Here is a 98,034-nt window from a genome sequence, read left to right as displayed (position 1 = left end):
GCATACATAAGTATGTGACTGAGCTTACGAGCGCAGGCAATCAGCACAGCAAAAAAGACACAGGACAGAGCACAAAGAATTTGCCTGGCGGCTTTAGCGCGGTGGTCCCACCTGACCCCATGCCGAACTCAGAAGTGAAACGCCGTAGCGCCGATGGTAGTGTGGGGTCTCCCCATGCGAGAGTAGGGAATGACAAGGCGGCCAGTGAAGTGAGGGAAGGAGCATACATAAGTATGTGACTGAGCTTACGAGCGCAGGCAACGCAGTCAGAGCACAAAAGACACAGGACAGAGCACAAAGAATTTGCCTGGCGGCTTTAGCGCGGTGGTCCCACCTGACCCCATGCCGAACTCAGAAGTGAAACGCCGTAGCGCCGATGGTAGTGTGGGGTCTCCCCATGCGAGAGTAGGGAACTGCCAGGCATCAAACAACAAAGGGCGACATACGTGTCGCCCTTTAAAATTAAGTGTGCTGATATGGCTCAGTTGGTAGAGCGCACCCTTGGTAAGGGTGAGGTCCCCAGTTCGACTCTGGGTATCAGCACCAGTAATAAAGCGTGAGTTCGGTAAATCAAGAATTTGCCTGGCGGCTTTAGCGCGGTGGTCCCACCTGACCCCATGCCGAACTCAGAAGTGAAACGCCGTAGCGCCGATGGTAGTGTGGGGTCTCCCCATGCGAGAGTAGGGAACTGCCAGGCATCAAACAAAGAAAGAACCCCGACCGAAAGGCCGGGGTTTTTTTTCGTCTGCTGTTTGTCGGTGAGCGACTCTTCACTGGATAAACCTTATGCTTTCGCATAGGGCTTTTGTTGGGGCATAAAAAAGCCCCACCGATAAGCTGGCAGGGCATGATGACATTATTTATACCTATAAATCAGTGTATTACCTGAGACAGGAAGGCTCGGGTACGTTCAGACTTAGGATTAGCGAAGAACTCTTGCGGAGGGGCTTCCTCCACTATCTCACCACGATCCATAAAGATCACCCGGTCTGCCACGGTACGGGCGAAGCCCATTTCGTGAGTCACACACAGCATTGTCATGCCGTCTTCTGCCAGGCCAATCATGGTATCCAGCACTTCCTTCACCATTTCCGGATCGAGCGCGGACGTGGGTTCATCGAACAGCATAATTTTCGGCTTCATACATAATGAACGTGCAATCGCAACGCGCTGCTGCTGACCACCGGAAAGCTGCCCCGGAAATTTATGCGCATGCTCGGCAATACGTACACGCTCAAGATAATGCATCGCCAGTTCTTCGGCCTCTTTCTTCGGGGTTTTACGAACCCAGATAGGCGCGAGAGTACAGTTTTGTAAAACACTCAGATGCGGGAACAGATTGAAATGTTGAAACACCATCCCGACTTCGGTACGGACACGTTCAATATTGCGAAGATCGTCGTTAAGTAACGTACCATCGACGACGATACGCCCCTTTTGATGCTCTTCCAGATGATTAATGCAGCGGATCGTTGTCGATTTCCCGGAGCCGGAAGGACCGCAAAGAACGATGCGTTCACGGGGTTTAACCTTCAGGTTAATGTCTTTCAGTACGTGAAACTGTCCGTACCATTTGTTCACATTTTCGAGCGTAATCATCATCGCGTCGTCAGATGGGGTAATAATTTGAGTCATTTTAAACCTCAGTGCGGTGTACGCCCGGTGTGGAAGCGCTTTTCCAGATACTGGCTATAGCGCGACATGCTGAAACAAAAAATCCAGTAGACCAAAGCAGCAAAGACATAACCCTCGGTGGACATCCCCAGCCAGGCTGGGTCGACGGTGGCCTGCTGCACGCTGCTGAAGAGATCAAACAGACCGATGATGATCACCAGGCTGGTATCTTTAAACAGAGCAATGATGGTGTTAACGAGTCCAGGAATAACCAGCTTTAATGCCTGAGGCAGAATCACCAGCCCCTGGGTTTTCCAATAGCCTAAAGCCAGTGATTCGGCAGCTTCATATTGCCCTTTAGGCAATGCCTGCAGGCCACCACGCACCACTTCTGCCACATAAGCCGACTGGAACAGAATCACCCCGACCAGCGCACGAATGAGCTTATCGATAGAGCTGCCCTCAGCCATAAACAGCGGCAACATCACCGAAGACATAAACAGCACGGTGATCAGCGGCACACCCCGCCAGAACTCAATGAAAAGGACGCATAGCGTGCGCACCACCGGCATCTGCGAACGGCGACCGAGTGCCAGCAGGATGCCTAAAGGTAAGGCGCCTGCGATCCCCACAGACGCAATAATCAGCGTCAGGGTCAGCCCGCCCCACTGACGGGTTTCGACACGTTCCAGCCCCAGATAGCCGCCATACAGCAAGAACCAGACAACAATGGGGTAAATGACAGCCCAGGCGGCGATATAAGTGCCCCGACGCGGCAGCCTTTTAAGGAACATCGGTACAATCGACAGCAGACCGATCACCAGCGCAAGGTTGATACGCCAGCGTAATTCGTGGGGATACAATCCATACATAAACTGGCCAAAACGCGCATGGATAAACACCCAACATGCACCTTCTTTAGTACAGTCAGCACGCGTTTCACCCATCCAGTTAGCCTGGAACACCAGCCAGTTCAGCGCTGGAGGGATAACGGCCCAGATGACCCAGAGGCAGAACAGCGTCAGCAGTGAGTTACCCAGGCTTGAGAACAGATTTCTTCGTGCCCACAACACGGCACGTGACAATGTGCTGGTTGGTACGGTGGGCGTGTCATGAGTGGTAACAGTGGTCATAATCCCGTTCTCTTAGCGCTCAATGAGGGCGATTTTGCGGTTGTAGATATTCATTAACAGCGAAATCGACAGGCTGATGATGAGATACACACCCATGGTGATAGCGATCGTCTCGATGGCTTGACCCGTCTGATTCAATACCGTACCGGCAAACAGCGACACCATATCGGGATAGCCAATCGCTGCTGCCAGCGAAGAGTTTTTCACAATATTGAGATACTGGCTGGTAAGCGGAGGAATAATCACGCGCATTGCCTGTGGGATAATGACCTGACGCAGTGTGACCGGATTGGGTAAGCCGAGAGAACGCGCAGCTTCATGCTGACCGTACGGAACAGATTGAATTCCTGAGCGGATGACTTCAGCAATAAACGAAGAGGTATAGATCGACAGAGCCAGCGTTAGCGCCGCCAGCTCAGGGATCAGAACGAAACCACCACGATAGTTGAAGCCACTAAGTTCCGGGATATCCCAGTGCATTGGGCGGCCTGCTAGCAGCGAGGTGAACAGTGGGAACATAATCAGCATCACGATAGCCGCAGGCCATGTACGGCGCAGTTGTCCTGTTTTCAACTGATGCTGTTTGTTATAACGAAACAGACCGAACGAGATGACCAGTGCCAGTAGCACTGCAATCAGGAAAGGGCCGGTTCCCGCTGCATATTCAGGCCACGGGATATACAACCCACGGTTGCTGACAAACGCGAGATCAAAGGCATTCAGTGCCTGACGAGGTCCTGGCAAATTGCGTAACACAGCAAAATACCAGAAGAATATCTGCAACAGCGGCGGGATATTACGGAACGTCTCAATATAAATATTAGATATTTTCCGCAGCAGCCAGTTGTCAGACAAACGGGCCAAACCAATAAAGAAGCCGAGGAAAGAAGCAAAGACGATACACAGCGCAGAAACCAGTAGGGTATTGGTGAGACCCACCAGGAACACGCGAGCGTAGGTATCCCCTTCAGTATAATCAATCAGATGCTGGACGATACCAAAGCCAGCGCTACGTTCAAGGAAACCAAAACCGGAAGTAATGCCACGGCTTGCCAGGTTAATGATGGTGTTATGAATCAGATAACCCGCAACGGCCAGAACCGCGACGATCGCAATGATCTGGTAAAGCCAGGCGCGCACCGCAGGATTGCTGAATGAAAAATCCCTTTTTACGGTTGGGCGTTGAGACATGTTGAGACCTCAGTGACGAACATTCTGGCGTGGGCACCAGTAAGCCTGGTGCCCTGTAATCGTGGGAATTAACGTACTGGTGGTGCGTACTGAATGCCGCCATTGTTCCACAGGGCATTCTGACCACGAGCAATTTTCAGCTGGCTATCTTTACCGACGTTACGGTCAAAGACTTCCTGATAGTTGCCCACTTGCTTGATGATGTTATAAGCCCATTTGTTATCGAGCTTCAGGTCTTTACCGAAGTCACCTTCCGCGCCCAGCAGGTGAGCCATATCTGGCGTCGATGGTTTCGCCGTCAACTGATCAACATTCTTAGAGGTAATTCCCATCTCTTCGGCATTCAGCATTGCGTACAGAGACCATTTAACGATGGTGTACCAATCGTCATCACCGCGGCGTACAACCGGACCCAGAGGCTCTTTGGAGATCACTTCAGGAAGAACGATGAATTCATTAGGTTTGCCCAACTTGATACGCAATGCGTAAAGCTGAGACTGGTCAGAGGCGAGCGTGTCGCAACGGCCGGTATCGAGAGCTTTAGCTGATTCATCAGAACGGTCAAAGGTCACCGGGGTGTACTGCATTTTGTTAGCTTTGAAGTAGTCGGCCACGTTCAGCTCGGTATCCGTACCTGCCTGGATACATACTGTGGCACCGTCCAGTTCTTTAGCGCTTTTCAGACCGGCTTTTTGATGGGTCAGGAAGCCGATACCGTCGTAATAGTTTACGCCTGCGAAGATGAAGCCCATACCGCCATCACGGGAGGAGGTCCAGGTGGTATTACGAGAAAGGATGTCGACTTCACCCGACTGCAACGCAGTGAAACGCTCTTTTGCAGTCAGCGGGGTATATTTTACTTTTCCAGCATCACCAAACACGGCTGCAGCGGCAGCACGGCAAACGTCCACATCAATACCCGTAAATTTACCGTTGGAATCCGCATAGGAGAAGCCTGGCAGGCCATCGCTGATACCACACTGTACAAAGCCTTTCTTCTTAATGGCATCCAGTGTCGTGCCAGCATGGGCCTGATTTGCAACCGCAAACAGCGTAGCTGCAGCAACCATCGTCGTGAGCATCATCTTTTTCATAAAGCATCCTGTGTGGCGAATTCGTTTTGTTATGTTTAGCGCACGCTTTGGTGCACTTTGCCTGTCTGTGGCCGAAGCCATTCACTGCTTTGCAAAGGTAATGCCAGATTTGCATAGCCCTGAATTTGTTGAAAAGCGTTGCTAATAAAGGGGAGTTTCTTACAAGTAGTATTAATATCGCGCACCAGGAAGGGGCAAAAATAGCCGTGATGGTCACAAATAGTGCAATTAGTTTCACTATATGGAAGCAGTGTGAGGGCGGCGTCAGTTTTTGTTACTTAAATGTAAATAGTCTTGCGCAAACCAGCGCCCTGAGGCGCTGGTGAGAGAGAAAGAGGATAAGGAGGATTAATAGAGAGAACTGGCACCGGCAGGACGGGTTTTAAAGCGGCGATGCAGCCACATATACTGATTCGGCGCACGCATAATCTCGCGTTCAATTACCCGGTTCATATACTCGGCTGCCAGCTGTTCATTCTCGATCGGGTAATCCTGGAGTTCAGGCTGGATGACCAGTTCATAGCCGCTGCCGTCTTCTTTGCGGATCAGTACCACCGTGATCAATGCAGGTTTCGCCATACGCGCCAGCATCCAGGTGCCACTGGTAGTCGCTGCCTCTGGCACGGCGAACAGCGGGGCAAACACGCTCCCCTTCGGACCGTAATCCTGGTCAGGGGCAAACCACACCGCTTCACCCTGTTTTAGCGCCTGTACCATGCCGCGCAGGTCACGGCGATTAATCATCGCCTTGTTAGAACGCATACGCCCTTTGGTCTGTATCCATTCCATCAGCTTGTTATTGTGCGGGCGATACATTGCCATCATTGGCTGACAGATACCCATCGCGCGTCCGCCCAGCTCCAGCGACATAAAGTGCACGCCAATAATCAGCGCCCCGCGCTTTTCACGCTGCGCAGCCTGAAGGTTTTCCAGGCCGGTAACGCTGAACCAACGTTTCACTCGACGATCGGACCAGAACCAGGCCATGCCGGTTTCCAGTAATCCCATTCCCAGAGATTCAAAATTTCCGACGATACGGCGTTCAAGCTGCTCAGGGTCGATATCCGGGAAACAGAGCTCCAGGTTACGGCGGGCAATCGAGACGCGGCGTTTCATAAAACGCATGGAGGTACGGCCCATCCAGAGGCCCAGTTTGTTCAATACAGGATAAGGGAGCTGTACCAGCAGGAATAATACACTGACACCAAACCAGGTCAGCCAATAGCGCGGGCGCAGAAAGCCCCTGTGGAATTTTTGTGACGGCTTCATATTTACTCATTTAAGCATTAAGGGCAGAGAACCTGTAACGCATAATGAAGGCAATCAGTAGCGGTACAATCATTCAGACACCCATTCAGTACGTAGGTTTAGCCACGGCTCATTTTTGGCAGTAATTTACATTCAGGAGATGTTGCATACTGCGTTCAGAAGGTGAGGGCGGCGGGCCTGCGAAGGAATTTCAAGTACACGTGAGTTTACACAGGTTATCCTGCATACAGGAAGAGGTGAGCGGGATTTTTCTTGTGCGAAAAGGCCTGTCAATCTTCACCCATTCTCCACATCACCTACATAGTATGCGTCAGGGATGATGCGACTATCAATAAAAAAGCGCTTAGCCCTAAAGAGGGATAAGCGCTTTCGAAACAACATGATAGCCAGGGCTATTAGTTCATGCCGTATTTTTTCAGTTTCTTACGTAGTGTACCGCGGTTGATGCCCATCATCAGGGCTGCACGGGTCTGGTTGCCACGGGTGTATTGCATCACCATGTCCAACAGAGGCTGTTCTACTTCAGCCAGTACCAGCTCATACAGATCATTTACATCCTGACCATTCAGTTGAGCAAAATAGTTCTTCAGTGCCTGTTTGACCGAATCACGAAGTGGCTTTTGGGTCACCTGATCCTGTGAATTCACGGTAGATACGGTCAGTACGTCAGAATTTACGCGTTGTTCGAACATAGTTCTGTCAGCTCTTTATTTCTAATTACGCAAGATTTTCGAAGTATGCCTCCAACGCCTCCAGCTGTTCGCTGGCATCCTCTATGGCGTTGAATGTGCGCCGAAACTGGTCGTTTGGGGCGTGCTCCTGCAGATACCAGGAGACGTGCTTCCGGGCAATACGGTATCCTTTGCGGTGACCATAAAAGTCGTGCAGTTCCCGTAAGTGCCCGATGAGCAAGCGCTTTACTTCAGCCAGTGGCATCGGTGCCAGCAGCTCCCCAGTGTCCAGATAGTGCTGGATTTCCCGGAAGATCCACGGTCTTCCCTGAGCCGCCCGTCCTATCATCAGGGCATCAGCCCCCGTATAGTCAAGTACGGCTCTGGCTTTATGCGGGTCAGTAATGTCTCCATTCGCGATAACCGGAATGGATACGTTCTGCTTAACTGTCCGAATGCTGTCGTACTCAGCTTCGCCGTTGAACAAACACGCGCGTGTGCGTCCGTGAATTGTCAGGGCCTGAATACCGCAGCGTTCAGCCAATTGGGCAATCTCTACACAGTTGCGGTTGTCGCTATCCCAGCCAGTGCGAATCTTTAAGGTAACTGGTACGTCAACTGCATTCACCACCGCTAAGAGGATAGACTTCACCAGCTCAGGGTGTTGCAGCAGCGCCGAACCTGCCATCTTGCGATTCACTTTTTTGGCCGGACAACCCATATTAATGTCGATCACCTGCGCACCTGACACTGCATTGATGCGCGCGGCTGCCGCCATTTCTTCCGGGTCACAACCGGCAATTTGCACGGTACGAATACCAGGTTCGTCACTGTGTACCATACGCAACCGCGACTTATCGCTACCCCAGACTTCAGGGTTTGACGACATCATCTCGGAGACGGTCATACCAGCGCCCATTGCATAGCAAAGGGTCCTGAATGGCCTGTCTGTTATCCCGGCCATCGGGGCTGCAATCAAACGATTACGAAGCTGGTGATTTCCTATGCGCATGAAAAAAAAGTGACCATAGTGTGTCCGCAAGGCGGCGTATATTACGCATTTTTTCAGGAAGATGAAAGGCCAAACTTTGAACAATCCGCTGTTGCGGATCAAGGAATCATCGTACCTGGCAGCGGAATTAATATTATAATTATATAAAACAATGAATTAAAAAAATACGACGAAATTGTGTACAAAGATTTTTCTTTTTTTGTGACCCGGATAACAACATAAATCACGCCAGTTGAGCCGTTATTCGAGACATATGACGTGATGAACGTGCTGACACAGCTTATCCGGGCTGCGCCAGCCGGTTATTTTATCGGCGAATACCCGTAATGCGACACCACTCTTCTTTCTCTGCCACGGGATCCAGCGTGAAGGTTTCCGCGTAAGCTTCACATACGCTGTCAGCCTGACTGGCCAGCACGCCTGAAAGGCCAAGATGACCGCCTGTTTTAGGCAGGACGCTAATCAGCGGTGCCAGCTCGCGCAGTGGGCCTGCCAGGATATTCGCCACCACCACATCAGCAATAAGGTTGTCTGGTTGCTGGTGTGGCAGATACAGCGAGAGACGCTCTGATACGCCGTTACGTTGTGCATTGTCACGGCTGGCCTGAATTGCCTGCGGATCGATGTCAATACCGATAGCGGCAGCAGCACCCAGCTTCAAAGCAGCAATCGCCAGAATGCCGGAACCACAGCCGAAATCGATCACGGTTTTACCTTCCAGGTCCAGACCATCCAGCCAGGCCAGACAAAGTGCGGTGGTCGGGTGGGTGCCGGTACCAAACGCCAGGCCCGGGTCGAGCATCACGTTTACCGCAGTAGGATCGGGCACATCGCGCCAGCTTGGGCAGATCCACAGGCGCTGTCCGAAGCGCATCGGGTGGAAGTTATCCATCCACTCACGTTCCCAGTCTTTGTCCTCGATCTGCTCAATCTTATGGTGAAAACCAGCGCCCAGCAGCGGATGCTGTTCCAGCCCGGCAATCACATCGGGCATCTCAGTTTCAGCATCGAACAGGCCAATCACATCGGTATCACCCCACAGACGCGTTTCGCCCGGTAAGGGTTCAAACACCGGATTGTCGTGGGTATCCTGGAAGGTCACCGACACGGCGCCATTTTCAATCAGTGCATCACCCAGCTCTTCAGCCTGAGCGCCGGTGGTATTAAGCTTCATTTGGATCCAAGGCATAATAATCTCTTCATTCAATCGGAGTGTGGGCAGTCGTCGCCAGGGTGTCAGAGTGACCAAAACGGTTGCCAATAATAAAGGCCAGCAAGCTGAGTAACAGTGCCGGAACAATCGGGTGGAACCCCCAGGGTTGCAGCGACAGGCTGGCCAGCAGGGTGTAACAGGCCGCACCCGATACCATACTGCTCAGTGCGCCAGCCGCGTTGGCTCTTTCCCAGTACAACCCCAGCACCAGCGGCCAGAGGAATACGGCTTCCAGCCCGCCAAAGGCCAGCAGATTCAGCCAGATAATCATATCGGGTGGATTCCAGGCCGCCACCAGCAACAGGAGCCCCAGTATCAGCGTCACCAGCGAGGATAAGCGCTTCAACAGCGGTTCATTATCCAGCTGATGCGGTCGCATCCGCAGATAGAGATCTTTGACGATCGTTGCCGACGATTGTAGCAGCTGTGCGTTAATGGTGGACATGATCGCCGCCATCGGCGCCGCAAGAAAGATCCCGGCAGCCAGTGGTGGCAGTACCTGGATCATTAACGTTGGGATCACCTGGTCCGGGATCTGTAAATCCGGGATCACCGCGCGTCCTAAAGCCCCTGCGAGATGCATACCAAACATCAGAACGGCAACGACCACGGTGCCAAGCAGGATCGCCAGATGTACGGCTTTACTGTCTTTATAGGAGATGCAACGTACCGCCGTGTGTGGCAGACCAATAACGCCAAAGCACACCAGCACAGAGAAAGAGGCAAGGAATGTCGGGGTCAGAATGTTATCAACACCTGTCGATGACACCAGTTTTGGATCAATATGCTGTAGGGTTTCTACGGCCTTATGCATCCCGCCAGCGGCATGGATCACGGCGAACAGCAGCAGGAAGGTGCCTGCCAGCATCACCAGGCCTTGCATAGCATCATTAAGGACGCTGGCACGGAAGCCACCAAACGCCGTATACAAAGCGATGGAGATGCCAAAAATCAGCAGTCCGGTATCGTAAGGGATCCCCGCAGCGGTTTCCAACAGACGTGCACCGCCGATGAACTGCACGGTCATGGCACCAATAAATGCGACCAGCAGGCTGATACTTGCCAGCCAGACCAGCATTGGGCTGCGGTAGCGTGCATACAGCATATCGTTAAGCGTCACGGCATTATAACGCCGCGCCAGAATGGCAAACTTCTTACCCAAAATCCCCAGTGACAGCCAGACGGCAGGCACCTGTACCATCGACAGTAGCACCCATCCTAGTCCGTATTTATAGGCGGCTCCTGGGCCACCAATAAACGAGCTGGCGCTGATATAAGTGGTGGTCAGTGTCATGGCCAGCACGAAGCCACCCATTGAACGGCTGCCGAGGAAGTATTCACTCAGGAAGCTGCCCTCACGGCGCTGACGCATGGCGTACACAGAGAGTCCGGCAACCAGTAACAGGTAGCCAATTAGAGGCAAAATAATGTCAAGCTTCACCGTCATCCTCCAGAGGAATATCGCGGAAGATGACGCGAACCATCAGCCAGCAGAGAAAAATGAACAAACCGGGCACCAGCAGGCAGGCGATTTCAAACCAGTGCGGCAGTCCGGTGACACCTTGCACATCGTCCGGTAGCCAGGCTGACAGCGCCCAACAGGCAAGATAAGCCACTGCCAGCCAGAATGACCAGCGCGCTTCACGGTGGGCCTGAATAAAACGTTTTTCCATGCGTTTCTTCCCCAAAATAAGAAGGGGCCGAATAATCGGCCCCTCTGCATACAGCGAACTCTGCTGGCGGGTGGGGGTGCCCCCCCCCTCGGGCATGCCCGCCCCCTACGATAGGGCGGGAATGCCCCCGTAGAGGTCAGACATGCCCGCCCCCCTACGCTATGGTGGGTATGCACCCTCCTGTAGAGGGCAGGCACGCCTGACCCGGGCCAATTATTTCTCTTGCAGGCCGAGTTTTTTCTCCAGATAGTGGATATTCGTTCCACCGTGCTGGAAGTTCTCGTCCGACATGATTTTCATCTGCAGTTCGATGTTGGTCTTAATTCCGTCGATGATCAGCTCCGCCAGCGCATTTTTCATGCGTGAAATAGCCACATCGCGGTTTTCACCGAAGGTAATCAGCTTACCAATCATTGAGTCATAGTACGGCGGCACGCTATAACCGGCGTAGATATGAGATTCCCAACGCACACCAAATCCACCTGGTGCATGGAAGCGGGTGATTTTGCCTGGGCTTGGCAGGAAGGTGTTGGCATCTTCAGCGTTAATACGGCATTCCACCGCATGACCGCGAATGATCACTTCTTCCTGTTTGATCGACAGCGGCTGACCGGCAGCAATACGCAGCTGCTCTTTAATCAGGTCAACGCCTGTGATCATCTCCGTCACCGGATGCTCTACCTGAATACGGGTGTTCATCTCAATGAAGTAGAACTCACCGTTTTCATACAGGAACTCGAAGGTGCCGGCGCCACGATAGCCAATATCAACACAGGCTTTCGAGCAGCGCTCGCCGATGTAACGGCGCATCTCTTCAGTGATACCTGGTGCTGGCGCTTCTTCCACGACTTTCTGGTGACGACGCTGCATTGAGCAGTCACGTTCAGCCAGATAGATAGCGTTGCCCTGACCGTCAGCCAAAATCTGAATTTCGATATGGCGTGGGTTTTCCAGGTATTTTTCCATGTAAACCATGTCGTTGTTGAAAGCCGCTTTGGCTTCCGCTTTCGTCATGTTGATGGATTGTTCCAGGTCTTTGTCGCCGCGCACAACGCGCATACCACGACCGCCGCCGCCGCCGGAGGCTTTAATAATGACCGGATAGCCGATGCGTTTTGCGAAGGCACGGTTTTTATCCATATCTTCGGTTAACGGGCCATCGGAGCCTGGCACCGTCGGAACACCTGCTTTCTTCATCGCGGTGATTGCCGACACTTTATCGCCCATCAGGCGGATAGTTTCTGCTTTCGGCCCGATAAAGATAAAGCCAGAGCGTTCAACCTGCTCGGCAAAGTCAGCATTCTCAGACAAGAAACCGTAGCCTGGGTGGATAGCAACAGACCCGGTGATCTCAGCGGCTGAAATCAGTGCCGGGATGTTCAGATAGCTTTTCACTGACGGTGGCGGGCCAATACAGACCGTTTCATCTGCCAGCAGTACGTGCTTCAGATCGCGGTCCGCAGTGGAGTGCACTGCCACAGTCTTGATGCCCAGTTCTTTACAGGCGCGGAGAATTCGCAGCGCGATTTCACCACGGTTAGCAATTACAATTTTATCCAGCATGGCTCGCCTCGTTATTCGATGACTACCAGCGGCTCGTCAAACTCAACAGGCTGACCGCTTTCGACCAGAATCGCTTTCACAATGCCGGATTTATCGGCTTCGATCTGGTTCATCATTTTCATCGCTTCAACGATGCACAGGGTGTCACCGGCGTTAACTTTCTGACCGATTTCCACAAAGGCTTTCGCATCCGGGCTTGGGGTACGATAGAAAGTACCGACCATAGGAGAACGCACGATATGGCCACTGATCTCAGCAGCTGCAGGCGCTTCCATTACCGGAGCGGTAGCCGGAGCGACAGCATTAGCCAGTGCAGGCTGCTGCATCATTGGTGCAGCATAGGCCTGCTGCATCATCGGGTAACCAACGTTAACTGGTGCACGGCTAATGCGAACAGACTCTTCGCCTTCAGAGATTTCCAGTTCAGCGATGCCTGATTCTTCAACCAGTTCGATCAGTTTTTTAATCTTACGAATATCCATGATGTGGTTCCGTACTCTGTTTAATGAGATGGTGACAGGCGTTTGACTGCCGTCTGTAAAGCCCAGGAATAACCGTCGACGCCAAGTCCACAGATCACGCCGGCAGAAATATCAGAAAGATACGAATGATGACGAAAGGGCTCACGGGCATGCACGTTTGACAGATGAACCTCGATAAACGGGATGCTGACTGCCAGCAGTGCGTCACGCAATGCCACGCTGGTGTGTGTGAATGCAGCCGGGTTTATGACGATATAATCGACATTGCCTTTCGCCTCATGTATGCGATCGATCAGCGCATATTCCGCATTAGACTGGAGATGACTCAGTGTGACGTTAAGCGCGTTAGCCTGCGAGGTCAGATCGCTGACAATCTCGGCCAGCGTGGTATGACCATACTTTTCAGGCTCACGGGTTCCCAACATATTCAGATTGGGGCCGTTCAAAAGCAGTACGTGCAACTTATCCGTCATCTTGCTGCTATCTCCTGCGATAATAATGGCATCGCACAAAATACATCGCCAAAGCCAGTTTGTCACCTTTTCAGATGAAATTTGGCAAAGGCCACGAATGAAGTCGGGCATTATAACGATATCAACGCAATTAGCAGCTAAATACTGGTCGTATCAGCGAAGATGATCAACCACACCCGGTTAAAAAGGCAGGGTTGATCGCTGAAGATGTGGGGTGGAACACAGTAATCAGGATTTACCTGGCAACCACTTACGTAGCTTTTTGTAACGCCATGCCAGCAAGATCGCGGCAATTAACGCATAAATCCACGGCTGAGGGGAAAGGATTTTTACCGACCACAGATAATGAACCGGTGCCAGGATAGCCACCAGATAGACGGCATTGTGCAGTGTTTGCCAGCGCTTACCCAATGTGCGCTGTGCCCGCTGGAACGATGTGACAGCCAGCAGTAGCAGCACGATCCAGCAAATAATACCGAGTGTCAGGTAAGGGCGTGAGATCAGCTCTGATCCCAGCAGACCGAGATTACTGATCCCCAGTTCGAGTAATGAGTAGCTCACCAGATGCAGCGTGGCCCAGGCAAAGCACCATAATCCCAGCAGGCGGCGTACACGAATCAGCAGCGGTTGCTTACCGTAGCGTGCCAGCGGCGTTACCGCGAGGGAGGCCAGCAAAAATTTTAATGCCATTCTGCCGGTAAAATGCTGGATATCTTTGGCCGGGTCGGCACTGAACCAGCCCTGATCAATCGAGAGCAGCAGCCACAATAGCGGCAAAAAGCCCGCCAGATGCAGCAACACCTTCAGGCCTGTAATCTGTTTTAACGACAGGCGCACCATTTAGAAATTCTCCCGCAGATCCAGCCCGCGGTAGAGGGAAGCAACCTGTTCAGCATAACCGTTAAACAGCAGCGTTGGCTGGCGTTTGACATCAAGAATACCGCCGGAGCCGATAAAACGTTCGGTTGCCTGTGACCAGCGTGGGTGATCGACGTGAGGATTCACATTGGCGAAGAAACCATATTCATTGCCTGCCAGCTGATTCCAGGTTGTTGGGGGCATATCTTTCACCAGGGTGATTTTTACTATCGACTTGATACCTTTAAAACCGTATTTCCACGGCACTGTCAGGCGAATGGGCGCACCGTTTTGTGGGGGCAGCGCTTTGCCATATACGCCGGTGGTTAACAGCGTGAGTGGGTGCATGGCTTCATCCAACCGCAGGCCTTCTACGTAAGGATAATCCAGCCCCCCGCCGATAAAGCGGTCCTGCTGGCCTGGCATCTGATCGGGCGCGTAGAGCGTCTGGAAAGCAACATAGCGCGCATTGCTGGTGGGTTCGGCAGCCTTCAGCAGTTTACCCAGCTCGAAACCTATCCACGGTACTACCATTGACCAGGCTTCGACACAGCGCATACGGTAAATGCGCTGCTCCAGTGGAAAGCGCTTAAAGATATCATCCATATCAAGCGTGAGCGGCTTGCCAACTTCACCGCCGATCTGGATCTTCCAGTCGGTGGTTTTTAATGTGCCGGCATTGGCGGCAGGATCCGCTTTATCCAACCCAAACTCGTAAAAGTTATTATAGCCAGTGACCTTATCTTCTGGCGTCAGCGCAAGGTCTGCCTGATAAAGTGCGGGTTTGCTAAATTGTAATGCTTTACCGGATGCCGCCTTCGGGCGGTCATTACCTTTAAACCATGACAGCACATCAGCGCGAGCGGCGGTGGGCAGGGAAAGTGCAGCCGCACTCAACCCGAGGGTTTTGAGCAGCGTACGACGGCGCGTATTAAAGACGCTCTCCGGCGTGACATCATTTTCAGTCAGTTTGTTGATGGTTTTCATCTGTGACCCTTGCTCAGGTATGGGTAATAAATTGAGCATGGCGCAGTGCCACGATTTAAGCGAATACTGGCGAAAAAATATGAAATTTCCTGGGAGAAAGGCATCCCTCGCCATCATAGCGAGGGACATAGCATTAGCGGATACGCACCAGGGTACGGCCAGTAATCTCGTTATTCAGCAGTTTTTCAGCGGCGCTGGCGGCTTCTGACAGGGGAACCTCAGTAGTGGCCTGTTGATAAAACGATGCTGGCAGCACTTTCAGCAGACGTTTCCAGGCTTCACGACGACGTGGTGCTGGCGTCATCACGGAATCCACCCCTTGCAGACGGACATTACGCAGGATAAACGGCATGACGCTGGTGGGCAGGGCAAAGCCACCTGCCAGGCCGCACGCAGCGACCACACCGTTGTAGTTCATCTGCGCCAGCACACTGGCCAGCACCTGATCGCCTGCGGTATCGACCGCCCCTGCCCAGCGTTGTTTCTCCAGCGGCCGCGCCACCGAACTGAATGCACTGCGCGGCAGCACCTCGCGTGCCCCCAACTGATGGAGGTAGTCATGCGTTGATTCGCGTCCGCTGACGGCCACAACGTGATAACCGAGTGCACTGAGCAGTGCGATTGCGGTGCTTCCCACGCCACCGCTGGCACCCGTGACCAATATTTCACCGCTTTCTGGCGTCACGCCGCCTTCTTCCAGCGCCATAACACACAGCATGGCGGTAAACCCGGCCGTACCAATGATCATCGCCTGGCGGCCATCCATGCCTTCTGGCATCGGGACCAGCCAGTCTGCTTTAACACGTGCCTGTTCGGCCAGGCCGCCCCAGTGGTTTTCACCTACGCCCCAGCCCGTTAGCAGCACCGGCTGACCGCTGTGGAAACGGGGATCGCTACTGGTATGCACTTTCCCGGCAAAATCGATACCGGGCACCATCGGAAACTGGCGGATAATCTTGCCCTTGCCGGTAATCGCCAGCGCATCTTTATAGTTAATACCCGACCAGTCCACATCGACCTTGACCTCGCCTTCCGGCAGGCTGTCAGCGCTAATGAACTTCACGGCAGCAACGGTTTTGCCTTCTGACTGTTCGAGAACCAGAGCCTGCATGAGAATCTCCTGAAAATAGTGGTTTCATTAATAAAAAACGCCCTGTCAGGACTATACTCCTGGAAATGGACAATTATCTGACCCCGGGCAAGCAATCGGTGTGTGTGGTGTGTTATTTTTCACCGCGTCAGCTGTCAGATATGCACATTTTCCTGGTCATTTACATTTTGGTTGCGGTTCAGTGTTAATGACGTCTTCTTCACCCGCAACACAAATGGGCACAAGGATGCGACTAACCACCAAACTTTCTGCGATTATCACCCTGCTTTGCTCACTGGCCATGTTACTGATGCTGGTGGGCTGCGTGCTGAGCTTCTTTTATCTTAGTAACCAGCGGGCAGAACATCGGATCCAGCGGATGGCGGACGATGTTGATAGCGCGTTATTCACACAATCACCCCAACAGATAGAAGTATGGCTACGTCAGGTCATGAATCCGTTACAAATCGAACGCGTTAAACTGAACAACGGTAATGCGCAACTGTTTCAGATCACCCTTCATCAGCCGTCCCTCCTGGAAGACGAACCTAATCGCTATCGCCAGATACAGCTTCCGCTGACGCAACATCCCGGCATGACACTGCATATTCAGTGGGTCGACTCCACCCGTACCTGGTTTGCTTCCTTAATGGGGGCTACCAGTTTGTCGCTAATTATCGGCGTGGTCGCGATCATGACTTTATTGCTATGGCAGGCCAGGCGCTGGCTCCAGCAGCAATTACAAGGAATGGAACGGCTGGAGGAGCGCGCTGAAGCCGTGATCAAAGGAGAACGCGCTACGGTCAAATCGGGTTCAGTACATGAGTGGCCGCCTAAAGCCAGCAGCGCAATTGACCTGTTGCTGGCCGATCTGAAAGAGGCAGGAGAGCAGCATAACCGCATTGATACGCTGATCCGCGCATTTGCGGCACAGGATGCCCGCACCGGCCTGAACAACCGCCTGTTCTTTGATAATCAGCTCACCACACTGTTGGAGGATCCGGAGTCCGTTGGAACGCATGGCATGGTGATGATGATCCGCTTGCCAGATTTCGACAGCCTGCGTGAGCGCTGGGGCCATGTGCAGGTGCAGGATTATCTGTTTGCGCTGGTCAATATGCTGTCGACTTTTGTGTTGCGCTATCCCGGTGCGCTGCTGGCTCGCTATTTTCGCAGTGACTTCGCCGTATTGCTCCCACATCGCAGCGTAAAGGATGCCGACGGTATTGCTTCTCAGTTGATTAAAGCAGTCGATACTCTGCCATCAACGCGAATGTTGGATCGTGATGACATGATTCATATTGGTATCAGCGGCTGGCACAGCGGGCAGAGCACTCTTCAGGTGATGGAGAATGCCGAGCGGGCGACGCGTAACGCCACACTACAGGGCGGGAATAACTGGTCGGTGGGCGAGGGGGCACAGCAGGATTTCGCGCGCGGAAGCGTGAAATGGCGCACATTGCTGGAAAACACACTGAATCGTGGTGGTCCACGGCTTTATCAAAAACCGGCCGTTAACGCGAAGGGTGAAGTGCATCATCGCGAAATGATGCCACGCATCTTTGACGGTGAAAAAGAGCTGTTATCCGCAGAGTATCTGCCTGTGATTCAGCAACTGGGTCTGGCAGAACGCTACGATCGACAGATGGTGAAACGTATTGTGACGTTGATCGAACTGTGGCCAGAAGAAACTCTTGCCATTCCGCTCACCCTCGACTCATTATTGCAGCGCTCATTCCTGAACTGGCTGCGTGATAACCTGCTGCAATGTACTAAATCGCAAAGAAAACGTATTTTATTTGAACTTGCAGAAGCAGATGTGTGTCAACACATCAGCCGTTTAACGCCAGTGTTCCGATTGCTCTACGGTTTTGGCTGTGGTGTGGCAGTGAATCAGGCCGGTTTAACGGTAGTGAGCACCGCGTATATCAAGCAGTTCCAGGTCAGGCTGATCAAGCTTCATCCCGGCCTGGTGCGCAATATTGATCGGCGTACTGAAAATCAGCTGTTTGTACAAAGCCTGCTGGAGAGTAGCAAGCAAACTTCCACTCAGGTTTTTGCTGCCGGGGTACGTTCCCGGGAAGAGTGGCAAACGCTGTTGGAGCTGGGAGTCACCGGTGGGCAGGGCGACTTTTTCGCTGCCTCAGAGCCGGTTAATAGTAGCGTGAAAAAATATTCGCAAAGATATCGAGTTTAGTCTCACGTCTGGCAGGTTTTCACGTAGAATACCTGGGAGATTGTGGTTCGACGCGGCTTTCTCGCAGGCCGAGGCGAAACTGAAACTGTTAATTTTTATGTATGTTATGTCCGCTGACGTGTCCAAAAACCACAGCGAAAGGCCGTTATATCGGCTTCCGTTACGCACGATGTCGTAAGGTTGTGACTTCAGCGAGAGATAGCATGATTTTTCACCGAAGCAGAACGTTTTTGCGCCTTGTCGCTGCTTCGTGTGGTTGGTAAAGTAAGCGGATTTTATTTTCCGCCCCCAGCTTGCAGGATTATCCTTTAGTATGTTTAAAAAATTCCGTGGCATGTTTTCCAACGACTTGTCCATCGACCTGGGTACAGCCAATACCCTGATTTACGTGAAAGGGCAGGGCATTGTTCTTAATGAGCCTTCCGTCGTTGCTATCCGTCAGGATCGTGCCGGTTCCCCAAAGAGCGTAGCGGCAGTCGGTCATGACGCAAAACAGATGCTGGGTCGTACACCCGGTAATATCGCAGCTATTCGCCCAATGAAAGATGGCGTTATCGCCGACTTCTTTGTGACCGAGAAAATGTTGCAGCACTTCATCAAACAGGTTCACAGCAACAGCTTTATGCGCCCAAGTCCGCGCGTGCTGGTCTGTGTGCCCGTTGGTGCAACCCAGGTTGAACGTCGTGCCATCCGTGAGTCTGCTCAGGGTGCTGGTGCGCGTGAAGTCTTCCTGATTGAAGAACCCATGGCTGCTGCTATCGGTGCAGGCCTGCCTGTTTCCGAAGCGACCGGTTCTATGGTGGTGGATATCGGTGGCGGTACAACAGAAGTTGCGGTGATCTCGCTGAATGGCGTGGTTTACTCTTCTTCTGTCCGCATCGGTGGCGACCGTTTCGATGAAGCCATCATTAATTATGTGCGCCGTAATTACGGCTCTCTGATTGGTGAAGCCACCGCAGAGCGTATTAAGCATGAGATCGGTTCAGCCTACCCGGGTGACGAAGTGCTCGAGATTGAAGTCCGCGGCCGTAACCTGGCTGAAGGGGTTCCGCGTGGTTTCACCCTGAACTCCAACGAGATCCTGGAAGCGCTGCAGGAGCCGTTAACTGGTATCGTTAGCGCGGTTATGGTTGCACTGGAACAGTGTCCGCCAGAACTGGCATCTGACATCTCCGAACGTGGCATGGTACTGACTGGCGGTGGTGCGCTGTTGCGCAATCTGGATCGCCTGCTTATGGAAGAGACTGGAATTCCAGTGGTCGTTGCAGAAGATCCATTGACCTGCGTTGCACGCGGTGGTGGTAAAGCGTTGGAAATGATTGACATGCACGGCGGCGATTTGTTCAGCGAAGAATAATTTGCCTGAAGGAGTAGCGGGACGCTGCCCGCACTCCTTTTTCATGTTGTCGAGGAAAACGCCGAGTTTATGAAGCCGATGTTCAGCAGGGGGCCTTCCCTGCAGTTACGCTTATTTTTAGCGGTTATTGTGGCAATAGGCGTGATTGTTGCCGACAGTCGCATGGGAGCTTTCTCCCAAATCCGCACCTATATGGACACTGCCGTCAGTCCATTCTATTTCCTGGCCAATGGGCCTCGTCAGATTTTGGACAATGTTTCAGAAACATTGGCCTCCCGCCAGCAACTCGAGCTGGAAAATAAAGCCTTACACCGCGAACTGATGCTGAAGAACAGCGAACTGCTGATGCTGGGTCAGTTTAAGCAGGAAAATGCCCGTTTACGCGAACTGCTGGGTTCACCGCTGCGTCAGGACGAGCATAAAATGGTCACGCAGGTGATCTCCACCGGCACCGATCCCTATACCGATCAGGTGGTGATCGACAAAGGCAGCGTAAACGGTGTTTACGAAGGTCAGCCGGTGATCAGTGATAAAGGCGTGGTCGGCCAGGTGGTTGCTGTGGGTAAAATCACCAGCCGCGTGCTGCTGATTTGCGATGCCTCACACGCACTGCCGATTCAGGTTCTGCGCAATGACATCCGCGTGATTGCGGCGGGTAATGGCTGCACGGAAGATTTGCAGCTTGAACATCTGCCAGGTAATACCGATATCCGCGTGGGCGATGTGCTGGTGACGTCCGGCCTCGGTGGGCGCTTCCCTGAAGGTTACCCTGTTGGGGTGGTTTCTTCCGTGAAAGTGGATACCCAACGCGCTTATACGGTGATCCAGGCGCGTCCAACGGCGGGTCTCCAGCGTCTGCGTTATCTGCTGCTGCTGTGGGGCGCGGATCGCAATGGCTCGATGCCAATGGCACCGGACGAAGTCCATCGCGTGGCCAATGAACGCCTGATGCAGATGATGCCGCAGGTACTGCCGCAGGCGAGCGAAATGGTGGGGCCGCCTGCCCCTCCTGCCGCGGCACCCGCCAGCATCCCGGCAACGGCCCCTGCCGCTGCACCGGTTCGCCGTCCGCAGTCCGAACGCGGAGGCCAGCCTTGAGTAGTTACCGCAGCCACGGACGCTGGGTTATCTGGCTCTCTTTTCTGGTGGCGCTGGTGCTACAAATCATGCCCTGGCCCGAGGAGCTGTTTGTTTATCGCCCGTCATGGCTGTTGTTGATCCTGATCTACTGGGTGCTGGCGTTGCCGCACCGTGTCAACGTTGGCACCGGATTTGTGATGGGATCTATAATGGATCTTATCTCTGGTTCGACGCTCGGCGTACGCGCACTGGCATTCAGTATCGTTGCCTACCTGGTGGCCTTCAAATTCCAGTTATTCCGCAATCTGGCGCTTTGGCAGCAGGCACTGATGGTGATGGTGCTGTCACTGGCGATGGATGTCATCGTATTCTGGTCTGAGTTCCTGGTGATTAACGTTTCCTTCCGCCCAGAAATTTTCTGGAGTAGCGTCGTCGACGGTATCCTCTGGCCCTGGCTGTTCTTACTGATGAGAAAAATTCGCCGCCAGTTTGCCGTACAATAAAGGACAATTATGGTATCCCTGTATCTGGCTTCAGGCTCCCCACGCCGCCGCGAACTGCTGACTCAGCTAGGCCTGTCATTTGAACGCCTTTCTACTGACGTGGAAGAACGCCGTCATCCGGATGAAACCGCAGAGCAGTATGTGCGTCGTCTGGCGCGGGATAAAGCGCTGGCGGGGGTTGCCGTGGCTGCTCGCGATCTCCCGGTGCTGGGTGCTGATACTATTGTTGTGCTGAATAATCATGTGCTGGAGAAACCCGCGGATGCTGAAGCTGCCGCCGCCATGCTGACGATGCTCTCCGGCCAGACTCATGAAGTCATGACCGCGGTAGCGTTGGCCGATCGCCAGCGGACCCTTGAATGTCTTGTTGTCACTGAGGTGACATTTCGCATGTTAACACCTGAAGATATTGCTGGTTATATTGCCAGCGGCGAGCCAATGGATAAGGCAGGCGCTTATGGAATTCAGGGACTGGGTGGCAACTTTGTCAGAAAAATTAACGGAAGTTATCACGCGGTAGTGGGGCTGCCTCTGGTGGAAACCGCCGAGCTTTTCAGCCATTTTCAATCGCTGCGTGATGTGAGAGGTCAAGATGACAGCTGAACTGCTGGTCAATATTACGCCGTCGGAAACCCGTGTTGCCTACATCGACGGTGGCATTCTGCAGGAAATTCATATCGAGCGCGAAGCGCGCCGTGGCATCGTTGGCAACATCTACAAAGGGCGTGTCAGCCGGGTGTTACCAGGAATGCAGGCGGCCTTTGTCGATATTGGGCTGGAAAAAGCGGCGTTTTTGCACGCTTCTGACATCATGCCGCACACCGAATGTGTTGCGGGTGACGAAAAGAAAAATTTCATTGTGCGTGATATCTCCGAACTGGTACGCCAGGGACAAGATCTGATGGTGCAGGTGGTGAAAGATCCGCTTGGGACCAAAGGTGCACGCCTGACGACCGATATTACCTTGCCGTCACGCTATCTGGTGTTTATGCCGGGTGCTTCGCACGTGGGGGTATCGCAACGTATCGAGAGCGAAGCAGAGCGCGACCGCCTGAAATCCGTCGTTGCCAGCTATTGTGATGAGCTGGGCGGATACATCATCCGCACTGCAGCAGAAGGCGTGGGCGAAGATGAGCTGGCATCTGATGCTGCGTTTCTTAAACGTCTGTGGACCAAGGTGATCGAACGTAAGAAACGCAATCAGACGCGCTGCCGCCTTTATGGTGAAGTCGCGCTATCGCAGCGTATCCTGCGTGACTTTGCCGGTGCAGCCCTTGACCGTATCCGCATCGATTCCCGTCTGACGTTTGAACATCTGGTGGAGTTCACCAGCGAATATATCCCGGAGATGACGGCAAAGCTGGAGCTGTATGTCGGCAAGCAGCCTATTTTCGATCTGTTCGATGTGGAAAACGAAATTCAGCGTTCTCTCGATCGTAAAGTTGAGCTCAAGTCAGGTGGCTATCTGATTATCGATCAGACGGAAGCCATGACCACAATTGATATCAATACCGGTGCTTTTGTTGGACACCGTAACCTTGAAGAAACCATCTTCAATACCAACATCGAGGCGACTCAGGCGATTGCGCGTCAGCTCAGGCTGCGTAATCTTGGTGGCATTATCATCATCGATTTTATTGATATGAATAATGACGATCACCGCAGACGAGTTCTGCATTCACTAGACCAGGCCCTAAGTAAAGATCGGGTGAAAACAGGCGTGAATGGTTTCTCACAGCTGGGGCTGGTGGAAATGACGCGTAAGCGCACGCGCGAAAGTATTGAGCATGTACTGTGCCAGGATTGTCCGGTGTGTAAAGGGCGTGGAACGCTGAAAACGGTGGAAACGGTCTGTTATGAAATCATGCGTGAGATTGTGCGTGTGCATCATGCTTATGATTCTGACCGTTTCCTGGTTTATGCCTCGCCATCGGTGGGTGAAGCGCTGAAAAGCGATGAGTCTCATGCTTTAGCGGAAGTAGAAATCTTTGTGGGCAAGCAGGTTAAAGTTCAAATAGAACCGCTCTATACTCAGGAGCAGTTTGACGTGGTGATGATGTAATATCCGCACGGTTCTCCCCGATTTTGCGCTAAAAATCGCAACGGTTGGGGGGAAACTGGACGTTACGGCTTGAACCGCCTTGTCGTATCTCCCTCGTGAGATACCAACAGATTTTAGTGACTGGCTATCCGTTTTCGCGGAAGACAAGGAGAGGTGTGTGAGGCAATTGCCGAAGGTTTTGCTATTCACTGGCGCAACATTGGTGGTGGTTACTGCGCTATTAGTGAGTGGCTTACGTCTGCTGATGCCGCATATGAACAGTTGGCGTGCGCCAATCCTTAACGCTGTGTCTGCTGCCGCGGGCGTCGAGATCAAGGCCAGCGCAATTGAAGGCAGCTGGGAGAACTTTGGTCCCCGCCTGGAAATCAAAGATATCCAGACCGGCTTCTCCGATGGCGGCGCACTGAAAATCCAGCGCGTCACGCTGGCGTTGGATGTCTGGCAATCATTGCTGCACCTGCGCTGGCAGTTTCGCGATCTGACTTTCTGGCAGCTCAACCTGCTCACCAATACCCCGCTGAATGGTGGCAATAATCGTCAGTCAGATTTTCAGACTGAGCGGTTAAACGATCTCTTCCTGCGCCAGTTTGACCACTTCGATCTGCGCGACAGTCACATCAGTTTTGTTACCCCATCCGGACAGCGTGCAACGCTGGCCATTCCGCAGCTGACCTGGCTTAATGAAAAAAATCGCCATCGTGCCGAGGGACTGGTCAGTCTTTCCAGTTTTACAGGGCAGCATGGTGTGGTGCAGTTGCGGCTGGATCTCAGCGACAGTAATGGTTACCTCAGTACCGGGCGTGTGTGGATGCAGGCCGATGACGTTGATATGAAACCCTGGCTGGGACAGTGGATGCGCGACAACACCAGTCTGGAAAGCGCGCGTTTCAGCCTCGCCGCCTGGATGAGTGTGGAAAATGGTGAAGTCCATGGTGGTGATGTCTGGTTGAAACAGGGGGGAGCTAACTGGCAGGGCGACAAACAGGCGCACCATCTCAGCGTAGACAATCTTACTGCACATATCAGTCGTTTTAACGGTGGCTGGAATGTGAATATCCCGCAAACGCGCTTTATTACGGATGGGCAGCCCTGGCCACACGGTCAGTTATCGCTGTTATGGCAGCCCGAAAATACGCAGCTACCCGGTCCTGATCATCATCAGGAACTGCGCGTGCGCGTCACCGATCTGGACCTTGAGCGTCTTGATCCACTCATTCCGCTTTTTGCCAAACTGTCTCCGCAACTGCTGGAAAATTGGCGTGCGCTGCAACCGCGCGGCCAGCTCAACGCGCTGGCGCTGGATATACCGCTTCAGCAGCCGGAACGGACTCGTTTCCAGGCCAAATGGCAGAATCTGAGCTGGCAGCAGTGGGAACTATTGCCAGGTATGGAGCATCTTAACGGGACGCTGGCAGGCGGCGTGGCTGACGGGCGGCTCACCTTCGATATTCAGAAGGCTACGCTCCCTTATGGTGATATGTTCCGCGCTCCGCTGGAGATTGCCCAGGCCAGTGGGTCACTCAACTGGGAATATGGAAAACAGGGGCTGACGCTGTCCGGCCAGCAGGTTGATGTTCAGGCGCGCTCACTGTGGGCGCGGGGTGACTTCCGCTATCAGCAACAGAACGAGCAGCCACCTCGTCTTGATATCCTCGCGGGTATTAACCTCACCAATGCGGGTGATGCCTGGCGCTATTTCCCTGAACCGCTGATGGGGAAATCGCTGGCAGACTATCTGAGCGGCGCGATCAAAGGCGGGCAGGTGAAAGATGCAACGCTGGTCTTTGCCGGTGACCCGCACCATTTCCCGTTCAGAAAGAATGACGGCATGTTTGAAGTGGCGGTACCGTTGCGTCAGGCGACCTACGAGTTTGAACCGGGCTGGCCGTTGCTGGAAAATCTGGATATTGACCTCGACTTCGCCAACAACGGTCTGTGGATGAAAGCGCCTGATATCAAACTGGGCGAGGTTAACGGCCATAACATCTCGGCGGTGATCCCCGATTATTTGCAAGAAAAGCTGATTATTGATGGTGAGATCAAGGGGGAAGGGCCTCAGATACGTGAGTACTTTAATCAGTCACCGTTAAAACCCTCGCTGGGAGCGGCGCTGGACGAACTGCAAATCGGCGGTGATGTTAGTGGGCGCTTACATCTTGATATCCCGCTGGATGGCAAAGAGGTGCGTGCCACGGGTGACGTGAATCTTGCAGGCAACTCGCTCTTGATCAAACCGCTGGAGACGCGTTTCGACCAGCTGAGCGGTCACTTTACCTATGATAACGGCGACCTGAAAAGTGATGCGATGACCGCCCGCTGGTTTGGTCAGCCCATCGGCGTGAGCTTCAACACCCAGGACGGGGAAAAAGAGTATCAAATCGGTGTGGATCTGAACGGTGACTGGCAGCCAGGGGCGATAAGTCAACTGCCTGAGGCGGTGAGTAAACAGCTGGGGGGACATCTGCCGTGGCAGGGCAATGTACTGGTGACCTTGCCGCACAAAGGTGGGGCCAGTTACCTGGTTAACCTTGACGGTGATCTTAAAAATGTGAGCAGTCGCTTACCTGCACCGCTTGATAAAACAGGCACCAGTGCGCTTCCTGTGAAAGTGTTGGCAAAAGGTAACCTCAATAGTCTTGATCTCAGTGGCTCCGTGGGTGACCGTCATCGATTTAACAGTCGCTGGCTGCTGGGTAAGCAGCTTAAAGTCGACCGTGGTATCTGGGAAAACGACACAAAACACCTGCCTGCGCTGCCGGAGAGCAGTGGAATGGTATTAAATCTGCCTGCGCTGGACGGTGAAGCCTGGCTTGGCTTGCTGGGAGCGGGTTCGGGTAGCGGTGGTAACGGCAAAACGGGAATCACGATGCTGCCAGGTGATATTCGCCTGCACACACCTGCACTCACTCTGGCGGGCCAGCAGTGGCAGGATCTTACCGCCACTCTCAGCCAAAGTATGGCGGGCGAGATGACGGTCAACGCTCAGGGCAAGGATATCATTGGTTCTCTGGTCACTAAGCAGAATGAACCCTGGGTGGCTAACCTCAAATACCTTTATTACAACCCGCAATGGGACAGCAAAGGCACCTCGTCATCTCCCTTGCCTGACGATGCGGCCCGGGTGAATTTCAGCGGCTGGCCTGCACTCCGCCTGAACTGCGATGAATGCTGGCTACGTGGACAGAAATTCGGCCATATGAAGGCCGACCTGACGCCATCCGGCGATACGCTGACGTTGGAGAATGGACTGATTGATAGTGGTAATACTCACCTGACCGTGAAGGGCGAGTGGGTGAACCAGCCAGGCCAGCAGCGCACGTCGTTGAAGGGCGTACTAAGCGGTAAAAAAATCAATGATGCCACTAACTGGTTTGGTGTCAGCTCACCGCTGCGTGATTCGCCGTTTAAGCTGGAATATGATCTGCACTGGCAGTCGGCACCGTGGCAACCGTCGGAGCAGACGTTAAGCGGTGTGCTGAAGTCGCATCTGGGCGCGGGGCAGATCGCCGATGTTTCAACCGGCCGTGCCGGGCAACTGCTGCGTCTGGTCAGCATCGACTCGCTGTTGCGTAAATTACGCCTCGATTTTAGCGACACTTTCAGCCAGGGCTTCTATTTCGACTCCATCAACGGCACGGCCTGGATTGAAAACGGCGTGATGCACACCGATAACCTGCTGGTGGATGGGCTGGAAGCCGACATTGCCATGAAAGGAAAGATGGATCTGGTCAAACGCCAGATTGATATGGAAGCCGTTGTTGCTCCGGAAATTTCTACGACCGTGGGTGTCGCGACCGCCTTTGCAGTGAACCCGGTGATTGGTGCGGCGGTATTTGCCGCCAGTAAAGTGCTGGGGCCGCTGTGGAGCAAGATTTCCGTGCTTCGCTACCACATCAGTGGGCCGATAGATAAACCGCAAATTGATGAAGTGCTGCGTAAACCACGTGAGATCAGTGAGAAGTGAGTTTGACGTGGCCCTCATATTGCCTCACCCTTCATATATGATACGGGGTATCACCATCGTACCTCGTCACAATTGACAATTGAAAGCCAGCAGCCACTGGCTCATCCACACAGAGCGAGAATTCATGAGTCTGAATCTGGTAAGTGAGCAGTTACTAACTGCTAACAACATTCGTCAAAGCGACCTTTTTTCTATTCTCAGCCAGCTTTCAGAGCGCAAGCTGGATTATGCGGACCTCTATTTTCAGTCCAGCTACCATGAGTCCTGGGTGTTGGAAGACCGCATCATTAAAGACGGCTCTTACAATATCGATCAGGGCGTTGGTGTGCGCGCGGTTAGCGGAGAGAAAACCGGCTTCGCCTATGCTGACCAGATTACGCTAAATGCGCTGAATCAAAGTGCCACAGCGGCACGCAGCATTGTCCGCGAGCAGGGCAACGGCCAGTCACGCACGCTGGGGGCGGTGATGAACCGTGCGCTGTATCCGGCACTCGATCCGTTGCAAAGCCTGACCCGCGAAGAGAAAATTGCTCTGCTGCACCGCGTTGACAGCGCTGCACGCGCAGCCGACAAACGCGTACAGGAAGTATCTGCCAGCCTGAGCGGTGTCTATGAACTGGTGCTGGTCGCGGCAACCGATGGCACGCTGGCGGCCGATGTGCGTCCACTGGTACGTCTCTCGGTGAGCGTCCAGGTGGAAGATAACGGCAAGCGCGAGCGCGGTGCCAGCGGCGGCGGCGGGCGCTTCGGCTACGAGTTTTTCCTGGCAAATGAAAACGGGGAAGTGCGTGCCGAAGCCTGGGCACGTGAAGCCGTGCGCATGGCGCTGGTGAATCTGAATGCGGTCGCGGCACCGGCAGGCACCATTCCTGTAGTGCTGGGTGCTGGCTGGCCGGGCGTGCTGCTGCACGAGGCGGTGGGTCACGGTCTGGAAGGCGATTTCAACCGCCGTGGAACGTCGGTGTTCAGTGGCCAAATGGGGCAGTTGGTGGCCTCTGAGCTGTGTACCGTCGTGGATGATGGCACCATCGAAGGGTTGCGCGGCTCGCTGGCCGTTGATGATGAAGGCGTACCGGGGCAGTACAATGTATTGATTGAAAACGGTATTTTGAAAGGCTACATGCAGGATAAACTCAATGCGCGTCTGATGGGCGTGGCGCCTACCGGGAATGGTCGTCGTGAGTCTTATGCACATCTGCCGATGCCGCGTATGACCAATACCTATATGCTGGCAGGCAAGTCGACCCCGCAGGATATTATCGAAAGCGTGGAGTACGGTCTGTATGCGCCGAACTTCGGCGGTGGTCAGGTGGATATTACCTCGGGTAAATTTGTTTTCTCCACCTCTGAAGCTTATCTGATTGAAAACGGTAAGGTGACGAAGCCGGTGAAAGGCGCAACGCTGATCGGTTCCGGTATTGAAGCGATGCAACAGATTTCAATGGTGGGTAATGACCTGGCGCTGGATAAAGGCGTTGGCGTCTGCGGTAAAGAGGGCCAGAGCCTGCCTGTTGGCGTGGGTCAGCCTACGCTGAAGCTGGATAAACTCACCGTCGGTGGTACCGCCTGACGTTGACCCAGGGCGAGGCGTGCCTCGCCCCTACGGTTTCTGCTTTCTGCATAGTGTGCGTTATGTGCGAAACTCCTGATAAATCTCCGCCACCTTATCGAAATACGCGATCAGATAGTTAATGCACACCTGCACCTTTAGCGGCAATTTGTCTTTCTGGGTGTATACCGCATAGACCGGGCGCGGCACCGATTGATAATGCGCGAACAGGATTTCCACTTTCCCGGCATTAATCTCATCAATAATCCACATCAGCGGCACATAGGCGATACCGGTGCCGGATTTCAGCCAGCGGATCAGTGTCTGTGAGTCATTGGTGGCAAAGCGGCCCTGAGGCGAGAGACGAATCGATGTGCCTTCCGGTGAGGTCAGCTCAAAGTCGTTATCCACGCGTACGCTGTATTCGAGCCACGAAAAGTTGCTGATGTCTGACGGTTTTTCCGGCGTCCCATTCTGCGCGAGATAGCTTTTCGCGGCACATACCACCATCGGCATGGAACCCAGCCGCGTTGAAAACAGACTGGAATCCTGCAATGCACCAACACGGATCACCAGGTCCAGCCCGTCCGCGATAAGATCCGGTGCCGGAATTCCCGTCACCAGGTTAACGGTCAGTCCCGGATACTCCTTCAGCATCTCTTCGGTCATCGGGGCCAGTAAATTCTGCGACATGGTAGAAGAACTGCCGATGCGCAGTGTGCCAACCGGCGTATTATTAAATGCCCACAGTTGTTCATGCACCTGCTGCGCCTCCGACATCATGCGACGGCAGCCCTGAAAGTAGATCTTACCGGCCTCGGTCAGCCCCAGGCTGCGCGTACTACGATTAAGCAGCTTCACCTGGAGTTCATTTTCCAGCCTGGCGACAATCTGGCTAACGGCCGATACACTTAACTGCATCTGTTGTGCTGCTGCGGTAAATGAACCCAGTTCAACGACTTTGGCGAAAACGGTCATGCCCTTCAGTCTTTCCATTATTAACCCTGGCTTAAAAGTGATTTAGATCACATTTGGTAGATAACTTATAGTCAGGCGCGTTACTATAGTCATGTCAGGTTATCGACCTGTCGCCCCGCGTGTGACAAATGCTGCCCCTGAATAGACTATTATTCAATTGGCTTTGGTGCTGATTAGCGTCTGACTGTCTCCCTGTCAGCTGATCACCTTTTGCATACATATCTCTCAGTAAACCCTGAGAGGAGCGGGTTGTGGCAGCGAATTACCTGGTACAGTATCAACAAGGATAAATGATGAGTGTACTTCCGGTTGTCGTGGTGTTCGGGATGTCATTCCCACCCATTTTTTTTGAAATAATTGTGTCGCTGATCGTGTTCTGGCTGGTCCGCCGTCTGATCACGCCGACCGGGATCTATGATCTGGTCTGGCATCCGGCACTGTTTAATACTGCATTGTACTGCTGCCTGTTCTATCTGGTATCCCGATTGTTCGTCTGAGGTCATAGTGAAAGCTCTAACAAGAAAAATTGCCCGTTTCGCCATTACCCTGCTGCTGGTGATCATCGCGATTGTCCTGATTTTCCGCGTCTGGGTGTTTTATACCGAATCCCCGTGGACGCGTGACGCCAAATTCACCGCTGATGTTGTGGCGATTGCGCCTGATGTCAGCGGCCTGATCACCGACGTTCGCGTCCGTGATAACCAGCTGGTGCAGAAAGACCAGGTGTTGTTCACCATCGACCAGCCGCGTTACCAGAAAGCGCTGGAAGAGGCGGAAGCGGATGTTGCCTACTACCAGGCGGTGCTGAGTGAAAAGCGCCGTGAAGCTGCGCGTCGTAATCAGCTAGGCATCTCGGCCATGTCGCGTGAAGCGATTGACCAGGCCAACAGTGATTATCAAACCACGGAACACCAGCTGGCGAAAGCCGTCGCCACCCGGGACCTGTCGAAGCTGGACCTGGAACGTACCACGGTAAAAGCACCCGCAGCGGGCTGGATCACCAACCTGAATGTTTACACGGGTGAGTTTATTACCCGCGGTTCAACGTCGGTGGCGCTGGTGAAGCAGAACTCCTTCTATGTGCTGGCCTACCTGGAAGAGACCAAACTGGATGGCATCCGTCCGGGTTATCGTGTCGAAATTACACCGCTGGGCAGCAACCATGTCCTGCATGGCTCGGTCGACAGTGTGGCCGCTGGTGTAACCAACAGCAGCAGTACGGTTGATGGTAAAGGGATGGCGACGATTGACTCCAACCTTGAGTGGGTACGTCTGGCACAGCGTGTGCCGGTGCGAATTCACCTTGACCAGCAGCCGGGTAACCTCTATCCGTCGGGTACCACGGCGACCGTAGTGGTCACAGGCGCGCAAGACCGTCAGGATAAAGATATGTCACCGCTGATGAAGCTGATGCATCGCCTGCGCGAGTTTGGTTGAGGCGGGGCGAATGATGCAGTGGTATCGTCTGCGCTTTCCCATCAAACTGACTTTTGCCATTTTACTGGCGCTGTTTGTCGGCTTTGAATTTAACCTGGAAACTCCGCGCTGGGCGGTGATGACGGCAGCTATCGTTGCCGGGGGCACCGCTTTTGCCGCCGGGGGCGACCCCTTCTCCGGTGCGTTGCGCCATCGCGGCATGTTGCGCATTATCGGCACCTTTATTGGCTGCATTGCTGCCGTGGTGATCATGGTGGCCACCATTCGTGCGCCCGTAGTGATGTTGTTGCTGTGCTGCATCTGGGCGGGTGTCTGCGTGTGGGTTTCTTCACTGATGAAGGTGGAAAACTCTTATGCACTGGGCCTGGCGGGCTACACCGCGCTGATTATCGTGGTCAGCGTGGATGCTAACGGCTCGCTGCTGCTGGCCCCGCAGTTTGCCGTTGAGCGCTGTAGTGAAATCATTATCGGTATTGTCTGCGCTATTCTGGCTGACATGCTGTTCTCACCGCGTTCGATTAAACAGGATATTGATCGGGAAATTGATGCTCTTCTGGTTGAGCAGTACCGGTTGATGCAGCTCTGCGTGTCACATGCGGACAAAGATGAGGTTGATAAATGCTGGGCGGGGCTGGTACGCCGCACCACCGCGCTGAACGGTATGCGCACCCATCTGATGATGGAGTCAGGGCGCTGGCAGAAAGTGGATCGCCGTCTGCGCGTATTGAATACCCTGTCGCTGACGTTGATTACCCAGGCCTGTGAAACCTTCCTTATCCAGAACACCCGGCAAGAATATGTTCCTTCCCAGTTTCATCTGTTCTTCGAAAAGCCGGTTAATAATATTGCGGATATCCATAAGCGGATGAAAGTGATGCGCAGGGTGATTACCGCCAGCGGCAGTAAAAATACGCCGACGACCATTCGCACCTGGGTGGGGGCGGCCAGTCGCTATCTGCTGCTGCTGAAAGGGATCCACACCAATAGCCGTATCAGCCGCATAGAAGAAGATCTCCTGAATGCGGAACCCGTAGTCAAAATGCGTTCGGCTGAAAACCGTCATGCGTTGGTTAACGGCTTACGTACGTTTGTCGCGATTGCCGTTGGTTCACTCTTCTGGCTGTGGACCGGTTGGACCTCCGGCAGCGGTGCGATGGTGATGCTGGCAGTGATTACCTCACTGGCGATGCGCACGCCCAACCCGCTCATGGTCGCCAAAGACTTTCTCTACGGCATGATTGTCGCTATTCCTCTGGGGTCACTGTATTACATGGTGGTGATGCCAAATACCCAGCAAAGTATGCTGCTGTTATGCATCGCTCTGGGTATCATCGCGTTTATCTGCGGCATTCTGATCCAGCGGCGGCAGATCGGTACGCTGGGGGCGCTGGTGGGGACCATTAATATCCTGACGCTTGATAATCCGATGAAGTTTGAAGTCAGCTTGTTTCTCGACAGTGCGCTCGGGCAGGCGATCGGCTGCTTTGTTGCCTTGCTGGTGATCCTGCTGATACGCGATACCTCGAAAGCACGCGTCGGACGGACGCTACTTAATCGCCTGATGTATGCCGCCGTCTCCGCGCTGACGACTAACCCGGCACGGCGTAAAGAGAACCACTTGCCTGCGCTCTATCAGCAACTCTTTATGCTGCTGAATATCTTCCCCGGTGACATCGACAAATACCGGCTGGCGCTGACGCTGATCATTGGTCATCAACGTATGCGTGATGCCGATGTGCCCGTGAATGCCGATCTCTCTGCGTTCCACAAGCAGATGCGCCATACCGCTGACCGGGTTATCTCCTCCAGCAGTGAAATCAAAAAACGCCATTACTTTGAACGCTTGCTCGCAGAGTTTGAGATCTATCAGCAAAAGCTGGAACAGTATGACGCCCCGATCGGTGTGACCGAGCCGGTTGCACGACTGGCTGCGATGCTGAAAAAATATCAGAATACCCTGATCGAGATTTGATCACCTCGCTGACAGCATCCGCTGTCAGCGCTTTTCCTTGCCTGATTCCTTTCTCTGATGCCACTCCGTCATAAAACGACCGTCATTTGCCATCTATACTTATTGCCAGGCAAATGAAAACCGTATCAGGAGACAACGATGGCCCTCTCAACGCTTAAGGATAACGAACTGTTTCAGACTGGCTTTCTGGTCAATGGCCGCTGGCAGCAGGCGACGAGCACCTTTGACGTGCTCAACCCCGCGACCGGGGAAGTGATTGCTCAGGTGGCAAAAGCGGGCAAAACAGAAACTGAGCAGGCCATTGCGGCAGCGGCAGCGGCTTTCCCGGGCTGGCGTGCCCAGACCGCCAAACAACGCGCTGAAATTCTGCAACGCTGGTATCAGCTTATCCTTGAAAACAAAGCCTGGCTGGGGCGTCTGATGACCGCCGAACAGGGTAAACCATTAAAAGAGGCAGAGGGCGAGGTGGAGTATGCTGCCAGCTTCATTCAGTGGTTTGCTGAACAGGCGAAGCGTGCGAATGGTGAAATCATTCCTCCGGCAAAGCCGGGCAGCCGCATTCTTGCCACGCGTGAACCTGTTGGGGTGGTTGCCGCCATTACACCGTGGAATTTCCCCATGGCCATGCTGACTCGCAAACTGGGTCCGGCGCTGGCTGCTGGCTGTACCGGCGTGATCAAACCCGCTAATAAAACGCCGCTTTCTGCCTTCGCCTTGCTGGCGCTGGCGAAAAAAGCGGGCGTGCCCGATGGCGTTCTGAATGCAGTCGCCGGCGATACGCAGGCGATCAGTGATGCCATTATGGCGAGCAATCAGGTGCGGAAAATCTCCTTTACCGGTTCCACACAAGTTGGCAAGTTGCTGATGCGCAATGCGGCCGAGACGCTGAAAAAGGTTTCAATGGAGCTGGGGGGCAACGCACCCTATATCGTCTTTGACGATGCGGATATTGATGCGGCGGTGAAAGGGGCGATTGCTAATAAATTCCGTAATGCCGGGCAGGTCTGCGTCAGCGTGAATCGCTTCTTTATCCATAACCGTGTTTACGATCGCTTCGTTAGTCAACTGGCGGAGGAAGTGAAAAAGCTGAAGGTGGGTAACGGAATGGAAGAGGGCGTGGTGATCGGGCCGCTAATAGACGCCTCCGCGCTTAAAAAAGTCGAAGAACATGTCAACGATGCCGTGGCACAAGGCGGCAGGCTGGTGACCGGTGGTGCGCGTCATGCGCTGGGGGGGAATTTCTGGCAACCCACCGTGATTGCGGAAGCGAATGAAACCATGAAACTGGCCCATGAAGAGACCTTCGGTCCGGTGGCCGCGTGCTTCCGTTTTGATACGGAAGAAGAGGTCGTCCGCCGGGCGAATGATACCGAGTTTGGTCTGGCCGCCTACTTCTATACACAAAATCTGCAGCGGGTATTCCGCGTCTCTGCCGCGCTGGAAAGTGGCATGGTGGGAGTGAATGAGTGTGCGGTCTCTACTGAGTTGGCGCCGTTCGGTGGCGTCAAAGCCTCCGGTCTGGGGCGGGAAGGTTCGGTTCTGGGGCTTGAGGAGTTTATGGAAGTCAAAGCCCTGCATATTGGTGGGCTGTAGCCCTACGCCCGGTTGTGTGTCCTGCGGAGCAGCCAGCATGAGAAAAGAGAGTTTCGATTTTAATGTGATTGTCGACCAGGCGCATTTCTACCGCCAGTTCAGTGAACGGTTTGCATTAACGGCGAGTGTGATAAGCGATTTGGATAGCCTGTGGGATGCCATCATTCAGCCGCAGGTGCCGCTACCGCTGGAGATTGAGTTTATCCATCTGGGAAGTGGTCAGAAACGACGATATGGCGCACTGATTTTGCTCTTTGATGAAGCGGAAGAGGAACTTGAGGGCCAGCTCCGCTTTAACGTCAGGTAAAAAGGGCAAAAAAAGGGCCCCGGCGAACGGGGCCAAAAAGGTCGTCTGGCCTGCCCATCATGGGCAGTGCATTGACGAGGAATTACTTATAGAGCTCGGCGGTGGCGTGCCAGCTGTCCTGATTACGTGCTTCAATAATGCGATAAGCACTGGCACCTTCACGATCGGCTTTTTGTGACAGCTGCTGACGAATATCCGACGGTGTACCCGCCACGCCACTCAACGTAATTGTCCCCGCAGATTGCAGATTTTCAGCCTGTTGGCTGTTGACCAGCTGTGCAGCAGATGCGCCAAAGCTGACGACAGAAAACAGACCCAATGCAGCGATGGTTGTTTTAATTTTCATGATTAATCTCCTCATTGTGACCAACAACCTGCGGATTCAACATCATGACCGCAGTCATGTCACGGATGGGTGCAGCAGCACCCGATACGGTGTTATTTATACAGTTCAGCGGTGGCGTGATAGTTACCGTCGTTACGTGCTTCGATGACACGGTAAGAGGTTGCGCCCTGCTGGTCCGCTTTCTCTGACAGCGCATGACGGATATCCATTGGCGTTCCGTCGATACCGCTGACGCTTACGGTGCCGACAGATTGCAGGTTCTGGCTGGCGACCTGCTCATTGGTCACCAGATTCGCGGCGCTGGCGCCGAATGACAGAACAGAAGCAAGACCCAATGCAGCGATGGTAAAAGTGGTTTTCATGATGATGACTCCAGAATTAGGGTTTCGCGGTAACCGAAAGGGCTTAAAAGCGTTTTTTATACTTGGGGTTACCGTATTTCATTAATTAATTAACTAATAAATAGACGTCCAGGTGACTGACTGAATTATTTGTACAATTCCGCTGTCGCGTGCCAGTTACCGTTCTCATAGTCTTCGATAACGCGGTAAGCGCTGGCGCCTTTCTCAGTTGCTTTATTATTCAGAGCCTGATGGATATCCATCGGAGATCCGGCGACACCGCTGACGCTAATGACGCCGATAGATTGCAGATTCTTAGCCTGATCGGCGTTAACAGATTCAGCGGCAAAAGAACCAAATGACAGCGCAGATAACACGCTCAATGCAGCAATAGTAGTTTTAACGTTCATGATATTTTCCTCGTCAACTGTTTTTATCTTTTTACGTACTGTGATTTGCATCACGAAAACAAGTATAGATCTAATAACGTAAAAAATTAATAGCACGCTAATAATTTTTTGTTGGGATTCTTCTGGCGTTATGGCATTTTTAATAACCAGCCGTTATAAAAAACGCTTATATTTTACCCGCCCCCTGTTAAATACGTGTAAAAACATCGCACTGCGTGACATTAGCGATTTGTGCGCTTATTAGGGGTTGATCACATTGCTGAAAGAATTTTTGGCAGTGGTAGCCGCAAGGAGCCGGGTGAGAAGGGAGTGGGATATTCTGCTGTTGGTTGTTTTATCAGGGAAATAAAAAAGGGCCGATCAGTATCAGCCCTAAGTAAAATGCATGGCCAGCGGGTGTTGCCGCCAGGTTAACGCCAGTGGTGCCTTATAACTCTTGCTCGAAGAGTACCAGCACCGCATCGTAGAGTTGCTTCACCGAGAAGGCGCGTGCAGGCGTAATAAAGATGGTGTCATCTCCGGCGATGGTTCCAAGAATACCTTCTGCTTTACCCAGTGAATCCAGCAGGCGTGCAATCAACTGTGCGGCACCCGGGCTGGTGTGAATCACAACCAGTGCATCGTTAAAGTCGATATCCAGCACCAGGTTTTTTAGCGGACTGGTGGTGGTCGGCACACCCAGTTCTGCTGGCAGGCAGTAAACCATCTCCATTTTTGCATTGCGTGTGCGCACTGCGCCGAACTTCGTCAGCATACGAGACACTTTCGACTGATTGATATTCTCGAAGCCTTCTTCTTGCAGTGCGCTGACAATCTCGCCCTGCGAGCTGAATTTTTCTTCCTTGAGTAAGGCTTTGAATGCCTTGATCAGGTCTTCTTGTTTTGATGGGTTACGCATAGGTTACCGATAAAAGGGGGTTATCAAGGGATACCCTCAGCGGGATATTACATTAATATGCAATAAAATGAATGTTTATGCAAATGAGAAATCGGGCGCGGAGCCATTTAAGGCCGTCTCCGCAACAGTTTACCAAATTTTATCGGCGAAAAAAAACGTGCTGACGCCGTGCTGAAATGCGCACTTTGTGAACACTTTGTTATAATGTTGAGGTTGTTCCACAACGCGCTAAAGGTGTAATGTAACGCCCAATCACGATGTATTTGTATACTGATTTCCCGGCACATGTAATGTTCAAAAAATAATAAGGAGTTTAGGATGAAAGTTGCGGTCCTCGGTGCAGCAGGTGGTATTGGTCAGGCTTTGGCCCTCCTGCTTAAAACTCAGCTTCCGGCAGGCTCAGAACTCTCCCTCTATGATATCGCTCCGGTTACCCCCGGTGTCGCGGTTGATTTAAGCCATATCCCTACAGCAGTCAAAATTGAAGGTTTCAGCGGTGAAGATGCGACTCCTGCGCTTAAGGGTGCTGACGTAGTGCTGATTTCTGCTGGTGTTGCACGTAAACCTGGTATGGATCGTTCAGATCTTTTCAACGTAAATGCCGGCATTGTGCGTAATCTGATTGAGCAGGTCGCCTCAACCAGCCCAAAAGCACTGATTGGTATCATCACAAACCCGGTCAATACCACGGTAGCGATTGCTGCTGAAGTGCTGAAGAAAGCAGGTGTTTACGACAAAAATAAACTTTTTGGTATCACGACCCTCGATATCATTCGTTCGAACACATTTGTTGCTGCCTTGAAAGGCAAGCAGCCTGAAGAACTCAATGTGCCGGTGGTTGGTGGACACTCCGGCGTGACGATCCTGCCATTGCTGTCGCAGATCCCTGGCGTGACATTTACCGAGCAGGAAGCCGCTGAACTGACGAAACGTATTCAGAATGCGGGTACTGAAGTGGTCGAGGCAAAAGCGGGTGGCGGCTCTGCAACTTTGTCGATGGGCCACGCGGCTGCGGTCTTTGGTTTGTCTTTGGTGCGTGCTCTGAAAGGCGAAAGCAACATTGTTGAATGTGCTTATGTTGAAGGAGATGGCGAGTATGCGCGTTTCTTCTCACAGCCGTTGCTGCTGGGCAAAAACGGTATTGTCGAACGTCGTCCGATCGGTGCACTGAGTGCGTTTGAACAGCAGTCGCTGGATGGCATGCTGGACACGCTGAAGAAGGATATTACTCTCGGCGAAGAGTTCGTTAAGTAACTTCCCCCTTCATATATGGCACCCGTAACGGTGCTGTTCACCCCGGCTCTGTCCGGGGTGGATGTCTGTCAAACTACTGCGTCTGATTCTCTTCCGGGTATTCCTGAACCGTGACTGGCAGCGTCATCTTTTTACCCTCACGGCTGATTTCTACGTTAATCACCGTTCCCGGGCGTATTTCCGCCACCTGATCCATCGTTTCCAGCGGTGAAGCCGCCTGAACGTTGTTGACCCGGGTAATCGTGTCATTGACATGAATACCGGCAATATCGGCGGGCCCACCAGCTTTAACATAGGTAACGACGATACCCTGAAGCTGAGGGTGCTCTATTCCTGTCTCCAGCCCACTGGAGCGTCGGAATTCCTGGCCCGTGATACCGATATAGCCACGGATCACCCGACCATCGCGGATCAGCTTTTCCATCACCTTAGTCGCCAGTTTGGTGGGGATAGCAAACCCCAGCCCTTCCGGTGTTTCACCGTTGCTACTTTTATCAAACGATAGCGTATTAATCCCCATCAGTTCACCCAGAGAATTAATCAGCGCACCGCCAGAGTTGCCACGGTTAATCGAGGCATCTGTTTGCAGGAAATCCTGATGACGGGAAGGGCTGAGGCCAACGCGCCCCGTGGCACCGATAATGCCCTGGGTGACGGTTTGTCCGATGTTGTAGGGGTTACCAATCGCCATTACCAGGTCGCCAACGTGTGCGACTCGTTGCGGGTTGATGGGGATCACCGGCAAACTGGAGGCATTGATTTTCAGCACGGCCAGGTCGGTCAGCGTATCTGACCCGACCAGCATGGCTTCAAAGGAGCGTCCATCCTGCAGATTAACGATAATCTGACTGGCATCATTAATCACATGTTTATTGGTCAGGATATAGCCACGAGGATCCATTATTACGCCTGAGCCCAGGACATCTGTTGAGCCGCTGGCGCTGTGGTTATAGACATAGACCACGGCAGGTGCCGCGCGGCGGACCCCGGCATTGTAACTGGCAGGTTCTTCACTGGTGGTGCTGGTACTGGAGCTGGAGCGCGGCAACAGGTCGCCCCCAAGCCTGAGGCTCGGTACGGCTACCAGAAGAATACCGGCCACAATCAGGCCAAAGATCACTGAACGCAAAATTTTAAGAAACATGGTCTTAAGCGGTGAATGAAAGAACGACTGGCAGAATAGCATGAGTTACGCAGACACAGTAGCCCGTGTCTGCGCAAGAGGGTTAAGGCAGGAGCAGGTAGATATTCTCTTCACCGCGCATCACGCTCAGTGCCAGTAGCGGTGGTTTTGCTTCCAGCAGTTTACGCAGTTCGGCCAGGTTCTGAACTGGCGTACGGTTGACGCCAACAATCACATCGTCTTTCTGCAGACCAAACTGGGCGGCGGGAGTCGATTTCTCAACCTCATCGACTTTCACCCCTTTGGTGCCGTCTTTGGCCGCTCCATCACTGAGTGTCGCGCCCTGTAAAGCTGGCGTTGTCAGCTCTGCGCCAGCGCTACTCTGGGTGCTGTTATCCAGCTTCACAGTTACGGTGAGTGGCTTAGCATCACGTAACAGGCCGATCTTCACATCCTGGCCCGGCGGGGTGGTGCCGATTTTCACCCGCAGTTCCGCAAAGTTGGCGATGGCTTTACCGTCGACGCTGGTAATGATGTCACCGGCTTTGATGCCTGCTTTGGCCGCGGCGGACTGGGGTAATACTTCGTTGACGAAAGCGCCACGTTGAACGTCGACATTAAAGGCTTTCGCCATCTCAGCGGTCATCTCGGTGCCTTTGATTCCCAACTGGCCACGCTTAACTTCGCCAAACTGGATCAACTGCTGTGCAAGGCCCATCGCCATATTACTGGGGATAGCAAAGCCAATGCCGATATTGCCGCCGCTGGAGGCCAGAATAGCCGTGTTCAGGCCGATCAGTTCACCATTGAGATTGACCAGCGCTCCACCGGAGTTACCCCGGTTGATGGCCGCATCGGTCTGGATAAAGTTTTCCAACCCTTCCAGGTTCAGCCCACTGCGCCCCAGGGCAGAGACAATTCCTGAGGTGGCGGTCTGACCCAGTCCAAACGGATTACCGATCGCAACGGCAAAATCCCCGACTTTAAGCTGGTCAGAGTCGGCAATTTTAAATTGCGTTAGCTTCGTGGCGCCATTGAGCTGGATGAGCGCAATATCGGTCTGCTCATCGTGGCCAACCAGTTTGGCATCGAACTCGCGGCCGTCGCTCAGCTGCACGCTGATTTTGTCTGCGCCGTTAACCACGTGGTTATTGGTCAGCACGTAACCTTTTGCCGCATCAATGATCACACCTGACGCCAGTCCTTCAAACTCTTGTGATTTTTCGTCACCTTGTGCACCATCCTGGCCGTTCTGTTCGAAGAAGCGCTTTAACTGCTCGGGGATCTGTTGCTGTTTGCTGTCGCTCTCGGTTCCCTCAACGTGAACGCTGACCACGGCAGGCAGAACTTTTTCCAACATCGGTGCCAGGCTCGGCAACGGTTGTCCCTGAATCTGGGAAGGCAGCGATGCCTGGGTCGCAGGGACCACGGCCAGATTGACGCCAATACTTAATGCCAGTGCGCTTAACAGAAATGATTTTTTCTTCATCGGGACTCAGCTCTCGCTACCAGGGGAATAAATAAAGGTGTACCCGGAATTGCAGGCTATATGTTGAGTGATACAGGTATGACCGTTCAGAAACGAGAGGGTGCCAGGCACCCCCAATAAAAATTATTTGGCAGCGCGATCGCCACGCAGCAGGCCAGAAGCGCTGTCCGGGTAATCACGCGGCATTTGCACTGGCACCTGATCGTTATCCGCTTCGGATTCGGTCAGCTGATAGGCAAACGGGTTTTTTTCACCCGGCAGGTTTGGCAGCAAGTCGTTCGACCCTTTCGCCATATGCTGATACAGCTGGCGATAGTCGCGAGCCATATTGTCCAGCAGCTCTGCGCTGTGGGCAAAATGATTCGTCAGCTCTTCACGATAGTCAGCCAGCTCGGCTTTACTCTTTTCCAGTTCATACTGCAGGCTGCGTTGCTCACGCAGTTTCTTATTGCCGAAACGCATGGCGACCGCACCAATAATAATCCCAACCACTAACCCAATAAGCGCATATTCCCAGGTCATAATAACTCCCATATTGTCTTCGTTGTTCCGTAGGGCCTTTCCAACTCATACCCGCCACTATAACCGCTAATCTCACGGAAGTGGAATCCTGCGGCAGCTTCGCTTAGTGTAGAACGACTTTTTTTTCGACAATCAACCACCCGGCAAGACCATTTTTCAGGGAATGTGACAACATTATGCAAACGATGTCTCCTCTGGCGCTGTATCAGCAGGCGCTGGAAAACGGCGAGTATCAGGCCGATGACGTACAACGTGCCGCGATGACCCGCTTAGACGGTATCTATCAGGCATTAACCCGTATCAGCCCGCCCGCATCCGCTGCCAGCGGTGGGTTATTCGGTAAGCTTAATAAGCTGCTGGGAAAAAGTAAAAATGATGTTCAGACACCTGCGCGTGGTCTGTATATGTGGGGCGGCGTTGGGCGTGGCAAGACCTGGCTAATGGATATGTTTTTTCGGGCTATTCCTGGCGAGCGCAAGCAGCGACTGCACTTCCACCGCTTTATGCTGCGGGTGCATCAGGAGTTGACCGAGTTGCAGGGCCAAAGTGATCCGTTACAAATCGTTGCCGATCGCTTTAAAGCCGAAACGGACCTGCTGTGTTTTGATGAGTTTTTTGTCTCAGATATCACCGATGCCATGCTGCTTGGCACACTGATGGAAGCGCTATTCAGTCGGGGTATTACGCTGGTTGCGACATCAAACATTCCCCCGGACGATCTCTATCGTAACGGTTTGCAACGGGCACGTTTTATGCCTGCCATTGAGATGATTAAACAGTATTGTGAAATCATGAATGTGGATGCGGGGATTGATTATCGCCTGCGCACGCTGACGTCTGCACACCTGTGGATGACGCCGTTGGGTGAAGAGACGTCAAAAGAGATGGAACGGATGTTTGTCGCGCTGGCGGGTAAGCCGCGGGAACATCATGAGCCGCTCGAGATTAACCATCGTCAGCTGCCCACGCTGGGAATGGCAGAAGGCGTGCTGGCGATGAGTTTTCTTACGTTGTGTGGGGAAGGACGTAGCCAGCATGACTATATTGAACTGTCGCGCCGCTTCCACAGCGTATTGCTGTATGATGTGCCGGTGATGATTTACAAGACTGAAGACCAGGCTCGACGTTTCCTGGCGTTGGTGGATGAATTCTACGAGCGTCATGTGAAGCTGGTGGTCTCGGCAGAAACATCACTTTATGAGATTTACCAGGGTACGAGGCTGAAGTTCGAGTACCAGCGCTGTGTCTCCCGCTTACAAGAGATGCAGAGCGAAGAGTACCTGCGGCTGCCGCATTTACCCTGAGCCTCTCATTACGGTGACGTGATGGTAATTTTATCGTAGAAAACGTTCGCTCTTTGCGTGCGAGTTCTCTATAATCTTGCGACCCCACGTTACAGCAAAGGTTTTTTTCCCAAAACTCTTTGTGTTCCAGTAACTCTATCCGAAGGGGTGGGCTTGCTGGTCAAGATGGTCGTGTGAGCTCCAACCGTTTATTCAAGCGTTTGGGATTTCACCAACGTGTAACTTAATTTGGGTAAGCTTTTAGATGAAAACTTTTACAGCTAAGCCAGAAACCGTCCAACGTGACTGGTATGTTGTTGACGCAACAGGCAAAACCTTAGGTCGTTTAGCGACCGAACTGGCTCGTCGTCTGCGCGGTAAGCACAAAGCGGAATACACTCCGCACGTCGATACTGGTGATTACATCATCGTTCTGAACGCTGAGAAAGTTGCCGTAACCGGTAACAAGCGTACTGACAAGATTTATTACCATCACACCGGCTTCGTCGGTGGTATCAAGCAAGCGACCTTCGAAGAGATGATTGCTCGCCGTCCTGAGCGTGTGATTGAAATCGCGGTTAAAGGCATGCTGCCAAAGGGCCCGCTGGGCCGTGCTATGTACCGTAAACTGAAAGTTTACGCGGGCAACGAGCACAACCATGCGGCACAGCAACCGCAAGTTCTTGACATTTAATCGGGATTACAGGCAATGGCTGAGAATCAAAACTACGGCACTGGTCGCCGCAAAAGCTCTTCCGCACGCGTCTTCATTAAGCCGGGTAGCGGTAACATCGTTATCAACCAGCGTTCTTTAGAACAGTACTTCGGTCGCGAAACTGCCCGCATGGTAGTTCGCCAGCCGCTGGAACTTCTGGACATGGTAGGTAAATTTGATCTGTACATCACTGTTAAAGGTGGTGGTATCTCTGGTCAGGCTGGTGCGATCCGTCATGGTATCACACGCGCTCTGATGGAGTACGACGAGTCACTGCGTGGCGAACTGCGTAAAGCAGGCTTCGTTACTCGTGATGCTCGTCAGGTTGAACGTAAGAAAGTCGGTCTGCGTAAAGCACGTCGTCGTCCTCAGTTCTCCAAACGTTAATTTTTTCTGCTCAGGCAGAATCGATTATCGGAAAACCCGGTGCCTGGCGCCGGGTTTTTTATTTTCTTCTAGTGCAAAAAGCGCGAAACACACACCGCTTTACCATTTTCCCCTGCAATTCCGTCTGCGACCCCCCACAAGCTGACTAAAATCTGGTAGACTATGTGTCACTTTGTGCCCATTGGCCGGGCAATGACGCGTGTATCCTGTGTACCAGGAATCGGTCAATCTTCGGGCTGGTGGCAATGATGAGTCGCCACGTGGATGGCTATTCGCAGTAATTTTCTCGATAAACTTGGAGGTTTACATGGCTGTCGCTGCCAACAAACGTTCGGTAATGACGCTGTTTTCTGGTCCGACTGACATTTTCAGCCACCAGGTACGCATTGTACTGGCTGAGAAGGGTGTTAGTGTCGAGATCGAGCAGGTTGAAACGGATAACCTGCCGCAGGATCTGATCGACCTCAACCCGTACCGTACCGTACCCACCCTCGTTGATCGCGAGCTGACGCTGTATGAATCGCGCATCATCATGGAATATCTGGACGAGCGTTTCCCGCATCCACCATTGATGCCGGTGTACCCGGTAGCGCGTGGTGAAAGCCGCCTGATGATGCACCGCGTCGAGCAGGACTGGTACAGCCTGATGCGTAAAGTTGAAAACGGTACCGCGCAGGAAGCTGAAGCGGCACGTAAGCAACTGCGTGAAGAGCTGCTGGCAATCGCTCCGCTGTTCGCACGTACGCCGTTCTTTATGAGCGAAGAGTTCAGCCTGGTTGACTGCTATCTGGCTCCGCTGTTGTGGCGTTTACCGCAGATGGGTATTGAGCTGATTGGTGCGGGTTCAAAAGAGCTGAAAGGCTATATGACGCGTGTCTTCGAGCGTGATTCCTTCCTGGCTTCCCTGACTGAAGCAGAACGTGAAATGCGCCTGCATACGCGGGGCTGATTACGATGGAAATGTCCCAACTTACCGCACGTCGTCCTTATTTGCTGCGCGCTTTTTATGAGTGGTTGCTCGACAACAATCTCACGCCGCATCTGGTCGTCGACATTAATTTGCCCGGCGTGATGGTGCCCCTGGAATACGCCCGCGATGGTCAGATCGTTCTGAACATTGCGCCGCGTGCTGTGGGCAATCTTGAGTTGGGCAATGATGAAGTTCGCTTCAGCGCCCGTTTTGGCGGTGTTCCTCGTCAGGTTTCCGTGCCATTAGCGGCGGTACTGGCGGTTTACGCCCGTGAAAACGGCGCGGGTACCATGTTCGAACCTGAACCGGCGTATGACGAAGCGGGTGAATTCGAGGCATCTGGCGGGCAGGATGTTGCCCCGGAAACGGTGATGTCGGTGATCGATGGTGATCGTCCCGATGACAGCGTTTCTGACGATGAGGGCCCTGATGATGAGCCGCCTCCGCGCGGTGGTCGTCCGGCGCTTCGCGTTGTGAAATAAAAAACGGGCCTGATGGCCCGTTTTTTTTATCCCTGTCTCTGGAGCGAACCGATGTTACGGTTCGCCTCACTTCTCTTAATAGACATCGCGCAGGTAGCGTTTTTCTTTCTTCAGCTGATCGACGTAATCTGCTGCACGTTCCGCAGACATCCCACCAAACTGAGTAATCACCTGATAAAGCGCCTTATCGACGTCTTTAGCCATGCGTGAAGCATCGCCACAGACATAGAAGTAAGCCCCTTCTTCTAACCAGGCAAACAGCTCTGCACCCTGTTCCAGCATGCGGGTCTGCACATAGATTTTCTCAGCCTGATCGCGTGAGAAGGCTAAGTCCAGGCGCGTCAGTAAACCACTTTCCTGCCAGGTATTCAGTTCATCCTGATAGATATAGTCGTGTTGCTGATGCTGATCGCCGAAGAACAACCAGTTTTTGCCTTTAGCGTTTAACGCTTCACGCTCTTCAAGGAAAGCACGGAACGGGGCAATACCGGTACCTGGGCCAATCATGATCAGCGGAGCATCATTATTGGATGGCACGCGGAACGCTTTATTCGGTGAAATGAAGATCGCAGGTTTTTCACCTCGTTTAACGCGCTCAGCCAGGTAAGTTGAGCAGACGCCGTTACGTGCACGGCCTGCGCTGTGATAACGAACGGAAGCGATGGTCAGATGCACCTGATTAGGGTGTGCTTTCTGACTGGACGAAATGGAGTAAGCGCGGTGCTGCAACGGACGCAACAGGGCAACAAACTCAGGAATACTCAGTGAACGAGTCACATCCAGCTGCAGCAGGTCGAGGGTATCTTTACCCCACAGCCACACACCCAGCGCATCTTTATCGTCATGCTGTAAGACATGACGCAGCTCCTGGTTGGTGGTGTTCTGGCCAACCCATTCGATCAGCTTGCGTGAAGGTTCAGAGATCTCAAACTGGTAGGTCAGCAGGTCGCCCAGACTTCTTTCAAAGCCAGGAACGGGTGTATCGTAGTCTGATTTCAGCTGCGTCAGCAGCAGAGTGACGAGTGCCGGTTCGTTGACCGGGATAACACCCAACGCATCACCCGCTTCGTACTTCAGACCACTGTCGGTCAGATCAAACTCGAAGTGACGAATATCTTTGCCTGAGTTCTCACCGGACAGACGCTTGTTCGTCGCCAGTGCAGCAGCGTAAGGGTTGTTTTTATTGCTGCCAGGGATGACTGGCGCTTCGGGTGCGCTCTCCAGGGCATTACCGCTGCTGCCTGCGCTGGCAGCAAACTGTGGCATGGAGCTGGCGATCCATTCGTTAGACGGCTCTTCATAGTCGATATCGCAGTCGATGCGGTCATAGACACGTTTTGCGCCCAGCTGCTCAAGACGCATATCGATAAATTTACCTGCCTGACAGAAACCGTCGTAGCCTGTATCGCCAATCGCCAGTACCGCAAAGTGCATCTGTTCCAGACGTGGAGCTGTGCTGGCAGAGATAGCCTGCCAGAACAGCTGCGCGTTATCTGGCATTTCACCTTCACCGTAGGTCGAGGTGATCACCAGCACGTGACGCATGGTCGCGAACACGTCGATATCGACTTCGCCCAGACCCTGAACGACAGGCACCAGGCCTTTCGCACGCGCTGCTTTCGCGGCGCTCTGTGCTAATGCTTCCGCATTACCCGTCTGGGAACCAAACAGGATGTGAAGCTGGGTCGTTGCTGCGGAGGCGGCAGAGCCTGCCGCCTGCGGCTGATTTTCCAGCACCAGCAGGCGTGAATGTAAACCAGCAAGGAAGCCTGCCAGCCAAAATTTCTGCTCACCATTAAACGGTGCATCTTCAGGAATATAAGGAATCTTCATCGCTTTTATCTACTCAATCCCGTTTGAATACTCGTTATAGAATATTAGTTTCTGTTCTTATCAATAATCAGGCTAATTTGCCGACTGCGGCAGCCAGTTCAGGCAGTGCAGCACGAGCAAACAGCTCTTCAAAGTCAGGCAGTCGTCCCAGTACTTCTCTGTTGCATGCATCCTGATACATGATCCAACCGTACGTCGCCAGACTGTCCATTGAACGGATGTTACGTTGCGTCAGCGCGGCTTTATAATCGGTCATGCGCTTCGCACCAATCAGGCAGGAAAGCTCTTCATCACTGTAGCTTTCAATGGCCGCGCGACCGTGGCGCTGCAACTTGCTGATCAGCGTGAAATCCTCGGTCATCAGCAGGTTACGTACCGCTTTCTCAACTGCCGGGTCTTCCACTGAAGTACCTTTCGGCAGACGCGAAAGTGCCAGCTGTTGCGCAGAGCTGAGGACGGTGTAGTTGTTTAACAACACCAGCATCTCGGGGGTATCCGTTGCGCCGTAGCCCGGAACCGCACCATTGGCGATGGCTTTACCTTCACGCCATGCCGCTTTAAATTTCGCGACCTGATGACCGGCAAGTGCGGTAGAGAGTTCTTCAAGCAAATCCTTACGGGTTTTCGCTTTCAGGATTTCAGCACCATCCTGATACAGCAACAGGGAACGCGGCATCACGTAAACGAAATGCTGGCTCTCTGTTTCCCAGTGATCAAGCAACCACTGAGCACGCGGAGAAGAGGTCGCTTCCAGATGCCAGTTCAGCATGGTCAGTACCGCTTCTTTATGAACGCGTGCCATCTCGTTGTCATCGGTGATGGAACCCAGCATCACGGAATCACCGGCAGCAGAACCCGCCAGCGTGCCGTACGGGTCGTACTGGTAGGCGAAACCGCCGCTCATGCCATTACCAAACCCAGTACCGTACGTACCAAGGTTAAGCACCGCACCGTTCGTCATATATTCGCAGCAGAAATCACCGACGCCTTCAACAACCGCAGTCGCACCGGAGTTACGCACGGCAAAACGGTCACCCGCCTGGCCTTGTGCGTACAGACGCCCGCCGGTGGCACCGAACAGGGCAAAGTTACCGATCAACACGTTGCCTTCCGCGTCCTGTGAGCCGCCGCCAGGCGACATCACCACAATCTCCCCGCCGCACTGGCCCTTACCCACACCGTCGTTACAGGTGCCGTAATGTTCCAGGCGCATGCCATCGTTACAGAACACGCCGTAGGACTGGCCAGCAGAACCGGAGGTAGAGATAGTGATCGTCGCCGGTGCCAGATAGCGGCGCCCGCGATCGTCCAGCAGCGCGGCCGGAATACGGCTCAAATGCTCAGCGTTCAGTGTATGGTTCAGCAGGCGCTCAATGTCGATAGCCAACTGACCGCCCACGCTCTTGTTACGGTTGTTCAGTGTGATCCCTGCGCCGAGCTTGATCTCAGTGGATCCCTGGCTGACCAGTTGATCGTTCAGCAGATCAATCCAGCCGTTATCCAGCTCAAAATCTTTTTCCAGATAGACTGGACGGGCGATTTTCAGCTCGGGCACTACGGTCAACATGGCACGCAGATCCAGTTTGCCGACTTCCAGTGGGTGATCCATCAGGTGCAGCAGATCGGAGCGGCCACGGGCTTCGCGCAGTGAGCGCAGGCCGAGACGCGCCAGCATTTCACGCACTTCATGCGCAACGTTGATAAAATATTGCGCCAGCTGGCGCGGATCGCCATCAAAGGCTTCGGCATTGGTGGTCAGGCCTGCCGGGCATTTCACGTTACAGTTTTTCGCCATCACACATTTCAGCATCATCAGTGCAGTGGTACCGAACTCGAAACTGTCACCGCCCAGCAGCGCGGATTTCACTACGTCGCTACCTGTCTGCTGTGCGCCAGAGCAGCGCAGCAGCACTTTTTCACGCAGGCCGTTGGCACACAGCGCCTGATGCACTTCGGCGATGCCGATTTCTGCCACGCGCCCGGTGTATTTCAGGCTGGTGACCGAGGCTGCCCCGGTTCCCCCGGTGTTACCGGCAACGTTGATGACATCGGCACCGGCTTTCGCCACGCCAACGGCAATGGTGCCGATACCTTCAGAGGAAACCAGTTTGACGATGACACGCACACGCGCCGCTTTACAGTCGTGGATCAGCTGCGCCAGATCTTCAATCGAATAGGTGTCATGGTGCGGAGGAGGTGAAACCAGCTCCACGCCCGGTGTACCACCACGTGCCGCCGCGATTTCTACCGTCACTTTGGCTGCCGGTAACTGGCCGCCTTCACCCGGTTTTGCGCCCTGGCCAATCTTGATTTCCAGCTCTTCGAGCATAGGGTCAGCCAGATAGGCGGCCCAGACGCCGAAACGACCGGATGCCAGCTGCTTGATACGTGAAGCACGAATGGTCCCATGGCGTGAGTAGTGTTCACCGCCTTCACCGCAGTTACTCATGCCGCCCACCATGTTGGTGCCGTGAGCAACGGCTTCGTGTGCCGGGGCGACCAGCGCACCGTGGCTCATCGCGCCAGAGGCAAAGGTACGGGTAATTTCGTGAGCGGGCTGCACTTCACTCAATGGCAGTGCCGGAGAGATCGTGAAGATGCGTGACAGATAATCTGCTGCTTTTCCGGTTGCCGTCAGGTGCAGAGCATCCGCCGCCACTTCGACATGCTGAATCGCGTCACCAAAGCGTTTTTTCAGGACGACGGAGAGCGTGGTCAAACGGTCATACTCGCTTTTCAGGCCGACGATGGCATCAGTCAGGCGCAGCGTAAACCGATCGTCGCTGCCTTCTGTCGCTTCACACTCCAGCCCACGCACGGCAAAGCCGTTGTTGACCAGCGAGTAGCGTCCCAGCTTACGGGTGAATTCTGCTTCACTGTCCACGTGCGTTAAGTCTGCCGGCAGGGCGAGAATATCACGCAGGGCCGCCGGGCGACGTTTACGCTCTTCCAGCATCAGGCTGGAGAACTGGCGGTAATCAGCGGTGATGGTGAAGTTATCGATCACCTCATTCGGGATGCGTTCGAAGCTGCTGTCAGTAAAGGACTTCGCTTTGATATTGAAGGCATTATCCAGCTTGGCCAGCGTCATCAGGCGGATAAAATTATCCTCCTCACGGGCTTTGTCGGTAAAGCGGATAGGCTGCTCAGTCATATCGATAAAGGTACGTACGGCAATGGTTCCGTAAGAGTGGCCTGCACCTTCTGCACGCTCTTTAAACAGCCCCAGCAACGGTACGTCAGACTCGCCCTGAATGCGCAGCGCACTCTGGTGCCAGTCAACGGCCATCTGCGCGATGGTGGCAAAGCCAGCGCCGCCCACCGGGGTTTTGATATTCGGGAAATACTTCTTCAGCACGCGATCTTCGGTATCCAGGAAATTCGGTTCAAAGAATTCGCCACAGCTGTAGCTTTCAACGGTACACAGACCCACTTTACCCATGGTTTTCATCAGGGCTTTTTCAGCGGCTTTGGCATAGCGTTTAAAGGCTTTATTACCTTCTTCGCCTTCACCGTACTTCTCTTCAGCACGCATCTGAACGCCGAGCGGATAAACCGCCGAAGCACCGAAACCGAGGGTAGCGGCAATGTGATGTGAAGAGATGCTCTGACCGCTTTCCACCACCAGTGAGACATCAAGACGAAGGCCTTCCTGCACCAGGCGTTGGTTGATCGCCGACACCATCAGCAGCATCGGGATAGCCGCACGCGTCGAGGAAATATGGCGGTCAGTAATAACGGCGATGCCGCCCTGTTCACGGGCAAAATCAACCACATCCTGCGCCAGGGCATCAATGGCTTTTTCCAGCGCATCAGCATTGGCCGCACGGCTTTCAGGATCGGTTCCGATAACTGGCTCGTAGAGCATTTCAAAACGGGCATAAGGTGCCACGGTCTGCTCGCGCAGCTGCAGCATATCCAGATGCGTCAGAATCGGTGTTGGAACCACAATCTGGTGGCCTTTACTGCGCCCGAGATGCGGTTTAGCGCCTAATGCTACGCGCAGCGTCATGCCGTCCACTTCACGGATAGAATCCAGCGGTGGGTTAGTGACCTGGGCAAAGCGCTGGGAGAAGTAGTGCGCCATGCCGCCTTCGTGATCGGACAGGGCGTTAATCGCGTTGCCGTAACCCATCGCTGAAATTTTCTCAGCGCCGGTGGTCAGCATCGGATCCATCATGAATTTGAAGCTTTCCTGGTTGTAGTAGTAAGCCACAAAACGCTGATAGGTTTTGAGGTCACCGCTGTAACGCAGAGGCGAGCCTTGTTGCTCTGCCGGAATAACCGGGAGTTCCTGTAATGTGACGCGCGACTCTGCCAGCATAGCCGGATAGTCAGCCACCGCAGCCAGTTTCTCCAGCGCTTCGATGGTGGTGTAGCTGCGTTTTTCACTGTGATCGTAATAGAGCATCCCGCCCGCTTCGATACGGCCACGGCGCAGTACGCTTTCCGGTGGGAAGGCGATCTGGCCCGCTTCCGACATCGCACCAATATATTCAGCGGTTTCGACAGAACGCAGGGGACGCAGCCCCAGACGGTCAAGACGCGCACCAATCACTTCGCCGTTACCGAAGATCAGAGCGGCCGGGCCGTCATTCTTCTCTTCGTACAGTGAGAAATATTCCAGCATCGCACGTACTTCAGCAGACAATGATGGATCGTTTTCCCATGCTGGCGGCATCATCGATACCACGGCGGTGATCAGGTCCAGGTTATCTTCCATCAGGCGGCTGTGGATGCTCTGGTCAAGACGGGAGCTGTCTGACTGGCCTTTTGGACGCACGATCTTCTTACCGCGTGCCAGCGCAAGTGCAGATTCTGCAATGCGGTTTTTACGGTCAGTGTTCAGTTCACCGTTGTGCGCCATCAGGCGGAACGGCTGTGCCATGGTGGTGTGCGGGTCGGTATTGGTGGAAAAACGGGTATGGAAGAACAGACCGCGCACCTGGTGGTCAGCATCGGTCAGATCCTGGAAATAAGGAATCACTTCATTGGAGTTCAGACGTGCTTTAAATACCTGCGTGCGCGAGGAAAGCGACAGCGGATAGAGTCCGCCAAATTCACTTTCAGTAAAGGCGCGGGCTTCGATGTCCAGCAGGGCACGGTAAATGCGTTTTTCAAAATCAATCTGGTTAGTCACATCGGCCGGGGCAGTAAACACCCATTGCGCGATAGGCAACTGGAACTGAATCGCCGCCGGGCGCAGCACGCTGTTATCCAGCGGCATATCGCGCTTAACGATGATCGTCAAATCATAGGCGGCCAGCGTTTCTTCGACCAGGCGCTCGGCGTTGGCTCGTAGCGCACTGTCTTTCGGCACAAAGAAGTTACCGACGCCATAACGGCCCGCTTCCAGCGGCAATCCGGTAATTTTGCGGAAAAAGTGCAAAGAGAGGTCAACGTTGACGCCAGCGCCATCACCCACGCCTTCGGCTGACATACCCCCGCGATGAGGAACGGTGCACAGGGCATTGTGTGCCATCTGCAGAACCTCATGAGTTTGCTCGCCGTCCTTACGAGTAATGAAACCTACGCCACAGCTATCACTGTCTTTTGATGGATCATACAAGCCATAGGGATAAGGTTTTGAGTTGGACATTGAGGGCCTCCTTAAACTGCTTTTGACATTACCACTGTTCTTCAGGCACAGAGCGCTACGGGCAGTCTTCTCTGGCTCTGTATCATTTTATGCCGCTAAAACGCAGACACCGTGACTCCGAACATTCCATTGATGGACATTTGTTTAAACGTCCTTGAATGAGTTGCTCACGAAATTCCGGGTCTCAAATTGGAGATAACTTGCATCACGAGGGAGTCTACTTGCTGCATAGATATGCCGAGACACTGGCCCGTTAGGAAAGCTTCCAGCGGATTTCCAACTTATCGGGAAAGCGTACTCAGGTCAAATAGCGATCTTACTTATACCTTTTAGCGTGTTTTGTGAATTATCTTCATGATAAATAACAAAATAATGCCATATTTTAACCCTATCGACCCGTGCATGAAGGCACAGGAAGTGTGAGCTGACTCACTATAGGGCAGCGGGCAAATCTCTGCACCATGCTGGTGCCGGGGTTATTGGCAGCAGAATGTGCTGTTAGGCGCTTGATAACCGCAGGAACACACTGTTTTTGGCGAGTGGGGTTATTTGAATTAAACAGAGGGGTGTCATTAGTAAAATTAATCATGCCAGGTGTGATTAATATTTCATTAATTGTGAATGATTATTCGTTAGGTGTGACGAGAGACTGCGAGTAAGGCTGACCATCGCTATGAAAAGTATCAACAAGAGAAAGGCGCGCTGAATCCAGAGCGGCCCTACAGATTATGCAGTTATAAAATTTAGTCAATATCTTAAAGGGTAACTTTTTGCTGAGAGGGAAAAAAAGTTTTTATTGTCGGCCACCCTGGTGAGAGCATTGCCAGGCCTGGTTTTGCCGCCAGTACCAGTCTCAGGCCGCAGGGCGCGGAAAATCCCGTCATAACCCGCTGCGGGCTGTGGGTGCTGCTGCACTATTAGTGTGCAGGTTTCTGACCCAGCGTGGGGAGATAGCGCGTTGGTCTTTTGTTCAATTCCGGTATGATTGCCGCTATCCGACTGGAAGGAATCCTTTATGAAACAAATTCGGTTATTAGCGCAGTACTACGTTGATTTGATGGTCAAACTGGGGCTGGTGCGCTTCTCGTTGCTGTTGGCATCGGCGCTGGTGGTACTGGCCATGATTGTGCAGATGGCCGTCACCATGGTGCTGCGTGGTCATGTCGAAAGTATCGATATGGTACGTTCGGTATTTTTCGGTCTGCTGATTACGCCCTGGGCGGTTTACTTCCTCTCGGTGGTGGTGGAGCAACTGGAAGAATCGCGTCAGCGTCTTGCCCGGCTTGTCGATAAGCTTGAAGAGATGCGTAACCGTGATTTGGAACTTAATCAGCAGATGCAGGGTAATATTGTCCAGTTAAATCAGGAGATTACTGACCGTATTAAAGCCGAAGATGCACGCCTGCAGGTGGTGGCGAAACTGAAAGAGGAGATGGTGCGGCGTGAAGAAGCGCAAATCGAACTCGAACAACAATCCTCTTTCCTGCGTTCATTCCTTGATGCCTCCCCTGATCTCGTGTTCTACCGCAATGTTGACCAGCAGTTCTCAGGCTGCAACCGCGCGATGGAATTGCTCACGGGCAAAAGCGAAAAACAGCTTATCGGCCTGTCTCCAAAAGATGTCTACGACGACGACGCAGCGACCAAAGTGCTGGAAACTGATGAGAAAGTCTTCCGTCATAATGTCTCCCTGACTTATGAGCAGTGGCTGCAATATCCTGATGGGCGCAAGGCCTGTTTTGAAATTCGGAAGGTGCCTTATTACGACCGCGTAGGGAAACGTAGTGGGCTGATGGGCTTTGGACGCGATATAACCGAGCGTAAGCGTTACCAGGACGCGTTAGAGAATGCCAGTAGGGATAAGACGACCTTTATCTCTACTATCAGCCACGAGCTTCGTACGCCGCTTAATGGCATTGTGGGTTTGAGCCGTATCCTATTGGATACCCGCCTCAACCAGGAACAGCTGAAGTATCTTAAAACCATCCATGTTTCCGCTATTACACTGGGTAACATTTTCAACGATGTGATTGAGATGGACAAAATCGAGCGCCGCAAAGTGCAGCTGGATAATCAGCCTATTGATTTCACAGGGTTCCTGGCCGATCTGGAAAACCTCTCCGGTTTGCTGGCTGAGCCAAAAGGGCTGAAGTTTGTGCTGGCGCCCTCGCTCCCGCTTCCCCACAAAATTATTGCTGATGGCACACGCCTTCGTCAGATCCTGTGGAACCTGATTGGTAATGCGGTGAAATTTACCCAGCAAGGGGAAATTGTGGTGCGGGTTGGCTATCAGCAGGATGACTGCCTGTGCTTCGAAGTCGAAGATTCTGGCATGGGTATCCCGCAGGATGAGCAGGACAAAATTTTTGCCATGTATTACCAGGTGAAGGATCAGCGTGGCGGCAAGCCTGCGACGGGCACGGGGATTGGACTGGCGGTATCCCGCCGCCTGGCTCAAAGCATGGGAGGCGACATCTGCGTGCATAGCGCGCCTGGTCAGGGTTCCTGCTTCACCCTGACGCTCAACGCACCGCGTGTGATCGAAGACCTCGAGGATGAACAGCAGGAAGAAGATTTGCCACTGCCCGCGCTGCACGTGCTGCTGGTGGAGGATATTGAGTTGAACGTTGTGGTTGCTCGTTCGGTGCTTGAGAAGCTGGGTAACAGCGTAGAAGTGGCGATGACAGGGCAAGCTGCACTGGATATGTTTGACCCTGACGAGTTTGATCTGGTGTTGCTGGATATCCAGCTACCCGACATGACCGGACTGGATGTGGCGCGCATCATCCACCAGCGTCATGCCGGAGAGCATCTGCCACCGCTGGTGGCACTGACGGCGAACGTCCTGAAGGATAAACGTGAATACCTTGATGCGGGTATGGATGATGTTCTGAGCAAGCCATTGGCCGTTCCTGCACTCACGGCGATGATCAAAAGATACTGGGATTTCCAGGCAATCGATCTACCTGATGCACCGGAGTTCAATATGGATGAGAAAGAACTGGCGTTACTGGATGTGCCCATGCTTGAACAGTATATCGAGTTGGTCGGGCCGAAACTGATCCATCAGAGCCTCGCGATGTTCGAACAGATGATGCCGGGTTACCTGGCGGTACTGGATTCCAACATGATGGCGCGCGATCAAAAAGGCATTGCGGAAGAGGGCCACAAAATTAAAGGTGCTGCGGGTTCCGTAGGGCTGACACATTTGCAGCAGGTTGCAAAACAGATTCAAAGCCCTGAGCTGCCTGCATGGTGGGATAACGTTCAGGAATGGATTGATGAGCTTAAGCACGAGTGGCGCAATGACGTGGAAGTGTTACGGCAATGGGTTACGGACGCTGAAAAAAAATGACCCCGACCGAAGCCGGGGTGCGCGAATACTGCGCCAACACCAGGGAAAAAGGTCCTCCTGAGCTATTCTGATAAGAATCGTCGAGAGCTCAGGTTTAGGTATTGGGTGAACATAACAATGCTCAGTCACTACTTTAGCAAATCTTGCGTCACATGTTACGGGATTCATTAAAATGTGTGATGTTGAGCAGCGTTCGTAAACAGAAGAACCGATTTTTACAATCCAGTCAAGCGGCGAATTACATTTTACGATAATACGCATATTTATTGAACGATTGTGGCTTTTCCCCAGGTCCTGGGATTGACGTAAACTTTTTGCTCTGATGACTTTTTACTTAGGTACGGGAGTCTCGCTGCTGTAATCGATTTTATTGTTTGTAAGTTGATGTTTTATTTAGTTATTGTTGGGTTTTTGGTCTGGCTTTCCGAAACGTTTTGGTTTCTGCTAGCACAAATTACCGAATCGCCCTCCAGCGGTCGGTAAATGCTGACTCCGTTCAGAAAGATAAACAGCTCTTTCCAGTAACGTGAAACGATGTGGAATCGACTCTAAGGCCAAATCGACACGGGATTTACTTTCTATGAGGCTGAATAATCGAAAGCGTCCAGATGAAATTTATAAGCAGGATGAACCAATCAATTTCGAGTGCTTTCTGCTTCCGACAGATCCATCGTAGAGTGAAGGTAAAGTGCGTGATTTAATGGAACCGATTCCGGTTATGTCGGAGTAACTGACAATCATGGAGAAATCCTGGTGTATTTTCATACTGATAAATTTTGGGCGGATCCTCGGGTATGAGTCGCAATAAAGTGCGCGTGATGGCGCGGATCAAATCGGGGCTATTTCGCCTGGTCCTGGTCGTAATGGGTTTATGGGTGGGTGGTATTGTCCTCTTTGCTTTTTTACCGGTGCCATTTTCTGCCGTGATGGCCGAACGGCAATTGAGCGCCTGGTTCAGTGGTGATTTTCGCTATGTGGCTCATTCTGACTGGGTGTCGATGGATAAGATTTCACCGTGGATGGCGTTGGCGGTTATTGCCTCTGAAGATCAGAAGTTCCCTACGCACTGGGGGTTTGATGTGGCCGCTATTCAGTCAGTACTGGACAGCAGTAATGAGAAAGCGGGTATGCGCGGCGCATCGACACTCTCGCAGCAAACGGCCAAAAACGTATTTCTCTGGGATGGACGGAGCTGGGTGCGTAAAGGCCTGGAGGCCGGTCTGACGGTGGGAATTGAAACAGTATGGACCAAACGCCGGATCCTCACTGTTTATCTTAACGTGGCGGAGATGGGGAAAGGGGTCTTTGGCGTAGAGGAGGCCTCTCAACGCTATTTCCATAAACCGGCCAGTCGCCTGTCTATGTCTGAAGCCGCGCTACTGGCTGCAGTGCTACCCAACCCCATTCGCTTCAGGGCTGATGCTCCGTCTGGCTATGTGCGTCAGCGCCAACAGTGGATTATGCGCCAGATGCGCCAGCTCGGGGGGGAGAGTTTCCTGCGGGAACATAAGTTGCATTAATTCGGGCGGGAAATAGCCAACAGACCGGCTGAAACGCCGGTCTGTTCAGGGGGATGATTAGTCTTCGTCGAATCCGGCATTAAACAGATCGATCACCGCGGCCAGCGCTTCTTCTTCTTGCGCACCACTGGCTTCTACTTCGATATGACCGCCTTTAGCTGAGTCAAGCATCAGTAGCGCAATCACGCTGCTCGCTTCCGCTTCAGTACCGCTTTCATTGCGCAGCAGCACTTCAGCATCAAAACTCTGTACCAGTTCGAACAGCTTCATCGCCGGACGTGCGTGCATACCCAGCTTATTTTTAATCTCAACAGTCTGTTTTACGGTCATGATTTGCGTTTTTCCAGCGTACGGTGACGAGACTGAACGTTTTTACCGCGCGAGCGGAAATAATCTGCCAGTTGCTCGGCAATATACACGGAACGATGTTTACCGCCGGTACAGCCGATCGCCACTGTCAGATAGCTACGGTTATTGGTTTCCAGCATCGGTAACCATAACTCGAGGTAGCTGCGCGTCTGATAAATAAAATTATGCACTTCAGTATGACGATCAAGGAAGGCGGCAACGGGGCGATCAAGACCGGTCATCGGACGCAGCTTTGGATCCCAGTGTGGATTCGGCAGAAAACGGACATCAAACACATAGTCGGCATCAATGGGAATACCGTGTTTGAAACCGAAAGATTCGAATACCATGGTCAGTTCACGTTCGCGTTTCCCCAGCAGGCGGGTACGTAGCATCTCTGCCAGCTCGTGCACTGACATTTCTGAGGTGTCGATAATCAAATCGGCACGGGAACGTAGCGGTTCCAGCAGATCGCTTTCTTCATCGATGGCACTTTCCAGCGACAGATTTTTACTGGAGAGCGGATGCAGGCGACGGGTATCGCTATAGCGACGGATTAAGGTATTACGGTCAGCATCCAGGAACAGAAGCTGCGGCGAAAAACAGTCTGGCAAATTGGTGAGCGCGGTTTCAAATACCTCCGGAGATTCCGGCATGTTACGTACATCGATACTCACAGCAGCAGATATGTTGCGCTCAGCCAGCGAATGAGCCAGATCAGGTAGCAAGACTACAGGCAGGTTATCCACGCAGTAAAAACCCATGTCTTCCAGCGCGCGTAATGCCACTGATTTCCCTGAGCCTGAGCGACCGCTGACGATCATCAGCACCATTTCACTTTTCCCCCAATTTAACCCGCTTTCCCTTAGACCAGAAGCTGCACCAGCGCTGCGTTTCGCTGCGTTGCTGCAACTTCATTATGTCGGGGACTGTGGCAAGAATGACTAACTCTCTTCGTGATCTTCCGTGATGATCTCGTAAAGATCTTCATCGGATTGTGCGGCGCGCAGGCGACGCAGAACGGTTTTATCTGCCAGGCGCTTGGCAACCAGAGAGAGAGTATGAAGATGTGTTTTACACTGATCTGCTGGCACCAGCAGGGCAAACAACAGGTCCACGGGCTGATTATCAATTGCATCAAACGCGATGGGCTGGTCAAGGCGAATGAAGACACCGACTGCGCGTAGCGTATCTTCTTCCAGCTTGCCGTGCGGGATGGCAATGCCATTACCGATACCGGTGCTGCCCATTCTTTCACGCGTCAGAATCGCTTCAAAAATTGTCTGATGCGGGAGGTTAAGCTGTTTCGCCGCAAGCTCGCTGATAATTTCCAGCGCCCGTTTTTTGCTCTGGCAATGTACGCCATTACGGGTACACGAGATGCTCAAGACGGAGCCCAGTTCCAGTTTCAAATCATTGTTCATCATAGTTTCACTTAACTTTTCACTTCCGCAGGCAGGACACTCTTTACCAGCGTTCAGATCAAGAGATTAACATGCCGTATTGATTAACGGCTCGTATTCCCGGAAGAATACGAGCCGATACCGCTTTCAGCCTATGCCAGTAGAAGCGGGTTGCTGAAACACCATCAATGCATTGTGAGATTTAGTGTTGTTTTAGCTTATCTTTGTGTTTATTCAACTGGCGAGTCAGCTTGTCGATCAGGCCGTCAATCGCCGCGTACATATCTTTATCTTCCGAGGTGGCATGCAGCTCACCGCCATTCACATGCAATGTTGCATCGGCAATTTGCGTCACTTTCTCCACTTTTAAAACAATATAGACCTGGTTAATCCGGTCAAAGTATTGCTCCAGTTTGGCAAACTTCGCTGTCACAAACTCGCGCAGTGGCTCGGTGATTTCAACGTGCTGTCCAGTGATATTGAGCTGCATAGTGTCTTCCTTCTCTGTTCGTTCAGACCAGCTGTTTGCGCTGATTTGATGGCGGGATGGATAAAGACTCTCGGTATTTTGCCACAGTGCGCCGTGCCACCATAATTCCCTGTTCGGAAAGCATGGAGGTGAGCTTGCTGTCGCTGAGTGGTTTGACGGGATTCTCCGCCGAGATTAATTTTTTCACCAGTGCACGGATCGCCGTTGAGGACGCTTCGCCCCCTCCTTCGGTATTGACGTGACTGGAGAAAAAATACTTAAGTTCAAAAATACCACGTGGACTGTGCAGGTATTTCTGGGTGGTCACACGGGAAATGGTCGATTCATGCATTTCGACGGCACTGGCAATATCAGCCAGCACCATTGGGCGCATATACTCTTCGCCCTGTTCGAAAAAGGCCTGCTGCTGATCCACGATACAGCGTGTCACTTTCAGCAGCGTATCATTTCGGCTTTCCAGGCTTTTAATCAGCCACTTGGCTTCCTGCAAATTACTGCGGATAAACTGCGAATCACTGTCGCTGCGTGAACTTGAGCCTAGTGAAGCGTAATGCTGATTAATCTTCAGACGCGGCACACTGTCTGCATTCAACTCGACCATCCAGCGATTACTGACTTTACGCACCAGCACATCTGGAATGACATACTCGGGTTCCTGAGTATTGATCGATTGGCCTGGGCGCGGGTCAAGCGTTTGAATGACCTGCATCGCTCCCTTCAGCACGTCTTCTTTAAGGCGTGTGACGCGCATCAGGCTGCGGAAATCATGGTTGGCGAGCAGGTCGAGATGCTCACTGACAATCAGCCGTGCTTCTTTCAGCAGCGGCACATCTGCCGCAAACTGGGAGAGCTGTACCAGTAAACAGTCGCGCAGATCGCGGGCGCAGACGCCTACTGGATCAAAACGCTGTACACGTTTCAGCACTGCTTCCACTTCGTCAAGGGTCAGCTCGTCGTTACCCATACTTTCAAGCACTTCCTCGAGCGACACGGTCAGATAGCCCGTATCGTCGACAGCATCGACAATGGAGGTCGCAATCGCGCGATCGGTATCGGTAAAAGGCGTTAGCTCCACCTGCCACATCAGATAGTCCTGTAGTGTCTGGGTCGTTTCACCCTGATAAACAGGTAACTCATCGTCATGGTAATCGGTACCCGTGCCTGACGGCGTACCAGCGGTGTAGATTTCATCCCAGGTCGCATCCAGTGGAAGCTCCTCGGGCATGTCTTTCTGTTCCAGCGCTTCCCGGGTATCCAGCGCTTCTGTTTCCTGATATTCGCGGGTATCAACTTCTTCGTGAATGTCGGTCTGTTCAAGCAACGGGTTACTTTCCAGCGCCAGCTGAATTTCCTGCTGTAGTTCAAGCGTAGAGAGTTGCAGCAGGCGAATGGCCTGCTGCAGTTGTGGCGTCATGGCAAGCTGTTGACTCAGCCTGAGTTGTAAACCTTGCTTCATATTCAGAGTATTAATTCCCCAGAAAACTTACCGAATGTGAACACCTTATCAGAGTCTGAACTCTTCACCCAAATAGACACGCTTAACTTGCTCATCGGCCAGGATCGCTTCCGGGGTGCCGTGGGCGATAAGATGCCCCTGGCTGACGATATAGGCTCTCTCACACACTGCCAGCGTTTCACGTACGTTATGGTCGGTGATCAGCACGCCGAGGCCGCTGTCACGCAGGTGTTCAATAATCTTTTTAATATCAATAACGGAAATCGGGTCAACACCGGCAAACGGTTCATCCAGCAGGATGAATTTTGGATTGGCGGCCAGCGCACGGGCAATTTCTACGCGGCGGCGTTCACCGCCTGATAGCGCCTGACCGAGGCTGTCACGTAAATGTTCGATGTGAAACTCTTCCAGCAGTTCATTAGCACGATCTTCACGCTGCTCACTGGTCAGATCATCACGAATTTGCAGCACCGCCATCAGATTATCGTAAACACTCAGACGGCGGAAAATAGAGGCTTCCTGTGGCAGATAGCCAATGCCCCGACGCGCACGCGCATGCAGCGGTAAAATGCTGATGTCTTCATCGTCGATCACGATACGACCTGCATCACGCGGCACGATGCCAACCACCATGTAAAACGTGGTGGTCTTGCCTGCGCCGTTCGGGCCAAGCAGGCCCACGATTTCGCCAGACTTCACTTGCAGGCTGACATCTTCAACCACGCGGCGGCCTTTGTAAGCCTTCGCGAGGTTTTCCGCAATTAAGGTTGCCATGTTCGTTAGTTACTCTTTTTCTGACCGTTTGACGGTGTGCCTTTGTCCTGCAACTGCGATGGCACCAGTACGGTAGTGACACGTTTGCCGCTGCTGCCGAAGGCCTGCATTTTTTGCTCTTTCACCAGATAGGTGATGCGATCGCCTTTGACGTTGCTGTCGAGCTGCTCCAGATAGGCGTTGCCGGTTAACTCCACCAGGTCTTTCGCCAGTTCGTAATGCATTTTCTGGGCGTGACCCTGCACGGGTTTGCCACTGTCCTGCATCTGGTAGAAGGTCGCAGGATTGCCGTAGGCATCAACAATGGTTTTATTGCTGTCGCCACCCGGACGGGTCACCACCACTTTATCGGCCGTGATTTTAATCGTACCCTGCGTCACGATGACTTTTCCGGTAAACGTGGCAACGTTGCCTTGCATATCCAGCGCCTGATTTTCCGAGTCGACATTCACCGGTTTATCCGAATCGCCCGTTAACGCTAAAGCAGGAACGCTCACGGCGAACAGCAGGGTTGCAGTCAGTAACTTAAGGCTTTTGTTCATTTTGAATTTCATAAGATGTTTTGACCTTTTCAATCAACTCGGCAGTTTTCTTCCGTAAATTCCCACGCATCTTCATACCTGTAGAGTTAAAGCTGCTGCCATAAAGTGTTACCTGATCGTCCGAGGTCACATCCTGAGTCGTCAGGTTAATTTGCGCATTATCTGTTTTGATGCGCTCAAGCTGTGCGTCTTTCGTCAGGCTGTTAACTTCCACATGCCCGTATAGGTACAGCATGCGATCGTTAGTGAGCTTGGCTTTGTCTCCACGCACTGACCACGTTGGAACCTTGTTCTCATCGTAGGTGGTCATCACCGGGTTATCGAACCAGGTTACAGCATCCGCCGAAAAATAGGTCACCTTGTCAGAAACCAGCTTGTAGCTCAGCGCTCCGGTTGGGTTATAAACTACCGTATGTGAGTTATCACTCATATAGGTGGGTTCATTATTGTCCTGCGTTGCTGCACCGTCGTTATCATCGGTGGCAGTCAGATTCCAGCCAATCAGCACAATGGCGATCAGTGCCAGTATCAGCGTCATCCAGCGTCTTGTTTTACTCATACCGACTGCCCTTTGGCCTCATCAAACTTGCCCTGTGCAATCAGGATTAGATCGCAAATTTCCCGAACTGCACCACGACCACCCGCAATACGGGTCACGTAGTGAGCGCGGGGAAGCAAAATGGGATGAGCATCAGCAACGGTCACACTCAGGCCCACTTCAGCCATGACCGGCCAGTCAATCAGATCATCACCAATATAGGCAACCTGCTCCGCACTGAGTGACAGTGTATCCAGAAGTTCACGGAAGGCCAAAAGCTTATCCGTTTGTCCCTGGTAAAGATGCGTAATCCCCAGTGTGGCACAGCGATCTTCCAGCAGTTTGGCTTTACGGCCGGTAATAATAGCCACTTCAATCCCGGAGGTGAGCAGGCAGCGAATACCATAACCATCACGCACATTGAAGGCTTTGAGTTCTTCACCATTGTTACCCTGGTAGATCACGCCGTCTGACATGACACCATCGACATCGCAGATCAACAGTTTTATGTTCTGCGCTTGTGCCATCACCTGTTGGCTGACCGGGCCGTAACAGGTCTCAACGGTGGCTGCTGAATGACTCATTTCTGTTCACTTCCTTTGTTAAACCACACCAGCACGAAGCATGTCATGCATATGCACCACGCCCAGCAGTGTGTCGCCGTCGGCGACCATCACGGAGGTAATATTCTTATTTTGCATCAGATTCAGCGCATCCACTGCCAGGGTATTAGGCCGAACGCGGATCCCGCCCGGGGTCATCACGCTTTCGATGCCGGCATGCTGGATATCAACGCCCATATCGAAGACACGGCGCAAATCGCCATCGGTAAAGATGCCTTCGATTTTCATCAAATCGTTGCAGATTACCGTCATTCCCATATTTTTACGCGTTATTTCCAGTAGCGCATCGCGGAGTGAAGCATCACGGCTCACGTGCGGCATGTCGCTGCCCGAGTGCATGATATCATCAACACGCAGTAGCAGCTTACGCCCCAGCGCACCGCCGGGATGGGAGAGCGCAAAATCTTCCGGTGTGAAGCCACGTGCTTTCAACAGGGCAACGGCCAGGGCATCTCCCATGACCAGTGTTGCCGTCGTGCTGGTCGTTGGTGCCAGGCCCAGTGGACAAGCTTCCTGTGGCACTTTAACACACAGATGCACATCCGCTGCGCGGCCCATTGCACTTTCCGGGCGGCTGGTGAGGCAGATTAATGTGACGCGTAAGCGTTTTAGCACCGGAATCAGTGCCAGAACTTCGGAAGATTCACCGGAGTTAGAGATGGCTAATACTACGTCATTGGGGCTGACCATGCCCAGATCGCCGTGACTGGCCTCAGCGGGGTGGACAAAAAACGATGGCGTACCGGTACTGGCAAAGGTAGCGGCTATTTTCTTACCGATATGCCCCGATTTCCCCATTCCCATCACCACAACTTTACCGCCACAGCGATAGATCAGGTTGCAGGCATGGGTAAAATCGTCGTTGATGTACTGATCGAGCTGCTCTAACCCTTCACGTTCAATCCGCAATACTTCTTTCCCGGCCTGTTGAAAGTCAAAGTCGGGATCGGCAGTGATATGCGCCATAGTAGTCCAGTCCTTTTACCAGAAAGTCACAGAGGGGAAGCCATAGAGCATTCCCACCCAGACGATAAATCCGCACAGCAACAATGCACCAGCCAGCCGACCAATGCGACGACTGCGTTGCAAACAGATTAATGTAAACAGCGCACTGACACCCAGCATCACCCAATAATCACGGGCGAAGATAGCGGTGTCGAGCGTGCCGGGATGAATCAGTGCCGGGATGCCCAGCACAATCGCGATATTATAGATGTTTGAACCAATCAGGTTTCCGACGGCGATATCATCTTCGCCTTTTAGTGCTCCGGCAATAACCGTAGCCAGTTCCGGCAGGCTGGTGCCTACTGAAATGATGGTCAGGCCAATCACCAGTTCACTCACGCCAAAATAATCAGCAATGACCGTCGCATTATCGATCACCATACGCGTAGACATGGGTAGCAGGATCAGCGCAACGGCCAGCCACAGGAAAGCAACGGTATTGCCCGCCTCATCGCGTGGCAGTTCGGCCAGCTGTTCCCGGGTCAGAGAGTCATTACCGTCGCGTTCAGCACGACGTGCGATTTTAATGATGAACAACAGATAGATGGCTGCGATAGCGATCAGCGCCAGACCATCATTCCGGCTCAGTTCGTTATCGAACAACGTCACACCGCATAGCAGGGTGACCAGCAGCATCAGTGGGAGCTCACGCCGTATCAGGTTTGAATGAACGGTGAGCGGGTGTAGCAGCGCTGCGCCTCCCAATATCAGCAAAATATTGGTAATATTCGAGCCCATCGCTGTTCCTACGGCAATATCCATCTGCCCATGTGTAGCAGCAGAGAACGAGACAATCAGCTCGGGCAGTGAGGTGCCGATGCCCACCACGGTCATTCCGATAATTAACGGGGGAATACCAAAGGATCTGCACAAGATAGCGGCGCTAAACACCAGACGATCGGCTCCATAAACCAGTAAGACTAAACCGATAATCAGTAGTGCTGTAGCGACGAGCATGAAGTGTCCTTGTGGTCAGGTCTTATCGTCGAGGGCAGGTGGCGACAACGAAGTAAGGCATGGAAAATTTAATGGCAGTGATTTTGACGGTCTCAAAGCAAAAAGTAAAACTTATGCCAACTTTAGCTACGTCACAGAGGTAAGATTCTGTAAAAATGCCCGGCCCGGAGGGTAATACGTTACTATCGGGGGTAAATTAATCGCCTAAAAATAAAGATAGAGGTAACTATGAGCCAGGCGGAGACGAATCTGGTGGATGTCCGGGGTGTGAGTTTCTCCCGTGGCAACCGTCCGATTTTCGATAACATCTCGCTTACGGTGCCCAAAGGGAAAGTCACCGCCATTATGGGGCCATCCGGGATCGGTAAAACTACGTTGTTACGACTGATAGGTGGGCAGATCCCGCCTGACAGCGGTGAAATCTGGTTCAATGGTGAGAACATTCCCGCGCTGTCGCGTTCGCGTCTTTACGAAGCGCGTAAGAAGATGAGTATGCTGTTTCAGTCAGGTGCGCTGTTTACCGATCTCAGCGTCTTTGACAACGTTGCATGGCCGCTGCGTGAACATTCCCGTCTCCCAGAGCCCTTGCTGAACAGTACGGTGATGATGAAACTGGAAGCCGTGGGATTACGCGGTGCCGCCAATCTGAAACCCTCTGAACTGTCTGGCGGAATGGCGCGGCGTGCCGCTCTGGCCCGTGCGATTGCACTTGAACCCGATTTGATTATGTTCGACGAACCGTTTGTCGGGCAGGATCCGATTACCATGGGCGTGCTGGTGAAGTTAATCGATGAGCTTAATCACGCTTTGGGTGTTACCTGTATCGTGGTTTCTCACGATGTCCCGGAAGTGCTGAGCATTGCCGATTATGCGTATATTATCGCCGATCAAAAAGTGATTGCACAGGGGACAGCCCCACAGTTACGTGAAAATGATGATGCCCGCGTGCGTCAGTTTATTGATGGTATTGCTGACGGGCCCGTGCCGTTCCGTTTCCCGGCAGGGGATTATCTGCAAGATTTAGTCGGCTCAGGGAGGGTGACAGACTGATGTTTCTAAGAGCACTGGCGTCACTCGGGCGAACGGGCATTAATACCTGCGCCTCTTTTGGCCGTGCAGGGTTGATGTTATTCCATGCATTGTTTGGCATTCCTCGCTTTCGTAAACATGCGCCACTGTTGATAAAACAGTTGTATAGCGTTGGCGTGATGTCGTTATTAATTATCGTGGTTTCCGGGCTGTTTATCGGCATGGTGTTGGGCCTGCAGGGTTATCTGGTGCTGAAGACATACAGTGCCGAAACGGGCCTGGGCATGATGGTCGCACTGTCGCTGCTACGCGAACTGGGCCCGGTTGTCACCGCGTTACTGTTCGCCGGGCGTGCCGGTTCAGCTCTGACGGCAGAAATTGGCCTGATGAAAGCCACTGAGCAGCTTTCCAGTATGGAAATGATGGCGGTTGATCCCCTACGACGCATTATCTCTCCGCGTTTCTGGGCGGGTGTGATCAGTATGCCGTTGCTGACCCTGATTTTCGTCGCGGTGGGTATTCTTGGCGGCGGGCTGGTGGGTGTCAGCTGGAAAGGTATCGATCCTGGATTCTTCTGGTCAGCCATGCAGAATGCGGTCGACCTGCGCACGGATCTTATCAACTGCGTAATCAAGAGCGCCGTTTTTGCGGTGACGGTCACCTGGATTGCGCTGTTTAACGGCTATGACGCCATCCCGACTTCTGAAGGGATCAGTCGGGCAACGACGCGTACCGTAGTACATGCTTCACTGGCAGTGCTCGGTCTGGATTTTGTGCTTACAGCACTGATGTTTGGGAACTGATTCAATGCAAACGAAAAAAAGCGAGATTTGGGTAGGTGCCTTTTTACTGCTGGCGCTGTGCGCGATTATTTTTCTCTGTCTGCGCGTTGCCGACCTGAAGTCACTGGGCAATGAACCGACCTGGAAGCTGTATGCTACTTTTGACAATATTGGCGGTCTGAAAGCAGGGTCGCCGGTGAAAGTCGGTGGCGTCGTCATTGGCCGGGTTGAAGACATTACCCTTGACCCGAAAAATTACTCACCGAAGGTCACGATGGATATTGAAGATAAATATAACAATATCCCTGACACCAGTTCTCTGGCTGTGCGCACCTCCGGTCTGCTGGGTGAGCAATATCTGGCCCTGAATATTGGGTTTGATGACCCGGAAATGGGAACTGCTACGCTTAAAGACGGCAGCACGTTGCAGGACACCAAATCTGCAATGGTGCTGGAAGATCTGATTGGACAGTTCCTGTACAAAAGCGGCAACGGTGACGATAAAAACCAAAATTCATCTGCGTCGGGTGACGAGCCGGCCTCAGTGCCCGCCCCGGCGACGACAACTCCAGAAGAGGGCAAATAATGTTTAAACGTTTACTGATGGTGGCGATGCTGGTGATCGCACCAGTGGCAGCCAATGCCGCAGCGGATCAGACCGATCCTTATAAATTAATGAACGAAGCAGCCGCGAAAACGTTTACCCGGTTGAAGAGTGAACAACCGAAAATTAAGCAGGATCCTAACTACCTGCGTCAGATCGTGCGTGAAGAACTGTTGCCGTATGTGCAGATCAAATACGCCGGGGCGCTGGTACTCGGTCGTTACTACAAAGAGGCTACGCCAGCACAGCGTGATGCCTATTTCAAAGCCTTTGGTGATTATCTTGCGCAGGCCTATGGCCAGGCGCTGGCGATGTACAACGGGCAAACATACCAGATTGCTCCGCCTCAGCCGTTGGGGGATGCCAATATTATTGCTATCCGTGTCACCATCATTGACCCGAATGGCCGCCCGCCGGTACGACTGGACTTCCAGTGGCGTAAAAACAGCGTCACGAATCACTGGCAGGCTTATGACATGATTGCGGAAGGTGTCAGCATGATCACGACCAAGCAGAACGAATGGAGTGACACCCTACGTACGAAAGGTATCGACGGCCTGACGGCGCTGTTGAAGTCCTACTCGCAGCAGCCGATTTCATTGAATAAGCAGTCGTAATGAGCGAACAACTGCGTTGGGAGGTAGAGACGGACCATCTGCGTCTCTTCGGGGAGTTGGAACGTGAAACGCTGTTGCCGCTTTGGCAGCAGCGGGAAGCGGTGATGCAGTGGGTCGAAACGATCGATGTTTCCGGGCTGGATCGCGTCGATTCCGGTGGGCTGGCATTGCTGGTCCATCTCCGACAGATCGCGATACAGCGTGGAAGAGTACCGCAGTTTATCGGCATCACCGATAAACTCAGTTCGCTGATCACGCTCTATAACCTGCAGAAAATTATTGTCGGCAGCGACTAAGCCGCCAGAATCGATGCGCCGCGTAACGACAGCGGAACACCTTGAGTTTGCTCATTTTTACTTCAGGAACTGGTGCGCCGGTTCCTCTTTCATCCTGCCTCCGTATTGTTATCCATTCTCATTTAGTCTTTTACTGCTGCTCCTGGCATTTTTTGCTTGTTTAAGAGTGGGGCGGATTCCACTAAGATGTGTGCCTGTTTATTATCAAGTGAATTTGAAAGCATCATGGAAAATAATGAAATTCAGTCCGTGCTGATGGGCGCGTTACCGCTGCAGGAAGTCCACGTTACTGGTGATGGCAGCCATTTCCAGGTGATTGCCGTTGGTGAACTGTTTGGCGAGCTGAGCCGTGTGAAGAAGCAACAGACGGTCTATGCACCCCTGATGGCTTACATCGCGGATAACCGTATTCATGCGGTTTCCATCAAGACTTATACCCCTGAAGAGTGGGCGCGTGACCGTAAACTAAACGGTTTTTAAGCTGTGCAGCGTTCGCCACGTTTGGCGTGGTGAGAGTCTGAACAGCAGATTTTTTGACTGACAACAGAGAGCAGTTGCAATGGATAAATTTCGTGTACAGGGTCCGACCCGCCTGAGTGGTGAAGTCACAATTTCCGGGGCTAAAAATGCCGCATTACCGATCCTGTTCGCAGCTTTGCTGGCTGAAGAGCCGGTAGAGATTCAGAATGTCCCGAAACTGAAGGACATCGATACCACCATGAAACTGCTCAGTCAGTTGGGTGTAAAGGCTGAACGTAATGGTTCCGTGCATCTTGATGCCAGTGACGTCAATATTTTCTGTGCGCCTTACGACCTGGTGAAGACCATGCGTGCTTCTATCTGGGCGTTGGGGCCGCTGGTAGCGCGTTTTGGCCAGGGTCAGGTATCCCTGCCTGGCGGTTGCGCCATCGGTGCCCGTCCTGTTGACCTGCATATCACGGGTCTGGAGCAACTTGGCGCAGAGATTAAGCTGGAAGAAGGTTATGTGAAGGCCTCGGTTAATGGTCGCCTGAAGGGCGCACACATTGTGATGGATAAGGTCAGCGTAGGCGCTACCGTCACCATCATGAGTGCTGCAACGCTGGCAACCGGAACAACGGTTATTGAAAATGCTGCGCGTGAGCCAGAAATTGTGGATACCGCAAACTTCCTGAATACGCTGGGTGCGAAAATCACTGGCGCTGGCAGCGACCGTATTACTATCGAAGGCGTAGAACGTCTGGGTGGTGGGGTCTATCGCGTGTTGCCTGACCGTATCGAGACCGGAACATTCCTGGTGGCGGCGGCGATCTCTGGCGGTAAAGTGGTCTGTCGTGCGGCTCAGCCCGATACTCTGGATGCTGTGCTGGCTAAACTGCGTGAAGCCGGTGCGGATATTGAAGTGGGCAGCGACTGGATCAGCCTGGATATGCACGGTAAGCGGCCAAAAGCGGTAAACCTGCGCACGGCACCACACCCAGGTTTCCCGACTGATATGCAGGCCCAGTTCAGCCTGTTGAATCTGGTGGCAGAAGGTACGGGCGTGATCACCGAGACCATTTTTGAGAACCGATTCATGCATGTGCCGGAGCTGGTTCGTATGGGCGCACACGGTGAAATTGAGAGCAATACGCTGATTTGCCATGGCGTGGAGAAGCTGTCGGGTGCTCAGGTGATGGCGACCGATCTGCGTGCTTCAGCCAGTCTGGTTCTGGCAGGCTGTATTGCGGAAGGTACGACTCTGGTGGATCGTATCTACCACATCGACCGCGGTTATGAGCACATCGAAGATAAGCTGATGGCGCTTGGCGCAAATATTCAGCGCATCAGCGGCGAAGAGTGATTTTCCCGCAATAAAAAAGGGTCGGTATTCAATACCGGCCCTTTTTTTTAACTGCGGATCAGTTTCTTACGGTCGATAAGTTGATGTGTTTTAGGATCGTAGTAGCGGCTGGGCCAGATTTCTGCCGGATGCACATTCAGGGCATCGGCGATCAGCCACTCTCCTTTAGGCCAGGGTCGACTCAACGTATTGGCTAACGTCGATGAACTTAAGCCTGCCAGTCTGGATTGGGCGGCGAGGGTGGTTCCTTTTTTGCGCAGTCCGGCAATGATGTCTGCTGGGTGCCAGTCTTGCTGAGAGTGTTTCATGTGCTTATCCTCCATGGGCACTTTTGGAAAACAGGGCGCGGATTGTTGTCATCAATTGCACTCTGCTGTAGGTATTATTCCGATAAAGCAACTTGTTATATTTCACAATAACAGGCTGTTTATAGCAAATAACTTCCATTAAATTCCAATAAATTTCAGGCATAACTGTTTTTTTGCGTAACGTTACGCAAAATTAGAAGTGACGTGCCGGGGGCATGGGGGAGTGCGCGTGAAAAAAGTGTATCTGAAGGGCGGACAAAAAAACAGAAAGCACGAAGTGGTGTGCTTTCTGTTTAATTTATGGCATTAGAATTCGCGCTGAACTGACATGTGCGCAAGGGCTTCCAGCGCACTCCGCCATGGCGACTCAGGCAGGGCTTTCAGAGCCGTAATGGCTTTATCGGCTTCTTGTTCCGCAGCATTGCGCGTCCATTCCAGTGAGCCACACTGGTGCATTGCTTCCAGAACAGGTTCCAGTAAATGGCGTCCGTTACCTTCTTCAATCGCAGTACGAATCATGCTGGCTTGCTGCGGTGTTCCGTTACGCATGGCATGCAATAACGGCAGTGTCGGTTTACCTTCACTCAGGTCATCACCCACGTTTTTACCCAGCGTTTTGCCATCGGCACTGTAATCCAGCAGATCATCAATGAGCTGGAATGCGGTGCCGATGTAGCGGCCGTAATCCTGCAAAGCCTGCTCTTGTACCGCGTTGGCACCTGCCAGAATGGCCGAGGACTGTGCTGCTGCTTCGAACAGGCGTGCGGTTTTGCTGTAAATGACGCGCATGTAGCTTTCTTCGGTGATGTCCGGGTCATTACAGTTCATCAACTGTAAGACTTCGCCTTCCGCAATCACATTGACCGCTTCAGACATCAGGGCCAGAACCCTCAGCGAGCCGAGGCTGGTCATCATCTGGAACGAGCGAGTGTAGATAAAATCACCGACCAGCACGCTGGCAGCATTGCCAAACGCGGCGTTCGCGGTGGCTTTACCTCTGCGCATATCTGATTCATCCACGACGTCATCGTGTAGCAGCGTGGCGGTATGAATGAATTCGATCAACGCCGCGACGGTAATATGTTGTTTACCTTCGTAATTATTGATGGCGCGTGCTGCAAGCACAGCGATCATCGGACGGATACGCTTACCTCCGCCACTGATAATGTAATAGCCCAGCTGATTGATGAGGGATACATCCGAGTTCAGCTGGTCGAGTATTGTCGCATTGACGTCCGCCATATCTTGCGCGGTGAGTTCATTTATCTGTTCTAAGTTCATCAGTCTGTTCAGCTATCGCTCAGTTCGCTGCTATGATAAGCGCCTTTACCGTGCCAGTGGCATGAAATGTATGACAGATTGTACTTGAAAAACGCGGCGGTGAAACGTCCCCATTCACGTTGCGTTTTTTTTCTGCAATAGAGCGAAACAGGCTATTGTCTTTACCTGCGAAGTTGCGTAGAATTCGCGCCCTATTGTGAATATTTATAGCGCAGCCTGAAATCAAAGAAGGCAAGCGCGAAAGCGGAGTTTATATGTACGCGGTTTTCCAAAGTGGTGGTAAACAACACCGAGTAAGCGAAGGTCAAACCATTCGCCTGGAAAAGCTGGACATCGCAACCGGCGAAGTCGTTGAATTCGACCAGGTTCTGATGATTGCTAACGGCGAAGACGTTAAAATCGGCGCACCTTTAGTTTCAGGTGGCGTGATCAAGGCTGAAATCGTAGCTCACGGTCGTGGCGACAAGATCAAGATTGTTAAGTTCCGTCGTCGTAAGCATTACCGTAAGCAGCAGGGTCACCGTCAGTGGTTCACTGATGTGAAGATCACTGGCATCAGCGCATAACAGGAGACCTGACAAATGGCACATAAGAAAGCTGGTGGTTCGACCCGTAACGGTCGTGACTCCAATGCAAAACGTCTGGGCGTAAAACGTTTCGGCGGCGAATCTGTACTGGCTGGTAGCATCATCGTTCGTCAGCGTGGCACCAAATTCCACGCGGGCACCAACGTAGGCTGCGGTCGTGACCACACCCTGTTTGCTACTGCAAACGGCAAGGTCCAATTCGAAGTTAAAGGCCCGAACAACCGTAAATACATCAGCATTGTTGCTGAGTAATTAGGTTTTCGTGCCGCGGAACGGCTGTTAAGCCGTTCACTGCTGCGAAAATAAAAGCCCCGCACTAGACTGCGGGGCTTTTTACATTCTGCCAGGGAACACTGATGTCAGTCATCAAACAACAGGCTGGAATGGGTATTGCGCTTGCGCTGGTTACCGCTATGAGCTGGGGTTCGTTACCCATTGCGATGAAAGTGGTGCTGCAGGTGATGGATCCGTTCACTGTGGTGTTCTATCGTTTTTTTCTCGCAGCGTTAGGCCTGGGCACGATTCTGGCCTTGAAACGTCAGCTGCCGCCGCGTGATTTCTTCCGGCACCCGCGTTGGCTGGTGTGGGTGATGATCGCTACCGCCGGACTGGTGGGCAATTTCATCTTGTTTGGCTCTTCGTTGCAGTATCTCAGCCCGACGGCGTCCCAGGTGATTGCCCAGTTGGCTCCTCCTGGTATGATGCTTGCCAGCGTCTTTATCCTGAAAGAAAAGATGCGCGGCAGCCAGATTATCGGTGTCTGTATGCTGCTGTGCGGGTTGGTGATGTTTTTTAATACCAGCCTGGTGGAAATCTTTACCCGTCTGACCAATTACACCTGGGGTGTGATTCTGGGCGTCAGTGCAGCACTGGTGTGGGTGGTCTATGGCGTGACGCAAAAAATTTTGTTGCGTCGACTCGGCTCGCAGCAGATCCTGTTTTTGCTGTACACTTTATGTGCAGTGACGTTATTGCCTTTTGCGCACACCGATCTGGTGTGGCAACTGGACAGATGGCAGCTTGGATGCCTGATTTTTTGTGTGCTGAATACCCTTGTGGGTTACGGCGCACTGGCGGAAGCCTACGCACGCTGGCAGGCGGCTCAGGTCAGCGCAATTGTGACGCTAACGCCACTTTTTACCCTGCTGTTTTCAGAATTTTTATCGCTTGGCTGGCCCGACTTTTTTGCCATTCCGCAACTCAATACCTTAGGGTTTGTCGGAGCAATCGTTGTGGTGTCAGGCGCCATGTTTTCCGCAATTGGTCATCGCTTATGGCCACGGCGGAGCAATCCCGTTCCGGTGCCACCTGCATCGGGCCACGGGCGTATGAGTGACGGAGAAGTAAAATGAAGTTTGTTGATGAAGCGACGATCCTGGTAGTGGCTGGCGATGGCGGTAATGGCTGCGTGAGCTTCCGTCGTGAGAAATATATCCCTCGTGGCGGTCCGGACGGTGGTGATGGTGGCGATGGCGGCGATGTGTATATGCAGGCCGACGAAAACCTGAATACCCTGATCGACTACCGCTTTGAAAAGTCCTTCCGTGCAGAACGTGGGCAGAACGGCCAGAGCCGTGACTGTACCGGTAAACGCGGTGTGGACATCGTTGTTAAAGTACCGGTTGGAACGCGCATTATTGACCAGGGAACCGGTGAAACCCTCGGTGATATGACGCATCATCAGCAGAAGATGATGGTCGCTAAAGGCGGTTGGCACGGTCTGGGTAACACCCGTTTCAAGTCATCCGTCAACCGTACCCCACGCCAGAAAACCATGGGTACGCCGGGTGAAAAGCGTGATTTACAGCTGGAGCTGATGCTGCTGGCTGACGTGGGTATGCTTGGTCTGCCTAACGCAGGTAAATCGACCTTTATTCGCGCTGTTTCTGCTGCGAAACCTAAAGTGGCGGATTATCCGTTTACCACTCTGGTGCCAAGCCTCGGTGTTGTTCGTATGGACAGCGAGCAGAGCTTTGTTATTGCCGATATCCCGGGTCTGATCGAAGGGGCTTCGGATGGTGCAGGTCTGGGTATTCGCTTCCTTAAACACCTTGAGCGTTGCCGTGTACTGTTACACACCATCGATCTGGCACCGATTGACGAAAGCGATCCGATTGAAAACGCTCGCATCATCCTGGCTGAGCTGGAGAAATACAGCGATAAGCTGTTCCAGAAGCCACGCTGGCTGGTGTTCAACAAAGTGGACCTGCTGGATGAAGAAGAAGCCGCATCGCGTGCTAAAGCCATTGCAGACGCTCTGGGATGGACAGAGAAATACTATCTGATCTCTGCGGCAAACCGCTCAGGCGTTAACGCACTGTGCTGGGACCTGATGTCCTTCATCATCGCTAACCCGAAAGAAGCTGAACTGGAAGCTAAACAGCCAGAGAAAGTGGAATTCATGTGGGATGACTATCATCGTCAGCAGCTGGAAGAAACCCAGCCAGAAGTTGAAGAAGAAGACGATGACTGGGATGACGATTGGGACGAAGACGACGAAGAAGGTGTCGAAACCGTCTATCAGCGTTAATCTTCGCTAAAAAAATAGGGTGCCACTGGCGCCCTATTTTTTTGTGCCTAATCGCGGCGGTTCTGATGTGGTACCGCGCCTCTGCGCTTTAGCCGATAATGGCGGTTGTCAGTCGTGCAATACAGCACAGCTGATCCTGTGCATTCACAATCTCAATCTGCCAGACCTGGTTCATACTGCCGCTGTGAAGCGCCCTGCAGATGCCGCGTACGGTTCCGCTATAGACCGCACGCAGATGGCTGGCGCTGACTTCAATACCTACCACATTCTGACCTGGCTGCGAACAGAGCCAACCTGCCATTGACCCCAGCGATTCCGCCAACGCCACTGATGCGCCACCGTGCAGCAGCCCAAACGGCTGCTGTGTGCGAGCATCCATGGGCATAGTGGCTTCCAGCCAGTCAGGCTCCAGTCGGGTAAAGACCATACCCAGCCCGGCAATTAGCGTACCTTCTGCCATCTGATTTAGCTCAGTCAGGCTACTTTGTCGTTTCCACATATCAGGCACCCAGAGTGGCTCCGCCATCGACAACAATATCCTGCATCACGATATGGCTGGCGCTGTCGGAGGCGAGGAACAATACCGTGTTGGCGATTTCCTGAGGTTGGGCAATTTTCTGCAACGGAATACCCAGTTTGTACTGATCGGGGTAGCCGGCGATCATCTGCTGTTCGTCTTCCGGTTTATGCCACAGGCTCCGTTGCATCGCGGTGTCTGTGGAACCGGGTGAAACGATATTGCAGCGGACACCAAAGGGAGCCATTTCCAGCCCGACAGTGAGGCACAGGCTACGCAGGGCTGCTTTAGAAGCACCATAAGCTGACATACCGATACGCGGCGCGTGTGCCGCATTGGAGGCAACAGTGACAATCGCGCCGGCACGTTGCTGACGGAACAGTGGCAGTGTTTGCTGGAACAGATTGAATGCCCCCCCGGCGTTGACGGCCATGCAGGCCTGCCAGTCCTCCACCGCGAGTTCTTCGGTGCTGCCAGTACGTAAAATACCGGCAGCATTCACCAGCACATCAAGGCGGGGTGTATCTGACAGCAGGCGCTGACAGACACGTTTCACCTGATCGGCATCGGAAATATCGACAATGGCGCGCTGGAAGGGGTAATCGTTTTGCGAAAACTGTTTATCAAACCCCACCACAGAGGCACCCGCAGCAACAAATGCCAGTGCAGTATGATAACCAATCCCCTGGCCCGCCCCGGTGATCCACACCTGTTTATTGCTGAAGTCAAAACGGCATGACATTACGCAGGCTCCCTCGACAGCAGTGCCCACCAGCCATCAATACTGGGATTTTTTGCCAGGGCGATGAAGTCGATATCGCTATGCACCTGGCGCCAGCGGGCTGCCAGCGCCATCATGCGCACCGAATCCAGTCCGTAATCCACCAGATTTTCGCTATCAAGGAGATCATCGCTGTCTTCATCCAGCAGGGGCAGGACCACGGCACGTAGCTGCTCTTTGCTTTGTGGCAGTGGCAGCAGGGTTTCCGTCATCACAACGCGGCCGCTGCGACCGGCTGTATAGGTCAGCGACATCATATGTTCTTCGCGGCTGAAGTCAGCCAGGGCGTCAGCCACCATAAATGGCTTGATGTTACGCATAAAGGCGTCGGTCGCGGTGGTCAGACAGCCAATGTGGGCATATACGCCACAGATAATCAGCTGGTCGCGTCCGGTTTCATTCAGGATCGATTCCAGCGGTGAGCGATGAAATGCGCTGTAACGCCATTTCACCAGCACCTGGTCATGTTCATCCGGTGCCAGTGCAGCCACGACTTTCTGCTGATCAGGGTGTTTGTTGAGGCCAGGTCCCCACATGTCGTTTAGCAGAGCACGATCTTCAGCACTTTGCTCATTGGGCTGTGCGGTGTAGAACACCGGGATCCCCTGGGATTTGCAGTACTCGCGTAACCGGGCAATATTGGCGACGACTTGTTCAATCAGCGGGCTGTCTTCACCCCAAAAATTGAGGAAATACTCCTGCATATCGTGGATCAGTAACGCGGCACGCGCCGGTTCAAAGGCCCAGGTCACTTTATTGGCTGGCAGTTCGGCTGCGGTTGGCAGCGCGTAAGAATTTAACGTTGGAATAGCCATTACTCTCTCCTGAAAATTATCCGTTCTGCTGAGCGGCCAGCTGCTGGCGCAGGCGTTTTTTGTCCACTTTTCCCACCGGGGTGAGCGGTAGCTCATCGACACATTCAATGCGATCCGGCAGCTTGAATTCCGCCACGCCCAGTTCACGCAGATGACGACGTAAGACCACCGGTTTTAGCGCACGACGCGCGACAATAAACGCACAGCTTTTCTCACCCATCAGGTTGTCTTCCATGGACACCAGCGCAGCATGGATCACGTCTTCATGGCGCAGCAGCAGATTTTCGATCTCTTCCGCTGCGATCTTTTCGCCACCCCGGTTGATCTGATCCTTCTCGCGCCCCTGAACGGTGATGTAGCCGTCTGCAGCGATGGCGATCAGATCGCCGGAGCAGTAGAAACCCTGATCATCGAAGCTGGCAGCATTGTGCTCCGGGCTATTGTAGTAACCACGGAAGGTATAAGGGCCGCGCGTCATCAGGCGGCCGGTTTCTCCCGCGGGCAGTGGCTGACCCTGCTCATCCGCGACCCAAACCTCGTCGTCGTCAGAGATCGGACGGCCCTGCGTAGTGAGAATATGCTGCTGGTCATCGTCCAGGCGGGTGTAGTTCACCAGACCTTCGGCCATGCCAAAGACCTGCTGGAGCTGGCAGCCAATTTCTTTCTGGATACGTGAAGCCAGTGATTCACTGAGCTTGGCACCACCAACTTGTAACAGTGCCAGTGATGTCAGTGCACGGTTGCTGCCCCATTCCTGAATTGCCTGTAACCACAGACTGACGGCGGGTGGCACCAGTGCCGCCACGTTAACCTGATGTTGTTCAATCAGCGGGAAGCAGAGGTTGGCACTGGGATCGTTCGCCATTACCACACAGCCACCCGCGTAAAACACGCCGAGGGAGCCTGGTGAGCTCATCGCATAGTTATGGGCGGCGGGCAGGGCATTCAGATAACGAGTCTGTGCGTTGAACTCACAGATCTCAACGCTGCCACGAATACTGTAGTAATAATCATTGTGGGTACGTGGGATCAGTTTCGGGGTTCCGGTACTGCCGCCGGAGAGCTGAAAGAAGGCCACTTCATCGGCAGCAGAGGGGCTGGCTATAAAATCGCCGGCATCTGCATCAATCAGGCCTGACAGTGAAAGCGCAACGTTGTTTTCATTGTGCAACGCCACGGCCTTCAGCGCCGGGAAATCCTGCCGGAGTTGATTGAGATAATCATCGTTGCTAAACAGGCTGTGCTGGCGGTCGGCAATCAACAGCGCGGGCTGAATTTGCAGCGCGTAGGCGCTCAGTTCGTTGCGTTGATGACTGAATAGTGCGTTAACAGGGGCGACGCCAATTTTCAGCAAGGCAAAAAAGGTGACGTAGAATTCTGCAACGTTACCCAGTTGTACCAGTGCCGTGTCACCTGACTTCAGACCACGGCGTTGCAGCGAGGCTGCCAGGCGATCGGACTGCTGTGCCAGATCGTGGTAGCGATAACGGCGCGTGCCGTCAATCACGGCTACGGCGCTGCTGCCAGCGTGACGTTGCAGAATGTCCGTTAACGGCAGATCCAGCCAGTAACCTTTTGCGCGATACTGTGTGGCCAGATCGTCCGGCCAGCGAGAATAAGGGATGGTCATGACAGCACTCTTTAGTTCAGGCCAAAAGCCCGTAGCATGGTGTTGAGTTTGACGCCGGTTTCCCGCCATTCGGATTCCGGGCTGGAGGCCGGAACGATACCGGCACCGGCAAACAGACGAACGCGGTTACCGTTCACTTTGCCGCAGCGGATGGTGACGACCCATTCACCGTTGCCGTGCTCATCGCACCAGCCGACAATGCCGCCAAAGAGGCCCCGATTGAACGGTTCCAGTTCAGCAATCAGTTTCTGGGCAGTGGTATGCGGGAAGCCGCTCAGCGCCGGCGTTGGATGCAGCAGGCAGGCCAGTGACAGTGCCGTATCGGCTTTCTGGCTCACTTCACCTTCAATCGCGGTGCCCAGATGCCAGAGCGTCGAGGTGGTCAACAGCTCCGGGGTCGCTGGCAGGGCAAGGTAAGCGCTGCGGGGTTGCAGCACATCGCGCATGGCATCGGTCACCAGCTTATGCTCGTAGCGATCCTTGGTGGATGCCATCAGCTGTTGCCCGGCCTGACGATCTTTCTGTGCATCACTTTCACGACGCGCCGATCCGGCCAGTGGATGGGTGTAATAGCGGCTGTCATGCTTGCGCATCAGCAACTCCGGGCTGGCCCCCAGCAATGAACCCCCTTCCGGTAGTGCAACATGGAAGTTATAGCTTCCAGGATTCTGCGTCATCAGGCGCGTCATCAGGTTGGCAATATCGATCTTCTCGGTAGTGACGATTTCCATCAGGCGTGACAGCACCACTTTGTCCAACTGCTTCGTTGTGGTCGCGTCAACGGCCTGGGCGACCATCTGCATAAAGGCGTCCTGCTCCGGCAGAGCAGTACGGCGCATGACGTCAGGAAGCTCACTCTTTGGCGCGCCCATTTGTTGCAGATACGCCTTGCCATCGAAGTACTGGCTGGACTCAGGGATAAACAGGGAAGAAGGCTGGCTGGCATCGAAGGGGATCGCCCCGACGAGCACGGGGTGAGCAATTCCCTGGCGTTTCGCATCAAGGAATCGTTGCCGGATTTCGTGTTGAAATCCGCTCTGTAGCGCTTCGCCACCGAATGCAGGGGTGGTGACGGTGGTAAAGCAGCCCTGTGCTGCCAGACTGCGCCAGGGAGACATAAAGAAAAAACCACTGGCGGCTGCCTGTGAGGCAAACTGTAGCGTACTTTCTGACGTTAACGATTCCATTGGGCATCCTCATTTAAATGATAAACGTAGTAAGAACTATTATCATTTGCTTTCAGGTGCAGTAAACTACGTCGATTATTGTGGAGTGTCAATAAAGGTAAATTAATTTAATTATCGTAAAGACATCCTTACACGGTGGGTGCTGTACGCGAGCCGTGCTGCCATTACCTGTGAAAAGGGGGCCAGAGGAATCCACATAAAAGGTAAGCATTGCTGATTAAATGCCCGTGGGATAACGCCCGTGGGATAACAGAGGATGTTAGGCGGGTAGCAGGAAACGTTTAGTCAAGCTGATGGGGTAACCAGCAGCTGGCTTTGAGGCCACTGCGATCGCTACGGTTCGTCAGACTGAGGTGCCCACGATGGATTTGCACAATGCGCTGGACGATATTCAGGCCAAGTCCGCTACCACCATAGCGACGATCCATTCGACGGAAGGCTTTGATGGCATCGTTTACCATACTGGCATCAATGCCGGAGCCTTCATCGTGGACACTGACCTGGCTTCCGGTTTCCTCATCTTCCACCAGCAACGTAATCGTGCTGCCCTCTGGACTGTAACGTGAGGCATTCTCCAGCAGGTTACGCAGCATCAGCCTCAGCAAGATGGCATCGCCCTGTACCGTGCGTATTGTCGTGCTGCTAACAATAAGATGCTGCTGACGCAGGGCCAGTAGTTCATCCATTTCCTGGCGTAGCGGGTCAATGACACCATGCCAGCTCAGGGTCTGATAATGGCCGCTGGCCAGTGCCTGACCGGCGCGTGACAACATCAGGAGCTGCTCAATAACATGCATCAGTTGATCGATGCGCTCAACCAGCATCGGCCCCTGTTTTACCCCTTCCTGCTCCAGCAGCTCAAGGTGTAACCGCAGACCTGCCAGCGGCGTACGCAGCTCGTGTGCAGCATCAGCGGTGAACAGCCGCTCCTGCTGCAGCGTATTATCAAGACGGCCCAGCAGCTGGTTTAACGCCCCGGTGACCGCCACAATTTCATCCATTTCTGAATGCAGCGGCAGGGGAGAGAGATTGTCAGCAGAGCGGGTAACCAGGTTTTGTTGAAGCGATCTGAGCGGGCGAATAATCCAGCTGATTGCCCAGAATGAAAGCAGCAGGGTAAAGCAGACCATCACCAGCGAAGGCAGAAGCAGAGAGGCGATGGCCTCGCGGATTTCATTTTCTACCTGATCATTACGAGCGTGTGCAGAGAGGGTCTCATTGACCAGAAAACTGATCTGTTCGCGGCTTTCATGCCACAGCCAGAGCGCGCTCATCAACTGGCAGCTCAACAGAATGAGCGTCAGCATAATCAATAAACGCCGACGCATACTGTTCATGCGCGTTCTTCCAGGCGATAGCCAACGCCACGTACGGTTTTAATCCGGTCTTTCCCCAGCTTACGCCGCAGATTATGGATATGGACTTCAAGGGTATTTGAGCCGGTATCATCTTGCCAGCTGTAGAGATCCTGCAGGAGTGTTTCCCGGTGCACCGTTTGACCCATGCGCATCAGCAGACGCGTTAACAGAGAAAACTCTTTAGGTGTCACCTCGATGGGGTGATTATCGACGGCGACCTGTTGCGAAGAGAGGTTAAGTGCGAGGTCGCCATGCTGTAACAGGTTATCGCTTCTTCCCTGATAGCGACGGATCAGCGCACGGACGCGGGCTTTCAGCTCAACCAGTGCAAAGGGTTTGATCAGATAGTCATCTGCTCCGGCATCCAGCCCGTCAACACGGTCAGATAATGCATCGCGTGCTGTCAGGATCAATACTGGCAGATCAACCTGCTCTTTGCGCCACTGCCGCAGCAGATCGGCACCATCACGATCCGGCAACCCAAGATCCAGAACAATCAGGCTGTACTGACCGCTGTTCAAATACGCAATGGCCTGCGCGGCGCTGGCCGCACAGTCCACAGCATAACCTTCACCCGTCAGGGCGAGGGTTAATCCCTGTTGCAGGAGCGTATCATCTTCAACGATCAGTATTTTCATTGGCTCAATTATTCTGATAAACGTCTTTGTACAAGCGGCTTTCGAAGCGAACCAAAGGAATACGGCGCTGGCGCTGATCTTCCGGTGGCACAGCGTATCCTGACAGGAACTGCACAAAGGCAACACGTTGTCCGCTGGCGGTCGTCATAAAGCCAGCCAGGTTATACACACCCTGTAAAGACCCCGTTTTTGCCGATACCTTGCCATCAACACCTGCTTCGTGCAGACCGCCGCGATAGCGTAATGTGCCGTCATAACCCGCTAAGGGTAGCATCGAAATATAATTTAATTGCTCATCATTCTGCGCAATATATTGCAGTACCTGCATCATGGTTGCCGGAGAGATCAGATCGTGACGCGACAGCCCGGATCCATCGACCTGAATGCTGTTACCCAGATCGATATTCGCCTTCTGACGCAGGATCTGACGGACTGCATCCGATCCTGCCCGCCATGTACCCGGCACGCCAAAGCGTTCATGGCCGATGGTGCGGAAAACGGTGTCAGCGATCATATTGTCTGACTTCTTCAGCATAATTTTTAACAGATCATGCAGCGGTGCTGACTGCGTTTCGGCCAGTACAGTACCGGGCTGTGTGACCTGAGTCTGCCTGACCAGGTGACCGGTGTAGTCAATCCCGGCATTCTGCAGCTCAGCTTTCAGGATCGCGCCTGCGTAACTGGCCCCGTCTTGGATGGCAAAAGCCAGCGGTAATGGCTCAGAACGCTGGGTCAGACAACCCGTGAGGGTAAAGCGATTAAGCTCACCCGGAACCACATCCAGCTCGCAATACTGCGCATCAGGGGAGCCTTTAGCCAGCGTGCGGACTTCGCTGAACATATTCACCGGATAGTAAGATGCGACGCGAATAAACGCCTTATCACCCGGGTTTGGCGCACTATAAAGCGATACCGAGAAGCAGTTACGATCAACGATGGCAGCGCCGGGCGGGGCACTGAAGCATTGCGTCATGTCATTCCACGGCCAGCCGGGCGCTTTATCGTGACTGGCAAAAACGGACGTATCAATGACCAGATTGCCATCAATGTGTTCCACACCTTGTTTTCTCAGTGCGGTGACCATGTTACGCAAATCCTGACGTGTCAGGGTGGGATCGCCACCGAAACGAGCCACCAGATCGCCGCGCAGCGTATCGCCGCTCACACTGCCTTTACTTTCCAGCTGTGTATGAAAGCGATAATCCGGGCCGAGTTGTAACAACGCGGCGAGAGCGGTGATCACTTTCATGGTGCTGGCGGGCAGTGCCATCTGTTGGCTGTGGTAGTCGATAGCTGGCGTTGTGGCGCCAATTTTCTGCACAACCAGCGCCAGATTGGCACCGTCGGGTAAATATTGGGTATAGTCTTCGACGGGCGCAGCCTGCGCTTGCAGCATAAATGCGCAGGTAAAGCCGGTGACAATTCGTGAAAATCGCATAATCTCGCGGTAACTGACAGGTGATGCTGTCATACTACGGTGCATTGCGGTGGAAAGTAAACGATGACCCCCAGGGAACTCTGGGGTAAAATACGTATCAAATTGCAAAATCGAACCTGCCCTGGAGCTTGCTCCGGGTCAGGCTTCTTTCGTTTCAAATCAGTAGTAAGCGCCGCAGGACGCCCTTCCTGCATGCCACCCGTCAGGATGACGACACTTTAAACAGGATAGATTTTAAGAGGTATTGAGATGAACCAGATTCCGATGACGTTAAGGGGCGCGGAAAAACTGCGCGAAGAGCTGGAAGAGCTGAAAACCGTTAAACGCCCTAGAATTATTGCCTCAATTGCAGATGCTCGCGAACACGGCGATTTAAAAGAAAATGCGGAATATCATGCTGCTCGTGAAGAGCAAGGATTCTGCGAAGGCCGTATTCAGGAAATTGAAGCTAAGCTGTCGAATGCCCAGGTGATTGATGTCACCAAAATGGCGGGCAATGCTAACGGCCGCGTGATTTTCGGTGCCACAGTGACCGTGCTGAATGTGGACACTGACGAAGAGTCTACCTACCGTATCGTAGGGGATGATGAAGCGAACTTTAAGCAGAATCTGATTTCAGTGAACTCACCAATGGCACGTGGCCTGGTGGGCAAGGTTGCTGATGATATTGCCATTATCAAAACCCCAGGTGGCGATGTGGAATATGAAATCTTAAAAGTAGAATATCTTTAATTTTACAGTCCTCAAAATAACTGAGGTTTTGTAAAGATAAGAAAAAGGCCGCAACGCGGCCTTTTATCAGAATCAGGAGCATGGCACTTTCTCCAGTCCTGAGCTTAGTATGGACAAGTCGGCCCGAAAACCGACCTGCTCATCAACGCGGAATGGAAATCTTGCGCTCTTTCGTTGGACGGTACAGTACCAGCGTCTTGCCGATAACCTGCACATTGACTGCACGCGTTTCGCGCACGATGGCCTCAACTACCAGGGCTTTCGTCTCACGATCTTCTGTGGCGATTTTCACCTTGATAAGTTCATGGTGCTCCAGTGCTTGTTCGATCTCGGCCAGCACCCCTTCGGTCAAACCATTGTTGCCCAGCATAACAACTGGCTTCAGCGGATGGGCCAGACCTTTCAGGTGCTGTTTTTGTTTGGTACTCAGATTCATCGTATTTTTTACTTACATTGGGATTGAAAACGGGTCATTCTACCGCCATCTCGGGTGTATCACCAAATCGGCAGCGCTGATTTGAGCGGTTTATTTATCGCTTACGTTGAATCATAGTTGGAAATTGTATGACAGGTAAAAAGCGTTCGGCCAGTTCCAGCCGCTGGCTACAGGAACACTTTAGCGATAAATATGTGCTTGAGGCACAGAAAAAAGGGCTGCGCTCGCGCGCCTGGTTTAAACTGGATGAGATACAGCAAGGCGACAAACTGTTCAAACCTGGGATGACTGTGGTGGATCTCGGCGCGGCTCCCGGTGGTTGGTCGCAGTATGTGGTCACCCAGATTGGGGCAAAGGGTCACGTTATTGCTTGTGATCTTCTGCCGATGGATCCTATCGTCGGTGTCGATTTCCTTCAGGGCGACTTTCGTGATGAATTGGTGCTGAAGGCTCTGCTGGAACGCGTAGGTGAGACCAAGGTTCAGGTTGTGATGTCAGATATGGCACCCAACATGACGGGTACGCCTGCCGTCGATATTCCCCGGTCTATGTATTTATGTGAGCTTGCGTTGGAAATGTGCCGTGACGTTTTGGCACCTGGTGGAAGCTTTTTAGTGAAAGTGTTTCAGGGAGATGGCTTTGAAGAATACCTCCGGGAAATTCGCTCCCTGTTTACGAAAGTAAAAATTCGTAAGCCGGACGCTTCGCGCTCTCGTTCGCGTGAAGTGTACATTGTAGCGACAGGGCGCAAACTGTAACCAGAATAACTGGATTGGCTGTCAGCACCTCAGCGATTCCAAGTGTGAAGGATATAGAGTACCCTACGCTGTCTGTTAACACCGTTGTAATATGAGGTTAATCCCTTGAGTGACATGGCGAAAAACCTGATTCTCTGGTTAGTCATCGCAGTCGTGCTGATGTCTGTATTCCAGAGCTTTGGGCCCAGCGAGTCGAATGGCCGTCGGGTTGATTATTCAACCTTCCTGTCGGAAGTGAACCAGGATCAGGTCCGCGAGGCACGTATTAACGGGCGTGAGATTAACGTAACCAAAAAAGACAGTAATCGATATACGACCTACATTCCCGTCAACGATCCTAAGTTGCTCGACAACCTGTTGACTAAAAATGTGAAAGTAGTGGGTGAACCACCAGAAGAGCCGAGCCTGCTGGCGTCGATCTTCATCTCCTGGTTCCCAATGCTGCTACTTATCGGTGTCTGGATCTTCTTTATGCGTCAGATGCAGGGCGGCGGCGGAAAGGGCGCGATGTCCTTCGGCAAGAGCAAGGCCCGCATGCTGACAGAAGATCAAATCAAGACCACCTTTGCGGACGTTGCCGGTTGTGACGAAGCAAAAGAAGAAGTCAGCGAGCTGGTTGAATACCTGCGTGAGCCTAGCCGCTTCCAGAAACTCGGCGGTAAAATTCCGAAAGGCGTACTGATGGTCGGTCCTCCGGGTACCGGTAAAACCTTGCTGGCAAAAGCGATTGCCGGTGAAGCGAAAGTGCCTTTCTTTACCATCTCCGGTTCTGACTTCGTTGAAATGTTTGTTGGTGTGGGTGCATCCCGCGTTCGTGACATGTTTGAACAGGCTAAAAAAGCTGCGCCGTGCATTATCTTCATCGATGAAATCGATGCAGTGGGCCGTCAGCGTGGTGCCGGTTTGGGCGGTGGTCACGATGAACGTGAGCAAACCCTGAACCAGATGCTGGTTGAAATGGATGGCTTCGAAGGTAATGAAGGCATCATCGTGATCGCGGCAACTAACCGTCCTGACGTGCTGGACCCGGCATTACTGCGTCCGGGCCGTTTCGACCGTCAGGTTGTGGTGGGCCTGCCAGATGTTCGTGGTCGTGAGCAGATCCTGAAAGTCCATATGCGTCGTGTACCGTTGTCGACTGATATGGAACCGTCTGTGATTGCACGTGGTACTCCAGGCTTCTCCGGTGCTGACCTGGCTAACCTGGTCAACGAAGCGGCTCTGTTTGCGGCACGCGGCAATAAGCGTGTGGTATCGATGGTTGAGTTCGAAAAAGCCAAAGATAAAATCATGATGGGTGCAGAACGTCGCTCCATGGTGATGACCGAAGCGCAGAAAGAGTCGACGGCCTACCACGAAGCCGGTCACGCGATTGTCGGTACACTGGTACCCGGTTATGACCCGGTGCATAAAGTGACGATTATTCCGCGAGGACGTGCATTGGGCGTCGCATTCTTCTTGCCTGAGGGTGATGAGATCAGCGCCAACCGTCAGAAGTTGGAAAGCCGTATTTCCGTCGCCTACGGTGGCCGTCTGGCTGAAGAAATCATCTATGGTCCAGACTATGTCTCTACCGGTGCTTCTTCAGACATCAAAATGGCCACCAGCGTTGCGCGCAACATGGTGACTCAGTGGGGCTTCTCAGAGAAATTGGGTCCGCTGCTGTATGCTGAAGAAGAAGGTGAAGTGTTCCTTGGTCGTTCAGTGGCAAAAGCGAAACACATGTCTGATGAAACGGCGCGTATTATCGATCAGGAAGTGAAAAAACTGATTGATACTAACTACGCCCGTGCTCGCCGTATTCTGGATGAGAACATGGACATCCTTCATGCGATGAAAGACGCGCTGATGAAGTATGAAACCATTGATGCTCCACAGGTTAGCGATCTGATGGCACGCCGTGAAGTGCGTCCACCAGCGGGTTGGGAAGAGAGCACCAGCTCTGACAACTCCGATAAAAATGGTGGCAGCCCTCAGGCACCGCGCCCGGTTGATGATCCGCCGACGCCTACCAGCACTATGTAAAAACTGCGCAGCGCTTTCATCTGCTGTGCTGTAAAATTGATATCATCAAAACCCCGGCGCTGACCGGGGTTTTTTTATCCCTGTTACCGGAGAAAATTTGTTATGAAGCTGTACGCCAGAGATTCCGTGCTCGACCTTTCACATCCTCACGTAATGGGGATTTTAAATGTCACTCCTGACTCTTTTTCCGATGGCGGCAAGCATAATGAGTTAATCCAGGCGCTGACTCATGCCAATGAGATGATCAACGCAGGTGCAACCATCATTGATGTGGGCGGTGAATCCACGCGTCCCGGTGCGGTAGAGGTCAGTGTTCAACAGGAGCTGGACCGGGTTATGCCGGTCGTGGAAGCCATCGCACAACGTTTCGAGGTCTGGATTTCAGTCGATACCTCGAAACCTGACGTTATCCGCGAATCTGCACGGGCAGGCGCGCATATCATCAATGATATTCGTTCCCTGCAGGAACCTGGCGCGTTAGCAGCAGCAGCGGAAACCGGTCTTCCTGTCTGCCTGATGCATATGCAAGGTGAGCCGAAAACGATGCAGCAGGCGCCGCAGTATCAGAACATTTTACAGGATGTGGATGCCTTTTTTGTTGAGCATATTTCCCGCTGTGAAGCAGCCGGGATCAAAAAATCGCAACTGTTGCTCGACCCCGGTTTCGGTTTCGGTAAGAATCTCTCCCACAATTATCAATTGCTGGCGCATCTGGCGGATTACCACCACTTTGGCCTGCCGCTGTTGGTAGGAATGTCACGCAAGAGTATGGTTGGTCAGCTATTGAATGTCGGGCCATCCCAGCGCCTGACCGGGAGTCTCGCTTGTGCAGTGATTGCCGCCATGCAGGGAGCCCATATTCTGCGCGTCCACGATGTGAAAGAAACCGTAGAGGCGATGCGCGTCGTCGAAGCCACACAGTCTGCAAGGGAAGAAAAATAGTATGAGCGAGCGTAAATATTTTGGTACAGATGGCATCCGCGGCAAAGTGGGTGAGTCTCCGATTACTCCGGACTTCGTGCTGAAGCTGGGCTTTGCTGCAGGTAAAGTGCTGGCGCGTCATGGTTCCAAGAAGATCATTATTGGTAAAGACACGCGTATTTCTGGCTATATGCTGGAGTCTGCACTGGAGGCAGGCCTGGCCGCCGCGGGTCTGTCTGCGGCATTCACCGGTCCGATGCCAACCCCGGCTATCGCATATCTGACCCGCACCTTCCGTGCAGAAGCCGGCATTGTGATTTCTGCGTCACACAATCCCTTTGACGATAACGGCATCAAATTCTTCTCTACTGAAGGCACTAAGCTGCCGGATGAAGTGGAAGAAGCGATCGAAGCGGAAATGGAAAAACCGATTACCTGTGTCGAATCTGCAGAACTGGGACGTGCCAGCCGTATCGTTGATGCTGCCGGGCGCTATATTGAGTTCTGCAAAGGGACATTCCCGAGCGAGCTGAGTCTGAATGGCTTGAAAATTGTGGTCGACTGCGCGAATGGTGCCACTTATCACATCGCGCCAAACGTATTACGTGAACTGGGTGCTACGGTCATCGCGATTGGTGTGCAGCCGGACGGTATGAACATCAACAAAGAGTGCGGTGCGACCGATCTCCGTCTGTTGCAGGAGCGTGTGCTGGCAGAAAAAGCCGATGTTGGTCTGGCTTACGATGGTGATGGCGACCGTATCATGATGGTTGACCACCTTGGCCACAAAGTGGATGGCGATCAGATCCTCTATCTTATTGCCCGGGAAGGGCTGCGCCAGGGGCAACTGCGCGGCGGCGTGGTTGGCACACTGATGAGCAACATGGGCCTTGAACTGGCGCTGAAACAGCTCGGTATTCCGTTCGCACGTGCCAAAGTGGGTGACCGCTACGTACTGGAAAAACTGAAAGAGAAGGGCTGGCGCCTGGGGGCTGAGAACTCAGGTCACGTTATCCTGTTGGATAAAACTACCACGGGCGACGGTATTGTTGCAGGTTTGCAGGTGTTGACTGCGATGGTGCGTAACCATATGACCCTGCACGATCTGTGCAGTGGAATGAAACTGTTGCCACAAATTCTGGTAAATGTGCGTTTCAGTGGTGCCAATGACCCGCTGGAAGACAGCCAGGTCAAAGCGGTGACTGCTGAGGTTGAAGCCGAATTAAAAGGGCGTGGACGCGTATTGTTACGTAAGTCAGGCACCGAGCCTCTCATCCGGGTGATGGTGGAAGGTGAGGATGAAGCGCAGGTGACTGCGCTGGCGCACCGCATTGCTGATGCAGTAAAAGCAGTTTAACCCGATGCCCGGGACGATCTTTTTTAAGTCTTACCGGGCAGGTAATTTACAGAGTGCATAGGATTTTTTTGGGCTAAAGCGTGTGTTTTTTCTCCAAAAAACCGCCTTTTGTCGTTTTTTTCCGCAATCAGTTATGGCGTATGAAATTGCCCTTGCACGTGCGGTCACCTTTGGTTAGTATTCACACCCGCTTCATAGGTAGGTCGTTAACTACTTATTAAGACTAACTGGCTTGAAGCTTTTGATGTGCGTTTAACGCACCAGGAACAAGGTTGATTATGTACGAAGCTCTTTTAGTAGTTTTCCTTATTGTGGCAATCGGCCTTGTCGGTCTGATCATGCTTCAGCAAGGTAAAGGCGCTGATATGGGAGCATCATTTGGTGCAGGCGCTTCTGGTACACTGTTTGGTTCTAACGGTTCTGGTAACTTCATGACCCGTATGACTGCAGTACTGGCGACCCTGTTCTTCATTATCAGTCTGGTTCTGGGTAACATCAACAGCAACAAAACCCAGAAAGGAAGCGAGTGGGAAAACCTGACTCAGCCGACGCAGTCCCAACAGACTCAGCCAGCGAAACCGGTAACACCGGGCAGCGATATCCCGCAGTAAGCAGTAAATGAAGTTGCAGTAACCGTTTCGACGCGACATAAATAAAAAAGTCGCCTCTTTAGTGCCGTGGTGGTGGAATTGGTAGACACGCTACCTTGAGGTGGTAGTGCCCGCATGGGCTTACGGGTTCAAGTCCCGTCCTCGGTACCAAATCTCAGTTTTGCTTGCAATTTCTGCAAGTTTTGCGTAGTATTCGGACGCGGGGTGGAGCAGCCTGGTAGCTCGTCGGGCTCATAACCCGAAGGTCGTCGGTTCAAATCCGGCCCCCGCAACCACTTTCCCTTAGAGTTCTTTTTCAAATAAACTGTATACTCCACATTACGTATTTCAGTTGATTTTGAAAAAAATTCTTTTGGATTGTGCCGAGCCGCCAGTGGCGGTTTACAGGGTCCAGTCGCATTAAGCCCCGATATTTCGGGGTTTTTTGTTATCAGGAAGCAGCATCACTGGGCTATAGGCCCTTTTTTTACGTCTTGGGGGTGGGATTGTCCACGTTAGAGCAAAAATTAACAGAGCTGATCTCAGCACCGGTAGAAGCGCTAGGCTACGAACTGGTTGGTATTGAGTTTGTACGCGGTCGCACATCCACCTTGCGCATCTATATTGATAGTGAAGATGGCATCAATGTTGATGATTGCGCTGATGTGAGCCACCAGGTCAGTGCGGTATTTGACGTCGAAGACCCAATTACCGTTGCTTACAACCTCGAAGTCTCCTCGCCTGGTCTTGACCGACCAATGTTTACCGCAGAACATTATGTCCGATTTACTGGCGAAGAAGTGAGCCTGGTTCTGCGTATGGCGGTCCAGAACCGTCGCAAATGGCAAGGTATCATTAAGTCTGTCGAGGGTGAGATGATCACTGTTGCCGTTGAGGGTAACGACGAAGTGTTCGCGCTGAGTAATATCCAGAAGGCGAACCTGGTTCCCCACTTTTAAAAGTCCGGATTGAGGCATACCAGGATGAACAAAGAAATCTTAGCTGTTGTAGAAGCGGTCTCTAATGAGAAGTCCCTCCCACGCGAGAAGATTTTCGAAGCTCTGGAGAGCGCGCTGGCCACAGCCACCAAGAAAAAATACGAGCAGGAAATTGACGTTCGCGTCAGCATCGATCGCAAAAGTGGCGATTTCGATACTTTCCGCCGTTGGCTGATTGTGGACGAAGTGACGATGCCGACGCGTGAAATCACGCTGGAAGCCGCCGTCTACGAAGATGAATCACTGGGCCTGGGTGGCTTTGTTGAAGATCAGATCGAATCTGTTACCTTTGACCGTATCACTACCCAGACTGCCAAGCAGGTTATCGTACAGAAAGTTCGTGAAGCTGAACGCGCGATGGTTGTCGATCAGTTCCGCGAGCAGGAAGGCGAAATCATCACTGGCGTGGTGAAGAAAGTTAATCGTGACAATATCTCACTGGAAGTGCGTCCAAACGATGGTTCTAACACCAACGCAGAAGCCGTGATTATCCGTGAAGATATGTTGCCACGTGAGAACTTCCGTCCGGGTGACCGTATCCGTGGCGTACTGTACGCTGTGCGCCCTGAAGCGCGTGGTGCTCAGCTGTTCGTCAGCCGTTCTAAACCGGAAATGCTGATCGAACTGTTCCGCATTGAAGTGCCGGAAATTGCTGAAGAAGTTCTTGAAATTAAAGCCGCTGCGCGCGATCCAGGCTCCCGAGCTAAAATCGCAGTGAAAACCAACGACAAACGTATCGACCCGGTCGGTGCTTGCGTAGGTATGCGTGGTGCGCGTGTTCAGGCGGTATCCAGTGAGCTGGGTGGCGAGCGTATTGATATCGTGCTGTGGGATGATAATCCTGCGCAGTTCGTGATCAACGCAATGGCCCCGGCGGATGTCGCCTCTATCGTGGTGGATGAAGATAATCACACCATGGATATCGCTGTGGAAGCCGGTAATCTGGCCCAGGCGATCGGCCGTAATGGCCAAAACGTGCGTCTGGCTTCACAGTTAAGTGGCTGGGAGCTGAACGTGATGACGGTCGACGACCTGCAGGCCAAGCATCAGGCTGAAGCTCATGCTGCCATCGACGTCTTTACCAAACATCTCTATATCGACGAAGACTTCGCGACCACTCTGGTCGAAGAAGGCTTCTCTTCTCTGGAAGAGCTGGCTTATGTGCCGATTAACGAGCTGCTGGAAATCGACGGTCTTGATGAAGAGACAGTAGAAGCGTTGCGCGACCGAGCTAAAAACGCGTTAACCACCCTGGCACTGGCCAAGGAAGAGAGCCTCGGCGACACCCAACCGGCAGAAGATTTACTGAGCCTGGAAGGACTGGAGCGCGAGATGGCCTTCAAGCTGGCAGCTAAAGGCGTATGCACGCTGGAAGATCTTGCCGAGCAGGGTGTTGACGATCTGTCAGATATTGAGGGCCTGAACGATGAAAGGGCTGGTGAGCTGATTATGGCTGCACGAAATATCTGTTGGTTCGGCGACGACGCGTAATAAACTGTAGCAGGAAGGAACAGCATGACGACAGATGTAACCGTAAAATCCCTGGCCGCAGAGATTCAGACACCGGTAGAACGCCTGGTACAGCAATTTGCTGATGCAGGGATCCAAAAGTCTGAGACTGACTCTGTTACCCAGCATGAAAAAGAGACTTTGCTGACCCATCTGAACCGCGAACATGGCGGTGGATCTGGTAAGCTTACTCTGCAGCGCAAAACGCGCAGCACCTTGAATGTTCCAGGCACCGGGGGCAAAAGTAAGTCGGTGCAAATCGAAGTCCGCAAAAAACGCACTTATGTAAAAGGCGATCCGGCTGATGCTGAACAAGCAGAAGCGGAAGCCCAGGCAGAGCGTGAAGCGGAAGAACTGGCTCGTCGCGAGGCTGAAGAACAAGCCCAGCGCGCAGCTCAAGACAAAGCGAAGCGTGAAGCCGAGGAGCAGGCCAAACGTGAGGCAGCTGATAAAGCCAAACGTGATGCAGCGGAAAAAGATAAAGTGAGCAATCAACATACCGACGAAACAACCCGGGCTTCTCAGTCCGATAAAGCCCGCCGCGAAGCGGAATCGGCAGAACTGAAGCGTAAAGCTGAAGAAGAAGCGCGTCGCAAGATCGAAGAAGAAGCGAAGCGCGTAGCCGAAGAAGCACGCAAAATGGCGGAAGAGAAAGGCGAAGAGTGGACGCAGGTTAAAGAAGTGGAAGACACTTCTGATTACCACGTTACTACTTCAACTCACGCTCGTGCAGCAGAAGACGAAAATGACGCACAGGTCGAAGGTGACCGTCGTACTCGTACTGCTACACGTCCAGCTAAAGCCCCTGTTCGCAAGAAAGGCAACAAGCATTCTGAAGCGAAAACTGACCGTGAAGAAGCGCGTGCTCAGGTTCGTGGCGGCAAAGGCGGCAAACGTAAACCAAGCACCCTGCAGCAGGGCTTTAACAAGCCAGCTCAGGCTGTTAACCGTGACGTTATCATCGGTGAAACTGTCACCGTAGCGGAACTGGCTAACAAGATGGCGGTGAAAGGCTCCCAGGTCATCAAAGCGATGATGAAAATGGGCGCTATGGCCACCATCAACCAGGTCATCGACCAGGAAACGGCTCAGATGGTAGCGGAAGAAATGGGTCACAAAGTGACTCTGCGCCGCGAAAATGAGCTGGAAGAAGCGGTAATGAGTGACCGTGATACCGATGCGGTGCATGAGTCTCGTGCTCCGGTCGTGACTATCATGGGTCACGTTGACCACGGTAAAACATCTCTGCTGGACTACATTCGCTCCACCAAAGTCGCCTCTGGCGAAGCGGGCGGCATTACTCAGCATATCGGTGCTTACCACGTTGAAACTGACAACGGTATGGTCACCTTCCTGGATACCCCAGGCCACGCAGCGTTTACTTCAATGCGTGCCCGCGGTGCTCAGGCAACGGATATCGTTATCCTGGTGGTTGCGGCTGACGATGGCGTGATGCCACAGACTATCGAAGCGATCCAGCATGCGAAAGCGGCCAAAGTGCCGGTTGTCGTTGCGGTGAACAAATGCGATAAGCCTGAAGCTGATCCAGACCGTGTTAAAACTGAACTGACTCAATACGGTATCATTCCGGAAGAGTGGGGCGGCGAAAACATGTTCGTTAGCGTTTCAGCTAAAGTCGGTACCGGTATCGATGACTTGCTGAATGCTATCCTGCTGCAGGCGGAAGTCCTCGAACTGAGTGCAGTACGTCAGGGCATGGCAAGCGGTGTGGTTATCGAGTCCTTCCTGGATAAAGGTCGTGGCCCGGTTGCAACTGTACTGGTTCGTGAAGGTACGCTGAACAAAGGCGATATCGTTCTGTGTGGCTTCGAATACGGCCGTGTCCGTGCGATGCGTGACGAATTGGGCCGCGAAGTACTGACTGCAGGCCCATCTATTCCGGTTGAGATCCTTGGCCTGTCCGGTGTGCCGGCAGCGGGTGATGAAGCGACCGTCGTACGTGACGAGAAGAAAGCACGCGAAGTAGCACTGTATCGTCAGGGCAAATTCCGTGAAGTTAAGCTGGCTCGTCAGCAGAAATCTAAGCTGGAAAACATGTTTGCGAACATGACCGAAGGCGAAGTGTCTGAACTGAACATCGTGCTGAAAGCTGACGTACAGGGTTCTGTTGAAGCTATCTCCGAATCCCTGATGAAGCTGTCTACTGATGAAGTGAAAGTGAAAATCATCGGTTCTGGTGTGGGTGGTATTACTGAAACCGACGCCACACTGGCAGCAGCGTCTAACGCAATCCTGGTGGGCTTCAACGTTCGTGCCGATGCATCTGCGCGCCGCGTGATTGATTCCGAAAGCCTGGATCTGCGTTACTACTCCGTCATCTATAATCTGATTGACGAAGTGAAAGCAGCGATGAGCGGCATGCTGGCACCTGAGTACAAACAGCAGATCATCGGTCTGGCTGCCGTACGTGACGTGTTCAAATCACCGAAATTTGGTGCTATCGCGGGCTGTATGGTGACGGAAGGTAACATCAAACGTCACAACCCAATCCGCGTACTGCGTGACAACGTGGTTATCTATGAAGGCGAGCTGGAATCCCTGCGCCGCTTCAAAGATGACGTTAACGAAGTCCGTAACGGCATGGAATGTGGTATCGGCGTGAAGAACTACAACGATGTACGTGTTGGCGATATGATCGAAGTATTCGAAATTATCGAAATCCAGCGTACCATCGACTAAGTCGACGACCGCAATCAGCAACACTAATATTTGGGAGGCTTCTGGCCTCCCAATTCTTTATAGAGAGATAATATTATGGCGAAAGAATTTGGTCGCCCTCAGCGCGTTTCTCAAGAGCTGCAAAAAGAGATTGCTATCATTTTGCAGCGTGAGATTAAAGACCCACGTCTTGGCATGATGGTCACCGTTTCAGGTGTTGATGTGTCGCGTGACCTGGCCTATGCCAAAGTGTTCGTGACCTTCCTGAACGACAAAGATGAAGCCGCAATCAAAGGTGGCCTGCGCGCCCTCGGTGACGCTTCTGGCTATATCCGTACGCTGCTCGGCAAAGCGATGCGCCTGCGTATCGTGCCTGAACTGACCTTCTTCTACGATAACTCGCTGGTTGAAGGGATGCGCATGTCTAACCTCGTGACTAACGTGGTCAGAAATGACGAAGAGCGTCGCGGTCCGGCAGAAGAAAATCAGGAAGAAGGTAAAGCAGAGTAATGAGTCGTCCTCGCCGTCGCGGTCGCGATATCCACGGTGTGCTATTGCTGGATAAGCCTACGGGCTTGTCCTCCAACGATGCACTGCAGAAAGTGAAACGTTTGTATAACGCCAATCGTGCCGGTCATACTGGTGCGCTGGACCCACTGGCGACAGGCATGCTGCCGATTTGTCTGGGGGAAGCGACGAAATTCTCCCAGTATCTGCTGGAATCTGATAAGCGTTACCGTGTGATAGCCCGCCTGGGGCAGCGCACTGATACGTCGGATGCGGATGGTGTCATTGTCAGTGAGCGTCCGGTGGCGTTTACGGCAGAAGCACTTGAACAGGCGCTGGAAAGTTTCCGCGGAGTTACGCAGCAGATCCCGTCGATGTATTCGGCACTGAAATATCAGGGCCGTAAGCTGTACGAATATGCCCGTGAAGGCATTGAAGTGCCGCGTGAATCGCGCAGCATTCAGGTGTACGAGCTGTTGTTTATTCGCCATGAAGGCAATGAACTTGAGCTGGAAATCCACGTGTCGAAAGGGACGTATATTCGCACTATCATCGACGATCTCGGTGAAAAGCTTGGCTGTGGCGCACATGTCACTTATCTGCGCCGTTTGCAGGTTGCCACCTATCCGATCGAAAAAATGGTTACGCTGGAGCAGTTGAGTGCGCTGACGGAAGAAGCACACCGTAGCGAACAGCTTCCCGCTGACCTGCTGGACGCGCTGTTGATGCCAATGGACAGCCCTGCGGCCGAGTACCCGGTAGTGAACCTGCTGAGTTCGGTAGCGGCTTACTTCAAGCAAGGTATGCCTGTTCAGGCGGCGGGTGCCCCCGCCAGTGGGCTGGTACGCGTGACGGAAGGCGACGATCAGAAATTTATCGGCATGGCGGAAATCGCTGACGATGGGCGTGTGGCGCCACGCCGGCTGGTTGTAGAATATTTCGACTAGCATTACCCAAATAGTTCGGGTTGCAGGAAGGTGGCAAGTTGGTGAATCCCAGGGAGCATAGAGTACTATGTGACCGGGGTGAGCGAGCGTAGCCAACGCATCTGCTGCTCGAAATATGACGGGTAAATTTGCGCTTGTCTGGCGCTAAGAGTAGAATGGCGCGGCTTTACACTGGGTGGCTGAATTAGAGATCGGCGCCTGTACATTTATCTTAATTTTTGGAGTTGTCTCATGTCTCTAAGTGTTGAAACTAAAGCACAGATCGTTGCTGATTTCGGTCGTGGCGCAAATGACAGTGGTTCTACTGAAGTTCAGGTTGCATTGCTGAGCGCACAGATTAGTCACCTGCAGGGTCACTTCTCTGAGCACA

Annotated in this window: 92 protein-coding genes, 3 tRNA genes and 3 rRNA genes (1 of these 98 running past the window's edge); 50 read left to right on the top strand and 48 right to left on the bottom strand. The window is 52.9% G+C overall.

Translation table 11 applies throughout. The features are described 5' to 3' along the window. The first annotated feature begins 83 nt into the window (after positions 1 to 83). The 4 genes from rrf (WH277_RS28590) (at position 84) to rrf (WH277_RS28575) (ending at position 697) form a co-directional block, all read left to right on the top strand. A 5S ribosomal RNA gene (rrf, locus tag WH277_RS28590) occupies positions 84 to 199 on the top strand. Positions 200 to 306: 107 nt separating this feature from the next. After that, a 5S ribosomal RNA gene (rrf, locus tag WH277_RS28585) occupies positions 307 to 422 on the top strand. 48 nt (positions 423 to 470) lie between these two features. Further along, positions 471 to 546: transfer RNA gene (locus WH277_RS28580), tRNA-Thr, on the top strand. Positions 547 to 581: 35 nt separating this feature from the next. After that, positions 582 to 697, top strand: a 5S ribosomal RNA gene (gene rrf, locus WH277_RS28575). 176 nt (positions 698 to 873) lie between these two features. Here the strand turns inward: rrf (WH277_RS28575) and WH277_RS28570 are convergent. From WH277_RS28570 to acuI, 16 genes are all read right to left on the bottom strand, one after another. Beyond that, positions 874 to 1,635 carry an amino acid ABC transporter ATP-binding protein gene (locus WH277_RS28570; protein ID WP_133844197.1) on the bottom strand — a complete coding sequence of 254 codons (762 nt, stop codon included), beginning with the start codon at positions 1,633 to 1,635 and terminating at the stop codon, positions 874 to 876. An 8-nt stretch (positions 1,636 to 1,643) separates the two neighbouring features. After that, on the bottom strand, positions 1,644 to 2,747 hold the full coding sequence (locus WH277_RS28565) for an amino acid ABC transporter permease (protein ID WP_133844195.1): 1,104 nt from the start codon (positions 2,745 to 2,747) through the stop codon (positions 1,644 to 1,646). A gap of 12 nt (positions 2,748 to 2,759) precedes the next feature. Continuing rightward, positions 2,760 to 3,938, bottom strand: a complete 1,179-nt coding sequence (locus WH277_RS28560) for an amino acid ABC transporter permease (protein ID WP_133844193.1) — start codon at positions 3,936 to 3,938, stop codon at positions 2,760 to 2,762. Between the two features lie 68 nt (positions 3,939 to 4,006). Then, a complete protein-coding gene (locus WH277_RS28555) occupies positions 4,007 to 5,032 on the bottom strand; it encodes an amino acid ABC transporter substrate-binding protein (RefSeq protein ID WP_133844191.1) in 1,026 nt (341 codons plus the stop codon). Positions 5,033 to 5,380: 348 nt separating this feature from the next. Next, positions 5,381 to 6,301 carry a kdo(2)-lipid IV(A) palmitoleoyltransferase gene (lpxP, locus tag WH277_RS28550; protein WP_133844189.1) on the bottom strand — a complete coding sequence of 307 codons (921 nt, stop codon included), beginning with the start codon at positions 6,299 to 6,301 and terminating at the stop codon, positions 5,381 to 5,383. A 395-nt stretch (positions 6,302 to 6,696) separates the two neighbouring features. Beyond that, positions 6,697 to 6,993, bottom strand: a complete 297-nt coding sequence (gene fis / locus WH277_RS28545; RefSeq protein WP_000462905.1) for a DNA-binding transcriptional regulator Fis — start codon at positions 6,991 to 6,993, stop codon at positions 6,697 to 6,699. Between the two features lie 25 nt (positions 6,994 to 7,018). After that, on the bottom strand, positions 7,019 to 7,984 hold the full coding sequence (dusB, locus tag WH277_RS28540; RefSeq protein ID WP_133844187.1) for a tRNA dihydrouridine synthase DusB: 966 nt from the start codon (positions 7,982 to 7,984) through the stop codon (positions 7,019 to 7,021). Positions 7,985 to 8,291: 307 nt separating this feature from the next. Next, a complete protein-coding gene (prmA, locus tag WH277_RS28535) occupies positions 8,292 to 9,173 on the bottom strand; it encodes a 50S ribosomal protein L11 methyltransferase (RefSeq protein ID WP_133844185.1) in 882 nt (293 codons plus the stop codon). A gap of 10 nt (positions 9,174 to 9,183) precedes the next feature. Next, positions 9,184 to 10,638, bottom strand: coding sequence for a sodium/pantothenate symporter (gene panF, locus WH277_RS28530; protein ID WP_133844183.1), 1,455 nt, complete (start codon positions 10,636 to 10,638; stop codon positions 9,184 to 9,186). Beyond that, positions 10,628 to 10,870 (bottom strand): YhdT family protein, encoded by a 243-nt coding sequence (locus tag WH277_RS28525; protein ID WP_133844181.1) that lies wholly within the window; start codon positions 10,868 to 10,870, stop codon positions 10,628 to 10,630. Before WH277_RS28525 ends, panF begins: the two co-directional genes overlap by 11 nt. Before the next feature lie 213 nt (positions 10,871 to 11,083). After that, positions 11,084 to 12,433, bottom strand: coding sequence for an acetyl-CoA carboxylase biotin carboxylase subunit (gene accC / locus WH277_RS28520; RefSeq protein WP_133844179.1), 1,350 nt, complete (start codon positions 12,431 to 12,433; stop codon positions 11,084 to 11,086). Positions 12,434 to 12,444: 11 nt separating this feature from the next. Further along, positions 12,445 to 12,915 carry an acetyl-CoA carboxylase biotin carboxyl carrier protein gene (accB, locus tag WH277_RS28515; RefSeq protein ID WP_133844177.1) on the bottom strand — a complete coding sequence of 157 codons (471 nt, stop codon included), beginning with the start codon at positions 12,913 to 12,915 and terminating at the stop codon, positions 12,445 to 12,447. A gap of 20 nt (positions 12,916 to 12,935) precedes the next feature. Continuing rightward, positions 12,936 to 13,388, bottom strand: coding sequence for a type II 3-dehydroquinate dehydratase (gene aroQ, locus WH277_RS28510; RefSeq protein WP_133844175.1), 453 nt, complete (start codon positions 13,386 to 13,388; stop codon positions 12,936 to 12,938). 228 nt (positions 13,389 to 13,616) lie between these two features. Further along, positions 13,617 to 14,225 (bottom strand): protein-methionine-sulfoxide reductase heme-binding subunit MsrQ, encoded by a 609-nt coding sequence (msrQ, locus tag WH277_RS28505; protein WP_171148947.1) that lies wholly within the window; start codon positions 14,223 to 14,225, stop codon positions 13,617 to 13,619. 3 nt (positions 14,226 to 14,228) lie between these two features. Then, the gene (gene msrP / locus WH277_RS28500; RefSeq protein WP_339507500.1) at positions 14,229 to 15,233 is read right to left on the bottom strand and encodes a protein-methionine-sulfoxide reductase catalytic subunit MsrP; all 1,005 of its coding nucleotides are present in this window, start codon (positions 15,231 to 15,233) and stop codon (positions 14,229 to 14,231) included. A gap of 133 nt (positions 15,234 to 15,366) precedes the next feature. Further along, positions 15,367 to 16,344 (bottom strand): acrylyl-CoA reductase (NADPH), encoded by a 978-nt coding sequence (gene acuI, locus WH277_RS28495; RefSeq protein WP_133844169.1) that lies wholly within the window; start codon positions 16,342 to 16,344, stop codon positions 15,367 to 15,369. Positions 16,345 to 16,570: 226 nt separating this feature from the next. On the opposite strand from acuI, the gene csrD reads away from it, so the two are divergent. The 8 genes from csrD (at position 16,571) to tldD (ending at position 29,056) form a co-directional block, all read left to right on the top strand. Next, entirely contained in the window at positions 16,571 to 18,520 is a 1,950-nt protein-coding gene (csrD, locus tag WH277_RS28490) for an RNase E specificity factor CsrD (RefSeq protein WP_339507499.1), read from the top strand. A 313-nt stretch (positions 18,521 to 18,833) separates the two neighbouring features. Beyond that, complete coding sequence (gene mreB / locus WH277_RS28485) at positions 18,834 to 19,877, top strand: rod shape-determining protein MreB (RefSeq protein WP_126485560.1); 1,044 nt, start codon at positions 18,834 to 18,836, stop codon at positions 19,875 to 19,877. 69 nt (positions 19,878 to 19,946) lie between these two features. Further along, positions 19,947 to 20,975, top strand: a complete 1,029-nt coding sequence (mreC, locus tag WH277_RS28480; RefSeq protein ID WP_133844165.1) for a rod shape-determining protein MreC — start codon at positions 19,947 to 19,949, stop codon at positions 20,973 to 20,975. Beyond that, positions 20,972 to 21,460, top strand: coding sequence for a rod shape-determining protein MreD (gene mreD / locus WH277_RS28475; protein ID WP_133844163.1), 489 nt, complete (start codon positions 20,972 to 20,974; stop codon positions 21,458 to 21,460). The genes mreC and mreD overlap by 4 nt, the downstream gene beginning before the upstream one ends. 9 nt (positions 21,461 to 21,469) lie before the next feature. Beyond that, positions 21,470 to 22,063, top strand: coding sequence for a Maf family protein (locus tag WH277_RS28470; protein ID WP_133844161.1), 594 nt, complete (start codon positions 21,470 to 21,472; stop codon positions 22,061 to 22,063). Continuing rightward, positions 22,053 to 23,522: a ribonuclease G gene (gene rng / locus WH277_RS28465; RefSeq protein WP_133844159.1), complete on the top strand. Its 1,470-nt coding sequence runs from the start codon at positions 22,053 to 22,055 to the stop codon at positions 23,520 to 23,522. The genes WH277_RS28470 and rng overlap by 11 nt, the downstream gene beginning before the upstream one ends. Positions 23,523 to 23,679: 157 nt before the next feature. Continuing rightward, positions 23,680 to 27,486 carry an AsmA2 domain-containing protein YhdP gene (gene yhdP / locus WH277_RS28460; protein ID WP_259150632.1) on the top strand — a complete coding sequence of 1,269 codons (3,807 nt, stop codon included), beginning with the start codon at positions 23,680 to 23,682 and terminating at the stop codon, positions 27,484 to 27,486. A 124-nt stretch (positions 27,487 to 27,610) separates the two neighbouring features. After that, positions 27,611 to 29,056: a metalloprotease TldD gene (gene tldD / locus WH277_RS28455; protein ID WP_133844155.1), complete on the top strand. Its 1,446-nt coding sequence runs from the start codon at positions 27,611 to 27,613 to the stop codon at positions 29,054 to 29,056. A gap of 60 nt (positions 29,057 to 29,116) precedes the next feature. Here the strand turns inward: tldD and aaeR are convergent, their stop codons facing one another. Beyond that, the gene (gene aaeR, locus WH277_RS28450; protein WP_133844153.1) at positions 29,117 to 30,031 is read right to left on the bottom strand and encodes an HTH-type transcriptional activator AaeR; all 915 of its coding nucleotides are present in this window, start codon (positions 30,029 to 30,031) and stop codon (positions 29,117 to 29,119) included. 275 nt (positions 30,032 to 30,306) lie between these two features. On the opposite strand from aaeR, the gene aaeX reads away from it, so the two are divergent. From aaeX to WH277_RS28425, 5 genes are all read left to right on the top strand, one after another. Continuing rightward, on the top strand, positions 30,307 to 30,510 hold the full coding sequence (gene aaeX / locus WH277_RS28445) for a p-hydroxybenzoic acid efflux pump operon protein AaeX (RefSeq protein WP_133844248.1): 204 nt from the start codon (positions 30,307 to 30,309) through the stop codon (positions 30,508 to 30,510). Positions 30,511 to 30,517: 7 nt separating this feature from the next. Then, on the top strand, positions 30,518 to 31,450 hold the full coding sequence (aaeA, locus tag WH277_RS28440) for a p-hydroxybenzoic acid efflux pump subunit AaeA (protein WP_133844151.1): 933 nt from the start codon (positions 30,518 to 30,520) through the stop codon (positions 31,448 to 31,450). Between the two features lie 13 nt (positions 31,451 to 31,463). Beyond that, positions 31,464 to 33,422: a p-hydroxybenzoic acid efflux pump subunit AaeB gene (gene aaeB, locus WH277_RS28435; protein WP_374760136.1), complete on the top strand. Its 1,959-nt coding sequence runs from the start codon at positions 31,464 to 31,466 to the stop codon at positions 33,420 to 33,422. Positions 33,423 to 33,560: 138 nt separating this feature from the next. After that, on the top strand, positions 33,561 to 35,015 hold the full coding sequence (locus tag WH277_RS28430; RefSeq protein ID WP_339507495.1) for an NAD-dependent succinate-semialdehyde dehydrogenase: 1,455 nt from the start codon (positions 33,561 to 33,563) through the stop codon (positions 35,013 to 35,015). Between the two features lie 37 nt (positions 35,016 to 35,052). Next, entirely contained in the window at positions 35,053 to 35,322 is a 270-nt protein-coding gene (locus WH277_RS28425; protein WP_133844145.1) for a barstar family protein, read from the top strand. Between the two features lie 82 nt (positions 35,323 to 35,404). Here WH277_RS28425 and yhcN (WH277_RS28420) read toward each other — a convergent pair whose 3' ends face one another. The 4 genes from yhcN (WH277_RS28420) to argR form a co-directional block, all read right to left on the bottom strand. Then, entirely contained in the window at positions 35,405 to 35,668 is a 264-nt protein-coding gene (gene yhcN, locus WH277_RS28420) for a peroxide/acid stress response protein YhcN (protein ID WP_133844143.1), read from the bottom strand. Between the two features lie 92 nt (positions 35,669 to 35,760). Beyond that, complete coding sequence (gene yhcN, locus WH277_RS28415; protein WP_339507494.1) at positions 35,761 to 36,030, bottom strand: peroxide/acid stress response protein YhcN; 270 nt, start codon at positions 36,028 to 36,030, stop codon at positions 35,761 to 35,763. A gap of 125 nt (positions 36,031 to 36,155) precedes the next feature. Then, positions 36,156 to 36,419, bottom strand: a complete 264-nt coding sequence (gene yhcN / locus WH277_RS28410) for a peroxide/acid stress response protein YhcN (RefSeq protein ID WP_133844139.1) — start codon at positions 36,417 to 36,419, stop codon at positions 36,156 to 36,158. A 427-nt stretch (positions 36,420 to 36,846) separates the two neighbouring features. Continuing rightward, complete coding sequence (gene argR / locus WH277_RS28405) at positions 36,847 to 37,317, bottom strand: transcriptional regulator ArgR (RefSeq protein ID WP_133844137.1); 471 nt, start codon at positions 37,315 to 37,317, stop codon at positions 36,847 to 36,849. 318 nt (positions 37,318 to 37,635) lie between these two features. Between argR and mdh the strand changes: the two genes are divergently transcribed. After that, a complete protein-coding gene (gene mdh, locus WH277_RS28400) occupies positions 37,636 to 38,571 on the top strand; it encodes a malate dehydrogenase (protein WP_133844135.1) in 936 nt (311 codons plus the stop codon). 73 nt (positions 38,572 to 38,644) lie between these two features. Here mdh and degS read toward each other — a convergent pair whose 3' ends face one another. The 3 genes from degS to zapG form a co-directional block, all read right to left on the bottom strand. Then, entirely contained in the window at positions 38,645 to 39,715 is a 1,071-nt protein-coding gene (degS, locus tag WH277_RS28395; RefSeq protein WP_339507493.1) for an outer membrane-stress sensor serine endopeptidase DegS, read from the bottom strand. A gap of 82 nt (positions 39,716 to 39,797) precedes the next feature. Continuing rightward, a complete protein-coding gene (degQ, locus tag WH277_RS28390; protein WP_339507492.1) occupies positions 39,798 to 41,183 on the bottom strand; it encodes a serine endoprotease DegQ in 1,386 nt (461 codons plus the stop codon). 123 nt (positions 41,184 to 41,306) lie between these two features. Continuing rightward, the gene (gene zapG, locus WH277_RS28385; RefSeq protein WP_133844129.1) at positions 41,307 to 41,705 is read right to left on the bottom strand and encodes a Z-ring associated protein ZapG; all 399 of its coding nucleotides are present in this window, start codon (positions 41,703 to 41,705) and stop codon (positions 41,307 to 41,309) included. A gap of 176 nt (positions 41,706 to 41,881) precedes the next feature. On the opposite strand from zapG, the gene zapE reads away from it, so the two are divergent. The 5 genes from zapE (at position 41,882) to sspB (ending at position 45,542) form a co-directional block, all read left to right on the top strand. Beyond that, positions 41,882 to 43,009 (top strand): cell division protein ZapE, encoded by a 1,128-nt coding sequence (gene zapE / locus WH277_RS28380; protein ID WP_339507491.1) that lies wholly within the window; start codon positions 41,882 to 41,884, stop codon positions 43,007 to 43,009. Between the two features lie 244 nt (positions 43,010 to 43,253). Continuing rightward, positions 43,254 to 43,682, top strand: a complete 429-nt coding sequence (gene rplM / locus WH277_RS28375) for a 50S ribosomal protein L13 (RefSeq protein WP_056231094.1) — start codon at positions 43,254 to 43,256, stop codon at positions 43,680 to 43,682. Positions 43,683 to 43,697: 15 nt separating this feature from the next. Next, the gene (gene rpsI, locus WH277_RS28370; protein WP_004168023.1) at positions 43,698 to 44,090 is read left to right on the top strand and encodes a 30S ribosomal protein S9; all 393 of its coding nucleotides are present in this window, start codon (positions 43,698 to 43,700) and stop codon (positions 44,088 to 44,090) included. Between the two features lie 307 nt (positions 44,091 to 44,397). Then, entirely contained in the window at positions 44,398 to 45,039 is a 642-nt protein-coding gene (gene sspA, locus WH277_RS28365) for a stringent starvation protein SspA (protein ID WP_133844125.1), read from the top strand. 5 nt (positions 45,040 to 45,044) lie between these two features. Then, positions 45,045 to 45,542 (top strand): ClpXP protease specificity-enhancing factor, encoded by a 498-nt coding sequence (gene sspB, locus WH277_RS28360; RefSeq protein ID WP_133844123.1) that lies wholly within the window; start codon positions 45,045 to 45,047, stop codon positions 45,540 to 45,542. A gap of 75 nt (positions 45,543 to 45,617) precedes the next feature. Here sspB and WH277_RS28355 read toward each other — a convergent pair whose 3' ends face one another. Continuing rightward, the gene (locus tag WH277_RS28355; protein ID WP_339507490.1) at positions 45,618 to 47,375 is read right to left on the bottom strand and encodes a sulfite reductase subunit alpha; all 1,758 of its coding nucleotides are present in this window, start codon (positions 47,373 to 47,375) and stop codon (positions 45,618 to 45,620) included. Positions 47,376 to 47,442: 67 nt separating this feature from the next. Beyond that, positions 47,443 to 52,974 (bottom strand): glutamate synthase-related protein, encoded by a 5,532-nt coding sequence (locus WH277_RS28350; protein ID WP_159337315.1) that lies wholly within the window; start codon positions 52,972 to 52,974, stop codon positions 47,443 to 47,445. A gap of 1,015 nt (positions 52,975 to 53,989) precedes the next feature. Between WH277_RS28350 and arcB the strand changes: the two genes are divergently transcribed. Then, positions 53,990 to 56,329 carry an aerobic respiration two-component sensor histidine kinase ArcB gene (gene arcB, locus WH277_RS28345; RefSeq protein WP_167863383.1) on the top strand — a complete coding sequence of 780 codons (2,340 nt, stop codon included), beginning with the start codon at positions 53,990 to 53,992 and terminating at the stop codon, positions 56,327 to 56,329. Between the two features lie 794 nt (positions 56,330 to 57,123). After that, positions 57,124 to 57,849, top strand: coding sequence for a monofunctional biosynthetic peptidoglycan transglycosylase (gene mtgA / locus WH277_RS28340; protein WP_133844115.1), 726 nt, complete (start codon positions 57,124 to 57,126; stop codon positions 57,847 to 57,849). Between the two features lie 57 nt (positions 57,850 to 57,906). Here the strand turns inward: mtgA and npr are convergent, their stop codons facing one another. From npr to WH277_RS28285, 11 genes are all read right to left on the bottom strand, one after another. Then, complete coding sequence (gene npr, locus WH277_RS28335; protein WP_133844113.1) at positions 57,907 to 58,179, bottom strand: PTS phosphocarrier protein NPr; 273 nt, start codon at positions 58,177 to 58,179, stop codon at positions 57,907 to 57,909. After that, positions 58,176 to 59,030: an RNase adapter RapZ gene (rapZ, locus tag WH277_RS28330; RefSeq protein WP_133844111.1), complete on the bottom strand. Its 855-nt coding sequence runs from the start codon at positions 59,028 to 59,030 to the stop codon at positions 58,176 to 58,178. The genes npr and rapZ overlap by 4 nt, the downstream gene beginning before the upstream one ends. Positions 59,031 to 59,141: 111 nt before the next feature. Continuing rightward, complete coding sequence (ptsN, locus tag WH277_RS28325; protein WP_133844109.1) at positions 59,142 to 59,624, bottom strand: PTS IIA-like nitrogen regulatory protein PtsN; 483 nt, start codon at positions 59,622 to 59,624, stop codon at positions 59,142 to 59,144. 178 nt (positions 59,625 to 59,802) lie between these two features. Then, positions 59,803 to 60,090, bottom strand: a complete 288-nt coding sequence (gene hpf, locus WH277_RS28320; protein ID WP_133844107.1) for a ribosome hibernation promoting factor — start codon at positions 60,088 to 60,090, stop codon at positions 59,803 to 59,805. Between the two features lie 22 nt (positions 60,091 to 60,112). Next, the gene (gene rpoN, locus WH277_RS28315) at positions 60,113 to 61,546 is read right to left on the bottom strand and encodes an RNA polymerase factor sigma-54 (RefSeq protein WP_133844105.1); all 1,434 of its coding nucleotides are present in this window, start codon (positions 61,544 to 61,546) and stop codon (positions 60,113 to 60,115) included. Between the two features lie 48 nt (positions 61,547 to 61,594). Then, complete coding sequence (lptB, locus tag WH277_RS28310) at positions 61,595 to 62,320, bottom strand: LPS export ABC transporter ATP-binding protein (protein WP_133844102.1); 726 nt, start codon at positions 62,318 to 62,320, stop codon at positions 61,595 to 61,597. Positions 62,321 to 62,325: 5 nt separating this feature from the next. Beyond that, a complete protein-coding gene (gene lptA, locus WH277_RS28305; RefSeq protein ID WP_133844100.1) occupies positions 62,326 to 62,874 on the bottom strand; it encodes a lipopolysaccharide ABC transporter substrate-binding protein LptA in 549 nt (182 codons plus the stop codon). Beyond that, complete coding sequence (gene lptC, locus WH277_RS28300) at positions 62,846 to 63,421, bottom strand: LPS export ABC transporter periplasmic protein LptC (protein ID WP_133844098.1); 576 nt, start codon at positions 63,419 to 63,421, stop codon at positions 62,846 to 62,848. Before lptC ends, lptA begins: the two co-directional genes overlap by 29 nt. Continuing rightward, on the bottom strand, positions 63,418 to 63,984 hold the full coding sequence (kdsC, locus tag WH277_RS28295) for a 3-deoxy-manno-octulosonate-8-phosphatase KdsC (RefSeq protein WP_133844096.1): 567 nt from the start codon (positions 63,982 to 63,984) through the stop codon (positions 63,418 to 63,420). Before kdsC ends, lptC begins: the two co-directional genes overlap by 4 nt. A gap of 18 nt (positions 63,985 to 64,002) precedes the next feature. Beyond that, positions 64,003 to 64,989: an arabinose-5-phosphate isomerase KdsD gene (gene kdsD / locus WH277_RS28290; protein ID WP_133844093.1), complete on the bottom strand. Its 987-nt coding sequence runs from the start codon at positions 64,987 to 64,989 to the stop codon at positions 64,003 to 64,005. Between the two features lie 15 nt (positions 64,990 to 65,004). Further along, positions 65,005 to 65,985 (bottom strand): calcium/sodium antiporter, encoded by a 981-nt coding sequence (locus WH277_RS28285; RefSeq protein ID WP_159337316.1) that lies wholly within the window; start codon positions 65,983 to 65,985, stop codon positions 65,005 to 65,007. A 228-nt stretch (positions 65,986 to 66,213) separates the two neighbouring features. Between WH277_RS28285 and mlaF the strand changes: the two genes are divergently transcribed. From mlaF to murA, 7 genes are all read left to right on the top strand, one after another. Next, on the top strand, positions 66,214 to 67,035 hold the full coding sequence (gene mlaF, locus WH277_RS28280; RefSeq protein ID WP_133844089.1) for a phospholipid ABC transporter ATP-binding protein MlaF: 822 nt from the start codon (positions 66,214 to 66,216) through the stop codon (positions 67,033 to 67,035). Further along, the gene (gene mlaE, locus WH277_RS28275; protein WP_133844087.1) at positions 67,035 to 67,817 is read left to right on the top strand and encodes a lipid asymmetry maintenance ABC transporter permease subunit MlaE; all 783 of its coding nucleotides are present in this window, start codon (positions 67,035 to 67,037) and stop codon (positions 67,815 to 67,817) included. Before mlaF ends, mlaE begins: the two co-directional genes overlap by 1 nt. Before the next feature lie 4 nt (positions 67,818 to 67,821). Continuing rightward, positions 67,822 to 68,382, top strand: coding sequence for an outer membrane lipid asymmetry maintenance protein MlaD (gene mlaD / locus WH277_RS28270; protein WP_133844085.1), 561 nt, complete (start codon positions 67,822 to 67,824; stop codon positions 68,380 to 68,382). After that, positions 68,382 to 69,017, top strand: a complete 636-nt coding sequence (mlaC, locus tag WH277_RS28265) for a phospholipid-binding protein MlaC (RefSeq protein ID WP_133844083.1) — start codon at positions 68,382 to 68,384, stop codon at positions 69,015 to 69,017. Before mlaD ends, mlaC begins: the two co-directional genes overlap by 1 nt. Continuing rightward, positions 69,017 to 69,313 carry a lipid asymmetry maintenance protein MlaB gene (gene mlaB / locus WH277_RS28260; RefSeq protein WP_133844081.1) on the top strand — a complete coding sequence of 99 codons (297 nt, stop codon included), beginning with the start codon at positions 69,017 to 69,019 and terminating at the stop codon, positions 69,311 to 69,313. The genes mlaC and mlaB overlap by 1 nt, the downstream gene beginning before the upstream one ends. Before the next feature lie 225 nt (positions 69,314 to 69,538). Next, positions 69,539 to 69,793 (top strand): BolA family iron metabolism protein IbaG, encoded by a 255-nt coding sequence (ibaG, locus tag WH277_RS28255; RefSeq protein ID WP_133844079.1) that lies wholly within the window; start codon positions 69,539 to 69,541, stop codon positions 69,791 to 69,793. A gap of 79 nt (positions 69,794 to 69,872) precedes the next feature. Next, the gene (gene murA / locus WH277_RS28250) at positions 69,873 to 71,135 is read left to right on the top strand and encodes a UDP-N-acetylglucosamine 1-carboxyvinyltransferase (protein WP_133844077.1); all 1,263 of its coding nucleotides are present in this window, start codon (positions 69,873 to 69,875) and stop codon (positions 71,133 to 71,135) included. Positions 71,136 to 71,182: 47 nt separating this feature from the next. On the opposite strand, the gene WH277_RS28245 is transcribed toward murA, so the two are convergent. Together WH277_RS28245 and ispB are read right to left on the bottom strand one after the other, a co-directional pair. Beyond that, the gene (locus tag WH277_RS28245) at positions 71,183 to 71,443 is read right to left on the bottom strand and encodes a helix-turn-helix domain-containing protein (protein ID WP_133844075.1); all 261 of its coding nucleotides are present in this window, start codon (positions 71,441 to 71,443) and stop codon (positions 71,183 to 71,185) included. Between the two features lie 306 nt (positions 71,444 to 71,749). Beyond that, the gene (ispB, locus tag WH277_RS28240) at positions 71,750 to 72,724 is read right to left on the bottom strand and encodes an octaprenyl diphosphate synthase (RefSeq protein WP_133844073.1); all 975 of its coding nucleotides are present in this window, start codon (positions 72,722 to 72,724) and stop codon (positions 71,750 to 71,752) included. A 254-nt stretch (positions 72,725 to 72,978) separates the two neighbouring features. Between ispB and rplU the strand changes: the two genes are divergently transcribed. The 4 genes from rplU to cgtA all read left to right on the top strand — a co-directional run bounded on the left by rplU (position 72,979) and on the right by cgtA (position 75,841). After that, positions 72,979 to 73,290 (top strand): 50S ribosomal protein L21, encoded by a 312-nt coding sequence (gene rplU / locus WH277_RS28235; RefSeq protein WP_133844071.1) that lies wholly within the window; start codon positions 72,979 to 72,981, stop codon positions 73,288 to 73,290. A gap of 15 nt (positions 73,291 to 73,305) precedes the next feature. Then, entirely contained in the window at positions 73,306 to 73,563 is a 258-nt protein-coding gene (rpmA, locus tag WH277_RS28230; RefSeq protein ID WP_013204035.1) for a 50S ribosomal protein L27, read from the top strand. Positions 73,564 to 73,676: 113 nt separating this feature from the next. Beyond that, positions 73,677 to 74,663 carry a DMT family transporter gene (locus WH277_RS28225; protein ID WP_133844246.1) on the top strand — a complete coding sequence of 329 codons (987 nt, stop codon included), beginning with the start codon at positions 73,677 to 73,679 and terminating at the stop codon, positions 74,661 to 74,663. Beyond that, positions 74,660 to 75,841, top strand: a complete 1,182-nt coding sequence (gene cgtA, locus WH277_RS28220) for an Obg family GTPase CgtA (protein ID WP_133844069.1) — start codon at positions 74,660 to 74,662, stop codon at positions 75,839 to 75,841. Before WH277_RS28225 ends, cgtA begins: the two co-directional genes overlap by 4 nt. A gap of 88 nt (positions 75,842 to 75,929) precedes the next feature. On the opposite strand, the gene WH277_RS28215 is transcribed toward cgtA, so the two are convergent. The 8 genes from WH277_RS28215 to dacB form a co-directional block, all read right to left on the bottom strand. Beyond that, complete coding sequence (locus WH277_RS28215) at positions 75,930 to 76,340, bottom strand: hotdog fold thioesterase (RefSeq protein ID WP_133844067.1); 411 nt, start codon at positions 76,338 to 76,340, stop codon at positions 75,930 to 75,932. Between the two features lies 1 nt (position 76,341). Next, entirely contained in the window at positions 76,342 to 77,100 is a 759-nt protein-coding gene (gene dhbA, locus WH277_RS28210) for a 2,3-dihydro-2,3-dihydroxybenzoate dehydrogenase (protein ID WP_133844065.1), read from the bottom strand. Continuing rightward, positions 77,100 to 77,954, bottom strand: coding sequence for an isochorismatase family protein (locus tag WH277_RS28205; RefSeq protein ID WP_133844063.1), 855 nt, complete (start codon positions 77,952 to 77,954; stop codon positions 77,100 to 77,102). The genes dhbA and WH277_RS28205 overlap by 1 nt, the downstream gene beginning before the upstream one ends. 16 nt (positions 77,955 to 77,970) lie before the next feature. Next, positions 77,971 to 79,584, bottom strand: coding sequence for a (2,3-dihydroxybenzoyl)adenylate synthase (locus WH277_RS28200; RefSeq protein ID WP_159337318.1), 1,614 nt, complete (start codon positions 79,582 to 79,584; stop codon positions 77,971 to 77,973). Between the two features lie 11 nt (positions 79,585 to 79,595). Further along, a complete protein-coding gene (locus WH277_RS28195; protein WP_339507489.1) occupies positions 79,596 to 80,771 on the bottom strand; it encodes an isochorismate synthase in 1,176 nt (391 codons plus the stop codon). 281 nt (positions 80,772 to 81,052) lie between these two features. Then, entirely contained in the window at positions 81,053 to 82,108 is a 1,056-nt protein-coding gene (pmrB, locus tag WH277_RS28190; protein ID WP_339507488.1) for a two-component system sensor histidine kinase PmrB, read from the bottom strand. Continuing rightward, on the bottom strand, positions 82,105 to 82,767 hold the full coding sequence (gene pmrA, locus WH277_RS28185; protein WP_339507487.1) for a two-component system response regulator PmrA: 663 nt from the start codon (positions 82,765 to 82,767) through the stop codon (positions 82,105 to 82,107). The genes pmrB and pmrA overlap by 4 nt, the downstream gene beginning before the upstream one ends. Positions 82,768 to 82,771: 4 nt before the next feature. Next, positions 82,772 to 84,205, bottom strand: coding sequence for a serine-type D-Ala-D-Ala carboxypeptidase (gene dacB / locus WH277_RS28180; RefSeq protein ID WP_133844244.1), 1,434 nt, complete (start codon positions 84,203 to 84,205; stop codon positions 82,772 to 82,774). 249 nt (positions 84,206 to 84,454) lie between these two features. Between dacB and greA the strand changes: the two genes are divergently transcribed. Next, positions 84,455 to 84,937, top strand: coding sequence for a transcription elongation factor GreA (gene greA, locus WH277_RS28175; RefSeq protein ID WP_133844053.1), 483 nt, complete (start codon positions 84,455 to 84,457; stop codon positions 84,935 to 84,937). A 142-nt stretch (positions 84,938 to 85,079) separates the two neighbouring features. Here the strand turns inward: greA and yhbY are convergent, their stop codons facing one another. Next, positions 85,080 to 85,373: a ribosome assembly RNA-binding protein YhbY gene (gene yhbY, locus WH277_RS28170; protein ID WP_048914482.1), complete on the bottom strand. Its 294-nt coding sequence runs from the start codon at positions 85,371 to 85,373 to the stop codon at positions 85,080 to 85,082. Between the two features lie 128 nt (positions 85,374 to 85,501). Between yhbY and rlmE the strand changes: the two genes are divergently transcribed. From rlmE to rpsO, 13 genes are all read left to right on the top strand, one after another. Next, positions 85,502 to 86,131: a 23S rRNA (uridine(2552)-2'-O)-methyltransferase RlmE gene (rlmE, locus tag WH277_RS28165; RefSeq protein WP_133844051.1), complete on the top strand. Its 630-nt coding sequence runs from the start codon at positions 85,502 to 85,504 to the stop codon at positions 86,129 to 86,131. 114 nt (positions 86,132 to 86,245) lie between these two features. Beyond that, complete coding sequence (gene ftsH / locus WH277_RS28160; protein ID WP_133844050.1) at positions 86,246 to 88,156, top strand: ATP-dependent zinc metalloprotease FtsH; 1,911 nt, start codon at positions 86,246 to 86,248, stop codon at positions 88,154 to 88,156. 102 nt (positions 88,157 to 88,258) lie between these two features. After that, complete coding sequence (gene folP, locus WH277_RS28155; protein ID WP_339507486.1) at positions 88,259 to 89,098, top strand: dihydropteroate synthase; 840 nt, start codon at positions 88,259 to 88,261, stop codon at positions 89,096 to 89,098. Between the two features lies 1 nt (position 89,099). Beyond that, positions 89,100 to 90,434, top strand: coding sequence for a phosphoglucosamine mutase (glmM, locus tag WH277_RS28150; protein WP_133844046.1), 1,335 nt, complete (start codon positions 89,100 to 89,102; stop codon positions 90,432 to 90,434). A gap of 278 nt (positions 90,435 to 90,712) precedes the next feature. Beyond that, complete coding sequence (secG, locus tag WH277_RS28145) at positions 90,713 to 91,045, top strand: preprotein translocase subunit SecG (protein ID WP_339507485.1); 333 nt, start codon at positions 90,713 to 90,715, stop codon at positions 91,043 to 91,045. 63 nt (positions 91,046 to 91,108) lie between these two features. Then, positions 91,109 to 91,195: transfer RNA gene (locus tag WH277_RS28140), tRNA-Leu, on the top strand. 48 nt (positions 91,196 to 91,243) lie between these two features. Further along, positions 91,244 to 91,320, top strand: a tRNA-Met gene (locus WH277_RS28135). A 210-nt stretch (positions 91,321 to 91,530) separates the two neighbouring features. Beyond that, the gene (gene rimP, locus WH277_RS28130; protein ID WP_048914488.1) at positions 91,531 to 91,983 is read left to right on the top strand and encodes a ribosome maturation factor RimP; all 453 of its coding nucleotides are present in this window, start codon (positions 91,531 to 91,533) and stop codon (positions 91,981 to 91,983) included. 24 nt (positions 91,984 to 92,007) lie between these two features. Next, a complete protein-coding gene (nusA, locus tag WH277_RS28125; protein WP_339507484.1) occupies positions 92,008 to 93,513 on the top strand; it encodes a transcription termination factor NusA in 1,506 nt (501 codons plus the stop codon). 24 nt (positions 93,514 to 93,537) lie between these two features. Then, positions 93,538 to 96,231, top strand: a complete 2,694-nt coding sequence (infB, locus tag WH277_RS28120; RefSeq protein WP_133844040.1) for a translation initiation factor IF-2 — start codon at positions 93,538 to 93,540, stop codon at positions 96,229 to 96,231. Positions 96,232 to 96,306: 75 nt separating this feature from the next. Beyond that, positions 96,307 to 96,720 carry a 30S ribosome-binding factor RbfA gene (rbfA, locus tag WH277_RS28115; RefSeq protein WP_133844038.1) on the top strand — a complete coding sequence of 138 codons (414 nt, stop codon included), beginning with the start codon at positions 96,307 to 96,309 and terminating at the stop codon, positions 96,718 to 96,720. After that, positions 96,720 to 97,664 (top strand): tRNA pseudouridine(55) synthase TruB, encoded by a 945-nt coding sequence (gene truB, locus WH277_RS28110; protein WP_133844036.1) that lies wholly within the window; start codon positions 96,720 to 96,722, stop codon positions 97,662 to 97,664. Before rbfA ends, truB begins: the two co-directional genes overlap by 1 nt. Before the next feature lie 231 nt (positions 97,665 to 97,895). Further along, positions 97,896 to 98,034 carry the 5' portion of a 30S ribosomal protein S15 gene (gene rpsO / locus WH277_RS28105; protein WP_133844034.1) on the top strand. Its footprint extends 131 nt past the window's final position, so only the first 139 of its 270 coding nucleotides appear in the window; its start codon is at positions 97,896 to 97,898; its stop codon lies beyond the right edge, outside the window.

Source organism: Erwinia sp. MYb416, from assembly GCF_037479575.1.
GTDB classification, from domain to species: domain Bacteria; phylum Pseudomonadota; class Gammaproteobacteria; order Enterobacterales; family Enterobacteriaceae; genus Erwinia; species Erwinia rhapontici.
The sequence above is the reverse complement of the archived record's forward strand: the minus strand, read 5'-3'. Positions and strand labels throughout refer to the sequence as shown.

What these genes read in the sequence shown, in the direction of transcription:
- WH277_RS28570 (WP_133844197.1), bottom strand. Translation starts at nt 1,635, where the DNA reads ATGACTCAAATTATTACCCCATCTGACGACGCGATGATGATTACGCTC.
- WH277_RS28565 (WP_133844195.1), bottom strand. Translation starts at nt 2,747, where the DNA reads ATGACCACTGTTACCACTCATGACACGCCCACCGTACCAACCAGCACA.
- WH277_RS28560 (WP_133844193.1), bottom strand. Translation starts at nt 3,938, where the DNA reads ATGTCTCAACGCCCAACCGTAAAAAGGGATTTTTCATTCAGCAATCCT.
- WH277_RS28555 (WP_133844191.1), bottom strand. Translation starts at nt 5,032, where the DNA reads ATGAAAAAGATGATGCTCACGACGATGGTTGCTGCAGCTACGCTGTTT.
- lpxP (WP_133844189.1), bottom strand. Translation starts at nt 6,301, where the DNA reads ATGAAGCCGTCACAAAAATTCCACAGGGGCTTTCTGCGCCCGCGCTAT.
- fis (WP_000462905.1), bottom strand. Translation starts at nt 6,993, where the DNA reads ATGTTCGAACAACGCGTAAATTCTGACGTACTGACCGTATCTACCGTG.
- dusB (WP_133844187.1), bottom strand. Translation starts at nt 7,984, where the DNA reads ATGCGCATAGGAAATCACCAGCTTCGTAATCGTTTGATTGCAGCCCCG.
- prmA (WP_133844185.1), bottom strand. Translation starts at nt 9,173, where the DNA reads ATGCCTTGGATCCAAATGAAGCTTAATACCACCGGCGCTCAGGCTGAA.
- WH277_RS28525 (WP_133844181.1), bottom strand. Translation starts at nt 10,870, where the DNA reads ATGGAAAAACGTTTTATTCAGGCCCACCGTGAAGCGCGCTGGTCATTC.
- accC (WP_133844179.1), bottom strand. Translation starts at nt 12,433, where the DNA reads ATGCTGGATAAAATTGTAATTGCTAACCGTGGTGAAATCGCGCTGCGA.
- accB (WP_133844177.1), bottom strand. Translation starts at nt 12,915, where the DNA reads ATGGATATTCGTAAGATTAAAAAACTGATCGAACTGGTTGAAGAATCA.
- aroQ (WP_133844175.1), bottom strand. Translation starts at nt 13,388, where the DNA reads ATGACGGATAAGTTGCACGTACTGCTTTTGAACGGCCCCAATCTGAAT.
- msrP (WP_339507500.1), bottom strand. Translation starts at nt 15,233, where the DNA reads ATGAAAACCATCAACAAACTGACTGAAAATGATGTCACGCCGGAGAGC.
- acuI (WP_133844169.1), bottom strand. Translation starts at nt 16,344, where the DNA reads ATGCAGGCTCTGGTTCTCGAACAGTCAGAAGGCAAAACCGTTGCTGCC.
- csrD (WP_339507499.1), top strand. Translation starts at nt 16,571, where the DNA reads ATGCGACTAACCACCAAACTTTCTGCGATTATCACCCTGCTTTGCTCA.
- mreB (WP_126485560.1), top strand. Translation starts at nt 18,834, where the DNA reads ATGTTTAAAAAATTCCGTGGCATGTTTTCCAACGACTTGTCCATCGAC.
- mreC (WP_133844165.1), top strand. Translation starts at nt 19,947, where the DNA reads ATGAAGCCGATGTTCAGCAGGGGGCCTTCCCTGCAGTTACGCTTATTT.
- WH277_RS28470 (WP_133844161.1), top strand. Translation starts at nt 21,470, where the DNA reads ATGGTATCCCTGTATCTGGCTTCAGGCTCCCCACGCCGCCGCGAACTG.
- rng (WP_133844159.1), top strand. Translation starts at nt 22,053, where the DNA reads ATGACAGCTGAACTGCTGGTCAATATTACGCCGTCGGAAACCCGTGTT.
- tldD (WP_133844155.1), top strand. Translation starts at nt 27,611, where the DNA reads ATGAGTCTGAATCTGGTAAGTGAGCAGTTACTAACTGCTAACAACATT.
- aaeR (WP_133844153.1), bottom strand. Translation starts at nt 30,031, where the DNA reads ATGGAAAGACTGAAGGGCATGACCGTTTTCGCCAAAGTCGTTGAACTG.
- aaeX (WP_133844248.1), top strand. Translation starts at nt 30,307, where the DNA reads ATGAGTGTACTTCCGGTTGTCGTGGTGTTCGGGATGTCATTCCCACCC.
- aaeB (WP_374760136.1), top strand. Translation starts at nt 31,464, where the DNA reads ATGCAGTGGTATCGTCTGCGCTTTCCCATCAAACTGACTTTTGCCATT.
- WH277_RS28430 (WP_339507495.1), top strand. Translation starts at nt 33,561, where the DNA reads ATGGCCCTCTCAACGCTTAAGGATAACGAACTGTTTCAGACTGGCTTT.
- WH277_RS28425 (WP_133844145.1), top strand. Translation starts at nt 35,053, where the DNA reads ATGAGAAAAGAGAGTTTCGATTTTAATGTGATTGTCGACCAGGCGCAT.
- yhcN (WP_133844143.1), bottom strand. Translation starts at nt 35,668, where the DNA reads ATGAAAATTAAAACAACCATCGCTGCATTGGGTCTGTTTTCTGTCGTC.
- yhcN (WP_339507494.1), bottom strand. Translation starts at nt 36,030, where the DNA reads ATGAAAACCACTTTTACCATCGCTGCATTGGGTCTTGCTTCTGTTCTG.
- yhcN (WP_133844139.1), bottom strand. Translation starts at nt 36,419, where the DNA reads ATGAACGTTAAAACTACTATTGCTGCATTGAGCGTGTTATCTGCGCTG.
- argR (WP_133844137.1), bottom strand. Translation starts at nt 37,317, where the DNA reads ATGCGTAACCCATCAAAACAAGAAGACCTGATCAAGGCATTCAAAGCC.
- mdh (WP_133844135.1), top strand. Translation starts at nt 37,636, where the DNA reads ATGAAAGTTGCGGTCCTCGGTGCAGCAGGTGGTATTGGTCAGGCTTTG.
- degS (WP_339507493.1), bottom strand. Translation starts at nt 39,715, where the DNA reads ATGTTTCTTAAAATTTTGCGTTCAGTGATCTTTGGCCTGATTGTGGCC.
- degQ (WP_339507492.1), bottom strand. Translation starts at nt 41,183, where the DNA reads ATGAAGAAAAAATCATTTCTGTTAAGCGCACTGGCATTAAGTATTGGC.
- zapG (WP_133844129.1), bottom strand. Translation starts at nt 41,705, where the DNA reads ATGACCTGGGAATATGCGCTTATTGGGTTAGTGGTTGGGATTATTATT.
- zapE (WP_339507491.1), top strand. Translation starts at nt 41,882, where the DNA reads ATGCAAACGATGTCTCCTCTGGCGCTGTATCAGCAGGCGCTGGAAAAC.
- rplM (WP_056231094.1), top strand. Translation starts at nt 43,254, where the DNA reads ATGAAAACTTTTACAGCTAAGCCAGAAACCGTCCAACGTGACTGGTAT.
- rpsI (WP_004168023.1), top strand. Translation starts at nt 43,698, where the DNA reads ATGGCTGAGAATCAAAACTACGGCACTGGTCGCCGCAAAAGCTCTTCC.
- sspA (WP_133844125.1), top strand. Translation starts at nt 44,398, where the DNA reads ATGGCTGTCGCTGCCAACAAACGTTCGGTAATGACGCTGTTTTCTGGT.
- sspB (WP_133844123.1), top strand. Translation starts at nt 45,045, where the DNA reads ATGGAAATGTCCCAACTTACCGCACGTCGTCCTTATTTGCTGCGCGCT.
- WH277_RS28355 (WP_339507490.1), bottom strand. Translation starts at nt 47,375, where the DNA reads ATGAAGATTCCTTATATTCCTGAAGATGCACCGTTTAATGGTGAGCAG.
- WH277_RS28350 (WP_159337315.1), bottom strand. Translation starts at nt 52,974, where the DNA reads ATGTCCAACTCAAAACCTTATCCCTATGGCTTGTATGATCCATCAAAA.
- arcB (WP_167863383.1), top strand. Translation starts at nt 53,990, where the DNA reads ATGAAACAAATTCGGTTATTAGCGCAGTACTACGTTGATTTGATGGTC.
- mtgA (WP_133844115.1), top strand. Translation starts at nt 57,124, where the DNA reads ATGAGTCGCAATAAAGTGCGCGTGATGGCGCGGATCAAATCGGGGCTA.
- npr (WP_133844113.1), bottom strand. Translation starts at nt 58,179, where the DNA reads ATGACCGTAAAACAGACTGTTGAGATTAAAAATAAGCTGGGTATGCAC.
- rapZ (WP_133844111.1), bottom strand. Translation starts at nt 59,030, where the DNA reads ATGGTGCTGATGATCGTCAGCGGTCGCTCAGGCTCAGGGAAATCAGTG.
- ptsN (WP_133844109.1), bottom strand. Translation starts at nt 59,624, where the DNA reads ATGATGAACAATGATTTGAAACTGGAACTGGGCTCCGTCTTGAGCATC.
- hpf (WP_133844107.1), bottom strand. Translation starts at nt 60,090, where the DNA reads ATGCAGCTCAATATCACTGGACAGCACGTTGAAATCACCGAGCCACTG.
- rpoN (WP_133844105.1), bottom strand. Translation starts at nt 61,546, where the DNA reads ATGAAGCAAGGTTTACAACTCAGGCTGAGTCAACAGCTTGCCATGACG.
- lptB (WP_133844102.1), bottom strand. Translation starts at nt 62,320, where the DNA reads ATGGCAACCTTAATTGCGGAAAACCTCGCGAAGGCTTACAAAGGCCGC.
- lptA (WP_133844100.1), bottom strand. Translation starts at nt 62,874, where the DNA reads ATGAAATTCAAAATGAACAAAAGCCTTAAGTTACTGACTGCAACCCTG.
- lptC (WP_133844098.1), bottom strand. Translation starts at nt 63,421, where the DNA reads ATGAGTAAAACAAGACGCTGGATGACGCTGATACTGGCACTGATCGCC.
- kdsC (WP_133844096.1), bottom strand. Translation starts at nt 63,984, where the DNA reads ATGAGTCATTCAGCAGCCACCGTTGAGACCTGTTACGGCCCGGTCAGC.
- kdsD (WP_133844093.1), bottom strand. Translation starts at nt 64,989, where the DNA reads ATGGCGCATATCACTGCCGATCCCGACTTTGACTTTCAACAGGCCGGG.
- WH277_RS28285 (WP_159337316.1), bottom strand. Translation starts at nt 65,985, where the DNA reads ATGCTCGTCGCTACAGCACTACTGATTATCGGTTTAGTCTTACTGGTT.
- mlaF (WP_133844089.1), top strand. Translation starts at nt 66,214, where the DNA reads ATGAGCCAGGCGGAGACGAATCTGGTGGATGTCCGGGGTGTGAGTTTC.
- mlaE (WP_133844087.1), top strand. Translation starts at nt 67,035, where the DNA reads ATGTTTCTAAGAGCACTGGCGTCACTCGGGCGAACGGGCATTAATACC.
- mlaD (WP_133844085.1), top strand. Translation starts at nt 67,822, where the DNA reads ATGCAAACGAAAAAAAGCGAGATTTGGGTAGGTGCCTTTTTACTGCTG.
- mlaC (WP_133844083.1), top strand. Translation starts at nt 68,382, where the DNA reads ATGTTTAAACGTTTACTGATGGTGGCGATGCTGGTGATCGCACCAGTG.
- mlaB (WP_133844081.1), top strand. Translation starts at nt 69,017, where the DNA reads ATGAGCGAACAACTGCGTTGGGAGGTAGAGACGGACCATCTGCGTCTC.
- ibaG (WP_133844079.1), top strand. Translation starts at nt 69,539, where the DNA reads ATGGAAAATAATGAAATTCAGTCCGTGCTGATGGGCGCGTTACCGCTG.
- murA (WP_133844077.1), top strand. Translation starts at nt 69,873, where the DNA reads ATGGATAAATTTCGTGTACAGGGTCCGACCCGCCTGAGTGGTGAAGTC.
- WH277_RS28245 (WP_133844075.1), bottom strand. Translation starts at nt 71,443, where the DNA reads ATGAAACACTCTCAGCAAGACTGGCACCCAGCAGACATCATTGCCGGA.
- ispB (WP_133844073.1), bottom strand. Translation starts at nt 72,724, where the DNA reads ATGAACTTAGAACAGATAAATGAACTCACCGCGCAAGATATGGCGGAC.
- rplU (WP_133844071.1), top strand. Translation starts at nt 72,979, where the DNA reads ATGTACGCGGTTTTCCAAAGTGGTGGTAAACAACACCGAGTAAGCGAA.
- rpmA (WP_013204035.1), top strand. Translation starts at nt 73,306, where the DNA reads ATGGCACATAAGAAAGCTGGTGGTTCGACCCGTAACGGTCGTGACTCC.
- cgtA (WP_133844069.1), top strand. Translation starts at nt 74,660, where the DNA reads ATGAAGTTTGTTGATGAAGCGACGATCCTGGTAGTGGCTGGCGATGGC.
- WH277_RS28215 (WP_133844067.1), bottom strand. Translation starts at nt 76,340, where the DNA reads ATGTGGAAACGACAAAGTAGCCTGACTGAGCTAAATCAGATGGCAGAA.
- dhbA (WP_133844065.1), bottom strand. Translation starts at nt 77,100, where the DNA reads ATGTCATGCCGTTTTGACTTCAGCAATAAACAGGTGTGGATCACCGGG.
- WH277_RS28205 (WP_133844063.1), bottom strand. Translation starts at nt 77,954, where the DNA reads ATGGCTATTCCAACGTTAAATTCTTACGCGCTGCCAACCGCAGCCGAA.
- WH277_RS28200 (WP_159337318.1), bottom strand. Translation starts at nt 79,584, where the DNA reads ATGACCATCCCTTATTCTCGCTGGCCGGACGATCTGGCCACACAGTAT.
- WH277_RS28195 (WP_339507489.1), bottom strand. Translation starts at nt 80,771, where the DNA reads ATGGAATCGTTAACGTCAGAAAGTACGCTACAGTTTGCCTCACAGGCA.
- pmrB (WP_339507488.1), bottom strand. Translation starts at nt 82,108, where the DNA reads ATGAACAGTATGCGTCGGCGTTTATTGATTATGCTGACGCTCATTCTG.
- pmrA (WP_339507487.1), bottom strand. Translation starts at nt 82,767, where the DNA reads ATGAAAATACTGATCGTTGAAGATGATACGCTCCTGCAACAGGGATTA.
- dacB (WP_133844244.1), bottom strand. Translation starts at nt 84,205, where the DNA reads ATGCGATTTTCACGAATTGTCACCGGCTTTACCTGCGCATTTATGCTG.
- greA (WP_133844053.1), top strand. Translation starts at nt 84,455, where the DNA reads ATGAACCAGATTCCGATGACGTTAAGGGGCGCGGAAAAACTGCGCGAA.
- yhbY (WP_048914482.1), bottom strand. Translation starts at nt 85,373, where the DNA reads ATGAATCTGAGTACCAAACAAAAACAGCACCTGAAAGGTCTGGCCCAT.
- rlmE (WP_133844051.1), top strand. Translation starts at nt 85,502, where the DNA reads ATGACAGGTAAAAAGCGTTCGGCCAGTTCCAGCCGCTGGCTACAGGAA.
- ftsH (WP_133844050.1), top strand. Translation starts at nt 86,246, where the DNA reads ATGGCGAAAAACCTGATTCTCTGGTTAGTCATCGCAGTCGTGCTGATG.
- folP (WP_339507486.1), top strand. Translation starts at nt 88,259, where the DNA reads ATGAAGCTGTACGCCAGAGATTCCGTGCTCGACCTTTCACATCCTCAC.
- glmM (WP_133844046.1), top strand. Translation starts at nt 89,100, where the DNA reads ATGAGCGAGCGTAAATATTTTGGTACAGATGGCATCCGCGGCAAAGTG.
- secG (WP_339507485.1), top strand. Translation starts at nt 90,713, where the DNA reads ATGTACGAAGCTCTTTTAGTAGTTTTCCTTATTGTGGCAATCGGCCTT.
- nusA (WP_339507484.1), top strand. Translation starts at nt 92,008, where the DNA reads ATGAACAAAGAAATCTTAGCTGTTGTAGAAGCGGTCTCTAATGAGAAG.
- infB (WP_133844040.1), top strand. Translation starts at nt 93,538, where the DNA reads ATGACGACAGATGTAACCGTAAAATCCCTGGCCGCAGAGATTCAGACA.
- rbfA (WP_133844038.1), top strand. Translation starts at nt 96,307, where the DNA reads ATGGCGAAAGAATTTGGTCGCCCTCAGCGCGTTTCTCAAGAGCTGCAA.
- truB (WP_133844036.1), top strand. Translation starts at nt 96,720, where the DNA reads ATGAGTCGTCCTCGCCGTCGCGGTCGCGATATCCACGGTGTGCTATTG.